At 65.1% G+C, this 113476-nt stretch carries 105 protein-coding genes and 2 tRNA genes (1 of these 107 only partly in view); 63 read left to right on the top strand and 44 right to left on the bottom strand.

What is annotated here, in order from left to right; translation table 11 throughout:
• Window positions 1-92: 92 nt before the first annotated feature.
• Entirely contained in the window at window positions 93-656 is a 564-nt protein-coding gene (locus tag DDT93_RS08300; RefSeq protein ID WP_109465333.1) for an invasion associated locus B family protein, read from the bottom strand.
• 168 nt (window positions 657-824) lie between these two features.
• Here DDT93_RS08300 and DDT93_RS08295 point away from each other — a divergent pair, with 168 nt between their 5' ends.
• Complete coding sequence (locus tag DDT93_RS08295) at window positions 825-1829, top strand: asparaginase (protein WP_109465332.1); 1005 nt, start codon at window positions 825-827, stop codon at window positions 1827-1829.
• 8 nt (window positions 1830-1837) lie between these two features.
• On the opposite strand, the gene DDT93_RS08290 is transcribed toward DDT93_RS08295, so the two are convergent.
• From DDT93_RS08290 to hpaR, 5 genes are all read right to left on the bottom strand, one after another.
• Entirely contained in the window at window positions 1838-2149 is a 312-nt protein-coding gene (locus DDT93_RS08290; protein ID WP_109465786.1) for a YciI family protein, read from the bottom strand.
• A gap of 56 nt (window positions 2150-2205) precedes the next feature.
• On the bottom strand, window positions 2206-2676 hold the full coding sequence (locus DDT93_RS08285) for an SRPBCC family protein (RefSeq protein ID WP_109465331.1): 471 nt from the start codon (window positions 2674-2676) through the stop codon (window positions 2206-2208).
• Window positions 2677-2679: 3 nt separating this feature from the next.
• Entirely contained in the window at window positions 2680-3006 is a 327-nt protein-coding gene (locus DDT93_RS08280) for an ArsR/SmtB family transcription factor (protein WP_109465330.1), read from the bottom strand.
• Between the two features lie 105 nt (window positions 3007-3111).
• Window positions 3112-4251, bottom strand: a complete 1140-nt coding sequence (locus tag DDT93_RS08275) for a lytic murein transglycosylase (protein ID WP_109465329.1) — start codon at window positions 4249-4251, stop codon at window positions 3112-3114.
• A 121-nt stretch (window positions 4252-4372) separates the two neighbouring features.
• On the bottom strand, window positions 4373-4804 hold the full coding sequence (hpaR, locus tag DDT93_RS08270; RefSeq protein ID WP_109465328.1) for a homoprotocatechuate degradation operon regulator HpaR: 432 nt from the start codon (window positions 4802-4804) through the stop codon (window positions 4373-4375).
• A gap of 118 nt (window positions 4805-4922) precedes the next feature.
• Here hpaR and DDT93_RS08265 point away from each other — a divergent pair, with 118 nt between their 5' ends.
• The 7 genes from DDT93_RS08265 (at window position 4923) to DDT93_RS08235 (ending at window position 11848) form a co-directional block, all read left to right on the top strand.
• Window positions 4923-5315, top strand: a complete 393-nt coding sequence (locus DDT93_RS08265; protein ID WP_109465327.1) for a 5-carboxymethyl-2-hydroxymuconate Delta-isomerase — start codon at window positions 4923-4925, stop codon at window positions 5313-5315.
• Entirely contained in the window at window positions 5312-6823 is a 1512-nt protein-coding gene (hpaE, locus tag DDT93_RS08260) for a 5-carboxymethyl-2-hydroxymuconate semialdehyde dehydrogenase (protein ID WP_109465326.1), read from the top strand. Before DDT93_RS08265 ends, hpaE begins: the two co-directional genes overlap by 4 nt.
• 98 nt (window positions 6824-6921) lie before the next feature.
• Window positions 6922-7902 carry a 3,4-dihydroxyphenylacetate 2,3-dioxygenase gene (gene hpaD / locus DDT93_RS08255; protein WP_109465325.1) on the top strand — a complete coding sequence of 327 codons (981 nt, stop codon included), beginning with the start codon at window positions 6922-6924 and terminating at the stop codon, window positions 7900-7902.
• A 106-nt stretch (window positions 7903-8008) separates the two neighbouring features.
• The gene (locus tag DDT93_RS08250; protein WP_109465324.1) at window positions 8009-9421 is read left to right on the top strand and encodes a pyridoxal phosphate-dependent decarboxylase family protein; all 1413 of its coding nucleotides are present in this window, start codon (window positions 8009-8011) and stop codon (window positions 9419-9421) included.
• Window positions 9418-10278 carry a fumarylacetoacetate hydrolase family protein gene (locus DDT93_RS08245; protein WP_109465323.1) on the top strand — a complete coding sequence of 287 codons (861 nt, stop codon included), beginning with the start codon at window positions 9418-9420 and terminating at the stop codon, window positions 10276-10278. Before DDT93_RS08250 ends, DDT93_RS08245 begins: the two co-directional genes overlap by 4 nt.
• Window positions 10275-11072 carry a 2-oxo-hept-4-ene-1,7-dioate hydratase gene (gene hpaH, locus DDT93_RS08240; protein WP_109465322.1) on the top strand — a complete coding sequence of 266 codons (798 nt, stop codon included), beginning with the start codon at window positions 10275-10277 and terminating at the stop codon, window positions 11070-11072. The genes DDT93_RS08245 and hpaH overlap by 4 nt, the downstream gene beginning before the upstream one ends.
• A gap of 8 nt (window positions 11073-11080) precedes the next feature.
• Complete coding sequence (locus DDT93_RS08235; protein ID WP_109465321.1) at window positions 11081-11848, top strand: aldolase/citrate lyase family protein; 768 nt, start codon at window positions 11081-11083, stop codon at window positions 11846-11848.
• A gap of 7 nt (window positions 11849-11855) precedes the next feature.
• On the opposite strand, the gene DDT93_RS08230 is transcribed toward DDT93_RS08235, so the two are convergent.
• Window positions 11856-13016, bottom strand: coding sequence for a DUF3095 domain-containing protein (locus tag DDT93_RS08230; protein WP_109465320.1), 1161 nt, complete (start codon window positions 13014-13016; stop codon window positions 11856-11858).
• 149 nt (window positions 13017-13165) lie between these two features.
• On the opposite strand from DDT93_RS08230, the gene DDT93_RS08225 reads away from it, so the two are divergent.
• From DDT93_RS08225 to DDT93_RS08210, 4 genes are all read left to right on the top strand, one after another.
• The gene (locus DDT93_RS08225; RefSeq protein ID WP_109465319.1) at window positions 13166-14344 is read left to right on the top strand and encodes an MFS transporter; all 1179 of its coding nucleotides are present in this window, start codon (window positions 13166-13168) and stop codon (window positions 14342-14344) included.
• Window positions 14345-14429: 85 nt separating this feature from the next.
• Window positions 14430-15452, top strand: coding sequence for an aspartate-semialdehyde dehydrogenase (locus DDT93_RS08220; RefSeq protein ID WP_109465318.1), 1023 nt, complete (start codon window positions 14430-14432; stop codon window positions 15450-15452).
• 76 nt (window positions 15453-15528) lie between these two features.
• Entirely contained in the window at window positions 15529-15750 is a 222-nt protein-coding gene (locus tag DDT93_RS08215) for a hypothetical protein (RefSeq protein WP_109465317.1), read from the top strand.
• 106 nt (window positions 15751-15856) lie between these two features.
• Window positions 15857-17470 carry a DUF4139 domain-containing protein gene (locus DDT93_RS08210; protein ID WP_109465316.1) on the top strand — a complete coding sequence of 538 codons (1614 nt, stop codon included), beginning with the start codon at window positions 15857-15859 and terminating at the stop codon, window positions 17468-17470.
• A gap of 3 nt (window positions 17471-17473) precedes the next feature.
• Here DDT93_RS08210 and DDT93_RS08205 read toward each other — a convergent pair whose 3' ends face one another.
• Window positions 17474-18124 carry a carbonic anhydrase gene (locus tag DDT93_RS08205; RefSeq protein WP_109465315.1) on the bottom strand — a complete coding sequence of 217 codons (651 nt, stop codon included), beginning with the start codon at window positions 18122-18124 and terminating at the stop codon, window positions 17474-17476.
• A gap of 148 nt (window positions 18125-18272) precedes the next feature.
• Between DDT93_RS08205 and DDT93_RS08200 the strand changes: the two genes are divergently transcribed.
• The 3 genes from DDT93_RS08200 to DDT93_RS08190 all read left to right on the top strand — a co-directional run bounded on the left by DDT93_RS08200 (window position 18273) and on the right by DDT93_RS08190 (window position 20962).
• Window positions 18273-18662 carry a hypothetical protein gene (locus DDT93_RS08200; RefSeq protein ID WP_232825398.1) on the top strand — a complete coding sequence of 130 codons (390 nt, stop codon included), beginning with the start codon at window positions 18273-18275 and terminating at the stop codon, window positions 18660-18662.
• Window positions 18663-18737: 75 nt separating this feature from the next.
• Window positions 18738-20117: a leucyl aminopeptidase family protein gene (locus DDT93_RS08195; RefSeq protein ID WP_109465314.1), complete on the top strand. Its 1380-nt coding sequence runs from the start codon at window positions 18738-18740 to the stop codon at window positions 20115-20117.
• On the top strand, window positions 20114-20962 hold the full coding sequence (locus tag DDT93_RS08190; protein WP_109465313.1) for a C40 family peptidase: 849 nt from the start codon (window positions 20114-20116) through the stop codon (window positions 20960-20962). Before DDT93_RS08195 ends, DDT93_RS08190 begins: the two co-directional genes overlap by 4 nt.
• Before the next feature lie 118 nt (window positions 20963-21080).
• Here DDT93_RS08190 and DDT93_RS08185 read toward each other — a convergent pair whose 3' ends face one another.
• The 3 genes from DDT93_RS08185 to paaZ form a co-directional block, all read right to left on the bottom strand.
• On the bottom strand, window positions 21081-21419 hold the full coding sequence (locus DDT93_RS08185; RefSeq protein WP_109465312.1) for a DUF2794 domain-containing protein: 339 nt from the start codon (window positions 21417-21419) through the stop codon (window positions 21081-21083).
• 32 nt (window positions 21420-21451) lie between these two features.
• Complete coding sequence (locus DDT93_RS08180) at window positions 21452-22258, bottom strand: PaaX family transcriptional regulator C-terminal domain-containing protein (protein WP_109465311.1); 807 nt, start codon at window positions 22256-22258, stop codon at window positions 21452-21454.
• A gap of 165 nt (window positions 22259-22423) precedes the next feature.
• Window positions 22424-24451 carry a phenylacetic acid degradation bifunctional protein PaaZ gene (gene paaZ / locus DDT93_RS08175; protein WP_109465310.1) on the bottom strand — a complete coding sequence of 676 codons (2028 nt, stop codon included), beginning with the start codon at window positions 24449-24451 and terminating at the stop codon, window positions 22424-22426.
• A 122-nt stretch (window positions 24452-24573) separates the two neighbouring features.
• Between paaZ and paaI the strand changes: the two genes are divergently transcribed.
• The 4 genes from paaI (at window position 24574) to DDT93_RS08155 (ending at window position 28216) form a co-directional block, all read left to right on the top strand.
• Window positions 24574-25005, top strand: coding sequence for a hydroxyphenylacetyl-CoA thioesterase PaaI (paaI, locus tag DDT93_RS08170; protein WP_109465309.1), 432 nt, complete (start codon window positions 24574-24576; stop codon window positions 25003-25005).
• Complete coding sequence (gene pcaF, locus DDT93_RS08165) at window positions 25002-26195, top strand: 3-oxoadipyl-CoA thiolase (RefSeq protein WP_109465308.1); 1194 nt, start codon at window positions 25002-25004, stop codon at window positions 26193-26195. The genes paaI and pcaF overlap by 4 nt, the downstream gene beginning before the upstream one ends.
• 135 nt (window positions 26196-26330) lie before the next feature.
• Window positions 26331-27641, top strand: a complete 1311-nt coding sequence (paaK, locus tag DDT93_RS08160; protein WP_109465307.1) for a phenylacetate--CoA ligase PaaK — start codon at window positions 26331-26333, stop codon at window positions 27639-27641.
• On the top strand, window positions 27641-28216 hold the full coding sequence (locus DDT93_RS08155; RefSeq protein ID WP_109465306.1) for a TetR/AcrR family transcriptional regulator: 576 nt from the start codon (window positions 27641-27643) through the stop codon (window positions 28214-28216). The genes paaK and DDT93_RS08155 overlap by 1 nt, the downstream gene beginning before the upstream one ends.
• Window positions 28217-28303: 87 nt before the next feature.
• Here the strand turns inward: DDT93_RS08155 and DDT93_RS08150 are convergent, their stop codons facing one another.
• The 5 genes from DDT93_RS08150 to DDT93_RS08130 all read right to left on the bottom strand — a co-directional run bounded on the left by DDT93_RS08150 (window position 28304) and on the right by DDT93_RS08130 (window position 35376).
• Window positions 28304-28606 (bottom strand): I78 family peptidase inhibitor, encoded by a 303-nt coding sequence (locus DDT93_RS08150; RefSeq protein WP_109465305.1) that lies wholly within the window; start codon window positions 28604-28606, stop codon window positions 28304-28306.
• Window positions 28607-28680: 74 nt separating this feature from the next.
• Window positions 28681-30726, bottom strand: a complete 2046-nt coding sequence (locus tag DDT93_RS08145) for a hypothetical protein (protein ID WP_109465304.1) — start codon at window positions 30724-30726, stop codon at window positions 28681-28683.
• Window positions 30723-33500, bottom strand: coding sequence for a DUF4159 domain-containing protein (locus DDT93_RS08140; RefSeq protein ID WP_109465303.1), 2778 nt, complete (start codon window positions 33498-33500; stop codon window positions 30723-30725). Before DDT93_RS08140 ends, DDT93_RS08145 begins: the two co-directional genes overlap by 4 nt.
• A complete protein-coding gene (locus DDT93_RS08135; RefSeq protein ID WP_109465302.1) occupies window positions 33497-34372 on the bottom strand; it encodes a DUF58 domain-containing protein in 876 nt (291 codons plus the stop codon). The genes DDT93_RS08140 and DDT93_RS08135 overlap by 4 nt, the downstream gene beginning before the upstream one ends.
• The gene (locus DDT93_RS08130) at window positions 34369-35376 is read right to left on the bottom strand and encodes an AAA family ATPase (RefSeq protein ID WP_109465301.1); all 1008 of its coding nucleotides are present in this window, start codon (window positions 35374-35376) and stop codon (window positions 34369-34371) included. Before DDT93_RS08130 ends, DDT93_RS08135 begins: the two co-directional genes overlap by 4 nt.
• 69 nt (window positions 35377-35445) lie before the next feature.
• Between DDT93_RS08130 and DDT93_RS08125 the strand changes: the two genes are divergently transcribed.
• The 3 genes from DDT93_RS08125 (at window position 35446) to DDT93_RS08115 (ending at window position 38638) form a co-directional block, all read left to right on the top strand.
• Window positions 35446-36027, top strand: coding sequence for a DUF1285 domain-containing protein (locus DDT93_RS08125; protein ID WP_109465300.1), 582 nt, complete (start codon window positions 35446-35448; stop codon window positions 36025-36027).
• A gap of 154 nt (window positions 36028-36181) precedes the next feature.
• Window positions 36182-37990, top strand: a complete 1809-nt coding sequence (gene edd, locus DDT93_RS08120) for a phosphogluconate dehydratase (RefSeq protein WP_109465299.1) — start codon at window positions 36182-36184, stop codon at window positions 37988-37990.
• A 3-nt stretch (window positions 37991-37993) separates the two neighbouring features.
• Window positions 37994-38638, top strand: coding sequence for a bifunctional 4-hydroxy-2-oxoglutarate aldolase/2-dehydro-3-deoxy-phosphogluconate aldolase (locus tag DDT93_RS08115; protein ID WP_109465298.1), 645 nt, complete (start codon window positions 37994-37996; stop codon window positions 38636-38638).
• On the opposite strand, the gene DDT93_RS08110 is transcribed toward DDT93_RS08115, so the two are convergent.
• Window positions 38635-38970 (bottom strand): DMT family transporter, encoded by a 336-nt coding sequence (locus tag DDT93_RS08110; protein WP_232825397.1) that lies wholly within the window; start codon window positions 38968-38970, stop codon window positions 38635-38637. The two genes, DDT93_RS08115 and DDT93_RS08110, sit on opposite strands and share 4 nt — an antisense overlap.
• 200 nt (window positions 38971-39170) lie before the next feature.
• Between DDT93_RS08110 and DDT93_RS08105 the strand changes: the two genes are divergently transcribed.
• Window positions 39171-39941 (top strand): hydroxypyruvate isomerase family protein, encoded by a 771-nt coding sequence (locus DDT93_RS08105; protein WP_109465296.1) that lies wholly within the window; start codon window positions 39171-39173, stop codon window positions 39939-39941.
• On the opposite strand, the gene rlmH is transcribed toward DDT93_RS08105, so the two are convergent.
• The 3 genes from rlmH to DDT93_RS08090 form a co-directional block, all read right to left on the bottom strand.
• Window positions 39938-40408, bottom strand: a complete 471-nt coding sequence (gene rlmH, locus DDT93_RS08100) for a 23S rRNA (pseudouridine(1915)-N(3))-methyltransferase RlmH (RefSeq protein WP_109465295.1) — start codon at window positions 40406-40408, stop codon at window positions 39938-39940. The genes DDT93_RS08105 and rlmH overlap by 4 nt on opposite strands.
• Window positions 40409-40473: 65 nt before the next feature.
• Window positions 40474-40854, bottom strand: coding sequence for a ribosome silencing factor (rsfS, locus tag DDT93_RS08095; protein WP_109465294.1), 381 nt, complete (start codon window positions 40852-40854; stop codon window positions 40474-40476).
• 287 nt (window positions 40855-41141) lie between these two features.
• Window positions 41142-42542, bottom strand: a complete 1401-nt coding sequence (locus tag DDT93_RS08090; protein WP_109465293.1) for a mechanosensitive ion channel family protein — start codon at window positions 42540-42542, stop codon at window positions 41142-41144.
• A 326-nt stretch (window positions 42543-42868) separates the two neighbouring features.
• Here DDT93_RS08090 and leuC point away from each other — a divergent pair, with 326 nt between their 5' ends.
• From leuC to DDT93_RS27110, 6 genes are all read left to right on the top strand, one after another.
• Window positions 42869-44275 (top strand): 3-isopropylmalate dehydratase large subunit, encoded by a 1407-nt coding sequence (gene leuC, locus DDT93_RS08080; RefSeq protein WP_109465291.1) that lies wholly within the window; start codon window positions 42869-42871, stop codon window positions 44273-44275.
• A 31-nt stretch (window positions 44276-44306) separates the two neighbouring features.
• On the top strand, window positions 44307-44819 hold the full coding sequence (locus tag DDT93_RS08075) for an HdeD family acid-resistance protein (RefSeq protein ID WP_109465290.1): 513 nt from the start codon (window positions 44307-44309) through the stop codon (window positions 44817-44819).
• A gap of 87 nt (window positions 44820-44906) precedes the next feature.
• Window positions 44907-45512 carry a 3-isopropylmalate dehydratase small subunit gene (gene leuD, locus DDT93_RS08070; RefSeq protein WP_109465289.1) on the top strand — a complete coding sequence of 202 codons (606 nt, stop codon included), beginning with the start codon at window positions 44907-44909 and terminating at the stop codon, window positions 45510-45512.
• Between the two features lie 375 nt (window positions 45513-45887).
• Window positions 45888-46721 carry a hypothetical protein gene (locus DDT93_RS08065; RefSeq protein ID WP_109465288.1) on the top strand — a complete coding sequence of 278 codons (834 nt, stop codon included), beginning with the start codon at window positions 45888-45890 and terminating at the stop codon, window positions 46719-46721.
• Entirely contained in the window at window positions 46718-47443 is a 726-nt protein-coding gene (locus DDT93_RS08060; protein WP_332872687.1) for an endonuclease/exonuclease/phosphatase family protein, read from the top strand. The genes DDT93_RS08065 and DDT93_RS08060 overlap by 4 nt, the downstream gene beginning before the upstream one ends.
• A 12-nt stretch (window positions 47444-47455) precedes the next feature.
• Window positions 47456-47749, top strand: a complete 294-nt coding sequence (locus DDT93_RS27110) for an endonuclease/exonuclease/phosphatase family protein (protein ID WP_332872686.1) — start codon at window positions 47456-47458, stop codon at window positions 47747-47749.
• Here DDT93_RS27110 and DDT93_RS08055 read toward each other — a convergent pair.
• On the bottom strand, window positions 47699-48616 hold the full coding sequence (locus tag DDT93_RS08055) for a sugar nucleotide-binding protein (RefSeq protein WP_109465287.1): 918 nt from the start codon (window positions 48614-48616) through the stop codon (window positions 47699-47701). The two genes, DDT93_RS27110 and DDT93_RS08055, sit on opposite strands and share 51 nt — an antisense overlap.
• Window positions 48617-48714: 98 nt before the next feature.
• Between DDT93_RS08055 and DDT93_RS08050 the strand changes: the two genes are divergently transcribed.
• The 4 genes from DDT93_RS08050 (at window position 48715) to DDT93_RS08035 (ending at window position 52493) form a co-directional block, all read left to right on the top strand.
• Entirely contained in the window at window positions 48715-49611 is an 897-nt protein-coding gene (locus DDT93_RS08050) for a LysR family transcriptional regulator (RefSeq protein WP_109465286.1), read from the top strand.
• A 139-nt stretch (window positions 49612-49750) separates the two neighbouring features.
• Entirely contained in the window at window positions 49751-50857 is a 1107-nt protein-coding gene (gene leuB / locus DDT93_RS08045) for a 3-isopropylmalate dehydrogenase (protein WP_109465285.1), read from the top strand.
• Between the two features lie 146 nt (window positions 50858-51003).
• Window positions 51004-52215 carry a zinc metallochaperone GTPase ZigA gene (zigA, locus tag DDT93_RS08040; RefSeq protein ID WP_109465284.1) on the top strand — a complete coding sequence of 404 codons (1212 nt, stop codon included), beginning with the start codon at window positions 51004-51006 and terminating at the stop codon, window positions 52213-52215.
• On the top strand, window positions 52212-52493 hold the full coding sequence (locus DDT93_RS08035; protein WP_109465283.1) for a DUF6525 family protein: 282 nt from the start codon (window positions 52212-52214) through the stop codon (window positions 52491-52493). The genes zigA and DDT93_RS08035 overlap by 4 nt, the downstream gene beginning before the upstream one ends.
• A gap of 4 nt (window positions 52494-52497) precedes the next feature.
• Here DDT93_RS08035 and htpX read toward each other — a convergent pair whose 3' ends face one another.
• Window positions 52498-53484: a zinc metalloprotease HtpX gene (gene htpX, locus DDT93_RS08030; RefSeq protein WP_109465282.1), complete on the bottom strand. Its 987-nt coding sequence runs from the start codon at window positions 53482-53484 to the stop codon at window positions 52498-52500.
• A gap of 267 nt (window positions 53485-53751) precedes the next feature.
• Between htpX and DDT93_RS08025 the strand changes: the two genes are divergently transcribed.
• Window positions 53752-54705 (top strand): DMT family transporter, encoded by a 954-nt coding sequence (locus tag DDT93_RS08025; protein WP_109465281.1) that lies wholly within the window; start codon window positions 53752-53754, stop codon window positions 54703-54705.
• Window positions 54706-54760: 55 nt separating this feature from the next.
• A tRNA-Pro gene (locus tag DDT93_RS08020) sits at window positions 54761-54837 on the top strand.
• Window positions 54838-55136: 299 nt separating this feature from the next.
• On the opposite strand, the gene katG is transcribed toward DDT93_RS08020, so the two are convergent.
• Complete coding sequence (katG, locus tag DDT93_RS08015; protein ID WP_109465280.1) at window positions 55137-57314, bottom strand: catalase/peroxidase HPI; 2178 nt, start codon at window positions 57312-57314, stop codon at window positions 55137-55139.
• 183 nt (window positions 57315-57497) lie between these two features.
• Here katG and DDT93_RS08010 point away from each other — a divergent pair, with 183 nt between their 5' ends.
• Entirely contained in the window at window positions 57498-58418 is a 921-nt protein-coding gene (locus DDT93_RS08010; protein WP_109465279.1) for a hydrogen peroxide-inducible genes activator, read from the top strand.
• A 67-nt stretch (window positions 58419-58485) separates the two neighbouring features.
• On the opposite strand, the gene DDT93_RS08005 is transcribed toward DDT93_RS08010, so the two are convergent.
• The 8 genes from DDT93_RS08005 to DDT93_RS07970 are packed head-to-tail and all read right to left on the bottom strand — an operon-like array spanning window position 58486 to window position 67095.
• On the bottom strand, window positions 58486-59469 hold the full coding sequence (locus tag DDT93_RS08005; RefSeq protein ID WP_109465278.1) for a sialic acid TRAP transporter substrate-binding protein SiaP: 984 nt from the start codon (window positions 59467-59469) through the stop codon (window positions 58486-58488).
• Window positions 59470-59490: 21 nt separating this feature from the next.
• On the bottom strand, window positions 59491-60375 hold the full coding sequence (locus DDT93_RS08000) for an SMP-30/gluconolactonase/LRE family protein (RefSeq protein ID WP_109465277.1): 885 nt from the start codon (window positions 60373-60375) through the stop codon (window positions 59491-59493).
• Window positions 60376-60383: 8 nt separating this feature from the next.
• Window positions 60384-62273: a bifunctional sugar phosphate isomerase/epimerase/4-hydroxyphenylpyruvate dioxygenase family protein gene (locus DDT93_RS07995; RefSeq protein WP_109465276.1), complete on the bottom strand. Its 1890-nt coding sequence runs from the start codon at window positions 62271-62273 to the stop codon at window positions 60384-60386.
• A gap of 4 nt (window positions 62274-62277) precedes the next feature.
• Window positions 62278-63573 carry a TRAP transporter large permease gene (locus tag DDT93_RS07990; protein WP_109465275.1) on the bottom strand — a complete coding sequence of 432 codons (1296 nt, stop codon included), beginning with the start codon at window positions 63571-63573 and terminating at the stop codon, window positions 62278-62280.
• A complete protein-coding gene (locus DDT93_RS07985; protein ID WP_109465274.1) occupies window positions 63566-64087 on the bottom strand; it encodes a TRAP transporter small permease in 522 nt (173 codons plus the stop codon). Before DDT93_RS07985 ends, DDT93_RS07990 begins: the two co-directional genes overlap by 8 nt.
• A 54-nt stretch (window positions 64088-64141) precedes the next feature.
• Entirely contained in the window at window positions 64142-65128 is a 987-nt protein-coding gene (gene dctP, locus DDT93_RS07980; RefSeq protein WP_198654805.1) for a TRAP transporter substrate-binding protein DctP, read from the bottom strand.
• 60 nt (window positions 65129-65188) lie between these two features.
• On the bottom strand, window positions 65189-66175 hold the full coding sequence (gene dctP / locus DDT93_RS07975; RefSeq protein ID WP_109465273.1) for a TRAP transporter substrate-binding protein DctP: 987 nt from the start codon (window positions 66173-66175) through the stop codon (window positions 65189-65191).
• 29 nt (window positions 66176-66204) lie between these two features.
• A complete protein-coding gene (locus tag DDT93_RS07970) occupies window positions 66205-67095 on the bottom strand; it encodes a shikimate dehydrogenase (protein WP_232825396.1) in 891 nt (296 codons plus the stop codon).
• A gap of 195 nt (window positions 67096-67290) precedes the next feature.
• On the opposite strand from DDT93_RS07970, the gene DDT93_RS07965 reads away from it, so the two are divergent.
• The 5 genes from DDT93_RS07965 (at window position 67291) to DDT93_RS07945 (ending at window position 72707) form a co-directional block, all read left to right on the top strand.
• On the top strand, window positions 67291-68937 hold the full coding sequence (locus DDT93_RS07965; RefSeq protein WP_109465272.1) for an alpha/beta hydrolase fold domain-containing protein: 1647 nt from the start codon (window positions 67291-67293) through the stop codon (window positions 68935-68937).
• Between the two features lie 130 nt (window positions 68938-69067).
• A complete protein-coding gene (locus DDT93_RS07960) occupies window positions 69068-69577 on the top strand; it encodes a hypothetical protein (protein ID WP_157960127.1) in 510 nt (169 codons plus the stop codon).
• Between the two features lie 531 nt (window positions 69578-70108).
• Window positions 70109-71080: a helix-turn-helix transcriptional regulator gene (locus DDT93_RS07955; protein ID WP_109465270.1), complete on the top strand. Its 972-nt coding sequence runs from the start codon at window positions 70109-70111 to the stop codon at window positions 71078-71080.
• A 282-nt stretch (window positions 71081-71362) separates the two neighbouring features.
• On the top strand, window positions 71363-71896 hold the full coding sequence (locus DDT93_RS26460) for a hypothetical protein (protein ID WP_157960126.1): 534 nt from the start codon (window positions 71363-71365) through the stop codon (window positions 71894-71896).
• Between the two features lie 19 nt (window positions 71897-71915).
• Window positions 71916-72707 carry a hypothetical protein gene (locus DDT93_RS07945; RefSeq protein WP_109465268.1) on the top strand — a complete coding sequence of 264 codons (792 nt, stop codon included), beginning with the start codon at window positions 71916-71918 and terminating at the stop codon, window positions 72705-72707.
• A gap of 290 nt (window positions 72708-72997) precedes the next feature.
• Here DDT93_RS07945 and DDT93_RS07940 read toward each other — a convergent pair whose 3' ends face one another.
• The 3 genes from DDT93_RS07940 to DDT93_RS07930 all read right to left on the bottom strand — a co-directional run bounded on the left by DDT93_RS07940 (window position 72998) and on the right by DDT93_RS07930 (window position 77443).
• Window positions 72998-73876, bottom strand: a complete 879-nt coding sequence (locus DDT93_RS07940) for a hypothetical protein (protein ID WP_157960125.1) — start codon at window positions 73874-73876, stop codon at window positions 72998-73000.
• Between the two features lie 327 nt (window positions 73877-74203).
• The gene (locus DDT93_RS07935; RefSeq protein WP_109465266.1) at window positions 74204-75478 is read right to left on the bottom strand and encodes an HNH endonuclease; all 1275 of its coding nucleotides are present in this window, start codon (window positions 75476-75478) and stop codon (window positions 74204-74206) included.
• A gap of 114 nt (window positions 75479-75592) precedes the next feature.
• Window positions 75593-77443: an EVE domain-containing protein gene (locus DDT93_RS07930; protein WP_109465265.1), complete on the bottom strand. Its 1851-nt coding sequence runs from the start codon at window positions 77441-77443 to the stop codon at window positions 75593-75595.
• A 302-nt stretch (window positions 77444-77745) separates the two neighbouring features.
• On the opposite strand from DDT93_RS07930, the gene DDT93_RS07925 reads away from it, so the two are divergent.
• From DDT93_RS07925 to DDT93_RS07905, 4 genes are all read left to right on the top strand, one after another.
• The gene (locus DDT93_RS07925; protein WP_109465264.1) at window positions 77746-78936 is read left to right on the top strand and encodes a tyrosine-type recombinase/integrase; all 1191 of its coding nucleotides are present in this window, start codon (window positions 77746-77748) and stop codon (window positions 78934-78936) included.
• A gap of 300 nt (window positions 78937-79236) precedes the next feature.
• Window positions 79237-79425, top strand: coding sequence for a helix-turn-helix transcriptional regulator (locus DDT93_RS27155; RefSeq protein WP_109465263.1), 189 nt, complete (start codon window positions 79237-79239; stop codon window positions 79423-79425).
• Window positions 79418-81814, top strand: coding sequence for a DUF5906 domain-containing protein (locus tag DDT93_RS07915; RefSeq protein WP_109465262.1), 2397 nt, complete (start codon window positions 79418-79420; stop codon window positions 81812-81814). Before DDT93_RS27155 ends, DDT93_RS07915 begins: the two co-directional genes overlap by 8 nt.
• Before the next feature lie 743 nt (window positions 81815-82557).
• Window positions 82558-83760, top strand: a complete 1203-nt coding sequence (locus DDT93_RS07905; protein WP_109465260.1) for an IS256 family transposase — start codon at window positions 82558-82560, stop codon at window positions 83758-83760.
• On the opposite strand, the gene DDT93_RS07900 is transcribed toward DDT93_RS07905, so the two are convergent.
• Window positions 83732-84928, bottom strand: coding sequence for an exonuclease domain-containing protein (locus DDT93_RS07900; protein WP_109465259.1), 1197 nt, complete (start codon window positions 84926-84928; stop codon window positions 83732-83734). The two genes, DDT93_RS07905 and DDT93_RS07900, sit on opposite strands and share 29 nt — an antisense overlap.
• A gap of 121 nt (window positions 84929-85049) precedes the next feature.
• On the opposite strand from DDT93_RS07900, the gene hsdR reads away from it, so the two are divergent.
• The 5 genes from hsdR (at window position 85050) to DDT93_RS07875 (ending at window position 93345) form a co-directional block, all read left to right on the top strand.
• The gene (gene hsdR, locus DDT93_RS07895) at window positions 85050-87404 is read left to right on the top strand and encodes an EcoAI/FtnUII family type I restriction enzme subunit R (RefSeq protein WP_109465782.1); all 2355 of its coding nucleotides are present in this window, start codon (window positions 85050-85052) and stop codon (window positions 87402-87404) included.
• Window positions 87401-88888 carry a class I SAM-dependent DNA methyltransferase gene (locus tag DDT93_RS07890; RefSeq protein WP_109465258.1) on the top strand — a complete coding sequence of 496 codons (1488 nt, stop codon included), beginning with the start codon at window positions 87401-87403 and terminating at the stop codon, window positions 88886-88888. The genes hsdR and DDT93_RS07890 overlap by 4 nt, the downstream gene beginning before the upstream one ends.
• A complete protein-coding gene (locus DDT93_RS07885) occupies window positions 88875-90635 on the top strand; it encodes a restriction endonuclease subunit S (protein ID WP_109465257.1) in 1761 nt (586 codons plus the stop codon). Before DDT93_RS07890 ends, DDT93_RS07885 begins: the two co-directional genes overlap by 14 nt.
• Before the next feature lie 91 nt (window positions 90636-90726).
• A complete protein-coding gene (locus DDT93_RS07880) occupies window positions 90727-91488 on the top strand; it encodes a hypothetical protein (RefSeq protein ID WP_109465256.1) in 762 nt (253 codons plus the stop codon).
• 9 nt (window positions 91489-91497) lie between these two features.
• Window positions 91498-93345 (top strand): ATP-dependent nuclease, encoded by a 1848-nt coding sequence (locus DDT93_RS07875; RefSeq protein ID WP_109465255.1) that lies wholly within the window; start codon window positions 91498-91500, stop codon window positions 93343-93345.
• Window positions 93346-93399: 54 nt separating this feature from the next.
• Here the strand turns inward: DDT93_RS07875 and DDT93_RS07870 are convergent.
• The 4 genes from DDT93_RS07870 to DDT93_RS07855 form a co-directional block, all read right to left on the bottom strand.
• A tRNA-Thr gene (locus DDT93_RS07870) sits at window positions 93400-93475 on the bottom strand.
• Between the two features lie 172 nt (window positions 93476-93647).
• Window positions 93648-95198, bottom strand: coding sequence for a heme biosynthesis protein HemY (locus tag DDT93_RS07865; RefSeq protein ID WP_109465254.1), 1551 nt, complete (start codon window positions 95196-95198; stop codon window positions 93648-93650).
• Window positions 95199-95208: 10 nt separating this feature from the next.
• Window positions 95209-96540, bottom strand: coding sequence for a COG4223 family protein (locus tag DDT93_RS07860; RefSeq protein WP_109465253.1), 1332 nt, complete (start codon window positions 96538-96540; stop codon window positions 95209-95211).
• 49 nt (window positions 96541-96589) lie between these two features.
• Window positions 96590-97330, bottom strand: a complete 741-nt coding sequence (locus tag DDT93_RS07855) for a uroporphyrinogen-III synthase (protein WP_109465252.1) — start codon at window positions 97328-97330, stop codon at window positions 96590-96592.
• Window positions 97331-97405: 75 nt separating this feature from the next.
• Between DDT93_RS07855 and tsaD the strand changes: the two genes are divergently transcribed.
• The 4 genes from tsaD to DDT93_RS07835 all read left to right on the top strand — a co-directional run bounded on the left by tsaD (window position 97406) and on the right by DDT93_RS07835 (window position 100424).
• Window positions 97406-98500, top strand: coding sequence for a tRNA (adenosine(37)-N6)-threonylcarbamoyltransferase complex transferase subunit TsaD (gene tsaD / locus DDT93_RS07850; RefSeq protein WP_109465251.1), 1095 nt, complete (start codon window positions 97406-97408; stop codon window positions 98498-98500).
• A complete protein-coding gene (locus DDT93_RS07845) occupies window positions 98497-99459 on the top strand; it encodes an NAD(P)H-dependent glycerol-3-phosphate dehydrogenase (RefSeq protein ID WP_109465250.1) in 963 nt (320 codons plus the stop codon). The genes tsaD and DDT93_RS07845 overlap by 4 nt, the downstream gene beginning before the upstream one ends.
• A 63-nt stretch (window positions 99460-99522) precedes the next feature.
• Window positions 99523-99942 carry an EVE domain-containing protein gene (locus DDT93_RS07840; protein ID WP_109465781.1) on the top strand — a complete coding sequence of 140 codons (420 nt, stop codon included), beginning with the start codon at window positions 99523-99525 and terminating at the stop codon, window positions 99940-99942.
• A gap of 86 nt (window positions 99943-100028) precedes the next feature.
• Window positions 100029-100424: a DUF1761 domain-containing protein gene (locus DDT93_RS07835; protein ID WP_109465249.1), complete on the top strand. Its 396-nt coding sequence runs from the start codon at window positions 100029-100031 to the stop codon at window positions 100422-100424.
• Window positions 100425-100615: 191 nt separating this feature from the next.
• Here the strand turns inward: DDT93_RS07835 and DDT93_RS07830 are convergent, their stop codons facing one another.
• Complete coding sequence (locus tag DDT93_RS07830) at window positions 100616-100957, bottom strand: DUF2853 family protein (protein ID WP_109465248.1); 342 nt, start codon at window positions 100955-100957, stop codon at window positions 100616-100618.
• Between the two features lie 192 nt (window positions 100958-101149).
• Complete coding sequence (gene ahcY / locus DDT93_RS07825) at window positions 101150-102544, bottom strand: adenosylhomocysteinase (RefSeq protein ID WP_109465247.1); 1395 nt, start codon at window positions 102542-102544, stop codon at window positions 101150-101152.
• Window positions 102545-102776: 232 nt separating this feature from the next.
• On the opposite strand from ahcY, the gene DDT93_RS07820 reads away from it, so the two are divergent.
• Window positions 102777-103343, top strand: coding sequence for an HD family hydrolase (locus tag DDT93_RS07820; protein ID WP_232825424.1), 567 nt, complete (start codon window positions 102777-102779; stop codon window positions 103341-103343).
• The gene (locus DDT93_RS07815; protein ID WP_109465245.1) at window positions 103340-103828 is read left to right on the top strand and encodes a GNAT family N-acetyltransferase; all 489 of its coding nucleotides are present in this window, start codon (window positions 103340-103342) and stop codon (window positions 103826-103828) included. Before DDT93_RS07820 ends, DDT93_RS07815 begins: the two co-directional genes overlap by 4 nt.
• Before the next feature lie 6 nt (window positions 103829-103834).
• Here DDT93_RS07815 and DDT93_RS07810 read toward each other — a convergent pair whose 3' ends face one another.
• Window positions 103835-104149, bottom strand: a complete 315-nt coding sequence (locus tag DDT93_RS07810) for a hypothetical protein (protein ID WP_109465244.1) — start codon at window positions 104147-104149, stop codon at window positions 103835-103837.
• 352 nt (window positions 104150-104501) lie between these two features.
• On the opposite strand from DDT93_RS07810, the gene DDT93_RS07805 reads away from it, so the two are divergent.
• Complete coding sequence (locus DDT93_RS07805) at window positions 104502-105377, top strand: LysR family transcriptional regulator (protein ID WP_109465243.1); 876 nt, start codon at window positions 104502-104504, stop codon at window positions 105375-105377.
• Between the two features lie 75 nt (window positions 105378-105452).
• Here the strand turns inward: DDT93_RS07805 and DDT93_RS07800 are convergent, their stop codons facing one another.
• Complete coding sequence (locus DDT93_RS07800) at window positions 105453-106007, bottom strand: ActR/PrrA/RegA family redox response regulator transcription factor (RefSeq protein WP_109465242.1); 555 nt, start codon at window positions 106005-106007, stop codon at window positions 105453-105455.
• A gap of 73 nt (window positions 106008-106080) precedes the next feature.
• Complete coding sequence (locus tag DDT93_RS07795) at window positions 106081-106701, bottom strand: SCO family protein (protein ID WP_109465241.1); 621 nt, start codon at window positions 106699-106701, stop codon at window positions 106081-106083.
• Between the two features lie 104 nt (window positions 106702-106805).
• Between DDT93_RS07795 and regB the strand changes: the two genes are divergently transcribed.
• The 6 genes from regB to addB form a co-directional block, all read left to right on the top strand.
• On the top strand, window positions 106806-108203 hold the full coding sequence (gene regB, locus DDT93_RS07790) for a sensor histidine kinase RegB (RefSeq protein WP_109465240.1): 1398 nt from the start codon (window positions 106806-106808) through the stop codon (window positions 108201-108203).
• A gap of 84 nt (window positions 108204-108287) precedes the next feature.
• Window positions 108288-109829, top strand: a complete 1542-nt coding sequence (locus DDT93_RS07785; protein ID WP_109465239.1) for a PAS-domain containing protein — start codon at window positions 108288-108290, stop codon at window positions 109827-109829.
• Window positions 109830-109880: 51 nt separating this feature from the next.
• On the top strand, window positions 109881-110357 hold the full coding sequence (gene tsaE / locus DDT93_RS07780) for a tRNA (adenosine(37)-N6)-threonylcarbamoyltransferase complex ATPase subunit type 1 TsaE (RefSeq protein ID WP_109465238.1): 477 nt from the start codon (window positions 109881-109883) through the stop codon (window positions 110355-110357).
• Window positions 110354-111358 carry an aminoglycoside phosphotransferase family protein gene (locus DDT93_RS07775; protein WP_109465237.1) on the top strand — a complete coding sequence of 335 codons (1005 nt, stop codon included), beginning with the start codon at window positions 110354-110356 and terminating at the stop codon, window positions 111356-111358. The genes tsaE and DDT93_RS07775 overlap by 4 nt, the downstream gene beginning before the upstream one ends.
• Entirely contained in the window at window positions 111355-112047 is a 693-nt protein-coding gene (locus DDT93_RS07770; protein WP_109465236.1) for a nucleotidyltransferase family protein, read from the top strand. Before DDT93_RS07775 ends, DDT93_RS07770 begins: the two co-directional genes overlap by 4 nt.
• Window positions 112040-113476 carry the 5' portion of a double-strand break repair protein AddB gene (gene addB, locus DDT93_RS07765; protein ID WP_109465235.1) on the top strand. The gene runs 1503 nt beyond the window's last position, so the window shows 1437 of its 2940 coding nt (coding positions 1-1437); it begins with the start codon at window positions 112040-112042; the stop codon falls past the right edge of the window. Before DDT93_RS07770 ends, addB begins: the two co-directional genes overlap by 8 nt.

Below are 113476 nucleotides of genomic sequence, written 5' to 3'. Positions count from 1 at the left end.
GCTCCTATATAGGATTCGGCCCGTGTTTCAAAAGAAACCTTTCCCGGTCGACTTTGTCGCAGCCCTATCCGCAGGCCTGCCGGCGCCGTTCCCTAGCTGGAACAGCGCTTCTCGGCATCCTCGACCGCGGCGGTAAAGCCCAGCAGCGAGAAGGTGTCCTTGGTCTGGGTGCCACGGCTCGACCGGGCGGCCAGCACCGCATCGGTGCCACGTTTCATCGCGGTGATGATCTTGGCATCGTCCGCCGGGGTCGCCGGCCATGCCCAGCCAACCATCTCGCCGGACTTGGCGTCGCGCTGGTTCTCGGTGAACAGCTCGTACTCGGTATCGCCCACGGTCAGGGTCACGGTGGACCCGTCCGCAAAGGGATAACCGCCGGTGAAGGTCACCTGACCGTTCACGCCCGCATTCGGGCGATAGAAGACCATCAGCAGGATATCGCCGCGCTGAACGGCAACAACGCGCCCGTCACGGGTGTTGACGGTTTCCTTCGGAGCCGAAACGCTCCAGCATTCGGTCGGATCCGCCTCCACGAACACGCTCCAGTCGGTCTTGGCGGCGACCCTGTTCGTACTCGCGGATTGTGCGTTTACCGTTGTTGCGGCCATCATGGCCAGACACAGGCCCGCAGTTGCGCGGGCGAGTTTCGATCCCATTCGTCCAGCCTCCAGACTGTCCTTCACCTCAATACCATCGGGCGCCAACGCTTTTGCCAAGCTGTTTTCCAGGCGCGCCTATCGCTTGCCGACATAGACACACTAACGTAATTTGCGCCACGGGCGAAAGGGCGATTGGCAGGAATTCGCCAAGAAGTGAGGTAAGATATGACCGGTGCGGTTCCCATGGTCGAAGTCTGGCGCGGCACGCTGCTGGAGAGCTTTCATCTCGGACATGCGGTGGTCTGCGATGCCTCCGGCCAGATCGTGGCGTCGTGGGGCGACCCGCAGGCGGTGATCTACCCGCGTTCCTCCGCCAAGATGATTCAGGCGCTGCCGCTGCTGAGTTCCGGCGCGGCCGACCGCTACGGCCTGACCAGCGAACAGCTCGCCCTGTCCTGTGCCTCGCACAACGGGGCAAAGATCCATACCGACCGGGTGCAGGCGTGGCTGAGCCAGCTTGGCCTGACCGATGACGATTTCCGCTGCGGTCCGCAGGTGCCGGGCGACGAACCAGCAATGCGCGAACTGCTGTGCTCCGACACCAAGCCCTGCCAGATGCACAACAACTGCTCGGGCAAGCACTCGGGCTTCCTGACCCTCTCGCAGTACATGGGCGCAGGCCCTGAATACGTCGAAATCGACCACCCGGTGCAGCAGGCCTGCCTTGCCGCCTTCGAGGAAACCACCGGCGAAGACAGCCCGACCTACGGCATCGACGGCTGCTCGGCGCCCAACTTCGCCACCACGGTTCACGGCATGGCGCGGTCGATGGCGTGGTTCGCCTCGGCGGGCGACCGGGGGGACCTGCAAAGCCAGGGCGCGGCGCGTCTGGTCGAGGCGATGATGCAGCATCCTGAACTGGTCGCGGGCGAGGGGCGGTCCTGTACCGCGTTGATGCGGGCGATGGGCGGCAAGGCGGCGGTCAAGACCGGCGCCGAAGCGGTGTTCATCGCCATCCTGCCCGAGCGCAAGCTGGGCGTTGCCCTGAAGATCGTCGATGGCGCCACCCGCGCCAGCGAGTGCGCCATCACCGCGCTGCTGGTGGCGATGGGCGTGCTCGACCCGGCCCATCCGGCGGCCCGGGCCTATCTGGATGTGCCCCAACTGAACCGGCGCGGCATCGACACCGGGTCGATCCGCGCCGTCCAGGAATTGCGCCGTCCGATCTGAGGCCGCGCCTACATCTGCACGATACCGGCAATCTCGATGGTGCCGCCACCGCCGGTGACCATCGGGTTTTGCTTGGCGATCTCGCAGGCCGCGGCGAGGTCCTTGGCCTCGACGATGGAATAGCCCGCCGTCGGGTTCGATCCGCCGTTGTCGACGATGCCCTCCGGTGTGACCGTCGTCGACTTGCCCACGGGATGGCCGGGGTCGACAAGGGCGGCGCTGTGGTCGCTCATCCACTTCCGCCAGGCGGCAAGGCCCTCTTCCATGTGCTCGGGGTCGGGTTGTCGCGTGATATGGTAGACGAATAGAAACTGGGACATCTGTTCCTCCTTGGTCGGCGTGCGGCGCGACATGCGCCCCCATGCGCCAATTCCGCTCAGGCGGCTTTCGCCGCGCTCTCGATGTAGCGATCCAGCTGGCGCAGGGTCGACAGCCAGCCCTTGGTGTGGCTCTGCACCGCTTCGACGCTCGGCAACTGCCGGTGGCTCAGCGTGAGCCGCGCACCGGTCATCGTCTTCTCGACGGTAAAGGTCACGTGGCTCTCGACGCCCCGCACATCGCGGTCGTCGTGCCAGGCCCAGGTGAACCCGACCGAGCCTTGCCCGTCGTGCGGCGGACGGACGTGGGTCACCTGCCCCGAGTTCTTGAACAGGTTCCCGCTCTCGCGTCCGATCATCTCGACCACCCAGGGCCCTTCCCGGGTGAAATCCATGTCGCAATGGCGCAGGTAGACCCCTTCGGGGCCAAACCACCTGACCAGTTCGGCAGGGTCGGTCACGGCCTTCCACAGTCGGTCGACCGTCACCGGGTAGTCGCGAATGAAATCGGCGTCATGGGTGTCTTTCATCGTTCAGTCCTCCTCGGGATCCAGCGCAAGCAGGCTGTCCAGCCGGTCGAGGCTCTCGGCCCAGAACGCGCGGTGATCCATGGTCCAGTTCGATATCGCCCGCATCGCCTCAGGGCGGACGGCGTAGTACCGGTGCGTGCCCACCGCCCGCTGCGAGACCAGCCCGGCCTCGCGCAGCACCTTCAGGTGGCGCGAGATCGCAGGGCCAGACATCTCGAAATCGGACACGAGGTCACCGGCAGGCAGTTCACCCTCTCCCATCAGCCGCTCCACCATCCTGAGGCGGGTCGGGTCGGCAAGGGCGGCAAAGGTTTTCGTCAGCTTGATCATACGATCAACTTAGCTGATTCGTTATTTAACGTAAATGTTAAATAACGGGCGAGCAGAACCCCGGGCCAGAAGGCCCGCAAGCCATTCAGACGAAACGAAGAAAGCTCAGCCGCCCAGACGCCGCAGAAGGTCCACCGAGGGCTCGCCGGTCGCCGTCAGCCCGATGCTCCGCTGGTAGGCGGCGATGGCCGACTTCGACTTCGGCCCGATTACCCCGTCCGATCCCTCGGTGTCGAAGCCGCGCGCCGTCAGCCGTTTCTGCAGCTCCTTGCGGTCGTCGATGGTCATGCCGTTGGCGTCCGGTCCAAAGCCGGTCTTCAGCGGCCCGCCCCCGGCGATCCGGTCGGCCAGATGCCCGACCCCCAGCGCATAGCTGTCGGAGTTGTTGTAGCGCTTGATCACCCGGAAGTTCCGGAACACGGCGAACCTCGGCCCCGGCACCTGCGGCTGGATCACCGCCTCCGGCGTCCCCGAAGACGCGGCGGCCGACCCGACCTCGCCGCCCCATGTCTGCCCCCGCGCCCAGCCCGAGGCGCTGAGGTAGGCCGCCGTCGACGCCAGCGAGTCAGTCGGATCCTCCGACCAGATGTCGCGCCGCCCATCGCCGGTGAAATCCACTGCGTAGGCCAGGTAGGTCGTCGGGATGAACTGGGTGTGCCCCATGGCACCCGCCCAGCTGCCGGTCATGTTGCCCGCGCTCACATCGCCGTTCTGAAGGATCTTCAGCGCGGCCATCAGCTGCTTCTCGAAGAACGCTCCCCGCCGCCCGTCATAGGCCAGCGTCGAGGTGGCCGAGATCACCGGCACGTCGCCGCGCCGCTCGCCGTAATAGCTCTCAAGGCCCCAGACCGCGGTGACGACATTCGCGGGCACCCCGTAGCGCGACTCGATGGCGCTCAGGGTCGAGCGATGCCGCGCCAGCGCCGCGCGGCCCTTGCTGACCCGCTCGTCCGAGGCGGCGATGGCCAGGTAGTCCTCCAGCGTGCGGCTGAATTCGGTCTGGTTGCGGTCCTTCTCGACCACCTCGGGCATGTAGCCCGCGCCCTGGAACGCGCGGTCGAGGGTGCTGGCAGAGATCCCGCCGGACGCCGCCCGCGACCGGAACCCACGCACCCAGTCGTCGTAACCCGCGTTGCGCACGACCCGATAGCTCGCGCCGGGAGCGGGCGCCGATACGCCGCCCCCGCACGAGGCCAGCGCGGTTCCCGCCAGCCCAAGGAGAATCGTCCTGCGTGAAATGCCCATGATGCCTGTCCCTGCTGCCTTGCCCGGTTTCTTTGGCACAACTCTAGCGCAACCGCAGGCAGGGACAACGCCCGCCGCACTCTCTGCGCGCCGCCGGCAGCAGCCCGCCGGAGGCGGCGGGTCAGCCCTGTTCGTCGAGTTCGTTCAGCAGGTCCAGCAGCAGGTCGTAACGGTCGCGCCCCATGCGGGTGCGAACCCCTTCCAGCGCCTGCAGGTTGGCCTCGAGGTTGGCGTCGATCATCTGCACGCCGATCGGCGTGATCTTGACGATCTGCCGCCGCCGGTCCGCCTTGTCGGGCTTGCGCTGAATCAGTTTCTTCTCTTCCAGCCGCTGCAGGATCCGGGTCAGGCTCGGCAGCAGCAGGCAGGCGAGATCCGAGATCCGGGTGGGCTCCATCGGCCCCTCCTCCTCGAGAACGCGCAACACGCGCCATTGCTGTTCGGTGAGCCCGACGTCGGCCAGCATGCCCCGAATGGGCGACATGACCTTCTCCCGCGCCCTCAGCAGAGCGATGGGAAGGGACCTGGCTGTGGATGTGGATCGCTTGGTCATGGATCAGTTTTTGCCGAAGTCAGGGTTTTGTGCAATCTTTTTGCATAGCGGATCTGTTGACAGTGCATAAGTACCACTAGTAAACACGTTAAGTAGTTTTGGAAAGAGGGGATTCGCCGTGCCACACATTGTCGTGGACTACTCGGCAAACATGGAGGATCGCGTGGACATGGCCGCCTTCTGCGACGTGCTGCGCCGGGCCGCCATCGAGACCGGAGTGCTGCCGCTGGCAGGGGTCCGGGTGCGGGCGTTCCGGGCCGATCACGTCTCCATCGCCGACGGCGACCCGGCCCACGGCTACATCGACATCTCGCTGCGCCTGCGCGGCGGCCGCGAACTTGCCACCCGCAAGGCCGCGACGGCCCATGTCTTCGCCGCCGCCGAGGCCTTCCTCGCCCCGGCCATGGCCCGCCACTCCATCGCCCTCTCCTTCGAGATGCGCGACATCGACCCCGACCTCTCGCCCAAGACAGGCACCATCCGCGACCATCTGAAAGGCCGACCCGAATGAGCGACCTCCAGTCCAACCTCGACAAACTGTCCGGCTACCTCGAACGGTTCCGCCGTGACGGCGTGCTGAACCACATCGCCGGCGAGGCCCGCCCGGCGCTCTCCGGCGCCACCTTCGACAACGCCACCCCGGTGGACGAAAGCCACATCTGCAAGGTGGCGCGCAGCGATGCGGCCGATATCGACGCCGCCGCCCGCGCCGCGAAACAGGCTTTCCCGGCATGGGCCGCGATGGACGGCAAGGAGCGCAAGAAGATCCTGCACCGGGTCGCTGACCTGATCGTCGAACGCGCCGAGGAAATCGCCCTCTGCGAATGCTGGGACACCGGGCAGGCGCTGCGCTTCATGTCCAAGGCCGCGCTGCGCGGGGCCGAGAACTTCCGCTTCTTTGCCGACCGCGCCCCGGCCGCGCGCGACGGCCAGATGCTGCCCTCGCCCACGCTGATGAACGTCACCACCCGCGTGCCGATCGGCCCGGTCGGGGTGATCACCCCCTGGAACACGCCCTTCATGCTCTCCACCTGGAAGATCGCCCCGGCGCTGGCGGCGGGCTGCACGGTGGTCCACAAACCGGCGGAATTCTCCCCGCTCACCGCCCGCCTGCTGGTCGAAATCGCCGAAGAGGCGGGCCTGCCCAAGGGGGTCTGGAACCTCGTGAACGGCTTTGGCGAAGACGCCGGGCGTGCGCTGACCGAACACCCCGACATCAAGGCCATCGCATTCGTCGGCGAATCCCGCACCGGCTCGATGATCATGAAACAGGGGGCGGACACCCTGAAACGGGTCCACTTCGAACTCGGCGGCAAGAACCCCGTCGTGGTCTTCGACGACGCCGACCTCGACCGCGCCCTCGATGCGGCGATCTTCATGATCTACTCGCTGAACGGCGAGCGCTGCACCTCGTCCTCGCGCCTGCTGGTGCAGTCGACCGTGGCGGACCAATTCCTCGAGAAGCTCACCGCCCGGGTCAACAGCATCCGGGTCGGCCACCCGCTCGACCCGAAAACCGAGGTCGGGCCGCTGATCCACAAGACCCACTTCGACAAGGTCTGCAGCTACTTCGACACCGCGCGCGAGAACGGGGCGACCATCGCCGCGGGCGGCGCCCGGATCGGTGACACCGGCTGGTTCGTTGCACCGACCCTGTTCACCGGCGCCAGCAACGACATGACCATCGCGCAGGAGGAAATCTTCGGCCCGGTCCTCACCGCCATCACCTTCGACACCGAGGAACAGGCGCTCGCCATCGCCAACGACATCCCCTACGGGCTCACCGGCTATGTCTGGACCAGCGACCTGACCCGCGCCCTGCGCTTCACCAACGCGCTCGAGGCGGGGATGATCTGGGTGAACTCCGAAAACGTCCGCCACCTGCCGACCCCCTTCGGCGGGGTCAAGGCCTCTGGCATCGGGCGAGACGGCGGCGACTGGTCCTTCGAATTCTACATGGAAACCAAACACATCGGCTTTGCCACCGGGCAACACCCGATCCCGCGCCTCGGCGCCTGACCCTTCTTTGGGGTCCAAATATCCCGGGGGGTCCGGGGGGCTGGCCCCCCGCGGCGCCCCGCCCGCACAACGCGCAGCGTCCTGAGAGGAGCAGACACATGCCCGTACCCGCACCGAACCTCTACCCGCCCTTCAACATCGTCCGCCTCTCGCACGTGGAACTGGTCGTGACCGACCTCGCGAAATCGCGCGCCTTCTACGTCGACACGCTCGGCCTGCAGGTCACCGACGAGGACAGCGAGGCGATATACCTCCGCGCGATGGAAGAGCGCGGGCATCACTGCATCGTGCTGCGCAAGGGCGACACCCCCTGCGCCCGCGACCTCGGCTTCAAGCTCTTCGACGAGGACAGCCTCGACAAGGCCGAGCACTTCTTCCGCGGCAAGGGCCTGCCGGTGGACTGGGTCGAACGCCCCTACCAGTCGCGCACCTTCCGCACCCGCGACCCCCACGGCGTGCCGCTGGAGTTCTACGTCCGCATGGACCGCCTGCCGCCGATCCACCAGAAATACAGTCTCTACAAGGGCGTCAAGCCGCTCCGCATCGACCACTTCAACTGCTTTTCGCCCAACGTGGACGAGAGCGTCGCCTTCTACAACGAACTGGGCTTCCGGGTCACCGAGTACACCGAGGACGAGGAAACCGGCCACCTCTGGGCCGCATGGACCCACCGCAAGGGCGGCGTGCACGACATGGCCTTCACCAACGGTTTCGGCCCGCGCCTGCACCACACCGCCTTCTGGGTGCCGACGCCGCTCAACATCATCGACCTGCTCGACCTGATGGCGACGACCGGTTGGGTCGCCAACATCGAGCGCGGCCCCGGGCGGCACGGCATCTCGAACGCCTTCTTCCTCTACGTGCGCGACCCCGACGGGCACCGGATCGAGATCTACTGCTCGGACTACCAGACCGTCGATCCGGATCTGGAGCCGATCCGGTGGGACCTGAAGGACCCGCAGCGCCAGACCCTCTGGGGCGCCCCGGCACCGCGGTCGTGGTTCGAGGAGGGCAGCCTGTTCGAGGGGGCAGAACCGAAGCCCTCGCTGATGAAGGCCCAGCCGATCATCGCCCCCTGAGCGGGAAGGGGGCGCTGCCCCCTCTTGGCCCCGCCGGGGCCAATTCACCCCCGGGATACTTGAGAACCCAAAGAAGGAGGGGCCGCGGCCCCCGCACGAGGTAGAGATGAAGTGGTCTGAATTCGGGGACTGGGGCGCGCGGGTCGCGGGCTGGGCCGAGGAGTATCACCGCACCGTGGGCGAGCGCCCGGTGCGCGCGCGGACCCGTCCGGGCGAGGTGCTGGAGGCGCTGCCGGTGGCGCCCCCGGAGGGGCCCGAGGCGCTGGAACGGGTGTTCGAGGATTTCGAGACCATCGTCATGCCCGGCATCACCCATTGGCAGCATCCGCGCTTCTTTGCCTATTTCGCCTCCAACGCCGCGCCCGCCTCGGTGCTGGCCGAGTTCCTGGCCTCCGCCCTCGCGCCGCAGTGCATGCTCTGGCAGACCTCGCCGGCCGCGACCGAGATGGAGACCCGGATGATGGGCTGGCTGCGCCAGGCCATCGGCCTGCCGGAGGAATTCCGGGGGGTGATCCAGGACAGCGCCTCCTCGGCCACCCTGGCCGCCGTACTGACCATGCGGGAGAAGGCTCTGAACTGGCAGGGCAACACGCACGGCCTGGCGCAGAATCCTCGGCTCAGGGTCTATTCCTCCTCCGAGGTGCATACCTCGATCGACCGGGCGATCTGGGTCTCGGGCATCGGGTCGGACAACCTCGTGCGGGTGCCGATCACCGGCGACTGGCGCGGCATGGACCCGGTGGCGCTGGAAGCGGCGATCGAGGCCGACCTTGCCGCCGGGCTGGTGCCCGCGGGCGTCATCCTCTGCGTCGGGGCCACCGGCACAGGGGCGACGGACCCGGTCGCAGCCTGCCTCGCGGTGGCGCGCAAGTACGGGCTCTACAGCCATGTCGACGCGGCCTGGTCCGGCTCGGCGATGATCTGCCCCGAATACCGGCACTACTGGGAGGGGGTGGAGGACGCCGACAGCATCGTCTTCAACCCGCACAAGTGGCTGGGGGTGCAGTTCGACTGCTCGGCTCATTTCCTGAAGGATCCGGACGACCTGGTGAAGACGCTGGCGATCCAGCCGGAGTACCTCAAGACCCACGGCGCCGACGGGATCATCAACTACTCGGAATGGTCGGTGCCGCTGGGCCGCCGCTTCCGCGCGCTCAAGATCTGGTTCGTGCTGCGCGCCTACGGGATGGAGGGGCTGCGGCAGCGGTTGCGGAACCACATCGACTGGGCCGGAAAACTGCACGAAAAGCTTCGCGCAGAGCCTGATTTCGAGATCGTGACCGCGCCGATGTGGTCGCTCTTCACCTTCCGTTATGCGCCCGGGGGCGCGGCGGACCCGGACGCGCTGAACCTCGCGCTGGTCAACGCGATCAACGACGACGGGCGCATCTACCTGACCCAGACCCGGGTGGACGGGGCGCTGGTGATCCGGTTCCAGGCCGGGCAGTTCGACACCACCGAAGAGGATGTGATGATGGCCCACGAGGTGATCACCGAAATCGCGAGGAGCCTGACATGAGCCGTTTCGCCACAGTCACCGCCGGGGCCGAGACCCTCTACGGCGCCGTCACCGATGCGGGCTTCGTCGCCCTGTCGCCCGAGTTCCCGGAGTGGCCGACGCTGCGCGAGGTGATCGCGGCCGATGGTCTGCACGCGCTGGCCAGGGCCGCGCAGGGGCGCGCGGCGACCCATCCCCACGGCGATTTCACCTACCGCATCCCGGTGCCCTCGCCCGAGAAGATCATCTGCGTGGGCGTGAACTTTCCCGACCGCAACGCCGAGTACAAGGACGGGCAGGAGGCGCCGCCCAACATGTCGCTCTTCATCCGCTTTCCCGGCAGCTTCACCGGCGAGGGCCAGCCGCTGATCCGTCCGCCGGAGACGCCGCAGCTGGACTACGAGGGCGAGATCGCCGTGGTGATCGGCAAGGGCGGCCGGCGGATCGCGCAGGCCGATGCCTATGACCACATCGCCGCACTCACGCTCTGCAACGAGGGCACGCTGCGCGACTGGGTGCGCCATGCCAAGTTCAACGTGACCCAGGGCAAGAACTGGGACAGCTCGGGGGCGATGGGCCCCTGGCTGGTTCCCTTCACCGCCGCGGCGCAGTTGGATGACGTGCGGCTGACCACCAAGGTCAACGGCGAGCTGCGCCAGGACGACCGGACCAGCCGGATGCTGTTCCCGATCCGGCGCCAGATCGAATACATCTCGACCTTCACCACGCTGAAGCCCGGTGACATCATCGTCACCGGCACCCCGACCGGCGCGGGCGCCCGTTTCGACCCGCCGCGCTTCCTTGTGCCCGGCGATGTCATCGAGGTCGAGGCCGAGGGGATCGGCACCCTGACGAACACCGTGGAGGACGAGGGATGACCCCCGAGGAGGTCGCCGAAGCGGCCGAGGCACTCTACGCCGCCGAACATCTGAACCGGCAGACCGGGCTGCTCTCGCTGCGCTATCCCGGCATGACGATGGACGACGCCTATGCCGTGCAGGCGGCCTTCGTCGCGCGGAAGCTGGCGCAGGGCCGCAGGCGGATCGGCTGGAAGATCGGCCTGACCAGCCGGGCCATGCAGGACGCGCTGGGCATCGACACCCCGGACAGCGGCGTGCTGCTCGACGACATGGCCTTTGCCAGCGGCGGGCGGATCCCCAAGGGGCGCTTCATCCAGCCCCGGGTCGAGGCCGAGATCGCCTTCGTGATGAAGGCGCCGCTCTCCGGGGCCGAAACCCGCGACGACATCCTCGCGGTGACCGACCACGTGGCGCCCTCGCTCGAAATCCTCGACACCCGGATCCTGCGGGCCGACCCGGAGACGGGCAAGGCGCGGATCATCACCGACACGATCTCGGACAATGCCGCCAACGCGGGCGTGGTGCTGGGCGCCGAGCGCCACGCGCCGGACGCCTTCGACCTGCGCTGGGCCGGGGCCATCGTGACCCGCAACGGAGTGGTCGAGGAGACCGGGCTGGGCGCCGGGGTGCTGAACGACCCGGCGACCTCGGTCCTCTGGCTCGCGCGGCGGATGGCGCAGTATGGTCAGCGGATCGAAGCGGGTGATATCGTGCTCTCGGGGTCGTTCATCCGCCCCATCGAAGCGCCCTCCGGCGCGGCGATCCACGCCGATTTCGGGCCCTTCGGCTCGGTCGGCATCACTTTCGACTGAGGACTGAAATGGCCGCTCCTATCAATACCTTCAAACAGCGCCTGCTGGCGGGCGAAACCCTGATCGGCTGCTGGCTCGCGACCGGCGAGGATTACGTTGCCGAGATTATGGGAACGGCCGGGTTCGACTGGCTGGTGATCGACGGCGAGCACAGCCCGAACGACCTGCGTTCGATCCGGGCGCAGCTGACGGCATTGGCGGCGAGCGGGTCCGAGCCGGTGGTGCGGGTGCCGCTGGGCGAGACATGGATGATCAAGCAGGTCCTCGACGTGGGTGCGCGCACCGTGCTGGTGCCGATGGTCGAGACCGCGGAACAGGCGCGCCAGCTGGTCCGCGACTGCCGCTATCCGCCAGAGGGCGTCCGGGGCGTCGGCTCGGCCCTCGGGCGGGCGACCATGTTCAACTCGGTCAAGGACTACGTGGCCACCGCCAACGCGCAGATCTGCCTGCTGGTGCAGGTGGAGAGCCGAAACGGGCTGGAGCATCTCGACGAGATCCTCGCGGTCGAAGGGGTCGACGGTGTGTTCATCGGCCCGGCGGACCTCGCGACCGACATGGGCCACGCGGGCAACTCCGAGGCCGCCGAGGTCAAGGCGGCGATCCACGGTGCGATCACCCGCATCGCGGCGGCAGGCAAGGCCCCGGGCATCCTCGCGATGGCAGAGGCGCCGATCCAGCGGCACATCGACAGCGGCGCGCGCTTCGTGGCCGTCGGGGCGGACGTGGTCCTGCTCTCCACCGCGGCGCGGCAGCTGGCGGCCCGCTGGAAGGGCTAGGGTCTGCTCAGGCGGTGGCCGCGCGCTTGATCTGCGCGGCCGCCTGCGTGTACCCGCCCGAGGCTCCGTCGATGAAGTGGACGTGGTTGCCCTGTCGCGGCGAGGGCACGATGCAGGTCATCATGGCCTCTTCCTGCTGGAACAGGCCGAACTCGACGATGCCGTCCGCCTGCGCCTGTTCAAGGACGCCCCGCAGGTCCTCCACCGTGGCCGGGTCCACGTCGAGCGTCATCTTCAGGCCATCGTCGAACTTGCGGAAATCGGCGTTGCGGGCCACCGCGCGCCGGTACTCGGCAGGGTCAAAGCCGCCGACCGGCAGGCCGGTGCGCAAAAAGAACCAGGCAACCAGGGTCTCGGCAAGCAACTGAAGGCGGCGCTTCCACGCCGGAACCGATCCGCGAGAGGCCAGCACCTCAAGCCCCAGCCCCGAGGGCGGCCAGCCGACCTCGGCCCCGGCTGCGGGAAGGGGGTGCCCGTCGCGGTCGATGCGGTGGGCGATGGCCAGTACCTTCTCGGTGACGCGGGCGAAGGCGGTGCTGCCCGCGCCGGGGGCGGGCCGGATCACCGCAGAGAGGATCACCCCGTTGCGCGCCCGTATCTGCGCCCAGCGGCAGCTGAGGCCGCTCAGGTCGGGCAGCTGGCCCGGCGGGGCGGCAGGGACGGCAAAGTCGCCCGCCTTCATCCGTGCCTCGGCCCAGGACAGGCCGCCGCCGGCGAACATGGCATAATCGACGTCCGCCGAGGCCGAATAACGCGCGACCAGCACGTCGCGTCCCGCCGCGCGGATGGTCGAAACCGGCACCTGCGCGACGCGCAGCTCCAGCCCGCATTCGGCGCGCGTCCAGGCCTGCACGGCGGCCAGCGCCTCGGCCGAGCGGGCGGCATCGTCCGGCCCCACGGCAAAGGCAGCGCCGTCGCCGCCGAAGATGAAGGGAAAGTCACGCCCGCCCATCAGGTTGATCTGGGCCGAGATCACCGCCGCCCCGGCCATGTTGACCTTCTTGTACTGCCCCTCGGCGATGGCCCGGGTCGAGCCCACGATATCGGCGCAGCCAATCACCCAGTCATCGGGCAGCGGCGTATAGCTGCCGGGGTCCGCCAGCGTGCCAAAGGTCGCGAGACGGGGCAGGGCATCGTAGAAATCGGTCGCGGTCACCAGACTGTCCATGTCGCATCCTATCACCGGCCCCGCGGCTTTGAGAACACATCCCCGTCAGGCCCGCCCGCGCCCGAGAGCCGCACCCCGCGCGCTCGCTGCTCGAAACGCTTGCGCGCCTTCCGGCCCCGTGCGACCCATGCCGCGGGAGGAAAGTGAACATGCAAACGGGTTTGATCCTGCTGTGCCTCGCCTATGTGCTGAGCCAGTTCTTCCGGGCCTTCCTGGCCGTGCTCGCCAAGGTGCTGGAACAGGATATCGGCGCGGGGCCGGAAGAGCTGTCCTTTGCCTCCGGCATGTGGTTCGTGTCCTTCGCCCTGATGCAGCTTCCGCTCGGCTGGCTGCTCGACCGCACCGGCCCGCGTCGCACAGCCTCGGCCCTGTTGCTGGTCGGCGGGGCAGGGGGCGCCGCGCTCTTCGCCCTCGCCACCACGCCGGCGCACCTCTCCATCGCCATGTTCCTCATCGGCATCGGCTGTTCGCCCTGCCTGATGGCCTCCTACTACATCTTCGCCCGCGAATACCCGCCCGCCCGCTTTGCCACGCTCGGCGCGCTGATGCTGGGCATCGGTTCGGTCGGCAACCTCGTCGCCTCCTACCCGCTGGCGCTGGCCACCGAAACGATCGGCTGGCGGGCCAGCCTCTGGGGGCTCGCCGCCGCTTCGGCCTTGGTGGCGCTCGGTATCCTGCTCACGGTGCGGGACCCGGCCCCGAGCGAGGGAGAGACCAGGGGCAGTGTGCTCGACATCCTCAGGATGCCGGTGATGTGGACCATCCTGCCGATCATGTTCGCCATGTATGCCCCTTCGGGCGCGGTGCGCGGGCTCTGGATCGGGCCCTACCTCTCCGACGTCTACGGCCTCGGCACCTCGCAGATCGGGGCCGCCACGCTGATCATGGGCGCGGCGATGATCCTCGGGACCTTTGCCTTCGGTCCGCTCGACAGGGTGTTCGGCACCCGCAAATGGGTGATCTTCGCCGGTAACTTCGGTACGATGGCCTCCATGCTGCTCCTCGCCTTCTTCGTCGATGGCGGCCCGGTGCTGGCCATCGCGCTCTGCGCCGCCGCCGGATTCCTCGGTGGCACCTACGCGGTGATCATTGCCCACGGCCGCGCCTTCATCCCCGCCCACCTTGCCGGGCGCGGTGTCACGCTGCTGAACCTCTTCGGCATCGGCGGAATCGGCGTGATGCAGTTCGCCTCGGGCCGCCTGCACGAGGCGGTTTCGACCTCCGGAGGCCCGGTTTCCGCCCCCTACGCGGCCATTTTCGGGCTCTACGGGGTTGTCCTTCTCGTCGGGACGGCCATCTACCTGTTCAGCCGGGACAGCATGGACTGAGCCGCGTACCGCGCTTTACGCTGCCCCACAGACACTATAAGACACCGCTGCCGGTTTCCGTACCGGCAGATCGAGAGAGGAAAACATGGGTTATCGCGTCGTAGTCGCAGGCGCCACGGGCAACGTGGGCCGCGAAATGCTGAACATTCTGGCCGAGCGCCACTTCCCGGTGGACGAGATCGCCGCGCTGGCAAGCCGCAAGTCGCTGGGCAGCGAGGTCAGCTTTGGCGAAAAGACCCTGACCACCAAGGATCTCGACACCTTCGATTTCACCGGCTGGGATATCGCGCTCTTCGCCGTCGGCTCCGAAGCCACCAAGATCTACGCGCCCAAGGCGGCCAAGGCTGGCTGCGTCGTGATCGACAACAGCTCGCTCTACCGCTACGACCCGGACGTGCCGCTGATCGTTCCCGAAGTGAACGCCGACGCGATCATGGGCTATTCCAAGAAGAACATCATCGCCAACCCCAACTGCTCGACCGCGCAGATGGTGGTGGCGCTCAAGCCGCTGCACGACCGCGCCCGGATCAAGCGCGTGGTGGTCTCGACCTACCAGTCCGTTTCCGGCGCCGGCAAGGCGGGGATCGACGAGCTCTGGGATCAGACCAAGTCGATCTACAACCCGGTCGACGACAAGCCGGCCAAGAAGTTCACCAAGCAGATCGCCTTCAACGTCATTCCGCACATCGACGTCTTCATGGAAGACGGCTCGACCAAGGAAGAGTGGAAGATGGTCGCCGAGACCAAGAAAATCATCGACCCCTCGATCAAGGTCACCGCGACCTGCGTACGCGTTCCGGTCTTCGTCGGCCACTCCGAGGCGATCAACATCGAGTTCGAGGATCATCTCGACGAGGACGAGGCCCGCGACATCCTGCGCGAGGCGCCCGGCATCATGGTGATCGACAAGCGCGAGGACGGCGGCTACGTCACGCCGGTTGAATGCGTCGGCGATTTCGCCACCTTCATCAGCCGCATCCGTCAGGATTCGACCATCGACAACGGTCTGAACCTCTGGTGCGTCTCCGACAACCTGCGCAAGGGCGCGGCGCTGAACGCCGTGCAGATCGCCGAGACTCTTGGCCAGCGGGTGTTGAAAAAGGGCTGAGCCGTTAGGCCGCCCTTAACCCCTGTCAGGCCATACCCCTTGCGCGAGTCGACCGGCATCGCGCGAGGGAGCCTGCATGGAAGAACTGCACTTCAACTGCCCCGCCTACCTGGCGCAGCGCTTCTGGCTGCTCTGCGCCGAGCGTCGGGAAACCCCGGGCGCGGTGCTGCGGGATTTCATGATGTCCGAGATCTCGCGCACCGACGCGGGGTTCGAGTTCGATCTGAAGTCGATCACCGGATTCGACGCCTGGGCGATCCGGCAGGGCCAGCAGGGCAAGGGCGCCCGGGCAAAGTGACCTTTCCGGCACGCCGGAACGCAAGCTGCCCCCCTCCGCGCACCTGAACTTGTGAACCAACCGCGTTTGTCGGAACCTTCGGCCATATTACCCGGAGGAATTTCGAATGCGTCTTCTTGCAGCCAGCCTGCTTCTGTTTCCGACGATCGCCCAGGCGGACACCTTTCCGCTCAGAAGCCCGGTGTCAAAGGTCACGATCTACCCCTACGGCGCCATGATCGTGCGTGAGGTCCCCTTCGAGGTTCCAGCGGGTCAGCATCAGCTGGTGCTGCTCGACATGTCGGAGGGCGCCCGGCTCGAATACATCCGTGTCGATGTGACCGGCGTGCGCAAGGACGCGGTCCTGTTGCGCACGGAGTCGGTGCCGCCTTCGGGGGTCGGCCTCGCCCCGGATGTTCAGGCCGCCGAAGAGCGGATCGAACAGGTCGAGGAGGAGATTGCCCGGGTCAGGGACCGCGCGGCCGAGGCGCGGCTGCCCTCGACCACGGCGAACGTGCGCGCGCGCTTCCTTGGCAATATCGGCCAGTCCGACACCATCGGCACCGCCGATCTCGACCACCTGCGCGCGCTGTCGCAGATGATCGGCGAAGAGGTGCAGGCCGTCTATGCCGCCGGAGTGACCGCCGAGGCCGAGGCGCGCCAGATCGAAAGGGCCCTGCCGGACCTCGAAAGAGAGCTGGCCAACGCGAAACAGGCGCGCGACGCCCTGAAACCCCGCAGCAGCGACTCACCGCAGCTGACTGTGTCGGTCACCGCAGGGCAGGCCGCGACAGGGACGCTGACCGTCACGAGCTTTTCGGACGCTGCCTACTGGGAACCCGCCTACGAAGCCTACCTGACCCGTGGCGAGGCTCCGTCGCTGCGGCTGGATCGCGGTGCGCTGGTCTCGCAGGAGACGGGCGAGGCATGGACGGATATCGACCTGACGCTCTCGACCGTCGATCCCGATGAAAAGCTCATGAACAGCAAGGTCTGGTCCAACGTCCGGCGCGTCTATACGCCCAAGCCTCTCGAACCCTCGGAAGTCCATGGCGAACCGGTCATGGAAGCGCCGGTCGTCGTGGAAGACTCTCTCATGATGACGGCGATGCAGGCAGGCTACGCTGTCACCTACCACTACCCGGCCCCGATCACACTGGCGAGCGACGCGGATGAACTGCGCCTCGAACTCGACTCCAAGTCCTTCGAAACCGAGCTCGAGGCGCGGGCGTTTCCGCGCAGGGACGAAACTGCGTACCTCGTGGCAAAGCTCACGAACGACTCGGGCGAAGCGCTCCTGCCGTCCGCAACTGTCGCGATTCACGTGGACGGAACGTTCCTCGGGGTGTGGAACAAGTTCGCCGGGATCGTGCAGGGAGACGAAGGCGAACTGCCCTTCGGCCCGATCAAGGGAATTCGCCTCGAGGCAACCGTCCTCAACCGGAACGAGGCCGGGCGCGGCATCATAACCCGCTCCAACGAACGGTCCGAAGAGATCCGCTACGAGGTGCGCAACCTGACGGACGAGACCTGGAGCGTTCGTGTCCTCGGCAACACCTGGGTGTCCGAGCAGGAGGCTCTTCAGGTCAATGCGCGGGTCACCCCCGCCGCCGACGAAACCGATGTCGACGACATGAAGGGCGTGGTGGCATGGACCATCGACATGGCGCCGGGCGACACCAAGACGATCACCCTCGAGCAGACGATGTCCTGGCCCGAGGGGATGGAGCTCATACGCTGACGCTCAGACCTTCATGAACCGGCCGGTGGCGGGGTCGAACCCTTCGAGCCCGCCCTCGCCGATGTCGGTCCAGAGGCCGTGCAGCGACAGCGACCCGTCCTTGACCGCCGACTCCACGAAGGGGAAGGTCATCAGGTTCTCGAGCGAGGTGATCACCGCGTGCTTCTCCAGCGAGCGAATCCGCTCGTCGGGGTCCGCGATGTCCGAGACGAGGTCGTACTTGGGGCGCAGCAGGTCCATCCAGCGGCCGACAAAGCTTTCCTTGCTTTCCAGCTGGGGCGCATGGCCGCTGCACATGTCGTGGCAACCCTGCACGCCACCGCACTGCGAATGGCCAAGCACGATCAGATGCGCGACCTTCAGCACGGTCACGGCGTATTCCACCGCGGCCGACGTACCGTGGCGCAGCCCGTCGGTCTCGAAGGGCGGCACCAGGTTGGCGATGTTGCGGTGGATGAAGAACTCGCCCTGGTCGGCCCCGAAGATCGAGGTCACGTGCACGCGCGAGTCGCAGCAGGAAATCACCATCGCGCGGGGGCGCTGCCCTTCCGTTGCCAGTCGCTTGTACCAGCTCTTGTTCTCGGAATAGGTCGTGGCTTTCCAGCCATGATAGCGTTGAACGAGATAGGCGGGGAGGGGCTTGGCGAATTGCAAGGCTGGGGTTCCATCTGTGGTTCGCGTGTGGTTCCGCTCAGATAGCGCGAAATTTAAGAGATTTTAAGGGGCTAAAGCGCGGTGGTTCAACCTTTTGAACACCGGGCTCTGCCACTCTCCTGTCGGCGTGGGGTCATGGAGGAACAGGGTGCGCCCGGTCGTCGAGCTGCTGCAACACATTTCCGCAGAGCCGGTCCGGTTCGATCCGGACCGGCTGCACCGCCTTTTCCGCCAGTTGGGAGAGCGCAGCGCCGAGGCCATGCTCTCCCGCGCGCTGGAGGAACTCGCCGTGCGTCTCAGCCTCTGCGAGGACCACTGGCATGCCGAGAGCTGGCCGGACCTGCAGAAATGCGCGCGCTCGATCATCGCCATCTCGGAACAGATCGGCCTGACGACGCTGGCGCGGGTGGCCGGTGACGTGACCGGCGCCACCGCGCGGCGCGACCTTGCCGCCGTGGGCGCGACCCTTGCCCGCCTCGTCCGAATCGGCGAGCGGTCGCTGACCGCCGTATGGGATCTGCGCGATTTGTCAGTCTGATAAGGCGCTCGGGGCTTGCGGTGCCCGCATGGGGCACTAGGCTCGCCATCACATCCCTTGCCAGACGAGTGCCCCATGCCCCTGACCTTTGCCGCCCCGACCCCGGAGTCCATTCCGCTGCACATCGTCGAGCCCGGCGGCCTGGAGAACTGGCTGCTGGACCGCAGCGAGGCCGAGACCGCCTGGGTCCGTCTGAACGGTTTCACCGGCAAGATCGGGCAGACCCTGCTGGTCCCGACCGAGGGCGGCGCCACCCTCGCGCTCGCCGGGTTCGGCACCGCAAAGGATCGCGCCCGCACCCGCTATGCGCTGGCCGCAGCCGCCACGAAGCTGCCCGCGGCCACCTATGACATCGCCACCGGCCTGCCGACCGAACTGCTCGAAACCGAATGCCTCGGCTGGCTGCTGACCGGCTACGTCTTCGACCGCTACCGCAAGAAATCCGCCGCCGGGGCCCTGCTGGTTGCGCCCGTCGGCATCGACGTCCCCCGTGTCGAGGCCATCGCCGCCGCCGAGGTGCTGGCCCGCGACCTGATCAACACGCCCACCTCCGACATGGGCCCCGACAAGCTGGCCGAGGCCGCCGAGGCGCTGGCAAAGAAGCACGGGGCGCGCTTCAACGCCATCGTGGGCGACGACCTGCTCGAACAGAACTTCCCCATGATCCACGCGGTCGGCCGCGCCTCCGCCACGCCGCCCCGGCTGATCGAACTGGCCTGGGGCACCGAAGGGCCCAAGCTCACCCTCGTGGGCAAGGGCGTCTGTTTCGACACCGGCGGGCTGGACCTGAAACCGGCCGCGTCGATGCTGCTGATGAAGAAGGACATGGGCGGCTCGGCCAACGTGCTGGGCCTCGCGCACATGATCATGGCGATGGAGTTGCCGGTGCAGCTCCGCGTGCTGATCCCGGCGGTCGAGAACTCGGTCGCGGGCAACGCCTTCCGCCCCAGCGACATTCTGACCTCGCGCAAGGGCCTGACGGTCGAGATCAACAACACCGACGCCGAGGGCCGGCTGGTGCTGGCCGACGCGCTGGCACTGGCCGAGGAAGACAAACCCGACCTGCTGATCTCGATGGCCACCCTGACTGGCGCGGCCCGCGTCGCGGTCGGCCCCGACCTCGCCCCCTTCTTCACCGATCACGACGCCGATGCCGCCACCCTTTCGGCAGCGGCGAAGCGCGTCGACGATCCGGTTTGGCGCCTGCCCTTCCACGAACCCTACGAATCCAAGATCGACCCGGGCATCGCCGACCTCGACAACGCCCCCTCCGGCGGCTTTGCCGGCGCGACCACCGCGGCCATGTTCCTGCGCCATTTCGCGGGCGAGGCGCGCTACATGCATTTCGACATCTACGCCTGGATGCCCGCATCGGCCCCGGGCCGCCCCAAGGGCGGCGTCGGCCAGGGCATCCGCGCCCTGTTCGAAGCGCTGCCCGAGATGCTCGACCTGTGAGCGACCGCCGCAGCCTCCTGTCGAACGGCCGCGTCGCCTACGAGGGCCTGCGCGGTCAGGTCGAGGCCGACCGCTTCGTTCCCGGTGTCCGGGCCGAGGTCGCGGCGGTGCGCACGCCGCTGCTCGACCAGCCGGGCGGCAAGCGCGAACGCGAGCTGCTGCTCGGGCAGGGCTTCCTCGCGCTGGAAGAGGCCGAGGGCCACGTCTTCGGCTGCGCCCTGCGCGACGGCTACGTCGGCTACGTGGCCGCGTCGGACCTGCGGGAGGGGCCCGACCGGATCACCCACCGCGTCGCCGCACCGCGCAGCTACGCCAAGCCGATCGCCAGCCTCAAGGCCTACGAACCGGTAACCGACCTGTCCTTCGGCAGCCTGCTGCGCGTCACCGGAGAGGTCGGCAGCTGGTCCGAGGTGGCGCTGCCGGGCCGCGCCCCGCTCTACCTGCCGTCGCGCCATCTCGCCCCGGTCGCCTCTGTCGAGAGCGACCCGATCGAGGTCGCTGCCCGTTTTCTGGGCACACCCTATCTCTGGGGCGGCAATTCGGGCTTCGGCATCGACTGTTCCGGCCTCGTTCAGGCGGCCCTGCACGCCTGCGGTCTCGAATGCCCGGGCGACAGCGACCAGCAACAGACGCGGCTTGGCCCCGCACTGCCCGCAGGCACCCCGCCCCAGAGGGGCGACCTCCTGTTCTGGAAGGGCCACGTGGCCTTTGTCGCCGATCCCGAGACCCTGTTGCATGCCAACGCCTGGGCAATGGCGGTGGCCTATGAACCCCTCGCCGAGGCGCTTGCGCGGATCGAGGGGCAGGGCGACGGGCCGGTCACGGCGCACCTGAGACCTGCTTGAGATTCCGTAAATCCTGCGTACGCAATCACGGAATCAATGGCTTGCGCCGAAAACGTTTCGCGCGCGAAACATTCCAATTTTCCAATGAGTTAACAAAGGGTAAGGATCCTGCTTCGGATCACTCGACCGAGCGGATCAGCTTGCGCTCCAGCACCCGCAGCACCGCCTTCAGATCGGCCCCGCGCTTGAGGATCTGCCCGTCCATGCCGTGCACCGAGTACATGCCCTGCCGGTGCCTCAGCTTCGGGTCCTTCTCGATCCGGTAGAGCGGGTTCTCGGCGGTGCGGCGGAACACGGAGAACACCGCGCGGTCGCGCAGGTTCGAAATGCCGTAGTCGCGCCATTCGCCTGCCGCGACCATCCGCCCGTACAGCGACAGGATCGTTTGCAATTCACGCCGGTCGAATGCGACCTGGGACGGAACCCCGGGAAACGGGGAAGGCGTAAGGATTGTCATGAAACCGAGACTTGCGCCAATCGCGCCGCAAATCAAGCCCGATCGCTCTGTCCGAAGCGGCGCGCAAGGCGGGGCTCTGCCGGGGGCATCGCGGCCATGTCGCCCGATGCGCTGTCGAGCCAGGCCTCGGCCGCCGGGAACAGGCGGCGATAGGCGCGCGCGACGGCCCGGCGGGGGTCGGCCAGCGGCGCGTCCCCCGGCATCAGGTCCGGGCGCAGGTCGTCATAGCGCAGCACGATGCGCCGCCAGCGATGGATCAGCAGCATCCGCGCCGCCGCCGCATCCAGCGGATCGGCAAGATCGACCCGGTCCAGCGCGTCGAGGTCCAGCGCAAGCCCGGCCAGGGCATGCCGGTGCGACGAGGTCAGCAGCTTGGCGCGAAAGGCGTCGGAGAGTTCCTCGATGCGCCCGGTCAGGCGCAGATCGCCGCTCCGGTCCCGGTCCTCGCCCTCCGGCGTGAGGTGCAGTACCTCGTTCCCGGCAGCGTCCAGCTCCACCCGGATGGTCCAGCTGTCCACCGGCCCCTCGGCGGGCGCGGCATAGATGCGGGTGGTGGCCGGAGCAAACCGCGCCAGCCCCTCCGGGCTCAGGCGATAGAGGCTGGTGCGCCCCGACCGCGTGCTGGTCACCCAGCCATCGCGCCCCAGCCGGGACAGCGCGGTGCGCAGGGTCCCCTGCTCGACGCCGACACGGCCCAGCAACTGCCCCAGCCGCGCCGTCGATACCTCGCCGCCGCGATCCTGCACGAGGTCGCCAAAGACAGTGATGACCAGCGACCAGACGCGCAACCGCCCCTGTGCGTGCAAGGCATTGATCAAAGGCGCAATCGGATCGCTCATGGCAGCCGGGTTTAGCGCCTGCGGAGCGGGCGGTCAAAGCATCTCGCACACGCGCAAGCCAGGGCCGCAGGACATGAGTACTTCCGGAGAAAAGATGATCGAGCGGCCCGCCCTTCATCTTTTCTCTTCAAATACTCAACTCCCGCCGCATCCCCGCGCGCGCCGTCAGCGGTCGTAGCTTACCATCGTCAGCAGCTCGTATTCCGCCACCTGTTCGCCGTTCTGGTTGGTCAGCGTCGCGTTCCAGGCCACCTCGCCATAGGTGTCGGTGCGGCGCGTCTTGCGCTTGCAGGTGAGGCGGACCTTGATGCTGTCGCCGGGGCTCACCGGTTTCTGGAACGACAGGCCGTTCAGGCCGGTGTTGGCCAGCACCGGGCCCGGGTCGGGCTGGACGAAGAGCCCGGCGGCGAAGGAAAGCAGCAGGTAGCCATGCGCCACGCGGCCCGGGAAGAAGGGGTTCGCCTTGGCGGCTTCCTCGTCCATGTGGGCGTAGAAGGTGTCGCCGGTGAAATGGGCGAAATGCTCGATGTCGTCGAGGGTCACCTCGCGGGCCTTGCTGTGCAGCGTCTCGCCGATGGCGATCTCGTTGAAGGTGCGCTGGAACGGATGGTCGGGCCCCTCGATCTCCGGCGCGCCGGGGAGCCACTGGCCGGTGATCGCCGCGATCACGTCGGGGCCGCCCTGGATCGCGGTGCGCTGCATGTAGTGCATCACGCCGCGCACACCGCCCAGTTCCTCGCCGCCGCCAGCGCGGCCGGGGCCGCCGTGGACCATGTGGGGCATCGGCGCCCCGTGCCCGGTCGCCGCCTTCGCCGAGTTGCGCCCGGTGATGTAGAGCCGCCCGTGCCAGGCAGCGCTGTCGAGCACCACCTGCCGCGCGATCTCCGGGTCTGCCGTCACCAGCGAGGCCACCAGCGAGCCGCCGCCGCGATTGGCGAGCGCCGAGGCATGGGCGAGGTCACGGTAGGGCATGAGGGTCGAAACGGGGCCAAAGGCCTCCAGCTCGTGCACCGCGCTGGCCGCGTCCGGATCGTCGCATTGCAGCAGGGTCGGGGCAAGGAACGCGCCCTCCGGTCCCGCGCCGACGAGGTCCAGAACTTCGGGGTCGCCGGTCAGGCGCACGGTCTCGCCCGCCAGCGCGCGCAGCTTGCCCAGCACGTCGGCCTTCTGGCTGGCGGAGGCCAGCGCGCCCATGCGCACCGACTCGTCCGCCGGGTCGCCGATGGTGGTCTTGGCCAGCCGCGCCATCAGCGCCTCGCTCACGTCCTTCATGGTCGCTTCGGGCACGATGATGCGGCGGATGGCGGTGCACTTCTGGCCCGCCTTTGTGGTCATCTCGTTGGCCGCCTCCTTGATGAAGGCGTCGAACTCGGGTGTTCCGGCCACGGCGTCAGGGCCGAGGATGGTGGCGTTCAGGCTGTCCTGTTCCGAGTGGAAGCGCACCGAGTTGCGCATCAGCGCCGGGGTCGCGCGCAGCTTGAGCGCGGTGTCGGCGGAACCGGTGAAGCTCACCACGTCCTGCGCGGTCAGCCGGTCGAGCATGTCGCCGACGCCGCCCACCACAAGCTGCACCGCGCCCTCGGGGACCAGCCCCGATTCGATGATCATGCGGAAGCAGGCCTCGGTCAGGTAGCAGGTCTGGGTCGCCGGTTTCACGATGGCGGGCATCCCCGCCAGCAGGGTGGGGGCGAGCTTTTCCAGCATTCCCCAGACCGGAAAGTTGAAGGCGTTGATGTGGACCGCAACGCCCTGCAGCGGCACGCAGATGTGCTGGCCGAGGAACGAGCCGTCCTTCGACAGGCCCTCGGGGGCGCCGTCGACGTAGACGTAGCCGTCGGGCATCTCGCGACGGCCCTTGCCCGAGATCACCATCATGGTGCCGATGCCGCCCTCGATGTCGACCGCGCCGTCGCGGCGGGTCGCGCCGGTCAGCGGGTTGAGGGCATAGAGCTCTTCCTTGCGCGCGGCGATGTACTGGCCCACCGCCTTGATCATCCGGGCGCGCTCGTGGAACGTCATGGCGCGCAGGGCGGGACCGCCGGTCAGGCGGGCCCAGTCGAGCATGGCCTGGATGTCGAGCGGGGCGCCACCGGCCTCGGCGATCACCTTGCCGGTGACGGGGCCGTTGATGGCGCGGGCGTGGTCGCCGGGGGCGATCCATTGCGCCGCGGCGTAGCTTGCGGGTCGTAGCATGATCTGGGCTCCTCCTGATTTGGCCGCACCATGACGCGGGGCGCGTCGGAAATCAACACTATTGACCGCATGGTCGGTTTTGTGCAGGGTGCGGCCCGAGGAGCGAGGGGAGACCGCCGGGAATGACACCGCAGGAAAGGGCCGAGCGCAGCGCCGAGGCGATGTGGAGCACCGACAACGCGTCGAAGTGGCTCGGCATGACGCTGGAGGCCGTGGGGCCCGGCACCGCCACCATGTCGTTCACGGTGGAGGAGCATCACCTGAACGGGCATCGCATCTGTCACGGCGGCTACATCTTCACGCTCGCCGACAGCGCCTTTGCCTTCGCCTGCAACAGCTACAATCAGGTCACCGTCGCCCAGCAGAACTCCATCACATATGTGAATTCGGGCCAGCCGGGCGAGCGGTTGACGGCCCGGGCGGTCGAATCCGCTCGCAATGGGCGGTCGGGAGTCTATGACGTAGTCGTGACCGGCGGGGACGGGCGCAACGTGGCGCTGTTCCGGGGCCTGTCACGGACCATCAAGGGCCAGATTTTCGAGGAGACAACATGACTATTGCTTACATCTGCGACGGGCTGCGCACCCCCATCGGCCGTTACGGCGGGGCCCTGTCCTCGGTACGGCCGGACGACATGCTGGCCCAGGTGATCCGTGACCTGGTCGCGAAGTATCCCGGGCTCGAGATCGACGAGGTTCTGGCCGGCTGCGCCAACCAGGCCGGTGAAGACAACCGCAACGTGGCCCGCATGGCCGCGCTGCTGGCGGGCCTGCCCGACACCGTTCCGGGCGCCACCATCAACCGTCTCTGCGGGTCGGGCCTCGATGCCGTCGGCTCTGCCGCGCGTGCCGTGCGCACCGGCGAGGCCGAGGTGGTCATCGCCTGCGGCGTCGAGAGCATGAGCCGTGCGCCGCTGGTGATGCCGAAGGCCGACAGCGCCTTCTCGCGCAAGGCCGAGATCTACGACACCACCATCGGCTGGCGGTTTGTGAACAAGGAAATGCACAAGCATTTCGGCACCGACTCGATGCCGGAGACCGCCGAGAACGTGGCTTCCGACTACCAGATCAGCCGCGATGACCAGGACGCCTTTGCCCTGCGCTCGCAGGAGAAGGCCGCAAGGGCCATCGCCTCGGGCCGGCTGGCGCAGGAGATCACTCCGGTGTCGATCCGCCAGCGCAAGGGTGACCCGATCATCGTGGACACCGACGAGCATCCGCGCGCGACCACCATCGAGCAGCTGGCCAAGCTGCCCGCGCCCTTCCGCGAGAACGGTTCGGTCACCGCGGGCAACGCCAGCGGCGTGAACGACGGTGCCGCGGCGGTGATCATCGCCTCTGAGGCCGCGGTCGAGAAGTACGGCCTGACCCCGCGCGTCAAGGTCTCGGGCATGGCCACCGCAGGCGTGCCGCCGCGGATCATGGGCATGGGCCCGGCACCCGCCACCCAGAAGCTGCTGGTCCAGCAGGGCCTGTCGATCACCGATATCGACCTGATCGAGCTGAACGAGGCCTTTGCCTCGCAGGGTCTCGCGGTGCTGCGTCAGCTCGGCGTGGCCGATGACGCGGACTTCGTGAACCCGAACGGCGGCGCCATCGCGCTTGGCCACCCGCTTGGCATGTCGGGCACCCGCCTGGCGCTGACCGCCTCGCAGGAAATGGTCAACAACGGCCTCGACCGTGCCGTCTGCACCATGTGCATCGGCGTCGGCCAGGGCATCGCGGTCCTGCTCGAAAAAGTCTGAGACATCTCCGGGCCCCGGCCCGGACAAGACTGCAAGACACGGGGCGGATCCCAGCGCGGGGTCCGTCCAGGGAGGGACTTTGTCCCGGGGAACATTTAGCCAGGGCCGGGCCCATGTCCGGCAGGTGAGGAGACCATGAAAGACCTGACCCCCCGCAAGGAAGATCTGAACCCGATCGAGATCGCCAGCCGCGACGAGATCCAGGACCTTCAACTGATCCGGATGAAATGGTCGCTGAGCCACGCCTACGAGAACGTCCCGCACTACCGCAAGGCCTTCGACGAGGCCGGGGTGCATCCCGACGACCTCAAGAGCCTCGCGGACCTGTCGAAGTTTCCCTTCACCGTGAAGCAGGACCTGCGCGCCAATTACCCGTTCGGCATGTTCGCGGTCCCGCGCGAGCAGGTGAAACGGATCCACGCCTCCTCGGGCACCACCGGCCAGCCGACCGTGGTGGGCTATACCGCCAATGACCTCGACGTCTGGGGCGAGGTGGTCGCGCGCTCCCTGCGGGCCTCTGGCCTGCGCCCGGGCGACATCCTGCACAACGCCTATGGCTACGGGCTGTTCACCGGCGGTCTCGGCATCCACCTCGGCGCCGATGCGCTGGGCCTGACGACGGTGCCGGTCTCGGGCGGCATGACCCAGCGCCAGGTGCGGCTGATCGAGGATTTCAAACCCAAGGGGATCACCGTGACCCCCTCCTACGCGCTCTCGATCCTCGACGAATACGCGGCGCGCGGCATCGACCCGCGCGAGAGCTCGCTCGAGGTCGGCATCTTCGGGGCCGAGCCCTGGACCAACGCCATGCGGCTCGAGATCGAGCAGGCCTTCGACATGCACGCGGTCGACATCTACGGCCTGTCCGAGGTGATGGGGCCGGGCGTCGCCAACGAGTGCGTCGAGACCAAGGACGGGCTGCACATCTGGGAAGACCACTTCTACCCCGAGATCATCGACCCCGTGACGGGCGAGGTGCTGCCGGACGGCGAGCAGGGCGAATTGGTCTTCACCTCGCTCACCAAGGAAGCCTTCCCGATCATCCGCTACCGCACCCGCGACCTCACCCGGCTGCTGCCGGGCACCGCGCGCTCGATGCGGCGGATGGAGAAGATCACGGGCCGCAGCGACGACATGATCATCCTGCGTGGCGTCAACGTCTTCCCGACCCAGATCGAGGAACAGCTGATGACGGTCGCGGGTCTCGCCCCGCATTTCCAGATCGAGCTGTCGACGCCGGGCCGCATGGACGTGCTGACGGTGATGTGCGAGGCGGCGCAGAGCCATACGGCGGAAGAGGCCCGCAAGGCCGCCGCCGCCGATCTCTCGCACAAGGTCAAGGCTTCGGTCGGCATCTCGATCAAGGTCACGGTCGCCGACCCGGGCGCGGTGGAGCGCAGCCAGGGCAAGGCCGTGCGCATCATCGACAACCGCACCAAGAGCTGATGCCGCGCGGAGTCGCCAGGGATCACGACGAGAAGCGGACCGCCCTGCGCAAGGGGGCGGCCGCCTATTTCGCGCGCCACGGCTACGACCGCGCCTCGATGACGGGGGCGGCGCGCGAGTGCGGCGTCTCCAAGGCGCTGATCTATCACTACTACGGCAGCAAGGAGGATCTCTTCTACGATATCCTCGAGGCGCATTTCGAGGACCTCGTCGAGGCCGTCGATGCGGTGCGGGCCGACGGGATCCCGGGCCTGATCCGCGCCATCCTCGATGCCTATGCCGATGCCGATGCCGAGCACAAGCTGCAGATCGACGCGCTGCATACCCTGCCGCCCGAGCGGCAGGCACCGCTGATCGCCGCGCAACGGCGGCTGGTGGCGGCCATGTCCGAGGCGATCCGAACCGAGCGGCCAGACCTGCCGGCAGATCACCTGCGGGCGCTGACCATGTCGGTCTTCGGCATCCTCAACTGGTTCTACATGTGGCATCGCCCCGGCAAGGGTTTGAGCCGCGAGGACTACGCCGCGCTTGCCGCCGATTTCGTCACCGCCGGGATCGCCCACCTGCCGCGCTGAGCCTTCTTTGGGTCTGCAAGTATCCCGGGGGGTGAATTGGCCGCGAGGCCAAGAGGGGGGCTGGCCCCCCTCACGTCTCCTGTGGGATCAGCCGCACCAGACCCGGGTGATGGTATAGGCGTTGTTCACGTTGACGTTCACCCGGCTCGGCCGGAAGTCCTGCGTGTAGACCGAGTCGGCGGGGATCACCCGCACGTCGGCGGGCAGCAGCGGGCGCGACTGGTCGAAGGGCTTGCCGACGAGTCCCTTCTGGGCGCTGTTCAGGCAGGCCTCGTTGCCGTCGGCGGTCGACATCGCCGGAGAGCTGCGCTCGGTCCGGCTCGGGGCGTCGCCGCAGGCCGCCAGTGTCGAGGCCAGCGCCAGCCCCGCGATCATCCAGGTCACTCGCATGGTTCACATCTCCCGTCGTTCGCGTGCAGGTCCATCATTGCAGAATACCGTCTGCCGACAACCCCGGGCCGGGATCAGCGGCGGCCTTCCCGCAGCCAGCCGCCGACGATCATCAGCGCCGCGACCAGCAGCACCAGCCAGGGTGGCAGCAGCGCCATCTGGGTGACGTCGCGGGTTTCGTAGGCCTCGCGCGGGGTCAGGCCGATCCAGCCGCGTCCGGCGGCGGGGCGGCCCTCGCGGACGTCGCGAATGCTCGGGATCCTGTCATCCACGCTGAAGATGCCGCCGCGCGTGCTCTCGACCGCCGGGGCCAGAAGGCTGTCGGTGGCGATGGTCTGCTCGAACTCGCGGGGGGCGGCGGGGCCAAGGCCGATCACCGCCTTCTGGTCGCCTTCGCTCAGCCGGTAGAGCCCGATCTGGTCGCCCTCGAACAGGGTCTCGAAGCGCCCCGGGCTGACCTCGCGCAGGTCAAGCTGCACTTCCTTGCCGTCGGGGCCGATCACGGTGACCGGGCCGATCTCCTCGTTCAGCGAGCGGCGGATGATCCGCATGGTCTGGCCCGAGACTTCCTCGGCCCAGAGCGCCTCTTCCTCCAGCTCGGGTTCCTTCATCATCCAGTGCGCGAGACGGCGCAGCAGTTCCAGCTGTGGGCCGCCGCCCTCGTAGCCGCGGTTCCACAGCCAGGCGTGGTCGGAGGCCAGCAGCGCCACGCGCCCCTCGCCGACGCGGTCGAGGATCAGCAGCGGCTTGTCCTCCACCCCGGACATGACCACGTCGCCGCTGCGCGGCTCCACCTCGACCTGCCGCAGCCATGAGCCCCAGGTGTCCTGGCCCTGGAAATCGCTGGTCACGGGGTGACGGTGACCGAGGTCGGTGACGGTGGGGCGATAGCGCTCTTCGATCACCCGTGCGGTGGGCACGCCCGGCAGGACGCGGCCCAGCGGCGAGCGGAAGATGCTGTCGGCGCTGGCGAAATCTGGGCCCGCCGCGACCAGCACCGCGCCGCCCTTCTCGACGTAGTTGGCCACGTTGTCGAGGTAGATGGCGGGCAGGATGCCGCGCCGCTTGTAGCGGTCGAAGATGATCAGGTCGAAATCGTCGATCTTTTCGAGGAACAGTTCGCGGGTGGGAAAGGCGATCAGAGAGAGCTCGCCCACCGGCACGCCGTCCTGCTTCTCGGGCGGGCGCAGGATGGTGAAGTGCACAAGGTCGACCGAGCTGTCGGATTTCAGCAGGTTGCGCCATGTGCGCCCGCCGGCGTGGGGTTCGCCCGAGACCAGCAGCACGCGCAGGCGGTCACGCACGCCGTTCATCTGGATCAGCGCGGTGTTGTTGCGGTCGGTCAGCTCGCCCTCGGCGGTGGGCACGGTGAACTGCAGCACGTTGCGCCCGCCGTGGGGCAGGGTCACCGGCAGGTCGATGTCCTGCCCGATGGGCACGTCGTAGGTCTGGGCCTCGCCGCCGTCGATGGCGATGCGCAGGGGCGCGGTGGGGCTGCCTCCGGGGGCGTCGCCGCTGTCTTCGATGCGCAGGGTCAGGGTCACCGGTTCCCCGATGATGGCGAAGGCCGGGGCGTTGGCGACGATCAGGCGGCGGTCCCAGTCGGTCTCGTGCCCGGTCAGCAGGACGTGCAGCGGGGCAGGCAGCCTGGGCGTGCGGTCGAGGTCATGGGCCCGCCCGTCGGTGACCGCGATGATCCCGGCGACGCGGGCGTTCGGTTCCTCGGCCAGCGCCTCGGTTAGGGTGGTCATCAGCTCGGTGCCGGCATCGCCTTCGCCGTCCGGGACGGTGATGCGCCGCACTTCGGTATTGTCGCGCTGGGCCAGCTGGGCAGCGAGGGCCTCGACCGCGTCGGCGGTCTGGTCGGGCCGGTCCGACAGCTGCTGGCTGGCGCTCTCGTCGTCGAGCAGCAGGACGATGTCGGACAGGGGCGAGCGGTCCTCCTCCTGGTAGACCGGCCCGGCGAGGGCGGCCACCACGACCAGCGCGGCGAGGCCGCGCAGCGCCCAGCCCGAGAGCCCGCGCCAGAGGGCGAGCAGGCTGGCCGCAAGGCCGAGCGCTGCAACGCCCCAGACCATCGGCCAGGGCACGAGGGGGTCGAAGATCAGGGAACCGGTCATTGGCCAAGCCTGTCGAGTAGGGCAGGTACATGGACCTGGTCGGATTTGTAGTTGCCGGTCAGCACGTGCATCACGAGGTTCACGCCGAACCGCAGCGCCAGTTCGCGCTGGCGTTCGCCCGAGAAGCCCCGGCCGATCGGCAGCAGTTCGCGGCCCTGTCCGTCGACGGCCCAGGCGGCGGCCCAGTCGTTGCCGCCGATTACCACCGGGGTCACCCCGTCATTGAGGTTGCGGAAGGGCATCCCCTCGATCTGTTCGGCGCCGGGCGGTGCGGCCTCGACCCAGACATCGCGGCTGTTGTAGCGGCCGGGGAAGTCCTGCAGCAGGTAGAAGGTGCGGGTCAGCACGTGGTCGGCGGGCAGCGGTTCCAGCGGCGGTATGTCGAGGGGTGCCGCCAGTTGCTGCAGCTTGCGCCCGTTCGGGCTGGAATTGCCAAAGCGGGCGACGTCGGCATCGCGGGTGTCGAAGACGATCATGCCGCCGGAGCGGAGGTACTCGTTGAGCTTGGCATAGGCTTCGGACGAGGGGGTCGGCTGGTCGGGCGTGACCGGCCAGTAGAGGAGCGGAAAGAAGGCCAGCTCGTCGGTTTCGAGGTTCACCGCCATCGGTTCGGCAGGTTCGACCGAGGTGCGGAAGAACAGGGTGTCGGACAGGCCGCGCAGACCCGCGTGGGCGATGTCGTCGATCTGGGTGTTGCCGGTGATGACGTGGGCGAGAGCAAGTTCCGAGGTCGCCTGTATGGCGAAGGCCTCGGAGTCGTCCTGCGCCTGCCCCGGCTGGGGCACCAGCAGCAGCGCCAGCCCGGTCAGCAGAGCCGCCGTGGCGCGGCGGCTGCCACCGCCGCCAAGGCGGCCCGAGAGCGCGAGCGAGGCGATGACATCGAGCGCCAGCAGCAGGACCGAGAGGCTGAGGAGGAGCCCGCCGAGCGGGCGCTCCTCTTGCACGGCGAGGCCCTGCACCGGCACGTCGGCGGGCCATTGCGCGGTCAGCAGCTCGGTCTCGGAGGTTAGCACGTTGCGGGCAAGACGGCGGTCGCCGCTGCGGTAGAGGCCCGGACGCAGGTCGGGACCGACCTGCGCCTCGGCCAGGGCGGGCCCGTCGACGCCGGGGAGGGTGCTGGCGTCCGAGAGGATGCCGAAGCCGTCCATCACCTGAACCGGGGTCCAAGTGGTGCCTTCGAGGTCGGCGGCGTCGGGGGCGTGCGCCGAGGTCGAGACGGCGAGCCGTTCCAGCATCTCGACGAAGAGGCCCGAGAGCGGCAGCGAGGACCACTCGGCGTTGGCAGAGACGTGGAACAGCACGACCTGCCCCTGTCCCAGCTCCTTGCGGGTCACCAGCGGGGTGCCATCGCTGAGCGAGGCGATCACACGGTCGGCCAGCGTCGGATCGGGCTGGGCCATGACCTGAGAATTGACGCTTACGTCGGGCGGGATGCGGAGGCCGTGAAAGGGCGACTCCTCGGGGAAGGGCGCGAGGGACTTGGGTTCGCCCCAGCTCATCGCGCCGCCGACGCTGCGCCCGCCCGCGCGCAGGCGCACGGGCATCAGCGGGTCTTCGTCGTCGCGGCTGACGTTGCTGGCGGCGAGGCGCGGACCGGCAAAGCGCAGCAGCAGGCCGCCCGCCTCGATCCATTCGGTCAGCGCCGTTTCCTCGGCCGCCGAGAGGGTGGCGACATCGGCCAGCACGATCACGTCGGGGTTGGCGGGGAGCATGTCCATCAGCCCGCCTTCGAGCAGGTCGGCGGTGGGCAGCAGGGCCTGGCGCAGGAAGTGGAGCGGCGACAGCAGCTCCAGCCCCTCGCGGTCGTCGCGGCCCGCGATCAGCGCGACCTCGCGGCGGCGCAGCCCGTCGTCGGTGAGGGTCAGCGCCCCGGCAGAGCGCTGGCCCTGAATGTCGAAACGGGTGATGCGCGCGCGCAGTTCGGAGGGCAGGGTGAGGGCCGCGGTCGCGGTGGTTTCACCGGCGGCGAAGGTGGCGGGGACGCTGGCGAGGGTCCGCGCCGCGCCGGCGGGGTCGCGGCCTTCGGCGAGGATGGTCACGTCGCGGGCCGCGCCCCCGGCGGAGCGCCGGGCGGTCAACTGGATGGCGCCGTCCTCGAACCGGGCCGGGGCAAGACCGATCACCGGCAGGCCGGTCTGGTAGACGCTGAGCGCGCCGCGCGCCTGCATCGCCTCGGTCAGGTCGCTGCGGCCCGGGTAGTCGAGCTGGTCCGAGAACCAGTGGGTGTCGAAGCGGTCCTCCAGCGCGCCGATGTAGGCGAGCGACTGGGAGACCTGCGCCTCGGTCGGGGTCCAGGGCTGCGGCAGCAGCCCGGCCAGCCGGTTGCGCCAGGTCTCGGCGGACTGGAACACCGGCTCTTCGGGTGCGCTGAGGCGGAGGATGGCGACGGGGCGACCGGAGCGGCCTGCCTCGGTCAGCTGCGCATCGACAAGGTCGATCCGGTCGCGCCAGCCGGTCGCACCGGCCCATGTGGCGTCGAGCACGATCAGCAGCGGGCCGGAGCCGTCCTGCGCGCGCTGCGGGTTCAGCACCGGACCGGCGAGGCCGATGATGATCGCGGCCACCGCCAGCAGGCGGAGCAGAAGCAGCCACCACGGCGTGCGGTCGGTGACGCTCTCATCGTCCTTGAGGCCCAGCAGCAGCGCCACGCCGGGAAACATCCGGCGGATCGGCGCCGGGGGCACCGCGCGCAGGATCAGCCAGAGCACCGGCAGGGCCAGCAGGCCGAGCAGGAGCCAGGGCGAGGCGAAGCCGATTCCGGCGAGAACCGTCATCTGGTGCCTCCGTCCAGCGCGCGCCACAGCCAGAGCAGCGCCGATTGCGCGCTGTCGCCGGTGTGATGCAGGCCAAGCTGCCAGCCGGTGAGGTGGCAGAGTTCCTGAAGTTCCTGTTTCCGTCCGGCCAGCCGGTCGAGGTAGCGGTCGCGCAGGTCGTTGGCCTTGAGCGTCTCGTGCCGGAGGGTTCCGCCCACCGACTCGAAGATGGTGCGGCCGCGGAAGGGAAATTCTTCTTCGCTGGGGTCGAGGATCTGGAGCAGCACGCCGCGCACGCCCCGGTCGGCGGCCTTGGTCAGGGCGAGGCGCACCTCGTCCATGTGGCCGAGGAAGTCAGAGATGAAAACCGCGCGGGCACGGGGGATCATCGCGCGGTGTTCCGGCGGCTGGTAGTCGTCGTCGGCGTTCTTCACGAAACTCTCGGCAAGGCGCAGCACCTGCTGGCGGCCCCGGCGGGGCGGCAGGGCGGTGCCGGTCAGGCCGACCCTCTCGCCCCCGCGTACCAGCAGAACGGCGGTGGCCAGCGCAAGCAGGCGCGCGCGGTCGATCTTGGGTTCCAGCCGGTCGTTGGAGGCGAAGCGCATCGAGGCGCCCTGGTCGACCCAGAGCATCACGGACTGCGCGATCTGCCATTCGCGCTCGCGCACGAACTGCTGGTCGCCCCGGGCCGAGCGGCGGTGGTCGATCATGCGGCGGCTGTCGCCGGGCTGGGCCGGGCGGTACTGCCAGAAGTCATCGCCCACGCCCGCGCGACGGCGGCCGTGGTCCCCCAGCAGCAGCGTTCCGGCCAGCTGGTCTGCCCGGGCAAGGAGCGGAGGCAGGCGGCCTGCCTCGACCTCGGACCTTGCGCGGAGGCTGGTGGCTGGGTTCACGCCGCCGCCTCGCGGCGCGAGAGCCCGGCAGCGGTGGAATCGATCAGGTCGGCAAGGCTGTCGCCGCGCGCGCGGGCGGCGAAGTTCAGCGCCATGCGGTGGCTCAGCACCGGGCGGGCCATGTCGATGACGTCTTCGGCGCTGGGCGCGAGACGGCCCTGCAGCAGGGCGCGGGCGCGCACGGTCATCATCAGGGCCTGTGCAGCGCGGGGGCCGGGGCCCCATGCAACGGTGTCGCGAACCCGGTCGGACACGCCGTCCTCGTCGGGACGGAAGGCGCGCACGAGGTCGAGGATCATCTCGACCACAGAGTCGCCGACCGGCATCCGGCGCAGCAGGATCTGGGCCTTGAGCAGTTCCTCCTTGGTGAAGACCTGGGTGGCCTCCGCCTCTTCGGCGCCGGTGGTCGCCAGCAGGATGTCACGCTCGGTCTCGCGGTCGGGGTAGGCGACGTCGATCTGCACGAGGAAACGGTCGAGTTGCGCTTCGGGCAGCGGATAGGTGCCCTCCTGCTCGATCGGGTTCTGGGTGGCGAGGACGTGGAAGGGCTGGCCCAGCGAACGGTTTTCCCCCGCGACGGTCACCACCTTTTCCTGCATGGCTTGCAGCAGGGCGGACTGGGTCCGGGGCGAGGCGCGGTTGATCTCGTCGGCCATCAGCAGCTCGCAGAAGATCGGACCGGGGACGAACCGGAAGTGCCGCGAGCCGTCGCCGGCGGTGTCGAGCACCTCGGAGCCGAGGATGTCGGCGGGCATCAGGTCGGGGGTGAACTGGATACGGTTGCCGTGCAGGCCCATGACGGTCGACAGCGTCTCGACCAGCCGCGTCTTGCCAAGGCCCGGAAGGCCGATCAGAAGCCCGTGACCACCGCACAGCAGGGCCGTGAGGGTCAGTTCGACAACCCGTTCCTGCCCGATGAAACGGCGGGTGATGGAGGCCTTTGCCTCGGCCAGTTTGGCCTCCAGCGCCTCGATTTCGGGAACCAGCGACTCGATATCGGACATGACTTTCCTTTCGGCGGGCATATATGCTTTGAGGCGAGTGTATCGCGCCCAAAGGAAATGGCAAAAGCTATGAACAGACAAAATGCCGTTACCCCGTCGGCCGAAGGCATCGCCGCCTCTATCCGCGCCGCCAAGACGCGCGGTTTGCCGCCGGTCCACCTGTGGAATCCCGAGTTCTGCGGCGATCTGGACATGCGGATCGCGCGGGACGGGACGTGGTTCTATCTGGGCACGCCCATCGGCCGGCCCGGGCTGGTGCGGCTTTTCTCGACCATTCTCAAGAAGGAAGACGGCAAGTACTTCCTTGTGACCCCGGTTGAAAAGGTCGGGATCACCGTCGATGACGCGCCTTTCGTCGCCGTGGACTTCGAAGTCGAGGGCACGGGCGAATCGCAGGTGCTGACCTTTACCACCAATGTCGGGGATTCGGCGGTGGCCGGGCCCGAGCATCCGATCCGCGTAGAGCGCGATCCGGAGACCGGAGAGCCCTCGCCCTACGTGCTGGTCCGGGCGGAACTGGAAGCGCTGATCGACCGCAAGAGCTTTTACCGGCTGGTGGATATCGGCAGCCATCACGAGGGCTGGTTCGGGCTTTGGTCCTCGGGTGCGTTCTTCCCGGTGATCCCCTCGGACGAGCTGCCGGCGGGATAGGGGGCAAGCTCCGCGACATTGTGTGGCAGCCCGGTTGAATGCTGCGCGTTTTGCTGTATGTTAGCGCTAACTTTTCCCGGCCCTGTCACACTGCACGCACTCGCGGGAGAATGCCTGTAGACCTATTCACGCCACCCGAAGAGGGAGCCGAGACATGACACTGAACGCCACGATTGCCCGGGTTACGGATCGGATCATCGAACGCAGCGAAGCGACCCGCAAACCCTATCTGGACCGTATGCGCGAGGCCGCCTCGAAGGGACCGGCCCGCGCCCACCTTTCCTGTTCCGGGCAGGCCCACGCCTTTGCCGCCGCCGGGCCGGACCAGCAGGCGCTGGCCGGCGGGAGCGCGGGGAACCTCGGGATCGTCACCGCCTACAACGACATGCTCTCGGCGCATCAGCCGTTCGAGCGCTATCCCGAACTGATCCGCGCGGCGGCCCGGCGGGCGGGCGGCACGGCGCAGGTTGCGGGCGGGGTGCCCGCCATGTGCGACGGCGTTACCCAGGGCGAGGCGGGGATGGAGCTGAGCCTGTTCTCGCGCGATGCCATCGCGATGGCGGCGGGCATCGCCATGTCGCACAACACCTTCGACGCCGCCGTCTTCCTCGGGGTCTGCGACAAGATCGTGCCGGGGCTGGTCATCGCGGCGCAGTCCTTTGGCCACCTGCCCATCGTCTTTCTGCCTGCCGGTCCGATGACCAGCGGGATCTCGAACGACGAGAAGGCCAAGGTGCGCCAGAAGTTCGCGGCTGGCGAGGTCGGGCGCGACGAGCTGATGGCGGCGGAGATGGCGGCCTATCACGGCCCCGGCACCTGCACCTTCTACGGGACGGCGAACACCAACCAGATGTTGATGGAGTTCATGGGGCTGCACCTGCCGGGATCGTCCTTCGTGAACCCGAACACGCCGCTGCGCGATGCGCTGACCGAGGAGGGCGCGCGGCGGGCGCTGTCGCTCTCGGCGCTGGGCAATGACTATACCCCGACCTGCGATATCCTCGACGAGAAGGCCTTTGTGAACGGGATCGTCGGGCTGAACGCGACGGGCGGGTCGACGAACCTGCTGATCCACCTTGTCGCGATGGCGCGGGCGGGTGGTATCGTCCTAGACTGGCACGATTTTTCCGAGCTGTCCGACGTCACGCCGCTGATGGCGCGGGTCTATCCGAACGGGCTGGCGGACGTGAACCATTTCCATGCCGCCGGGGGGCTTGGCTACATGATCGGCGAGCTGCTGAAGGCGGGCCTGCTGCATCCCGACACCAAGACCGTCGCGGGCGAGGGGCTGGCGCATTACACCACCGAACCCAAGCTGATCGACGGCCACCTGGAATGGCAGAAGGGCGCGGGCGAGAGCCTGAACGACAAGATCCTGCGCCCGGCATCGGATCCGTTCCAGCCGACCGGCGGGCTCAAGCGGCTGAAGGGTTCGCTGGGGACGGCGGTCATGAAGATCTCGGCCGTGGCACCGGAGCACCGGGTGGTCGAGGCCCCGGTGCGGGTGTTCCACGACCAGGACGATGTGAAGGCCGCGTTCAAGGCCGGGGAGCTGACCGGCGACGTGGTGGTGGTGGTGCGGTTCCAGGGGCCGAAGGCGAACGGGATGCCCGAGCTGCACAGCCTGACCCCGACGCTGGCGGTCCTGCAGGGACGCGGGCAGAAGGTGGCGCTGGTGACCGACGGGCGGATGTCGGGTGCCTCGGGCAAGGTTCCGGCGGCGATCCATGTCTGCCCGGAGGCGCTGGACGGCGGGCCGATTGCACGTCTGCAGGACGGCGATATGGTCCGCGTGGATGCCGAGGCGGGAACGCTCGAGATTCTCACCGAGGGGGTGCTGGAGCGGCCGCTGGCCAAGGCGGACCTGTCGGGGAACGAGGCCGGGGTGGGCCGCGAGCTTTTCGCGATGTTCCGGCGCAACGTGGGGTCCGCCGATACCGGCGCGACCGTTTTCGGAGGATAGAGGATGCTGAACGGCAAGGATGCGAGCCGCCTGACACGGGAAATTTGCGAGGCGGCGCCCATCGTGCCGGTGCTGGTGATCAAGGACGTGGCCCATGCCCGGCCGCTGGCCGAGGCGCTTGTCGCGGGCGGTCTGCCCGCGCTGGAAGTGACCCTGCGGACCCCGGTCGCGCTCGACGTGATCCGGGCTATGGCCGAGGTGCCGGGCGGCATCGTCGGGGCGGGGACGCTGGTCACGCCCGAGGACGTGAAGGCGGCCAAGGCGGCGGGTGCGACCTTTGGCGTTTCGCCGGGGGCGACGGACGAGCTGCTGGCGGCCTGTGAGGCGGAAGACCTGCCGCTGCTGCCGGGTGCGGCCACCGCGACCGAGGCGATGCGCCTGCTGGCGCGGGGCTATGACATGATGAAGTTCTTCCCCGCAGAAGCCTCGGGCGGTGCGCCTGCGCTCAAGGCCATTGGTGCGCCGCTGCCGCAGATCAGCTTCTGCCCGACCGGGGGCGTGTCGATGAAGAACGCGATGGACTACCTGTCGCTGCCCAACGTGGTCTGCGCCGGGGGCAGCTGGGTGGCGCCGATGGACGCCGCCGAGGCGGGCGACTGGGCGCGGATCGAGACGCTGGCGCGCGAGGCGAGCAAGCTGCGGGGTTAGTGCCCGACGGTCTTGGAAAAGACATTCACGATGATCACGCCCAGGAGGATCAGGGCGAGGCCCAGCAGGGCGGGCAGGTCGAGCGTCTGCCCGTACCAGAGCCATGCCACCGAACTGATCAGCACGATGCCCATGCCGGACCAGATGGCATAGACGACTCCGGTGGGCATTACCCGGATCGGGTAGGACAGGAACCAGAAGGCGAGGGCATAGCCCACCACGGTGATGACCGTGGGCCAGAACCGGCTGAGGCTCTCCGAGCGCGCCAGTGATGTCGTGGCAATGACCTCGGCAACGATGGCGGCGAACAGGAGAAGGTATTGCTTGGTCAAGGGAGTGCCTCTGGGCGTGCTGTGATTCCCCACCGGCTGTAGCACGCCGCGCGTGCGCCGTCCCGCGCAACCGGACCGCGCCGCGGGAGGCGGCAGGAGTGGGTTCATCGGGCACACGCCCGCGCTCCGGGGCAAGGTTGAGGTTGCCCGCTGCTTTGCCCCCGGCCTAGGGTCGTGCCGACACAGGACCGGAGAGACCCTTGAAACTGGCCGCCAATATCTCGCTGCTCTTTCGCGAGCTGCCCTATCTCGACAGGTTCGCCGCGGCGCGGGAGGCCGGGTTCGACGCGGTGGAGATCCTGTTTCCCTACGACCTGCCGGCCAAGGAGACGTGGCGGGCGATGGTCGCGAACGGTCAGGAGCTGGTGCTGATGAACGCGCCGCCGCCGAATTACACCGGGGGCGTGCCGGGCTATGGTGCCGTGCCGGGTGGCGAGGAGCGGTTCCGTACCGATATCGGGCGCGTCATGCGCTATGCCGAGGCGCTGAGGCCGGGGCAGATCCACGTCATGGCGGGCTATACCGACGCGCCGGAGGCCGCCGACACCTTTGTCGCGAACCTGCGCTGGGCGGCGGATGCCTTTCCGGATCAGCGGTTCACCATCGAGCCGCTGAACCAGGGCGACCAGCCGGGCTATGCGTTGTCGGACTTCGATCTCGCAGCGGAGATCATCGCGCGGGTCGACCGGCCGAACCTCGGGCTGCAGTACGACAGCTATCATGCGGAGGTGATCCACGGCGATGCGCTGGCGGTGTGGGAGAAGCACCGGCCGCTGGTGACGCATGTCCAGTTGGGCGACGCGCCGGGCCGGACCGAGCCGGGCCGAGGCACGGTCGACTTCGCGGCGCTGTTCGCGGCCATCCGAGACAGCGGCTATGACGGCTGGATCAGTGCCGAGTACAATCCGACGACGAAACGGACGGAACAGAGCCTAGACTGGATGCCGATGGTGTCGGCGGGGCAGGTCTAGGCGCGGTGGTACGGGCCGCCGGCGAGGATGTTGGAGGCGCGGTAGAGCTGTTCGGCGAGCATGACCCGGACCAGCATGTGCGGCCAGACCATCTTGCCCAGTGAAATCGCGTAATCCGCCTCGGCCCGGAGGGTGGGGTCGATGCCGTCGGCGCCGCCGATGACGAAGGCGAGGTCCTGCCGCCCCTCGTCGCGCCATTTGGACAGCAGTTCGGCAAAATCGGGAGAGGAAAGCAGCTTGCCCCGCTCGTCGAGCGTGCAGATCAGGGCGCCCTTGGGGATCGCGCGGCGCAGCAGGTCGGCTTCGGCGCTCATGCCACCGCCCTTCTTGTCCTCTACCTCGCTGACCTGCGCCGGGCCGAGCGCAAGCGGTCGGCCGGTGCGGTCGAAGCGGGTGAGGTAGTCGTCTATCAGAGTCTGTTCGGGGCCGGCGCGCAGACGGCCAACCGCGCAGATGGATACGCGCATGCGGAATTCCGGTGTCGCGGGCCGCAGGGCGGCCCCGGCTTCAGGTCCGTGACGGGCCGGTCAGATCAGTTTGCGGCGCTGCCGGGCATCCACATCTTCTCGAGTTGGTAGAACTCGCGGACTTCCGGACGGAAGATGTGCACGACGACGTCGCCGGTGTCGATCAGGACCCAGTCTCCGGTCTCCTTGCCCTCGACGCGGGCGATCCGGCCATAGTCCTGCTTGAGGCGGTCGACCAGTTTCTCGGCCATTGCCGAGACCTGACGCGTGGACCGACCCGAAGCGATGACCATGTAGTCACCGATGGCCGTTTTGCCGCGCAGGTCGATCTGCACGACGTCTTCGGCCTTGTCGTCATCGAGTGAGGAAAGGATGCGCTCCAGCAGCTCTTCGCTGGTGGGCTGGGGGTGGCCGTGTATGAAACCGGCCGGGTCATCAGCGGGCATTGCCGCTTCTGCGAGGGTTGTCAGAGGTACGTCCTCCTGATGGCGCGCCGCAAGCCCCCGGCGCCGGGGATGGTATAAATGTAGCAACCGGGGCGTGACATTTCAATGAACCGCGCGGTTCTGCGCACCGCAGGCGGTGCTTTGCCGCCACGTTCTGCCTGCCGTATCGCCGCTTCGGGGGCCCTGTGACAACATCCGGCGGCGGATGCAAGCACCATCCGCGTGACGAGTCGGCAAAGCCGACTTGCGCGGGCGGGGGCCTTGGCCCCGGCGAGGGCGGTCGGCGATCAGGTGGTGGGATCGCTCCGGTCGAGCGAAACGCCCGGTGGCAACGGCATTTCGTCCCCACTCTCCGATTGCCCGCGCCGCGTTTCCAGCACCGAGCCGTCCAGCAGTTTGATCTCGCGCTGGGGGAAGGGGAAGGAAATGTCGTTCTCCTTGAAGGCGTCCCAGAGCGCCAGGTAGACCTGCCCCTTGATGTTGGTCAGCCCGCCCGAGGGGTCGCTGATCCAGAACCGCAGGATGTAGTCGACGCTGCTGTCGCCGAAGCCGGTGACATGGCAGACGGGGCGGTTGGGCGTGACCAGCACCCGGTCGAGCGCCTCGCAGGCTTCGACCGCGACCTTGCGCACCTTGTGCGGGTCGTCGCCGTAGGAGGTGCCGAAGAAGATGTCGAGACGGACGAACTTGTTCGTGTGGGACCAGTTGACCACCTGGCTGGTGATCAGGTCCTCGTTCGGGATGAGGTATTCCTTGCCGTCGCGGGTGACGACCGAGACATAGCGGGCGCCAAGGCTGTCGATCCAGCCGAAGGTGTCGGCGATGGAGATCACGTCGCCCGGCTTGATCGACTTGTCGAGCAGGATGATGATGCCCGAGATCAGGTTCGAGACCACCTTCTGCAGGCCGAACCCGATGCCGATGCCGATGGCGCCCGAGAGCACGGCGAGGCCGGTGAGGTCGAATCCGAGGGCGCGGATCCCCACCATAAGGACGATGCCATAGACGACGAGCTGCACCCCCTTGGCGGCCAGCACCCGCATGGAGGGGGAGAGGTCCTCGTTGTGCTGCAGCCCCAGGCCCGCGCGCCGTGTCACGATTCGCGCGACGGCCAGCATCAGTGCGATCAGGATCACGGCCTGCAGCAGTGTCAGCAGGGTGAAGGACATGGTGCCGAAGCTGAACGAGATGTCAGCGAGGATCTTTTTCGCGGCGTCATCTAGGTTCAGCGCGTAGAGCGTGCCCGAGATCCAGAGCGCCCAGGAGATGATGCGCCGCAGCAGGCGGTTGTAGATCAGCCGCGCCAGCAGCCCCACCACTGCCCAGACGCTGACCATCGTCGCCACCACGCCGATCATCTGGCTGCGCGAGGGCCATGTGACCTGTTGCAACAGCAGGTACACGGCCCAGATCATCGCGACGTAGAGGAACAGGGCCAGACGGTTGCGGACGTGGATCAGCAGCCGCAGACGCCACTTGGGCCAGCCCTCGCGCCGCCGTGCCCATGCGTCGAGCCGCGAGGCCAGCATGAACTGGAGGAGGTAAGCGAGGGGGATCAGCCCGAGGATGATGAAGATCTGGTACTGCCGCCACCCGGGAATGGTCACCAGGTGGAGATACCGCAGGACGTCGGCCCAGATCGACTGGCCCGCCTCGGCGAGGGTGGTGAGCGCTTCGGTCTCGTTCATGGGGCTCCCTTCCCGAGCAAGGATGCCCGAAAGGCACCGGGGCTGGCAACCGGGGGGCGGGGGGATGAGTCCCGGTATGTCCTGCTGCGTATCACCTCGGGCGCCCTGCGGGGCGGGCGCTGTGCCCCAGGCACCCAAGGTCGCCGCCTCTTGCGGGACTCATGGGTAAGTAGTATCTCCCGCCTATGACACGCGTTTTCGACATGGATGATCGCGCACGGCTGCCGTGGCGCTTTTTCGGGGCGACCCTGACCGTCCTTGCGTGCCTATAAGCCACGTGCGCCCGCTTTCCATTCGCAGTAGCTAATCATCACGGGAGAGGACCGATGTCCCCCAAAACGCTCTATGACAAGATCTGGGACGCGCATGTCGTCCAGCAAGACGAAGACGGCACCTGCCTTCTTTATATCGACCGTCACCTCGTTCACGAAGTGACCAGCCCGCAGGCCTTTGAAGGTCTGCGCATGTCCGGCCGCAAGGTGCGTGCGCCGGAGAAGACCATCGCCGTGCCGGACCACAACGTGCCGACCACGCTGGACCGCGACGACGCGGCGACCATGACCGAGGACAGCCGTATCCAGGTCGCGGCGCTGGACGCGAATGCGAAGGAATTCGGCGTGAACTACTACCCGGTGTCCGACATCCGTCAGGGCATCGTGCACATCGTCGGTCCCGAACAGGGCTGGACCCTGCCGGGCATGACCGTGGTCTGCGGTGACAGCCACACCGCGACCCACGGCGCCTTTGGCGCGCTGGCGCATGGCATCGGCACCTCGGAGGTCGAGCACGTGCTGGCCACCCAGACGCTGATCCAGAAGAAATCGAAGAACATGAAGGTGGAGATCACCGGCAAGCTGCGTCCGGGCGTGACCGCCAAGGACATCACGCTTTCCGTCATCGGCGTGACCGGTACCGCCGGCGGCACCGGCTATGTCATCGAGTATTGCGGCGAAGCGATCCGCGACCTCTCGATGGAAGGCCGCATGACCGTCTGCAACATGGCGATCGAAGGTGGCGCGCGCGCCGGCCTGATCGCGCCGGACGAGAAGACCTTTGAGTACTGCAAGGGCCGCCCGCACGCGCCGAAGGGCGCCCAGTGGGAAGCCGCCATGGACTGGTGGAAGACCCTGTTCTCGGACGAGGACGCGCATTGGGACAAGGTGATCACCATCAAGGGCGAAGACATCGCGCCGGTGGTGACCTGGGGCACCAGCCCCGAGGACGTGCTGCCGATCACCGCGACGGTGCCGAACCCGACCGACTTCAAGGGCGGCAAGGTCGACGCGGCCAAGCGCTCGATCGAGTACATGGGTCTGGAAGCCGGGCAGAAGCTGTCGGACATCAAGATCGACACCGTCTTCATCGGGTCCTGCACCAATGGCCGGATCGAGGACCTTCGCGCCGCCGCAGCCGTGGTGAAGGGCAAGAAGATCAAGGACGGTCTGCGTGCCATGGTGGTGCCGGGCTCGGGCCTCGTGCGTGCCCAGGCGGAAGAGGAAGGGCTTGCCCAGATCTTCCAGGATGCCGGGTTTGAATGGCGTCTTGCCGGTTGCTCGATGTGCCTTGCGATGAACCCGGACCAGCTGGCCCCGGGCGAGCGCTGCGCCTCGACCTCGAACCGCAACTTCGAGGGTCGTCAGGGCTACAAGGGCCGGACGCACCTGATGTCGCCCGCAATGGCGGCAGCAGCGGCGATCACTGGGCACCTGACAGACGTGCGGGAGCTGATGTAAGCTGGCGCAAAGTCGGCAAGGAGACACGTAGATGAAAGCCTCGACCCTCATGATCGTCATGGGCGCCCTGCTGTTGCTGGGCGGCATCCTGGCGCTGGCGAATCCCTTCGCCGCGTCGATCACGGTAACAACGCTGGTCGGGGCCTTCTTCCTCGTGGCGGGCATCATCCAGGCCTGGGCCCTGTTCCAGGACAAGACAGCGCAACATCGCATGTGGAATGGCGTTGTGGCGCTGCTGACCATCATCGCGGGCGTCTGGCTTCTGGCCAACCCGCTGAAGGGCATGGTGTCGCTGACGATCATCGTCGGGGCCCTGTTCTTCGTGATGGGCCTGGTCCGGATCATGCTGGCCTTCCAGCTGCGCGGTTCGCCGCTGTTCTGGCTGCTTCTTCTTTCCGGCGTTGCCTCGGTGCTGATCGGCGCCTTCGTGTTTTCCGACTTCGCCTCGGCGGCGACGACCCTTCTGGGGGTGCTGCTGGGGATCCAGTTGCTGGCGGAAGGCGTGGGCCTGATCGCGCTGGGCTACTTCGCTCGCAAGATCTGAGATTAACGGGGTCGCGCCAAGGTGCGGCCCAGGCATTCAAGCGCCGGAGGCGGGCAGGCGGCCCGATCCGGCGACAGGAGACCTAACATGGACAAATTCGACAAGCTGACCGGGATCGCGGCGCCGATGCCGCTGGTGAACATCGACACCGACATGATCATCCCCAAGCAGTTCCTGAAGACGATCAAACGCTCGGGCCTTGGCGTGAACCTCTTCGACGAGATGCGCTATGACCGCGAGGGCAACGAGAACGCGGATTTCGTGCTGAACAAGCCGCAGTACCGCGAGACCGAGATCCTCGTCGCGGGCGACAACTTTGGCTGCGGTTCGTCGCGTGAGCACGCGCCGTGGGCGATCAAGGATTTCGGCATCCGCTGCGTGATCGCACCGTCGTTCGCCGACATCTTCTACAACAACTGCTTCAAGAACGGCATTCTGCCGATCGCGCTGCCGCAAGAGGCCGTCGATGTCCTGATGAAGGACGCCGAGAGGGGCTCGAACGCGCGCATGACCGTCGATCTCGAGTCGCAGACGGTGACCACGTCGGATGGCGAGGTGTTCAGCTTCGAGGTCGATTCCTTCAAGAAGCACTGCCTGATGGAAGGTCTGGACGACATCGGCCTGACCATGGCCAAGGCCGGGGCCATCGACACCTTCGAGGCGCAGGCCAGCCAGGCGCGTCCCTGGGTTTGAGTGCGGCGGCCCCGGGGTGGGCCGTCAGCCAAGCCTACAAGGGCCCGGCGGAAACGCTGGGCCTTTTTCGTTGGTCCGGGGGGATCGCGATACTCTGCGAATTGTTTCTAATTGCGGAACGATGTTTTTCTATAAATTGTGCTGTCCCCAATTTCAAACGCCTCTAGGTTGAAAATATATTGATGCAAAGACGCACCAGTTTTTCCACGTTGTTGCCTCAATTCTATTTTCCCGAATGGTGACGGCTTGAGCGGTTGGCTGAATTGCGGCACAAATAAGGCCAAAATGAGGCAAGCCGCCCGAATAGAGGTGGGACTCAAAGTGGACAAGGTTTCGGCAAAGCATCGTGCCTGTCCAGTTTGAAGGGATCGGACAGTGTTCGCACGCGTAACGGGCGCAGCAATGCGCGGCATCTTGGTGGCACTGATGGTGGCAACGCCTTCGTTGCTGCTGCCGAGCTATACGTCCGAGTCCCCGGAAATGATTGCGTTGCTGGCGATCCTCGCCGCTGTCCTGACCTTTGCCGAATACAACACCGCCTTTCCGAGCTTCATCGAGTTCCGCGACGCGCCGCCGCTGAATCGCCTGCGCTTTGTCGCGCTGTTCTCGATGTTTCTCGTGCTGTCGCTGATCGCGCTGCACCGTTACGAGCCCTCGGCGCTGACGACGCTGGCCGCCGGTCTGGGCGGGATGATCGGCTATTACACCGATTTCCCCTATTCCCCGGTGCATCTGGTGATTCTTATGCTGCCCGAGGATGCCTCGGTCCAGCTGGTCGACAACGTGCGTATCGCGGCGGGCGTGAGCTACGTGATCGCGCTTCTGGCGATCCTCGCCTTCCTGTTCTCGCTCAAGGTCATGGGCTGGCCGACCCACCGTGGGCCGTTCAACGTCTGGGTGAACCTGCCGCTGTTCGACCCGACCACGGGCGGCGACGTGGTGGTGCGGATGCAGCGGGATGGCAAGGTGAACATCATCGTGGGCTTCCTGCTGCCCTTTATCGTGCCAGCGGTGGTCAAGCTGGCGGCGGATTACGTGAATCCGATCAAGCTCGACGATCCGCAGACCCTGATCTGGGCGATCAGCGCCTGGGCATTCCTGCCAGCCAGCATGGTGATGCGGGGCGTCGCGATGGCGCGCATCGCGGAGCTGATCGAGGAAAAGCGCCGCCGGGTCTATGCCAACGCAGAGGCGGCGCAGACCGCATGAGGTTCGGGCGCGCCGCCGTCGCCCTTCTGAGCTTTGTCACCGTATCCACGCCCCTTGGGGCGCAGACCGTCCGCATTGCCACATTCAACGCCGAACTGAGCCGCGAGGGGCCGGGGCTGATGCTGCGCGACATCCGGGCGGGGGACGCACAGACGGCTGCCGTGGCCGAGGTGATCGCGCTGGCCCGGCCCGACGTCATCGCCTTGCAGGGGATCGACTGGGATCTTGACGGTGTCGCCTTGTCGGCGCTGGCGGAGGCTGTTGCGGAGAGGGGTCTGGTGCTGCCGCACAGGTTCGCCGCGCAGCCCAACGCGGGGCTGGCGAGCGGGCTGGACCTCGACGGCGACGGGCGGCTGGGCGGGCCGGGGGATTCGCAGGGCTATGGTGCGTTCACGGGGCAGGGCGGGCTCGCCGTGCTCTCGCGGTTGCCAATCGGGGAGGTGCGCGATTTCAGCGCCCTACTCTGGGCGGAGCAGCCGGGGGCGCGGTTGCCGGTGCACGCGGATGGCATGCCATTCCCCTCGGCCGAGGCGCAGGAGGTTCAGCGCTTGTCGTCCACGGCGCATTGGGTGGTGCCGGTGATGCTGCCGGATGGATCCCGCCTTGATGTGCTGACCTTTCATGCGGCTCCGCCGGTCTTTGACGGGCCGGAGGACCGCAACGGGTTGCGCAATGCGGACGAGATCGCGCTGTGGGGCCGCTACCTCAACGGCACGCTGTGAGGCCCGGTCTCGGTGCCCTTCGTGCTGGCGGGTGATGCGAACCTCGACCCCGACCGAGGGGAGGGCCGGCGCGAGGCGATCCGCGCGCTGCTGGCGGACGAGAGGGTACAGGATCCGCTGGCGGGTGTGGATACCGTGGTCTGGGAGGGTGTGGGGGCAAGGCGGGTGGATTATGTCCTGCCCTCTGCCGGATTGCGCGTGGCGGGCGCGGGCGTGGTCTGGCCCGCCCCGGACGAGGCGGGCCATGCGGCGGCCCTAGTGGCGAGCCGCCACCGCCTTGTGTGGGTCGATGTCGCCGCCGATTGACGCGCCCGGGATGTGGGCGATGCCCGAGGCCAGCGCGACCTCCAGCGGTGTGTCGCGGAACTCGGGCAGGAGCTTGCGGAACAGGGTGCCGTCCAGCCGGTGCGGGGTTTCCCAGAGGTAGCGCATTTCGAGCAGCCGGGGCGCCATGCGCCAGAACGGGCGGGCCAACTGAAGCTGCCAGTAGGGGAAGGGTTGCAGCCGGATGTCGCGCCCTGTGATGCGGGTCAGCGTGCGGACAAGATCATTGCCGGTCAGCGTGTAGCCGGGGAAGGGGATGTCGGCGAAGGCCGGGAGTTCCTCGCGCTTTTCGGCCAGGGCGACCGTGGCGCGGGCCATGTCGGGCAGGTAGGCCCAGGCGTGGGCGATGTCGGGATTGCCGGGGTAGGTAAACCGGCCCTTGGCAAGCGGCTTGGTCATGATCATGTCGAACCAGTTGCCCGAGGGCCGGGTGTCGATGAAATCGCCCGCGCGCAGGACGATGGTGCGGATCCCTGCGGCGCGATAGGCGGCTTCCATCTCGACCCTGATCCGGCCCAGCAGGTTCCCCGCGGCGTGGCGCGAGCGTTCGCTCCAGGGTTCGGGCGTGGCGGCGCCAAAGACATAGACGTTGCCGGGGATGATGACCGTGGCGCCGGTCTTGCCCGCGACCTCGATCACCTTGCGGGTCAGTTCGGGGACGTCCTGCGCCCAGTCGGTATAGGCGGGGTTCCACGCGTTGACGATGACGTCCGCGCCCCAGGCGGCGCGGGCGAGGTCGCCGGAGTTGCGGTCGAAATGGCGCACGGTCCAGCCGGCCTCGGCAAAGGCGTCAGAGGCATTGCGGCCAAAGCGGCCGCGCGCGCCGAGAATGAGAACGGTCCTGGTCATCTTGGCCCTCCATTGGGTTGCTTGGGATGACCTGAACCTATCCATTCACGGCGAACGAGAGAATTGCATGAAATCGGAGGTGTGGTATTCATTCGTGAATGGATGCCGCGCTCCCTTCAACCGACTGGTCCCTGATTCAGGCCTTTCTGGCCGTGGCCGACACCGGCTCGCTCTCTGCTGCGGCGCGGCTGCTGGGACAGAGCCAGCCGACCCTTGGCCGCCAGATCCGGACGCTGGAGGAAAGCCTCGGGACGGCCCTGTTCGACCGGCACGCGCGGGGGCTTTCCCTGTCTGAGGCGGGGGCGGACCTGTTGCCGATGGCGCAGGAGATGCGGGACGCGATGCAGCGGCTGAACCTTGCCGCCGCCGGGCGCTCGCAGGCGCCAGGCGGCACGGTCCGGATCACCGCGAGCGTGTTCATCTCGCATTACGTGCTGCCGCCGATCCTTGCCGGGATCCGGGCCGCCGAACCGGGGATCGACCTGGTGCTGATCCCGACGGACCGGGCCGAGAACCTGCTGTTCCGGGAGGCGGACATTGCGGTGCGGATGTACCGGCCTGAACAGCTGGACATCGTCGCGCGGCACGTGACGGACGTGGGGATGGGCACCTTTGCCGCCAAGAGCTATCTCGACAGGGCCGGGCGCCCGACGAGTCCCGAGGACCTGTTCAAGCATGACCTGATCGGCTTCGAGACCAGCGACCTGATCGTGCGGACCATGCGGGCGCTGGGCTGGACCGTGGCGCACGATGCCTTTGCCGTGCGCTGCGACAACCACGCGGCCTGCTGGGAGCTGCTGCGGGCGGGCTGCGGGATCGGGTTCGGGCAGGCGAGTGTCGGCCGGGCCGATCCGACGGTGGAGGAGCTGGACCTCGGGATCACCATTCCGGGGCTGGAAGTCTGGCTGGCCGCGCACGAGGCAATGCGGTCCACCCCGAGGGTGCGCCGGGTGTGGGACCTTCTGGCGGCGGGGCTGAAGGCGTCGCAGGCGTGACATGGCCGCCTGAGAGGCCGTTAAGGGCGCCGGATCAGCGGCTTGCGGGCCTTGTACCCAGCGCGATTGGCCGATCCACATTGACCCTCCGTCCACTCCGCGCTAGGCCAGCGCGGAACATTCGAGGAGCGCTTGCATCATGTCCAACCCTTCCCTTCTGATCCTTCCCGGCGACGGTATCGGCCCCGAGGTCATGGCCGAGGTCCGCAAGATCATCGGCTGGTACGGTGACAAGCGCGGGCTGGTCTTCGACGTGAGCGAAGACCTCGTCGGCGGCTGCGCCTACGACAAGCACGGCACGCCGCTGCACGACGACACGATGGCCAAGGCTCAGGAAGTCGACGCCGTCCTGCTGGGCGCCGTGGGCGGCCCCAAGTACGACAACCTCGATTTCAGCGTGAAGCCCGAGCGTGGCCTGCTGCGCCTGCGCAAGGAAATGGACCTCTACGCCAACCTGCGCCCGGCCCAGTGCTTTGACGCGCTGTCGGACTTCTCTTCGCTGAAGAAGGACGTGGTGGCCGGTCTGGACATCATGATCGTGCGCGAGCTGACCTCGGGCGTGTACTTTGGCGAGCCCCGTGGGATCATCAAGGAAGGCAACGAGCGCGTGGGCATCAACACCCAGCGCTACACCGAGAGCGAGATCGCCCGCGTGGCGCGCTCGGCCTTTGAACTGGCCCGCAAGCGCAACAACAAGGTCTGCTCGATGGAGAAGGCCAACGTGATGGAATCGGGCATCCTGTGGCGCGACGTGGTGACCGAAGTGCACCAGGCCGAGTACAGCGATGTCGAGCTGAGCCACATGTACGCCGACGCCGGTGCGATGCAGTTGACCCGCTGGCCCAAGCAGTTCGACGTGATCGTCACCGACAACCTGTTCGGCGACCTGCTGTCGGACCTCGCCGCGATGCTGACTGGCTCGCTGGGGATGCTGCCCTCTGCCTCGCTGGGTGCGCCGATGGAAAACGGTCGTCCCAAGGCGCTCTACGAGCCGGTGCACGGTTCGGCTCCGGATATCGCGGGTCAGGGCAAGGCGAACCCGATTGCCTGCATCCTCTCCTTCGCGATGGCGCTGCGTTACAGCTTCGACAAGGGCGACGAGGCGGACCGCCTCGAGAAGGCCGTCGAGAAGGTGCTGGCCGACGGTCTGCGCACGGCCGACCTGCTGGGCGCCGAGGGCGTGAGCCCGGTGTCGACCAGCGAAATGGGCGACGCGATTGTCGCGGCGCTGGACGCGACGCTCTGATCGCTTCCGATCGCTGATTTCCGAACGGCGGGGGCCAAGCCTCCGCCGTTTTTCGTTTTGATGGGCGTTCCCGGGCGCCGGGCCCTTGCGTCATGCCGTCTCGTATGATTGTTATGTTATAACATAACTGATGCGAGAGATGCCCAATGTCCGATTCCCGCCTGCCCGTCACCGTCCTGTCCGGCTTTCTCGGGGCCGGTAAGACCACGCTGCTCAACGCCGTGCTGAATAACCGCGAGGGCCGCCGGGTGGCGGTGATCGTCAATGACATGTCCGAGGTGAACATCGATGCCGACCTTGTCCGGGACGGCGGCGCGGACCTGAGCCATACCGAGGAAAAGCTGGTCGAGATGACCAACGGGTGCATCTGTTGCACCCTGCGCGATGACCTGCTGACCGAGGTTCGCCGCCTCGCAGGGGAAGGGCGGTTCGACTACCTGCTGATCGAATCCACCGGGATCTCGGAACCCTTGCCGGTGGCGGCGACATTCGAGTTTCGCGACGAGTCGGGGCAGAGCTTGTCGGACGTGGCGAGGCTGGACACGATGGTCACGGTGGTCGACGCCGTGAACCTGCTCGCCGACTACTCGAGCCACGACTTTCTGGCCGATCGCGGCGAGAGCCTTGGCGAGCAGGACGCGCGCACCCTCGTGGACCTGCTGGTGGACCAGATCGAGTTCTCGGACGTGGTGGTGCTGAACAAGGTCGGCGCGGCGGGCCCCGAGCGGGTGGACGCGGCGCGCAAGATCGTCACGGCGCTGAACCCGGATGCGCGTATCGTCGAGACCGACTTTGGCAGGATCGCTCCCGACGACATCTTCGATACCGGACTCTTCGATTTCGAGACAGCGCATGAGCACCCGCTCTGGGCCAAGGAGTTGTACGGTTTTGCCGACCATGTGCCGGAGACCGAGGAATACGGTGTCTCGTCCTTTGTCTACCGGGCGCGGCGCCCGTTCCAGCCGGAGAAGATCCACGCCCTGCTGACCGGAGACCTGCCGGGGGTGATCCGGGCCAAGGGGCACTTCTGGATCGCGACCCGGCCGGATTGGCTGGCCGAGTTCTCGCTGGCCGGTGCGCTGAGCAGCGTCCGCCCGATGGGGCGCTGGTGGGCGACGGTGCCGCAGGAGCGCTGGCCCGACCATCCGCAGGCGGTGGCCTACCTGCGCCAGCACTGGCAGGAGCCCTTCGGAGACCGCCGGCAGGAGCTGGTCTTTATCGGGGCGGGCATGGACCGCGAGGGGCTGATCGCGGCGCTGGAGGGCTGTCTCGTCGAGGGGGGAGACGTGTTTGCACCGGAGGACTGGGCTGGGCTGCCCGATCCCTTCCCGGTCTGGCGCGATGCGGAGGCGGCATGAGGCGCAATGGCGGCAACAGCAGCCTGCGCCGCAGGCGCCGCCCTGGCGATCCGATGGAGGGGTTCGACCGCCTGCCCGCTGAGTTGAGGGGCTGGCTGCGGGAGGCCGCGCTGCCGTGGTCGGCCCAGTCGGCGCTTAGGGTCTGGCGGCGGGTGCTGGCCGAAACCGGCGGGGATGTTCAGCGCGCGCGGCTCTCGCTGGACCGGGTGCAGGCGCGGCGGCTGTCGCGGGATGCTCTGGCAGTCTGGGGCCCCGGCCATCCGGCCAGCGCCCCGTGACGGCTCAGCGCCATGGCCCCTTGGACCCGGAGCGACCCTTGCCGCGCGATACGCGGGGGATCGAGCTGCTGCCGGCCTCCGGCCCGCCCTGCCAGTCGCGCGGGGCGTTCTGGGCGGGCGCAGGGCGCGGCGAGGGGGCAGGGCGCGCCGAGGCCCCCATCTCGCCCGCCATGGCCCGCAGCGCGGCGACCCGGTTCTCGGTCGCGGGGTGGGTCGCGAAGAGGTTGTCGCGCTTGTGGGCGTGCAGCGGGTTGATGATGAACATATGCGCGGTGGCCGGGTGGGCCTCGGCCGCGTCGTTGTCGATGCGCGAGGCGGCGCTCTGGATGCGCTCCAGCGCCGAGGCCAGCCAGAGGGGCTGTCCGCAGATCTCGGCCCCCGCCTTGTCGGCGGCATACTCGCGGGTCCGGCTGATCGCCATCTGCACCAGCGCGGCCGCCATCGGGGCGAGGAACATCATCGCCAGCGTGCCGAGCATGCCCATCCGCTCGCGGCTGCCGCCGAAGAAGAGGGCAAAGTTCGCCAGCATCGAGATGGCACCGGCGAAGGTGGCGGTAACGGTCATGATCGCCGTGTCGTGGTTGCGGATGTGCGCCAGTTCGTGCGCGATCACGCCCGCCAGCTCTTCGCGCGAGAGGCGCTGCAACAGCCCGGTGGTCACCGCGACGGCGGCATTCTGCGGGTTGCGTCCGGTGGCAAAGGCGTTCGGCTGGGGCGTGTCGATCAGGTAGACCTTGGGCTCGGGCAATCCGGCGTTCCGGGCGAGGCCGCCGACGAGTTCGTTCAGCCCAAGCTCGTCGCGCGGCCCGACGAACCGCGCGTTGTGCATTCTCAGCACCATGCGGTCGGAGTTCCACCAGGTGTAGGCGTTCATGCCGCCCGCCACGATCAGCGCGAGCAGCATCCCTCCGGTCCCGCCCAGCAGGTAACCGATACCCATGAACAGGGCGGTCATCGCCGCCATCAGCAGGGCCGTCTTGAAATATCCCATCAGCCTGTCTCCGGTGTGCCGCCAGCAGGGGCGGCTGACTTGGATATAGGTGCTGTGCGCCCGGCCGCAACGCGCCCTTTGGCCCCGATCCGCGGATTTCGGCGCGTGGGCCTAACCGGGCAGCGGCGCGGGAATTCTGGAAACCGGGCGGATTTGGGCCAGTTAAGTGGGGTCGTGGCGCAGGTTACGCTTGCAGCATTCCCGGGCGCGGGTTGAATGGCAGGGGCGATCTCGCCGGATCACGACGAAAAACCAATGGACTCAGTCATGAAAAGCCAGACCAGCGGTATCCTCTTCGCGCTGCTCGCCTTTGCGGTCTACGCCGGCCACGATACCGTGGTGAAACTGCTGGGCGGGGGCTACTCGCCGTTCCAGGTGGTGTTCTTCACCGCGCTCTTCTCGTTCCCGCTGAGCACGCTGATGATGATGCGCGACCCCAAGCCCGGGACGCTGAAACCGGTCCACCCCTGGTGGATGGCGGTGCGCACCGTGGGCGTGGTGATCGCCACCGCGACCTGCTTCTACGCCTTCTCGGTCCTGCCGCTGGCGGATACCTACGCCATCCTCTTTGCGACCCCGATCCTGATCACCCTCTTCGCGATTCCGGTGCTGGGCGAGAAGGTGCGGCTGCGGCGCGGAATCGCCATCGTGGTGGGCCTGATCGGCGTGGTCATCGTGCTGCAACCGGGCAACGCCGACCTGACGCTGGGCCATGCCGCGGCGCTGCTGTCGTCGGTCTGCGCCGCGCTGGTGGCGACCATCGTGCGCAAGATCGGGCGCGAGGAGCGCTCGGTGGTCATGCTGCTCTATCCGTGGATCGCGACCTTCACGATCATGGGGCTGACGCTGCCGTGGTCCTACCGCCCGATGGAGGGCGTGCACCTTGCCATGAACGCGGGGCTCGCGGTTCTCGCCTTTGCGGCGCTGCTGATGATGATCGAGGCCTACAAGCGCGCCGAGGCGGCGCTGGTGGCGCCGATGCAGTATTCGCAGATGATCTGGGCCATCTTCTACGGCTGGCTCCTGTTCGACGAACTGCCTGATCTCGCGACCTTTCTGGGTGTCGGCCTGATCATCGCCTCGGGGGTCTACATCGTCTTCCGCGAAGCGCGTGGGGGTGCATCGGAGAACCAGCCGGTGCTGCGCACCAAGACCCGGGCAGGCGGCTCCGGCGGGCCCCGCGTGGGGACGGCGCAGAGATTCCTGAGAATGGCGAGATGATTGATCGGAGGCCCTTGCCAAAGGTCGCGGTTCCATGTACTGCGCCCGTCACGGTCGGAGTGTAGCTCAGCCTGGTAGAGCACTGTCTTCGGGAGGCAGGGGCCGGAGGTTCGAATCCTCTCACTCCGACCAATGAACAAAGGCGCCCTTGGGCGCCTTTTTCGTTTTCCGGTCATTGCGTGGAAATCGCCGTTCTCGGAGCGCCTAGGGGGCGCTGTCGGGTGCCGTTTCTTCGTCAGTTGCCGACTGCGAAAGTGCAGCTACACCATTCGCCCCGTGGAGCGTATGGCCACCCGCCCGGGGCGCAGATCAATCGAGTTTCTAGGGGAGAGGCCGTGCCGGTGGCGCGCAGGCAGCGCGGAACGGGGACGGGGGTGCGTTGACGCGGGGAACCTCCCCGCGCGGCTGGCGCGGGGAGGCGGAGCTGGCGATCAGGCCAGGTCGTAGCGGTCTGCGTTCATGACCTTGGTCCAGGCCGCCACGAAGTCCTTGACGAACTTCTCGGCGTTGTCGTCCTGAGCATAGACCTCGGCATAGGCGCGCAGGATCGAGTTGGAGCCGAAGACGAGGTCGACGCGGCTGGCGGTCCACTTGACGGCACCGGAGACGCGGTCGCGGATCTCGTAGGTCTTCTTGTCTTCCAGCGGGACCCAGCTGTTGGCCATGTCGGTCAGGTTGACGAAGAAGTCCTGCGTCAGCGCGCCGACCTTGTCGGTGAAGACGCCGTGGCTGGTGCCGCCGTGGTTGGTGCCCATGACGCGCATGCCGCCGATCAGGCAGGTGGCTTCGTGGGCGGTCAGGCCCATCAGCTGGGCGCGGTCGAGCAGCATCTCCTCGGGGGAGACCACGTAGTCGGCCTTTTCCCAGTTGCGGAAGCCGTCGGCGAGCGGTTCGAGCGGCGCGAAGGATTCCGCGTCGGTCATCTCGTCGGTGGCGTCGCCCCGGCCCGGTGCGAAGGGCACCGAGATGTCATGGCCCGCGGCCTTGGCGGCCTTTTCGATACCCACGTTACCGGCAAGGACGATGGTGTCCGCGAGGGAGGCACCGGCTTCCTTGGCCAGCGGCTCGAGCACGGCGAGCACCTTGGCCAGACGATCGGGTTCGTTCCCGGCCCAGTCCTTCTGCGGGGCAAGGCGGATACGGGCACCGTTGGCGCCGCCGCGCTTGTCCGACCCGCGGAAGGTGCGGGCGCTGTCCCATGCGGTCGAGACCATGTCGGCGAGGCCGAGGCCGGAGGCCGCGATCCTGGCCTTGAGGTGGCCGATGTCGTAGTTCACCGGGCCGGCGGGGATCGGGTCCTGCCAGATCAGGTCCTCGGCCGGGACGTCGGGCCCGAGGTAGCAGGCCCGGGGGCCCATGTCGCGGTGGGTCAGCTTGAACCATGCACGGGCGAAGGTTTCCGAGAAGTACTCGGGATCGGCCATGAACTTCTGGCAGATGGCGTTGTAGATCGGGTCCACCTTCATCGCCATGTCGGCGTCGGTCATCATCGGCATGGTCTTGATCGAGGGATCCTCGACGTCCGGCGACATGTCCTCTTCCTTGATGTTCACCGGCTTCCACTGGTTCGCACCGGCGGGGGACTTGGTCAGTTCCCACTCGTGGCCGAAGAGCATGTCGAACCAGCCCATGTCCCACTTGGTGGGGTTGGTGGTCCAGGCGCCTTCGATGCCGGACACCACGGTGTCACGGCCGATGCCGCGGCCCTTGGTGTTCATCCAGCCGATGCCCTGGAATTCGACGTCGGCCTCTTCCGGATCGGGCGAGAGGTTGGCGGCCGAGCCGTTGCCGTGCGATTTGCCGATGGTGTGGCCCCCGGCGGTCAGCGCCGCGGTTTCCTCGTCGTTCATCGCCATCCGCTTGAAGGTCTCGCGCACCTGCGCGGCGGTCTTCATCGGGTCCGGCTGGCCGTTGACGCCCTCGGGGTTCACGTAGATCAGGCCCATCTGCACGGCGGACAGCGGGTTGTGCATGGTGTCCGGGCGGGTGAGGTCGTCGTAGCGGCTGTCGGACGGCGCCAGCCATTCCTTTTCGTCACCCCAGTAGGTGTCTTTCTCGGGGTGCCAGATGTCTTCGCGGCCGAAGGCAAAGCCGAAGGTCTTCAGGCCGGCAACTTCGTAGGCGATGGTGCCCGACAGGATCATCAGGTCGGCCCAGGAGATCTTGTTGCCGTACTTCTTCTTGATCGGCCACAGGAGGCGGCGGCCCTTGTCGGTGTTCACGTTGTCCGGCCAGGAGTTCAGCGGGGCAAAGCGCTGGTTGCCGGTCCCGGCACCGCCACGGCCGTCGGCCAGGCGATAGGAGCCGGCGGCGTGCCATGCGACGCGGGCGAACATGCCCACGTAGGAGCCCCAGTCGGCCGGCCACCAGTCCTGGCTTTCGGTCATCAGCTTGCGCAGGTCGTCCTTGAGCGCCTCGACATCGAGTTTCTTCAGCTCTTCGCGGTAGCTGAAGCCGGTGCCGAGCGGGTTCGACTTGACGTCATGCTGGTGCAGGATGTCGAAGTTCAGCGCGTTGGGCCACCAGCCGGTCACGGTGGAGCCCATCGCGGTGTTCCCGCCGTGCATCACCGGGCATTTCCCGCCTTTTGCGATATCGTTTCCATCCATGGGTCTTCTCCTTTGCCTGGAATGCGAAAATGGGATGTTCTTCGAACCCGGGAGCGGGCCGCGCGTGTCATGCCTCCCCGCGGACGCGCCCTACGAATCTCCACCCAGATTATGCGCCATTTCTAACATTCGTTTGGAATTATTGTAATTTGCATTTTGTAATACTCGTGATAACTTCAGATTATGATAAACATCACCATGAAACAGCTTCGCTACTTCGAGGCGCTTGCGCGGCATCGACATTTCGGACGGGCAGCCGAGGCCTGCGCGATCTCGCAGCCGGCGCTTTCGGTCCAGATGAAGGAGCTGGAAGCGATGTTCGGGGCGCCGCTGATCGAGCGCGGGGCGCGCGAGGTCAGGCTTAGCGGATTGGGCGAGGAGCTGGTGCGGCGGGCCCGCGACATTCTGCGGGCGGTGGATGAACTCGAGGACCTGACGCGCAGCGCCAAGGGCCCGCTGGCGGGGCCGCTGCGGCTGGGGATCATCCCGACCGTCGCGCCCTACCTGCTGCCGGAATTGATCAAGCTGATGGCGCAGAGCTACCCGGACCTCGACATTCGCCCGCGCGAGACGGTGACACAGACGCTGATCCGCGACCTGATCGACGGGCGGCTGGACGTGGCGGTGGTTGCCCTGCCGATGTCAGAGCCGTCGCTGGTGGAGGTGCCGCTGTTCGACGAGGAGTTCGTGCTGGTGCGTCCGCTCGCCGATGCGGCCAAGCCGGTGCCCCGACCCGAGGCGCTGCGCGAGATGCGGCTGCTGTTGCTGGAGGAAGGGCACTGTTTCCGCGATCAGGCGATCTCGTTCTGCAACCTGTCCCCGGCACCGCCCAAGAACCTGATGGAGGGCAGTTCGCTGTCGACGCTGGTTCAGATGGTGGGGGCGGGGATCGGGGTCACGCTGATCCCCGAAATGGCGGTGCCGATCGAGTCGGGCTCTGCCGAGGTATCGGTGGCGCGCCTTCCCGAACCGCGCCCCAAGCGGCGCATCGGCATGGTCTGGCGGCAGTCGAGCCCGCTGGGCGACAAGCTGCGCCAGCTGGCGGAATCCCTGCAGGGGGCCGTCTCGGTCCGCGGGAGCGCGGTGTCGGCGCTCCCGGGCTGAAGGCCGCAAACGACTGCGGCCGGCTCGCTGGAGCCGGCCGCCTTTGACTGATCTGATGCGATAGGGATCAGAGCTTGTTGATCGCGTCCAGCATCCCCTCGGGCCAGGATTCAGAGAGAGAGGACTCGAGGTAGAGCTTCTGGGCGTGCTCCTGGAACGCCTTGACGTCCGGGGTGTAGACCTTGAGCCCCTCGCCCTCGAAGAAGGTGATCAGCTCGGCTTCCTGATCGAGGTACTGCTGGTCGGACCACTCGGTTGCCTTGTCGGCGGCGGCCTGCAGCTTGGCCTGCTGCTCGGGCGACAGCTCGTTCCAGGCCATCGAGGAGATCAGCAGCATGCCGAAGCCCACGTTGTGGCTGGTCATGACGATCTGGTCGGTCACCTCGTAGAACTTCATCGCCTTGTCGTTCGGCAGCGGGTTGTCCTGACCGTCGACGACGCCCGATTGCAGCGCGGTGTAGAGCTCGGTGTAGGGGATCGGCACGGGGTTGGCGCCCAGCGACTTGCCGAGGAACTGCCAGCTCTCGCCGCCCGGCATCCGCAGCTTGACGCCGCTCATGTCCTCGGGGGTCTTGATCTCCTTGTCGCCGCGCAGGTTCACCTGCCGGGTGCCGTAGTAGAAGGTGCCGAGGATCTCGACCTTCAGCTTGTCGCGGGCGATCTGCTTCAGCTGCTCGCCGACCCCGCTGGCGAAGATCGCCTTGAGGTGCTTCTGGTCACGCACCACGTAGGCGGCGCCGAGGATGTCGAACTCGGGGGCCTGCTGGGCGAGGTCCGAGGGCGGCAGGCCGGCCATCTGGATGTTGCCGCGCTGCAGGCCGACCAGTTCGGTGCCCTGCTTCATCAGGGTGGCGCCGAAGTAGGGTTTGAAGTCGAAATCGTCGCCGATCTCCTTGGCGAAGATGTCGGTCATCGCCTTGGAGCGCGGCACGTCGGCGGGGTTCACGTCGGAGAAGATCAGTTCGATCTTGTCCTGCGCCACGGCGCCCGCGGCCAGTCCGAGGACGGTGGCGGCGGAGAGCGCGGCGGTTCGAATGTAGGCAAAGTTCATCAGGGACCTCCCATGATCCTGTCAGGCGTCAAAAAGCTGTTCGGGAACACCCTGGCCGACGCCGTCGATGGCCAGGACCGCCCCGGCCAGCGGCTCGGCGGCCAGCTGATCGGGGGAAAGAAACTTGTTCGCGGAGGTCACGTAGAGCGTCCGCAGGTCGCTGCCGCCAAAGCAGAGGCAGGTGGGGTTGGTGACCGGCAGCGCGATCTCGCGGTCGATGCGCCCGTCGGGTGCATAGCGCACCACCTTGCCGCCACCGAAGAAGGCCTGCCAGAGGCAGCCGTCGGCGTCGATGCAGGCGCCATCGGGGCGGGTGCCGGTCGCGCTGTAATCGGCGAAGACCTCACGGTCGGTCACCACCTCGCCCGAGGCGTCCAGCGTCAGGCGGTAGGTGATGTAGCGGCGGGTGTCGGTGAAATACATGTGCCGCCCGCCCGGGTCGAAGGCGATGCCGTTCGAGACGATGACGTCGCCGAACATCCGGGTCATGCGGCCATCGGGATCGACGCGGTAGAGGCCGCCCTTGCCCTCGCTCAGGCCGTTGTCCATCGTCCCGATCCACAGCTTGCCCTGCGCATCGACGCGCCCGTCGTTCAGGCGGGTGTCGGGCATGGTCTCGTCCGGGGTGGTGGCAAAGAGCTCGGCCTCTCCTGTCTCGGGGTCGAGGAACAGCAGGTCGAGGTCGCGCGCGACGAGGTGCCGGCGCGAGCGGGTGAGGGCAAGGCTGCCGAGGTAGGTCCCGGGCTGCGCCAGCCCGCGTGTCCTGCCGGTCGCGGGATCAAGCTGCCAGAGCGTCGGGCGTTCGATGTCGATCCACCAAAGCACGCCGAGCCGGCTGTCCCAGACGGGGGTTTCGCCAAGTTGCGCACCGGCCTGGTGCACGCATTCGATCCGGGGGGACGTCATCGTGGTACTCATCTGCGGGGAATTCCGGTCGCGGGCATCAGACGGCGCTGGGCGGCGATGCGGAAGGGGGCGTTGGGCGCCCCGTAGCCGCCATAACGCGCCGCACGCTGGACGATCTCGAAGAAGATGCCGTCGCCGAAGGCTCGCGAGTAGATCTGGTAGTAGGCGCCCTGCGCATCCTCGTCGTAGAGGATGTTGGCCGCGCGCAGCCGGGCCACGACGTCGGGCTCCAGCCCAAGACGCGCGGCGAGGTCGTCATAGTAGTTCTCGGGCACCGGGAGCATGGCGAAGCCGTTTGCCTGCAGGGCATCGGCGGTAGCGAAGATATCGTCCGTGGCAAAGGCCACGTGCTGCACCGAGGAGCCGAAGCTGTCGGCGATGAAGCGTCCGGCAAAGGTCCGGTGCGTTTCGGCGCCGTTGAGGGTCACGCGGATGGCGCCGTCCGGGCTCTCGATCGCCTGGCTGCGGACCAGCCCGCCGGGGTCCACCACGTCGACGGTGGCCATCTTCTGCGTCTCGAAGAGCGAGATGTAGAAGAGCGACCACGTCAGCATCTCTTCGTAGTTCATGGTCTGGGCGATGTGGTCGATCCGGGTCAGCCCGGCGCCGGTGTCGTCATTGCCCGCGACCGGCTCGAACTCGATCTCCCAGACGTCGGCAAGGTTGCTGGTACGGTCGATGAAATGCAGCAGGCCGCTGCCCACCCCGCGGATCGCGGGGATTTCCAGCTCGCCCGGGCCGACCGGCTGGCGGAAGGGCGTCGCGCCGAGGGCCTCGGCGCGTTCGACGGTGGCCTGTGCGCTTTCGACGGTCAGGCCCACGTCGCAGATGTTGAGGCCGTGCGCGATGTGCGCGGTATAGGCGAACCCCTCGGGGTCGGTGTTCACCACGATCCGGATCTCGCCCTGCTGCCAGACCTCGACCTGCTTGGCGATATGCTTGCCCGCGAGGTGGAACCCGAGCGAGGTGAGCAGGGTGCGCAGGCCCTGCGCCTCTTCCTCGCTGGCGGCGAATTCGACGAAGGCAAAGCCCTCGGCCCGGATGCGCGGCGGGATCTCGGGGACCTCGACGGCGATGTCCGGCTCGGCCCGCTTGACCTGATCCAGCAGGTAGACGAGCGAGCGGTGCCCATCCAGCGCAATGGCGCGGGGCGAGCCGCCGCGGAACTGGTCGTTGAAGACTTCGAGGCTGAAATGCCCGTTGTAGCCGGTGGCCGCCACCGCGCGGGTAAAGGCGGTCACGTCGAGGTCGCCTTCGCCCGGCATGTTGCGGAAGTGGCGAGACCAGTAGAGCAGGTCCATCTCGATCATCGGGGCATCGGCGAGCTGGACGAAGAAGATCTTGTCGCCGGGGATCGAACGGATCGAGTCCGGGTCGATCTTGCGTCCGAGGGTGTGGAAGCTGTCGACGATGAGCCCGATGTTCGGGTGATCGGCGCGGCGCACCACCTCCCATGCGTCGCGGTGATCCCAGACATGCTTGCCCCAGGCCAGCGCCTCGTAGCCGACACGCAGGCCCCGTTTGGCGGCCCGTTCGCCAAGGGCGCGGAAGTCGCCCGCCATCCGGTCGATGCCACCCAGCGCCTTGGGGTGCACCGAGGAACAGACCAGCACGAGGTCGGTGCCGAGTTCCTGCATCAGGTCGAACTTGCGCTCCATCCGGTCGAAGGCGCGCGCCCGTTCCGGCTCGGGCAGGCCCTCGAAATCGCGGAACGGCTGGAACAGCGAGATCTCGAGCCCGTGGTCGCGCACCATCGCTCCTACCTCGCGCGGGGAGGCGTCGAAGGTGATGAAATCCTGCTCGAAGATCTCGATCCCGTCGAAACCGGCGGCCGCGATGGCCGCCAGCTTTTCACGCAGATCGCCGGCGATGCAGACGGTGGCGATGGAGGTTTTCATGCGCTTACCCCTTGTAGCCCAGCAGGCGCGGCAGCCAGAGCACGAAGTCCGGCACGAAGGTGATGATCGCGAGGGCCACGAAGAGGGCCAGCAGGAAGGGCAGCAGGTCCTTCACGATCTTGCCCAGTGGTTCCTTGGTGATCGAGGACACGATGAACAGCAGAAGCCCGTAGGGCGGCGTGATCAGCCCCAGCATCGCGTTCACCACGCAGACCACCCCGAAGTGCACGAGGTCGATGCCCAGCGATTGCGCCGTGGGGATGAAGATCGGCACGATGATCAGCAGGATCGCCCCGGATTCGAGGATGCAGCCGAGCACCAGGAACAGCAGGTTGATCGCGATCAGGAAGCCGACCGGCGACAGGTCGTACTGGCCAAGGAAGGCGGCCAGCGCGTCGGGCACGTTCTCGCGCGTGACGACGTACTGGAAGGTGAGGGCGCCCGCGATCAGGATACCGACCGTTGCGGTGGACCGGGCCGAGGACAGCAGCGTGTCGTAGAACTGCTTGATCGAGACCGAGCGGTAGAAGATCACCGAGATGGCCAGCGCGTAGAAGGCGGCCACGGCGGCGGCTTCGGTCGGGGTCATCACGCCGCCGTAGATACCGCCGAGCAGGATGACCGGCAGCAGCAGGGCAGGGATGGCGCGGAAGGTGACCCTGGGCATGTCTCGCAGGGGGATCGCCTCGTCCACATCGAAGTTGCGGCGGTGCGCGATGATCAGGTTCATGATCATCAGGACCAGGCCCATCAGCAGGCCCGGTGCCATGCCGGCGGCGAAGAGGTAGCCGACCGACTGGTCCGAGACGAGCGCGTAGAGCACCATAGGGATGGAGGGCGGGATGATCGGCCCGATGGTGGCCGAGGCGGCGGTGATCGCGGCGGCGTAGGAGGCGGTGTATTTCCCGTCCTTGGTCATCATGTTGATGATGATCTTGCCCATGCCCACGGCGTCGGCCACGGCCGAGCCGGACATGCCGGAGAAGATCAGCGAGGACACGACGTTGACGTGCCCGAGCCCGCCCTTGAAGCGGCCCACCAGCGCCTGGCTGAAGCGCAGCAGGCGGTCGGCGAGCGAGCCGATGTTCATGATGTCGGCGGCGAGGATGAAGAGCGGGATCGCCAGCAGCGTGTAGCTGTTGAACAGGCCCTGCAGCAGGGTTTCGGCCGCGATGGAGGGGTCGAACCCGCGCATGGCGAGATAGACGGTGGACCCGCAGATCATGGCGAGGCCCATCGAGAGCCCGCCGAAGGCGAGGAACGCGATCAGCAGGATCGCTACGGTAAACGGATCAATCATAGTCGTGGGTTCCCGCCGATTGGGGCGTGTCGAAAGCCGGGCCGGTGCCGGTGATGCCGCGCCAGATGCTGATGGCGCAGCGGATGATCACCGAGATCATGAAGGGCATGTAGATGGCGAAGACCCAGTCGAAGGGGATCTTCATGTAGGCGGTCTTTTCGATCGCCATGAACTGGACGTAGCCCCAGACTGCCGGGATCGACCAGATGAAGATGCCCGCGCAGATGGTGCCGGTGATGACGTCGAGCGCCCGGCGCGCGCCGCGCGGCAGCGCCGCGTAGATGATGTCGAGCCGGATCACATCGGCCTCGCGGACCACGAAGGCGTAGCCGAAGAGGATGCCCCAGAGCCATGCGATGGACACGAACTCGACGGTCCAGCCCAGCGGCAGGTTGAGCAGGTAGCGGAACACGATCTGGATCAGGAAGCTGAGGAACAGCGCCCCGAGGATCAGCGCCAGAACGGTCTCGGCGCGGCGGCCGGTCCATTCGAACATGTATTTCAGGCGATCCATGATTTTCCCGTTTCTTCGTAGCGGCACCCGCCCCGGGGCGGGTGCCGGCGTTGGTCAGAGGGCGTTGATCCGGTCGAGCAGGCCGTCGGGCCAGTCTTCGGAGAATTTCGAGGCCTTGTAGACATCGAGCACGTGTTCGCGGAAGGCCGCCTTGTCGGGCTCGTAGACCTTCAGCCCCTCGTTCTCGAAGAAGGAGACCAGTTCGGTTTCCTGGGTCAGCACGAAGTCAGCCATGTCGTTCTCGAACTGGTCCGAGCAGGCTTGCAGCTTGTCCTGCTGCTCGGGCGTGAGGCTGTCCCACTTGGACATCGACACGGCGAAGACGTTGTTCGACATGCGGTGCCCGGTCAGGACGATCTGGTCGGTCACCTCGTAGAACTTCATCGACTTGTCGGTCGGCAGCGGGTTGTCCTGTCCGTCGATCGCGCCGGTCTGGAGGGCGGTGTAGACCTCGGTAAAGGCGAGCGGTGTGGGGTTGGCTCCCAGCGCCTCGCCGAGGAACTGCCAGCCTTCGCCGCCGGGCATCCGCAGCTTGATCCCGGCGAGGTCCGCCGGCGTGCGGATTTCCTTTTCGCCCCGGATGTTCACGTGGCGGGTTCCGATATAGGGCCAGGCCAGGATCTTGATCTTGGTCTTTTCCTCCATCGTCGCGACGAGGCCGTCCAGCACGTCACTGTCGTAGACCCGGCGCATGTGGTCGACGTCGCGGAACAGGTAGGCGGTGCCGAGGATCGAGGCCTCGGGCACCTGGTTGTAGAAGTCGAAGATGGCGAGGTTCGCCATGTCGAGGTTACCGCGCTGCATCGCGGTCAGCTCGGTGCCCTGCTTGACCAACGTCGCGCCGTGGTAGGGCGTGAAGTCGAACGCCGCGCCGAGGCAGGCGGCAAAGCCCTCGTCGAGCACCGCGCTGCGCGGGTCGGCGGCGGCCACGGTATCGGAATAGATCAGCGCGGGCGCGTCCCCGGCCAGAACGCTGCCTGCGACGGCGGCGCCCAGCAGGGCCGCGCCAAGGCTGCGCTTGATGAAATGGTCAAATGTCATGGTTTCCTCCCCAATGCATTGAGCGCGGCCCCCGCCCCATATCGGGGGCCGCGCGAGGTCTCAGAGCCCGTTGATCTTTTCCAGAAGCCCGTCCGGCCAGTCCTTGGAGAACTTGGACGCCTTGTAGACCTCGAGCACATGCTCGCGGAATGCTTCCTTGTTGGGTTCGTAGACCTTCAGCCCTTCGCCCTCGAAGAACGAGACGAGTTCGGCTTCCTGCTCGAGAGTGTTCTTGTCCATCGCGTCCTGGAAGGTGCGCGCGCACTCCGAGACTTTGGCCTGCTGGTCGCCGTTCAGGCTCTCCCATTTCTGGCGGGAGATCGAGAAGACGTTGTTGGCGATCAGGTGGCCGGTCAGGATGATCTGGTTGGTCACCTCGTAGAACTTCATCTGCTTGTCGGCGGGCAGGGGGTTGTCCTGCCCGTCCACCGCGCCGGTCTGCAGCGCTGTGTAGACTTCGGTGAAGGCGAGCGGTGTCGGGTTGGCGCCAAGCGCCTCGCCCACGAACTGCCAGCCTTCGCCGCCCGGCATCCGCAGCTTGATCCCGGCGAGGTCCGCCGGAGTCATGATCTCCTTGTCACCCCGGATGTTGACGTGGCGGGTTCCGATGTAGGGCCATGCCAGCACCTTGATCTGGGTCTCGCCTTCGATCTTGGCGATCAGGTCGTCCATCACGTCGCTGTCGAAGGTCGCGCGCATGTGATCGTAGTCCCGCCACAGGTAGGCGGTGCCGAGGATCGAGGTCTCGGGCAGCTGGTTGTAGAAATCGAAGATGGCGAGGTTCGCCATGTCGAGGTTGCCGCGCTGCATCGCGGTCAGCTCGGTGCCCTGCTTGAACAGGGTCGCGCCGAAGTAGGGCTTGAATTCGAACCCGTCGCCGAGGCAACCGGCGAAGGCGTCGCGCAGGATGGTCGAACGGCGGTCGCTTTCCTGCACCGTGTCGGAATAGATCAGTTCGACCTTTTCCTGTGCCGCGACCGACCCGGCGCCGATCGCCAGGGCCAGCACCGCGCCACAGCAGGCGGCGGTGAAGTCTTGGTATTTCATGATGTCCTCCCTTTCATGAATGCCATGTGTCAGCCCGACTGGGTGTCGAACGAACGGAATGCCTCCCACATCCGTGCGCTGTCGGGCTCTCGTCCGGTGAATAGCTTGAAGGCCCGCGCCGCCTGATGCAGCGCCATGCCCGAGCCGGGCAGAACCCGGCAGCCGATGGCCCGCGCGGTCCGCAGCAGCTCGGTCTCGAGCGGGAAATAGACAATATCGGCGACCCAGAGATCGGGCCGCAGGTCGGACGCGGCCACCGGCATGCCCGGGTATTTCTCCATGCCGACCGGGGTGCAGTTGACGAGGCCCTGCGCCGATGCCGCTGCCGCCGACAGGTCCGCAACCGCGCTGGCGCGGCCCTCGCCGTAATGTTCGGTCAGAGTGGCGACCAGCCCCTCGGCCATCTCGGGCGAGAGGTCGGCGACCAGCAGGGTGCCGGTTCCGGCGTCGAGCAGGGCGTGGGCGACCGCGCCGCCGGCCCCGCCGGCGCCGATCATCAGCACCCGGTCCCGCGCCGCGTCGGGCAGGCCGTCACGCAGGCTCTGGCCGAAGCCCCAGTGATCGGTGTTGTGGCCGAACCGCTTGCCGTCGCGGAATACCACGGTGTTGACGGCGCCGACCTTGCGGGCGGCGTCCGAGAGCTCGTCCATCGCCGGGATCATCGCGCGTTTGAACGGGTAGGTGACGTTGAGGCCGTGAAAGCCCTCGCCTTCGAGCAGGTCGAGAATCGCCCCGGCGTCCTCCGGCAGGTCGCGCACCAGCGAATCGACGAGCTGGTAGTCGTAGGGCAGGCCGAGTTCCGCCGCGGCGGCCATGTGCATGCGGGGGGTCCGCGAGGCGGCAATTCCCCGGCCCAGCAGGCCGATGCGCACGGGCGCGTCGCTGTCGTTCATGGCTTGCGAAGTCGCGAGCTGCGGCACGGTCGTCAATCCTCCCCTTGGCCCGCCTCCTCGGCAGGGCCCTCTTGACGGCACAATGTTCTATACGGTTAATTGTGTCAACCAAATGTTCGCAACGGTTCAAAATGGCCCATGGCCAGCCCGAGCGAGCAATTCCGCCTCGGCCCGAAATGCGCTAACAGGAGCGCACCCGGACCAAGGCAGAGGGAGGACGGAATGGGAGAGGCGGTTTCGGGGAGCGGCGGCGACGCCCAGAGGCGCGGGTGGAAGCAGGATCCGGACGCGGTGCGCGCCAATATCCTGCAGGTCGCCCGCGAGGTCTTTGCGTCGCAGGGGCTGTCGGGAGCGCGGATCGAGGAGATCGCGGCGCGCACCCGCACGTCCAAGCGGATGATCTACTACTACTTCGGGGACAAGCAATCGCTGTACCAGGCGGTGCTGGAAGATGCCTATGGCCGGATGCGGCAGGGCGAGGACGCGCTGGACCTTGGCGCGCTGAACCCGGTTGCCGCGCTGCGCCAGCTGGCCGAGTTCACCTTTGACCACCATCGCCACAATACCGACTTCGTGCGGCTGGTGATGATCGAGAACGTGCACGAAGGCTCGCACATGTCGCAGTCGGATGCGATCGCCGGGCAGAACTCGTCGGTCATCCGCCTGCTTGAGGACATCTATCGCCGGGGCGTCGAGGCGGGGCTGTTCCGCCGGGGTCTGACGGCGCTGGAGCTGCACTGGCACATCTCGGCGGTGTCGGTCTTCAATGTCTCGAACCGTGCCACCTTTTCCAAGATCTTCGGGGGAGAGCTCTTCTCCGAACGCGGCCAGCAGATGCTGCGCCGCCATGTCGGCGACATGATCCTCGGCCTCGTGATGAAGCCGGGGCTGTCCGCCGAAAGCGAACTGCCAAGATCAAAGGAGGAGGCACGCATGATCAACCCGGATATCTTCCGGTTCCTCGAGGTGTGGGACGAGAAGTGGTCCACGCTGGGGCCAGACGCCACGCCCGCCGACAGGCGGATCCACTTCGAGGGCATTGCGCGCGACATGCGCCTGCCGACTCCGCCGGAGGTGGAAACCGACGAGGAGCACTGGATCGACAGCGACGGCGGTCCGGTCCGGGTCCGCATCTTCCGCCACGCCTCGGGCGGCAGCCAGCCCGCGCTGGTCTACATGCACGGCGGCGGCTGGATGCAGGGCAGCCCCGAAACGCACTGGGACATCACCGCGCGCATCGCCGCGTGGAACCGCCAGACGGTGATCTCGGTCGACTACGCGCTGGCGCCCGAAGAGCCGTTTCCGGCGGCCTATCTCCAGGTCCTCGCGGTGATGAAATGGGCCCATGACCAGGCCGGAACGCTGGGCATCGACCCGGCCCGCATCGCCATTGGCGGTGACAGCGCCGGCGGGAACCTCGCCGCCGCGGTCGGCCTGACCTGCCGGGATGAGGGCGTGCCGCTCTCGGCCCAGCTGCTGATCTACCCCGCCTGCGATTTCGACCGCAGCCGCCCGTCCTATGCCGAGAACGCGGAAGGACCGTTGCTGAAGGTGGCGGGCATGGCGGCGACCAACGCACTCTACTGCCCGGACGTGGAGCAGCTGAACAGCGACCCGCGCATCGCCCCGCTGGCTGCGGCCAGCCATGCGGGCCTGCCTCCGACCTATGTCGGGGTGGCCCAGTACGACCCGCTGCGCGACAGCGGGATGGCCTATGCCGAGGCGCTGCGCGCCGCCGGGGTGCCACTGACCGTCGAGGGCGGCGCGGGGCTGATCCACGGCTACCTGCGGGCGATGGAGTATTGCCCCGAGTCCGAGACCCGGCTGCGCGACATGTGCCGCTGGCTGGACGGTGTCAACGCGGGCTGATCGGGGGCGGGGCGGCGCTCCCGCCCCGCCTGCGCCACACGGGCGCGGACTCGCCCGGAAGTAGCGCGACCGGTCCCTCTGTGCTAGGCTGCCCGGACAGCGCAACGCACGGCGGGAGGTGCAAGGCCGCATGGAAGCCAGTCGATCCGGACACCCGGCCAGTGCGGCGCGGGGAATCGTCATCGGCATGATGGCCCTGATCGGCTGTCTGCTGTTCATCGCGTTCTTCATGGAAGATGTCCTCGGGTCCGAGGCGTTGAGCTGGTCGAACCAGCCCTGGCCGCTGGTGTTCCGCTACGTGGTCGCCATGGCCATCGGCGGGGCGCTCGCGGGCTTTCTCACCACTGGCCTGTTCGGGCGCAGGGGCATCCTCGGCTGGATCCTCGCGGCGCTCGGGGGGCTCTTCGCGGCCTTCATCGCAGGCCTGTTCGGCAGCCTCGCCGGGCAGGTGCCGGACCTTCTGGCCTCGGGCTGGAGCAGCACCGGCATGGTCTCGGTCGCCTTCGGCGCGCTGATCGCGCCGCTGGCCTTCGTGGGGCAACCGATGATCCTGGTCGGCTGGCTGGTCCTGGTCGCGCTGACCCACCTCTGGGTGCGCCGCAGCCGCAGCTCGGTGGCCACCGGAGCCATCAGCGTCTGACGCTAGGGGCAATGCCCTCCCGGCGGCGGCATTCCACTGATCTTGAAGGAAGAAACGGCCATCCGGGCCGGAGAAGTGGTGCCGCTGAAGGGACTCGAACCCCCGACCCCATCATTACGAATTTTGCCGTCCATATGTTGGACATAACCGGACGAAGCTGTCTGAAGTCGCATAACTCATTACGATTAAATCACTATTTCTATAGTCGCTCTTGGACAGCGCCGGACCAAGATAGAGAACGTTTGACGTACATTCCCTACTAATCCCCTACTAACCGCGCTCACGGGGCTTTGGCCGTCCACTTTGAACCGCCTGGCGCTGCGGTGTCACCAAAAGTCTCATGTTGGGAAAGGCCGCCATGGAGCGACCTTAAGAAGGAGCCTAGCACATGCCGAAGTGCCACCTTTTGGGACATTCCAGGACTTCATTCCTCAAAAAGACGCAGTCGTTCTGAGTAAATTACACTGAAGTTTCTATATTACTCATGAATTGTGAGCCATATATTTGAGATCAGAAGTTTTGGGGAACAAAATGCCCATCAAACCTGAGACACTCAAGAAGCTGCGTGGCGATCTGTCCCAAGAGGCCCTTGCGGAAAAGGCAGGTGTGTCCCGCAAGACCATTAGCCGGATTGAGAACGGGGAAGCCGATCCCGAGAAAATCCGGCTGGTAACTGTGGAGCGCCTGGCCAAGGCACTCGGGACTACGGCGGAAAAACTGGCGGCCGACCCAGGCGAAGAAAGCGTAAACGAAGCGCTTCTGCGCAGCTGGGGATACAGAAAAATCAACACATTTCTGCACGGCGACACTGCACTTTCACTTGCGCTAGTCGAGCAGAAATATGGAATTTCGGCCAAGAGGCAGCTCGACATGGCGCCCCTGTTTGCGGCTCTTCTTGCTGAGATGAGCTTGCGTGAACGGGGTCAGAAGCTCGAAGAACTGTCGAACGCATTTGAGGAATACTCAGCCAGTCTTCCATCACACTTGCAGCATGGGGAGGTAGCGCGCAGCGATTTCGACAATGCGTACTACGACGAGAAGGAATCTATCGCGGCGCGAGACCTCTTTGGCCAAATAATCCAAAGATCAGCGGAGAAACACGGCTATGCTGTCTGGCCGTTCGATCCAGACGAGGGAAACCCGTTCGTAGACTTTCTCTGGTCGATGGCAAAATCACTCGATTTGAACATCAAAGACAGCTTGGATGATGTGCCCCGCATACTTGAAGACGGCCTGCCCGAAGCGGCTTGTGTCTTGCACGAGGAAGTCCAGGAAATCTGCGGAGACAACGAGTGGGCTCGCCTTGCTCTTCAGCACGGCTACGCTCGCATCCGTGACATCCCAAAAGATCTCAGCGCGCCTGAGCAGCTGAACGAACGAGCGGCCTGGTTAGAGTCGAAATACCCCGCAGGACTTCGGCGAGAGAGAGAACAACAGATGGCTGAGCTCTTCAGCCAGGCACCTGATCTCAGACTTCCCTCTGGCGGAGGCAAAAATGCTTGATGTCTGCAGAACGCGTCACGCCGAAAGGCGACTGAACCAGCGGGGGATCCGGCCGCGCGATGTGGACTTGCTCCTCAACTCTGCGACCCAGGTTTCGCCGGATGCGTATCTCCTCACGAATAGTGATGTGGACAGGGAGATCCTTCGCCGAAAGCAAGAAATTCAACAGCTTGAGAGGCTGCGCGGGATCAAGCTTGTCGTCGAGGGTGAGACCTTGATCACCGCGTACCGCTCAAAAGAGTCTGATCAAAGACGTACCCTAAGAAGAGGGAGGGAAACCAAATGAACATCGGTGAGAATTTTCTGGTGGAGTTGTCGCATTCCACGGTGGCGCTACTGATGTCGCAACGGCTTCATGATGCGGAAACAGTCGACCAGGTCATCCGGCGGCGCATCACGTGCGGCAGCGAAAGCAACAGGCGAATAACGGCTACCCCAAAAGCTGCACATGCTCATACGCCCCAAACAACACTGTCTATGAAGACTGGAATCTACACAGGCGAGGTACTCGGCAGAGAGATTGCCTCCGACACACTGGCATCCTTCTTTGCAGAAGTGATCGATACTATCCACGATGTTGCTCCTGAGGCAGTTGCGAACTTGGCACAAATGCGGGCGCGAACGCGGGCATATGTGGCTAGAACACCTGCTGCCGTTCATGCTGGGCGGACTGACCTGCCTACGAAGAAGACGTCATCCGGATGGTATGTGAGTGAGAATATAGGCCAAAAAGACTTGGTTAGAGCCCTTGAGGCGCTCTGCCGGGCCGCTGACCTATCCTACAGTCGCGACATTCGTTTCGGATACGAAAATTAAGGAAAGGAGAGAATGCGGTTTGACGAAAAAGGGTTTCTTTTCCGGCTTTGATGTTGATCCCGCCGAGATGGCACGCCGCCTGCGCGACAGCTTATCGCCACGCGACCATGCAATGAATCTACTCCTCCACACTTTGCTCGATCAGCAACTCGACGCCATCAAACGGACCCTGCGCAACCATGAGGAAGCACGTGAAGCTGAGGCATACCGATTGGATGTGCTCGACACCGATCCAAGCTGGGGCGGCGATCATGACGGAGGGCTTGATAGCCTCCGAGACGAACGTTTCTGGCGGATGACCTTCCAAGCCTCGGCACACAGCATGGCCGCAGTCGGCATGCTCGCTCCCTTTATCGAGTCGCTGTTTGTCGAGCTATTCGAGGGGTTGAAGACTCGAACAGAAATCAAATCTGACCACCCGCGGATTGCCTTAAAGTCGAACAAACGTTGGAAGCCACAGTTCTATGCGGAGTATGGAAAAGAAATGCGAGGCTTCGCTATGGGCGCTGTGCAGTTATCTGAGGCAATCGACTTGCTCCCGTTCTTACCTCATGAGCTGAGCAAATCGCTTTCGGCATTGAACAAGTATCGGAACAACATGTTCCACAACGGATTTGAGTGGCCTGAAGCAACCATCGCTAACTTCGATGAAGAAAGGTCTAACTGGCCAGAGACCTGGTTCGAGTTAGCGCATCGCTCCGGCAAGCCGTGGCTGTTCTACATGACGCCGGCATTCTGCGCCCATTGCGTTACCCTGATTGAGGGCATCATCAATGGTACTGGCCAGTATTTGAAAGAGCGGGGGCTGTAGTGTAGCGTGGAGACGGCTCCATTTTCCAAATCGCAGGCTCGCTCCCCTATTATAGCTAAGTACCTGAAAGAATACAGCTTTTTTATTTAATTAAGTGTATCAATAGAAACGTTCAATCAGATGTCGCGACCGGCTCTGCCGCGCCGAGAGTAGCGGTCTAGAGCGTTGCGGCACATTTTGCCGGGGCCATCAGCCGTTTGAATTTCGGGCGGTGGAAACTGGAGTTGGCAGGCACCTACCAAGAGGTAGAGCGCGGAAGCTGGCTGAACGACCCAAGACTAAAAAGAGGCCTAAGCTTTTGGAGCGATGTGAATGCCCTCGATAGCTCGTTCAACCTGGCTCTCATCCACCTCCTGGCCCCAGTCTATCTTCAGGCGGGTTGTAACCTTACGAACCAGGCGTGCACGCTCCAGGTCGCGGTTGCCTGGTTTCAGTCGAATCTCCATGACAATCCATCTCACCTTATCGGCGTGGGGGAGGGAATCAGCGATCATTTGGTCCACTTCACTCAGGCAGACACGCAGAAGGTTCATCATCCCGAACGCAAGCTCCGGAGTGAGAGCTGTCGTTGGTAGGGACTTGAAGTCCACTCCGTGAATGTCGATCACACGTTTGCCCCAAAAGGTGTTCAGCGGAGCGCCATACGATTTGATATAGCTCAGGAATGCCTGAGTTGGCTTCTCGTTCACATGCGCGTAGTGGTTTCGCAAATGCCGAAAGCAACCCAGTGTCCGGAAGTAGCTACTGGCAGGCGGCGCTCCTCGCCACAGCTCAATTTTTCGACGCAGTTGCTCCTCTTCAGCATCCTCACGGATAGGCGCACCAGTTTCGGCGACCAGGCCCTCGCGGAAATCCTGCACTTCCTGCATATAGGCAAGTACGTGCTCCACAGAAGCCACGACACCGGTCTGAAGAGCAACCGCTTGAGCGTCATGCGATAGCTCTGGTAATTCTGTGACACGGCGATGGATCCGTTTTGCATAGGGATTGTTCTTGAAGACTTCGGTTGAAAATGCATCAGCATGGTCCTTCGCAATCGCATCAAGCCGAATTTTTGAATCCCACTGCTGAAGTGCCGAAAAGCAAATCTGGTCGTTCACGCGATTGATTTGCTTTATGAATCTCGACGCAAGCGGTGTCTTCCTCATCTTATTTGCAACCTTGGTCAACAGCATCTCCGTTGCGGGAAATATCTTGGAGGCTCTGAATCAGGTGCCCTAGAGGACCCCTAGCATCAGCGCTATCCCGACTAAATCCCATATCTTACCTCGTGTTGATTTGAGCTCGCTAAATGAGGTTGGGACATCGATTTTGACCGCGATGCTGCACTGCGCGTAAGCGCCCTAATGTTAAGAACTATCGCACGCGGTGGGTGGCCCAACCAAACCCTGCAAATACGGCGTACGCCAGGCCAGGCACGGGCCATACGCATGTGCAGCGTATGGCGCTCCCAGACCACCCTCTCTCACGAGCTATTGTGTAGCTAACCATCGCTCTCACCACTTGAAAACGAAATCTCGATGGAACGCCAGATATGGCAGCTGTTCGGACCTGAAGGGCCCATAGTTGCCTTCAAGGTCGATCCCCCAAAGGAACAGCGTTTCTACATCAGCCTGTTGCGATACCAGTAGCGCTCCGTCATCGGCAAAACTGATGAAACCCTGATCAAAAAGATGGTCGACGTGCGGGCTCAGCAGCAGTCCATTGTTGCCGTCTAGTTTCTCGAAGGTCGTTGCCGCGCGCCAGGGTTTGATGTGGCTTGCGCGAAGGTGGCGTCGGTTCGCCGCGCGCGTAATCCTGCAAGCCTTCTCGAAGCGCTCCAGGTTCTGCCGATAGATACCCTGCCCGCGGCGCGATTTGACGAGTTGCAGCTTCTCAGTCTCATTAAGATCAGTGCGGTTACGAAGTTCTTGCTCGACTTCCTCCTCGGACGCCTCGATTGCCTCAATCTGGTGAGCGGGCTCGATTGTGGCGCCTCGGTCGACTTCGGCCCAATATGAACCCAGAAGGTCGATCACCGCTTGGGCCATCGCGACCGGCACGGCAGCTAAATACGCGCCCTGGTTGCCGTTTCCATTAGACTGAATGGGAGAGTATTTTTCTGGCAGGGTGGGCGCGAGGACATCCATGTGGTCCTTCGGCCGCAGCGGCGTGCTCAGACGGGTGAATTCCACCGGAAGCCTCCATCCTTCGTTACCCCAGGCATCACCGGCCGCTCCAAATTCTCCGGGCTTAAGCGCGAGGATCGCTGGAGCCGAGCAGATGCCAACCGCCTTGATTTCTCCTCCGGCGAAAGCGAACACGACGTCTCCGGGGCGCACGCGCTTCATATTCTCATAGAATTCATTGCGCCCCCCATCTCTTCGTTCCGTCGGCGACCACAGATAGCCGCCGCTAATCTCGTGGCTGTAGGTTTGCTTGTTGTTGACCCACCAATAGGCGAACCCCTCGGGTGAAAGGTTGTCGGCCCTGGAAGCACCGGGCGGGACTGCAGACACCTGAACTTCGAAGCCGAGGCCGCGTAGCGTCTGCGCGACGGTTGCCTCGCCGCCACTGAACTGCGTTGCCGAAAGCCGCCCCCAATTCTCCCCCAAATACCCATGCGCGACCCCGATGATCGCTTTCGAGTCGTAGAGCTTGCCGCCATGCCGAAGAAAATACGCCCGCGATCGGCCAAACCCATACCGCTGCAAGAACCCATCCCGGCCGAGCCGGTCAAACTCCTCGATGGCGGTGAGAACCACCGCCCGATCGATGTCTGAAAGCGCCATGCCAACCTCCTCGTCGCCAACCCCACCCCATCGACGGGCTTCCCATCGACGGCCCTGGCCCGCCCACTCCACCGGACCCGGTTTGAGAGCAAGGGGGGGCTCAATCACATGCGATCATACCGCGGGCCGGACGACGCGGATGGATTGGCCATCGATTTCCAATTCGAAGTGCTTATCGGCGATGAGTACATCGACCCCGCCGAAGTGAAGTTGCCGATGATGGTTCGCGCAAACGGTCATGATATTCGCCGCATGCAGCGAACCTCTCTCTAGTTTGGACACAGGCATCACGTGATGAGCCTCAACATAAGGTTCGCCGTTCGGTTTATTAAACGCGAAGGGGCTCCTACCGAGCTGGTCGCATATTTGGCATTTGAAACCGTTAACCTTTTTGACTTTAGATCCTACTGGCCCGCGTTCAATATATCGGCTTTGCCGTTCCCTTACTTCGGGGGCAGCATCCTTGTACTTGTCCTCGAGGCTCTGAAGTGCTTCTGCAAGGTTGGCTTGGTTAGCCGCCCGTGGAAGATCGGTTTCTGCAACTCCAAGAAGCGCCGTCACGGCCCTGAAGTCGTCACCGGATATCGGAAACGAGGAACTCTGAAACCCCTCAAGCAGCAAGGGCGACGCCGATGGGACCTCTTCGCGCACGGTAGAGATCGGCAGGTGGCTATCCAAGAAAGTTCTCAGATACCGGATGGCCACCGTTGGCCAACCGGCCTCCCGTTGATTACCCGCGGACCAAAATTCGTCGCTCGCGCCTGCAGCTTCATATGATTCGCTCAGAACTTGGCATATGGCGTAGATTCCGGGTTCTAGTTGTGGCCGGCCATTCCGATCCGCTTTGCTCCTCCGGTCCTGACCCACGCGGATAATGGCCAGCTGGCCTGGCTTGAACTTGTCCCGATCTGAGGGGCGTACGCCCCAGGAGTCCACTTCAATGCCACGCGCCAGGAACTCGTCGATCGCCCATTTTTGCGGATTACAAACAAACACCCAGAATGCCTCGTCCTCCTGAGACGCAAGGCTGGTCGCCCAAGATTTGATTCGCTCTGAGTGCTGTGCAACCTCGTCTTTCCAAAGCTTTGGGGCTCCACCAGGCAACGTCCGCGTCTCCCGCAATACACGGTCGAAGTCGTCATCTGACCAGGCTCGCGTCTGAGCCGCCCTTTGCATGTCCTTGGTTGGATAGCTCCATGACGGTCCGGGCCACGTCCACGCCATCGGGAACCAATTCTCCGCGGTCATTCCAATTGGGGGCAGACCCAATTTGTAACAAGCATAGTCGACACGAGATTGAATGTTGCCGTGTGCGCGTCCAAACTTGGCCATGTCCGCAATGCCCATCGCAACGGCAGCCTCAGCATTCGTGTATGCTGGTATTTGACCTGGGTGGGAAGCTCGTCGTGACTTGAGCCAACCCAAGAGCAGCTCGGTTCGGACTTGGGTGGAGGCGTCCTCATTTGAAGGCGGTTTTGCCGTTGCGTTGGTCAGTCCGAGCGCGCGCCGGGCGTACCACAGGGCACGTTCAGAAAACTCGCCCGGATGGTCTACGATGATTTGCTCGTAGGATAGGTCAGAACGATCGGCATCCTGCAGCACTGTGAACCCTTGGGTGGGTTTGGCCCGTGACACAGCTGCCTCGGCCGCGCCAATAAGCCCGCGATTTTTCAGCTGCATAAAGGTTCGAGACGCGGTCTTGTGGTCTCGCTTCATTAGGCCGACATACTCGGTGACCGCCAGAACGATTTTCTCTTCAGCCGCCGACAAGTTGCTTAGGTCGATGCCCGTCCTGTCGGCAACTACCTGGCGCGACAGAGCCCCGTACTGTGCTCGAACCGCTGCCTGGACGACCGGCGTCATTGCCTCGTTGTTGACAATGTTTGTTTCGAGATTTCGGAGTTTCTCGTACGACGTGGTCTGCCCAACGCGATGCAGAAGGGTGTCTTGATCGGTGCTGGCCACTCAATTGCTCCTTGTCGAATGAACAAATGATGCAGGTGACAACCCTGGGCGGTCAACCGACAACCTGCTGTGCCTCATGACGCGAAAGTCGTAGGGCAGGTTCGCGGGAGCGCGCCCTTACCTCACCCGATGGTTCCCTACAGAAGTGTTTACCCGGAGATCTTGTTGCTGCCGCCTCGCACGCGCACGCCTGAACACACCTGACTACGTTGGACCACATGCGAACGAACCATAAGCATATGATTTTGATTGTAATTTCGAGCTTGTTGAAGTAAGGTGAGTTGAGGCCAAAGGAGGTCTCAATGCCCATACTTCGCTTCACCAAGCGCACCGTCGAGGCGCTACCCCACCCAAAAATGGGCCAGGTTCTCTACCGTGACGAGTTGCTTCGCGGGCTCGGAGTTCGGGTGGGTGCTCAATCAAAGGTATATTATGTAGAAGGCCAGGTGTCCGGGCGTACACGTCGTGTGACCATTGGCCGTGCCGATGCCATCCCGGTAGACGAGGCGCGCAAACGTGCGCTGGGTATCTTGAGCGACATGGCCACCGGGGTGGACCCAAATGCGGAAAAACGACGTGTCGCTCAGGAGAGCCTGACCCTTGGCCAAGCCTTTGATCGGTTTTTTGAAACTCGCAGTAGTCTCGCGGACAGCACCCGTGAAAGCTACCAACGCACTGCAGACCTATACCTGAAGGACTGGAAGCGGTCCCCAATCACAGGCATCACCCGCCAGATGGTGCTGAAGCGTCATCAGCGCATCGCCAAGGATCGCGGTGAAGTTACCGCCAACAACGTCATGCGGCATTTTCGGTCAGTATATAACGTGACCGCTTCCTCATACGATGAGTTTCCACCTAACCCGGTTAACATCCTTACGCAGGCGCGCGCTTGGTATCCGGAGCGCCGCCGCCGTGGGGCTGTCTCGGCACTAGACCTCCCAGCTTGGTGGGCGGCTGTGATGGAAGAGCCCGACCACGCTAGAGACTTCTTAGTCATCGCATTGTTCACCGGTATGCGGCGGAATGAAATTGCCTCGTTGCGCTGGGAGCACATCAACCTTGAGGAACGGGCGCTACACATCCCAAAAACTAAGAATGGGGATCCGCTCGACCTGCCGTTGTCCGAGTACTTGGTGAGCTTGCTTCGCCAACGAAAAGACCATGCTTGTCAGACGCCCTGGGTGTTTCCCAGTTCAAGCAAGAAGGGCCACATCGTGGAAACGAAGAAGTTCACCGCGCGGGTGACAGAAAGGAGCGGTGTTAGCTTCACGCTGCATGACCTGCGCCGGACTTTTATTACGATCGCGGAAAGTCTGGACATTCCGCACTATGCACTGAAGCGACTTCTGAACCACCGGCTTTCGGGTGACGTGACCGCCGGCTACATTGTCAGTGATATTGAACGCTTGCGCGGACCTGTGTCGCTGGTGGCGGCCAAGATACTGAAGAGTGTCGTTGGAGCAGAGGAACATGCAGAGTGCAGAGCTGGCTAGTGTTGCGGCTTAATCCAAGACCGTCCAAGTAAATTGGACGGCTAGATAGCTTGATTGCCGCTTTGCCATGATATATTTGAAAAGTTGCAGGAGCTGACAGGCCTGCGCCCGGGACATCCCGGGACGTGGCGTGCGGGGTACACCTTGTAGAGGTGCCGCAGCATCGGGTGAAACCCCCGGCTAACCCGTCTAGTAACGCATACCGACCGCCGACTGCCCTTTGGCCCCCCATGAAACTCGAGCATATGTTCACGGGTGGTGGCTCACCCGTGCTTGCTTAAGCATCACGAGGAGCGTCGTATGCGTTCTCAACACGACGGACTACTGAACACAAAAGAAGCAGCAAGATACCTTGGCCTCAGCCACTACACATTAGAGAAATGGAGGTCCAAAGGTATTGGACCGGATTGCCTGCGGGTCGGCAGCAAAGCCATCCGATATCGCCAGTCTGATCTCGACGCCTTCATTCTTGGAGGCGAAAATGGCTGACAAAGAGCATCTGAAACAGCGCCGGTTCGACCTTGTCGCTGGTATCGCTTCGAAAGTCCGGCAAGATGCGTATGCCGCGTACCAGAAGACGGGCCAGCAGAAGTATCGCCGTGTCGATGAACCGGTAACACCAGAAATCGTCCTTGGGCACCTCACCGGTGCCCAACCGATCGCCTGTTATGCGGTCTTCGACGATCAGACGCACACAGCCGTTCTTGACTTCGATGATCACGACAAGACGCTTAGTTGGGATGTCTTGGTGTCTGCCGCCCAGCCAATTCTCGATGAGCTACGGCGCCTTGGTTTTAAGCCGCTGTGTTGTCGCTCGGGCGGCGGAGCAGGGCTGCATATTTGGATTCTCTGGGATGCTCCTCAGTCAGCCAAGCTGGTCAAGCAATTCCTGCGCCATCTTCTGGAGACTCAGGGCTTCAAGCATGGCACCGGCGGCGTCCAGAAGAAGGAGATCGAAGTCTTTCCGAAGAATGATCGCGTGAAGGAGGGCAGTTACGGCAACGCAGTAGCTCTTCCCTATAGCCGGTCATCTGTTCCTCTCGGCGATGACCTTAAACCTCTTAGTTGGTTGGAATTTGAACCGCCCGCACTGGAAGAGCTGCTGTCTCCTAACGTTTCGGAGGTATTCACAGGTCCACCGCCCCAGAGACCAGCAAGGACGATGCCCCGTCAGACGAGCGCGGGTTCGGGCTTCGGTAAGGATGCCCTGCCTGGCGACGAGGAAGAGGTAAAAGCCGCGCTGAAGGTCGTGAAGGCGGATGACTACGAAACGTGGGTCAAGTTCGGTCTGGCCTTGAAACACAGTCTTGGCGAAGACGCATTCGAGATCTGGGATGATTGGTCGAGCAAGTCTGCCAAGTATGAGGACAGCGCCGCATGCCGCGAAGTGTGGGACAGCTTAAATCCGGATGGCACGCTGTCCATTGGAACCGTTTTTCATATGGCACAGCAATGCGGGTGGGAGGGGCCGAAGAATGCCGTCGTGCGCGAGATGAACGCTCGCTTCGGCATCCTGACCCATGGTTCTAGCACCCGCATCATTGTCAAGAATCCGTCGGACGGAGAGGTGCTGACCTGGCTCGGGAAGCAAGCCTTCCTGGATAGACTGAAGCCAGAGAAGTTCCCGCAAACGGACGAGACCGGCGATGTCAAATGGCGGTACAAGGCGCCCTACTGGCTCGATCACCACCTCGCGGTGCACTACCATAAGGTGACCTTCGATCCCGGCAAGACTCCTGGCCACAACGGGCACAGTTGGAACATGTGGCAGGGCTTCGCCGTCGAGCCGAAGCAGGGTAAGTGGGGCCTCCTAAAGGACCACATCCTTGCCAATATCTGCGGCGGCAATGTCGAGCGCGCCGAATGGATGTTGAACTGGATGGCGCTCGGCGTGCAGCGGCCCGACGCGGTAATAGGTACGGCACCGGTGCTCCGCGGTCTGCCCGGCACAGGCAAAGGTATTCTTGCCAACGCCTACGGCCGCCTCTGGGGTCCGCACTACGTCTCGATCACCAAGGACGATCACGTAAGCGGAAGGTTCAATCAGCATCTTCTAGGGCGTCGGTTTGTATATGTGGACGAGGCCATGTTCGGCGGCGACCGCCGCAACGCCGGCGTGATCAAGACCATGCTGACTGAGCCCCGGATCATGATCGAGGCGAAGGGAGTCGACCCTATCTGGCTCGACAATCACATGATCTTTATGGTCACTTCGAACGAGCGGTCTGTGGTGCCAGCTGACATCGGCGACCGGCGCTGGCAGGTCCTCGAGGTAGGGGTTGTGCACCGCGAGGACCGGGCCTACTTCGGCGCCATTGCAGCTCAGATGGAGGCAGGCGGCTACGAAGCGATGCTGTTCGATTTGCTTCGACGAGATGTCTCCCTAGGACCGGATCCACATATCACAATCCGGACGCCGGAACTGTTCGATCAAATTATCCAGGCCCAGGGACCGATCGAGCGCTACTTTTACCAGGTGCTGGACGCCGGCTACCTGCCGCAGCCTGACGCCCCCGGGAATGGTCCGGGGATCACGACCATCGCGGCCATGTACGCGGACCTAAAGCGGACGCAGCCGAGCGCCCAATACGTCCACGAGACGTTGTTCGGCAGAACTATTGGAAAGGTGTTCACGGGTCTGCGGAAGGTGGGGAGTGGGCGCGTGATCGTCGGCCGTGACCCATTGGGGCAGCCGGTCACCGAGCGGTCGACGCGTTACCACTTTCCGCCGCTTCGCGAGTGTCGCTGTGCTTTCGAGGTTTACATCGGACAGGAGGTGCCCTGGTCGAATGAACTTTCCGATTGGCTGGGCGACGTCGACCCAACCCACGACTATTCTGACGTGAAGAAGACGGGCGACGAAGAAACGCCCTTTTGATATGGGTTGTACAGGGTAGCGGGGTGGTACTTATACCGCCCTGCTATTTGTTTAACTCTCAATTGCTTTTATTGCCTATACACCTAATACACCTAATACATACAGAGTCCGGCTCTCTCCTTCTCCTGATGTCGATGATGCGATCAGCTCAGACGCAATGCGGCCATCACCACCCGTCCCTGGGCGCCGCCAGCGCCTGCGCTAGTGGGCACTGTTACGGTAGGCGGCACAACACCCAACGCGCGCGCCGGATGCCCGCTAAGGGACGGCTACAGCGCCCGCAGTACACTACCCGCCCCCAAGCACGGCAAACCGCCCACCAGGACCAGCTACGGGCTCGGCCTGGAGTCGATCTTGAGTGCCAGTGAGATTCGACTGGGTCGGCTATCTAGCATGTACCGATCCCTTCCAACCAGCGCCGAATCGCCAGCTGCTCGTCAGTTGTAGGTCCGTCGAGTTCCTCCATGGCGTCCGCGATTGTGCGGCCGGCCTCGACACCCGGTCTCCCTTGGCGGCGGTTCTGTAGCCACACCTCGAGCATCTGCCGACGTTCAAGGTGCAACGCCTCAGGGGACTCGAAGAACACGATGCGCCGCCCGAGTTCACGCAGGCGGTCGTCTTCGAGAGTTTCAACCTGTTCTGCGAGCGGTGACGTCCCGTTTGATGGTGTAGGTGTCGGTGGCCATCGGGTTTCTCGGTAGGGTCGGGTTGCTGACACCAACCTGAACCGAGGGATAGACCCGATGACCAAACCTATGATGGACCTCCGCGCGCTGGTGGAGAAGAGCGGAGATGCCGATCTGCTGCGTGAGATGATCGGCTTTGCCGCCGAACGTCTGATGGAGCTGGAGGTCGGTGCCAAGACGGGCGCCGACTACGGCGAGAAGACCCCTGAGCGGCTGGCACAGCGTAATGGCTATCGCGATCGCGACTGGCAGACGCGGGCCGGCAGTGTCGAGTTGCGCATCCCGCGCCTGCGCACCGGTTCCTACTTCCCGTCCTTTCTCGAGCCGCGGCGCTCGGTGGAGAAGGCGCTGACAGCCGTCATCCAGGAAGCCTATGTCCATGGCGTGTCGACGCGGTCGATGGATGACCTCGTGCAAGCCATGGGCGGAACCGGCATCTCCAAGAGCCAGGTCAGCCGGCTCTGCGAGGAAATCGACGAGCGGGTCGATGCCTTTCTCACCCGACCGATAGAAGGAGAATGGCCCTACCTCTGGATCGACGCGACCTATCTCAAGGTGCGTCAGGGGGGACGGATCGTCTCCGTCGCCGTGACGATCGCGGTGGGGGTGAACGCTGATGGCCGCCGCGAAGTGCTGGGCATGGCGATCGGTGCTTCCGAGGCAGAGCCGTTCTGGACCGAGTTTCTGCGCGATCTTGTGCGCCGCGGCCTCTCGGGTGTGAAGCTGGTGATCAGCGATGCGCATGAGGGCATCAAGGCGGCCACGGCCCGGGTGCTGTCGACCACCTGGCAGCGCTGCCGAGTGCATTTCCAGCGCAATGCCTTGGCCCATGCCGGTAAGAACAGCCGCAGGGTGGTCTCGGCCTTTATCGCCACGGCCTTTGCGCAGCCCGACCACGCCACGGCCAAGACCCAGTGGCGGTTGGTAGCTGATCAGATGCGTCCCAAGCTACCGAAATTGGCCACGCTCATGGACACGGCCGAGGAGGACGTGCTGGCCTACATGACCTTCCCCGCCCAGCACCGCGCGAAGTTGCACAGCACGAATCCGATCGAGCGTCTGAACGGAGAGATCAAGCGACGCACGGACGTCGTCGGGATTTTTCCCAACGAGGCCTCGATCCGGAGATTGGTCGGCGCCATCCTGATGGAGCAGACCGAGGAATGGACGGTCCAGCGAGGCCGCTATCTGACACTGGAAACGCTCGCGCCGGTCTGCGATGATGTCATGGTCAGCCTGCCTGCTGCGCAGCGTGACTGACCAGCTCGGCCCGCATCAGAGCGCGAGGCCCGCCGCCAGCTACACCATCAGCTGGGACATCATCCTGCGAGCTCCGGCCAGGTCGCCGCGCGAAAAGCCTGCATGCGCCCTCATCTGCCCGGCTGGGGACCCCTTCATACATCCGCGCCTCGACCACCTCAGCGGCCGGCCAGGGCGGGTAGCGCTGGTTTATGGCTTGCCCCAGCCGCGCGGCAAAAGGGCCGTCCTGGGCGATCTCCGAGGCCCTACGGACGACCTCCGACGCGGCAATGCCAAAGTCAGGCCCGAGCGACATATCCACCAGCGCTGGCATCTTGTTCGACGTGACGATCCTTATGGCCCTATCGGGCCCTTGCATCGCCTTCACCAACCCGTCGACATCCAGTTGCAGAATCGGTTCGGGGTCCTTGGTCAGATCGAAGACCCCGAGCATGGTCGGATTGTCGGGGCTCTGGCCGCAGCCCACCACCGGAAGCACGGTCGGGCGGCCCATGTGGTACTGGACGAGACATATAGGCTGACCCGAGAGTACCCGTGCCTGCAGCTCCGACTTGTCGACCAGGGGCATCAGGGAAGCCCACACAGCTGGCGCGCGGTCGCGGATCAGGCGGACCATGTAGATGGTTGCCTCAACATCCGCCAGCGCGTCGTAGGCGTTCTCATGGGCAAACCCGTTGGCGGGGGCCAACATGTCGAGTTTCAGCGTGGGGCGTTCGTTGTGGTTGATCGGTACTGCAATGGCGTTGGGTGCTAACGATGCCGTCGCTCGCGCCAGGCGCAGCACGTCGGCCCGCTGATTACCGTTCGTATTGGTCAGGTAGATCGGCTGCAGGGTCTGATAGAATGCTTGCCGCAGCAGGGGCTCATCGAAGGCGAGGGTGTTGTACCCGGTGAAGATCGCCGGCGACCATTCACGCAGCTTCTGTGCGATGGTCTGCATAGCCTCGTAGTGTGTCGGCAGGCCGGGGTCTATCAGCATCGCTGGGGTCACCCTTGTGGCAAGCAGGGCGCCAGGTGCCGGGAACACGTGCGGCAGCAGGCGGCAACGGATTTCGAAGCGGTCGATCTCGTTCAGGTCGTCATCCGTCCGGATCGCAGCGAACTGCAGAATCTGGTCGAACGTGGTGTCTGTACCGGTGGTTTCGGTTTCGTAGAAGACGTAGGTCATGTCAGCAGCCTAGCTTGCCACGTTGCAGGCGCTAAGCCCAAGTTTGGACTAGCGGATTTCGCCTCATCCAGTACCTTATGGGAGCAACCCCGCCAGAAAGCAGAGATATTGATTGCTCATGATGGATCCGAGCGAGAAGAAAAAGCTGAGCGAAAGCGATATTTGCGATCTATTTATTTCGCCCGCAATTCGGGATGCGGGCTGGGATCCAATGAAGCAAATTCGGCGTGAGGTGACACTTACACCAGGACCCGTAGTCGTCCGTGGAAATATGTCGTCGCGAAACAAAAAGAAGAAGAAGTTTGCGGACTATGTCTTGTCTTGGGAGCCGTCTGTTCCTGTCGCCGTTGTAGAAGCGAAAGATAATACTGTGGGGGTTAGTCATGGCCTGCAGCAGGCGCTCAGCTATGCGGATATTCTGGAGATTCCCAGCGCCTTCAGTTCGAACGGAGATGCTTTCGCTGGGCACAACAAGGTTCCTGAACCAGGAGAAGATATCGAGACCGATTTTCCTCTGACTGATTTTCCGGCGCCTCAGGTACTTTGGGAACGCTACAAGAATTTCCGTGGAATTAAGGACGAGGATGAGGCGCTTGTTCTTCAGCCCTATCATGAAGAAGCTTCAGGAAAGGAGCCGCGATATTATCAGGTCGAGGCCATCAACCGGACCATCGAGGCAATTGCCAACGATCAGAGGCGCGTACTCCTCGTCATGGCCACTGGTACCGGCAAGACCTACACAACTTTTCAGATAATCTGGCGACTGTGGAAGGCAGGAGAAGCGAAGCGCATTCTATTCTTGGCCGACCGAAACGTTCTGGTTGATCAGACGCTCGTGAACGACTTCAAGCCGTTTGGAAGTGTGATGACCAAGGTTCGCAATCGCAAGATTGACCCATCCTATGAGATTCACCTGGGGCTGTACCAAGCGCTGACGGGTCCGGACGAGAGTGACAAGATCTTCAAATCGGTCTCGCCTGATTTCTTCGATCTTATCGTGATCGATGAGTGCCACAGGGGCAGCGCAGCGGCCGATGCAGCTTGGAGAGAAATCCTTGAGTACTTCTCCGCCGCCATCCAGATCGGTCTGACCGCAACGCCCAAGGAGACCAAATACGTTTCAAGTACCGCGTATTTCGGGGAACCGGTTTTTACGTACAGCCTGAAGCAAGGCATCGATGACGGCTTTCTGGCGCCCTACAAGGTTGTCAAGATCGACATCGACCGGGACGTGGAAGGGTGGACGCCACCACCCGGCATGACCGATGATCTTGGCGCAGAAATCGATGCACGCGAATACAATCGCCAGGACATGGACAGAATTCTTGTCCTGAACCAGCGGACTAAACTGGTTGCAGATCGCGTCATGCAACTCTTGAAAGCCACCGATCCATTTTCGAAAACGATTATCTTCTGTGAAGATATCGACCACGCAGAGCGCATGCGCAAAGCTATCGTCAACGCCGCCGGCCCGCTTGCCCTCGAAAATCCGAAGTATGTGATGCGGATTACCGGTGACAGCGTTGAAGGGAAGGCGGAGCTCGATAACTTCATTGATCCGGAGAGTAAGTTCCCGGTCATCGCAACGACTTCGGAGCTCTTGACGACCGGCGTGGATGCCAAGACCTGCAAGGTCATCGTCCTGGACAAGACAATCTCCTCCATGACGACGTTCAAGCAGATCATTGGTCGGGGCACGCGCATCGATGAGGAGCACAATAAATATTTCTTCACGATCATGGATTTCAAAGGCGCGACCGACCTTTTCAGGGATCCAGATTTTGACGGAAACCCCGTCGTTATCTACACGCCTGGAGACGATGACGACCCGGTTCCCCCTGACCCCCCTGATGATCCCGACGACGATGACGACGGCCCTGATGACGATGATCCTACAGGCTCAAAGAAGATTAGGGTGAGCGGAGTCGATGCAAACATCGTTGCAGAGCGGATCGAGTACCTTGGCCCAGACGGGAACCTAATTACAGAATCCTATAAGGACTTCGCCAAGAAGCAGGTTTTGTCGGAGTACGCTTCACTGGATGAGTTTATCCGCACTTGGAACGATGCCGAAAAAAAGCAGGCCATCATCGAAGAGCTCGAAGAATACGGCGTACTTTTGGAAAACCTTGCAGCTGAGGTTGGCAAAGACTTCGGCGACTTCGATTTGCTGTGTCACATCGCCTACGAGCAACCACCTCTGACGCGGAAAGAGCGCGCCGACAAAGTTAAGAAACGCAATTACTTTACGAAGTACGGCGACCAGGCTCGGGCAGTCCTATCGGCGCTTCTGGACAAATATGCAGACGAAGGCATCACCACCATTGAAAGCGCGAAGGTTCTAAAGCTGCAGCCGTTCGACACGATCGGCACACCGATGGAGATCATCAATGATGTGTTCGGTGGAAAAGACGGATATGAGCAAGCCCTACGAGAGCTTGAACAACAAATATACAAACAGGCAGACGTAATATGAGCGACGTTTCCGCGATCATCAAATCTATCCAAGACATCATGCGAAAGGATGTCGGCCTCGACGGTGACGCTCAGCGCATTGGGCAGATGGTCTGGATGTTCTTCCTGAAGATTTTCGACGACCGTGAAGCCGAGATGGAACTCTTGGAGGATGACTACACGTCGCCCCTTCCAGAGCATATCCGTTGGCGGTCATGGGCGAAGGACCCGGAAGGTATCACCGGCGACGCAATGTTGGACTTCGTAAACCTCCAACTTTTCCCAACTCTTAAACAAAAACTCCCGACACATGGACCACAGGCGGCCCGCGCTCAGGTGATCCGCAGTGTGTTCGAGGACGCCAATAACTTCATAAAGTCAGGCACGTTGATGCGTCAGATCGTCAATAAGATCTGCGAAATCAACTTCAACAACACTGCCGACCGGCACACGTTCGGTGATATATATGAGCAAATCCTGAAAGATCTGCAGAGTGCGGGAAACGCAGGCGAGTTCTATACCCCGCGCGCCGTAACGCAGTTCATCGTGAACCGTGTTGACCCAAAGTTAGATGAGACTGTCCTGGACCCGGCATGTGGAACGGGTGGCTTTTTGGCCTGTGTGGTCGACCACAAACGGGGGAAGTACGTCAAGTCAGGTGCGGACGAAGAAGTCCTTCAGGGGTCAGTCAGGGGTGTCGAGAAGAAGGCACTACCGCACATGCTCTGCGTGACTAACATGATCTTGCACGGGATCGACACGCCGTCGGCAATTGTACATGGCAATACTCTTGGGCGTCCTTACAAGGACTACAGCGAAAAGGACCGTGTAAACGTCATCGTGACCAACCCGCCATTTGGTGGGATGGAAGAAGACGGGATCGAGAACAACTTCCCATCGCACTATCGCACACGCGAAACTGCCGATCTGTTCATGGCGCTGATCCTGCGGCTTTTAAAGACCAATGGACGTGCTGCAGTTGTCTTGCCGGACGGGTTCTTGTTCGGCGAAGGGATGAAATCGCGGCTAAAGCAGGCCTTGTTGGAAGAAGCCAATCTTCACACAATCGTCCGCTTGCCCAACGGCGTCTTCAACCCTTACACGGGAATCAAAACCAACATCCTGTTCTTTACCAAAGGCACGCCTACCAAGGATGTATGGTTCTACGAGCACCCCTATCCAGAGGGCGTGAAGAACTACAACAAATCCAAGCCCATGCAGTTTTCGGAGTTCCAGCCCGAGATCGACTGGTGGGGGGATGAGGCCGATGGGTTCAAGGCGCGCAAGGAAATCAATCAAGCTTGGAAGCGCAGCGTTGAATACTTGGAACAGCGCGGCTTTAATTTCGACGACAAGAACCCCTTTGAAGCGGCCAAGACGGACCATAATCCCGACAAGCTGTTGAAAGAGTATCGAGCAGCGCAGGACGACATTCAGAAGCTGCGCGACCAACTGAAATCGATCTTGGCGGATGCCCTAAAAGGGGGCGCTTGTGACGGACGTTAACCAACTGATCACCGAGCATCTGGATATCTGGACATCAGCGATCGAAAAGAAGTCCAGTGCCGGGCGTGGGAACGGCGGCGCGTTCAGTCTGTATGGCATCAAGAAGTTGCGCGAATTGATCTTGGAACTGGCGGTGCGGGGGAAGTTGGTCCCGCAGGATGAAGAAGAGGGAACGGCCGAAAAGCTCCTTAAAGAATTGGGTCGAGGCAAGGCTGAATTGGCTGCAAAGGGCGAAATCAAGACGCCGCGCCAGATCGAACATAGGAAAACCCCGAAGCGCCACCCGGTGCCAAGTGGCTGGCTGTGGGTGCATATAGACCAAGTGGGGGCCGTAGTGGGCGGGGGTACGCCAAAAGCGAGTGACCCCAAAAGCTTCAAGGAGCCTGGCGACGGATTTCCCTGGCTGACACCTGCCGATTTGAGCGGGAACACTGAGCTCTACGTTGAAAGAGGCAGTCGAGACCTCAGTGAAAGCGGTCTTGCCAAGTCTTCAGCAACGCGGATGCCCGCGAACACCGTTCTTTTTACCAGCCGTGCACCCATTGGATATGTTGCCATTTCTGCCGGCCCTATAGCGACAAACCAAGGCTTTAAGTCTGTGGTTCCTTTTCACGTTGAGATGTCCAAGTATATCGCTCTGGTCTTACGTTGTTTCGCTCCAGAGATTGATGCTGCTGCACCAGGTACCACCTTTAAGGAAGTCTCTGGAAAGATCGTCGCGGGCTTGTCATTCCCTCTACCACCGCTCGCCGAACAACACCGCATCGTCGCCAAGGCGGATGAGCTGATGGCGCTGTGTGATGCGTTGGAGGGGCAGGCCGAGGACAGCCTCAAGGCGCACCAGACCCTCGTTGAAACCTGCCTCGCCACCCTCACCAACAGCCAAACCCCCGAAGCCCTCACCCATAACTGGACCCGCATCGAAGCCCAATTCGACACGCTCTTCACGACTGAGGAGAGTGTTGAGGCGTTGCGCCGTGCGGTGCTTGACTTGGCGCTTCGCGGGCTCCTGACAGAACAGATAAGCGGCGAAACACCGGCGTCTGATTTGCTCAGAAAACTATACGATAAGAACAAGAAGTCGGCGAGTTCGCGGCACCGAACCATCGTTTCTAAAACTAAGAAGGCTGAACCGCCGTTTGATCTGCCCGAAAGCTGGGCTTGGTCGAACCTGGGTCTTCTTTCTTCAGACCTTCGCTATGGCACATCCAAGAAATGTGACCGCGACGATAAATTGGTACCTGTGCTTAGAATTCCAAATGTCTCCGGCGGACGAGTTGACCTAGATGACATGAAGTTTGGTCCATTGGATCCAAAGGAAGTTGAAGACCTGAGGCTTCGCTCCAATGACCTGCTCATCATTCGCTCAAACGGTAGCCTAGACATCGTTGGGAGCTTTGCTGTCGTTCCAGAGCTTGAGGGCGATTTTGCTTTCGCTGGGTATTTGGTTCGCGTCAGAATTGATCCCGCCTTCGTTGATCCTCGCTACATTTGGTATGTCAGCAGATCGCGGTTCATAAGGGATCAAATCGAAGGGCCAATCCGGCATGGTGTCGGATTGAAGAACGTTAATTCAACGGAATTGGCGTCGCTGCAGTTCCCGATCCCGCCGAGGGAAGAGCAAGAAAGGATCGTAGACAAACTTGATGACCTATTTGAAATTTGCGACCGTCTTGCCCAGCGGGTCGATGACAGCAACACTATAAACTTTACCTTGGCTGACACCCTTACCTCCAAAATTAATTGAGAAAACATGCGATTAGAATCTGTCCGGTGCAACGAGCACAAAAGCTTTAGCCAAGTTACCTCAACCTCTCTGCATTGCGAGAGGGTTGTCCATGCCCTGGCCTGATTTTACCGAGCTCACCTTTGGTTTCGCTTTCCTGCGCGAATTGGAACAAAACTACGTGCTTGGTGGCAAGTTTCCAAAAGCCTCCGATTTCATCAGCCAAGGTGCCGAGGCTACGAAAGGCTATGATGTCGAGGTCACCCTCGATGGATCAACGCCTGTTTTTATCCAGCTGAAGCGCTCCTACGTTCTGGTGCGCAACAGCGCACGCGAGATACAGGACGGCCTCTACGCGGATCCGAAGGTCTATCGCATGAACCTGCACAAGAATGGCAAGTACCGCCAACACAAGGCGCTGCAGGGGCTCGAAGCGCTCGGTAACGCCGTCTTCTACGTGACCAGCCAGATTCACACACCCAAGGAATTCTCAGACGCCTATAGCGCCGGAACGGTTGTGTCGCAGGCCTCGGCCATGTTCGCGCCCAATGAGATTATTTTGCCAGACGACACCAAGGATCATCACGTCAGTTTTAAACCGAACGATGGTTTCGGTTACGTCTACTCCAAAGAACCGCATCAATTTGAACGAAAGTTTCAGAGCTTTGATAGCTGGCTTTCGACTGTTGGGCAGCGCGCGCGAAGTGCGAAAGAGAACCGGCAACTGCTTAAAAAGACGGTTGAGTTCTTGAAGAAGAAACGAAGGCCTCGCGATCCGGTTCTGCAAATGATCCGCGACCAACCGCTGGAAGCCCAAGCCGCGATCCTCGCCTATTTCATCCTCGACGCCCAACTGGCTTTCGTGAAGACATAAGGGAAGTCTATGCGCCTAAAATCTGTCTGGATCAGCAAATATAAGAACCTTCGCGACTTCACGCTCACCTTCGACGGCGACAGTTTCCTCGACATCTTCGTCGGCAAGAACGGCACGGGGAAGTCCAACTTCTTCGAGGCGCTGATAGAGATATTTCGCCACATCTTTGATAGTCGGACCGAGCTCGACGACATAGGATTTGACTATGAGGTCACGTACGAAATCGGGGGTGAGGACACCACGATTTCCTTACGAGACGGGGTTTTCAAGATCGATGGCCGTGAGCGCCGTACGGTTGGCCGGACGCCAGTCCCAGACAATGTTCTCATCTATTACTCCGGACACAACGACACCATCTCCAAGCTCATAGAGCGTTACGAAACTGCCTTCCGCAGGCGCGTCAGAGGCGCTGAAGTTGGTGAAAGCCGGAAGTTCATCGGCATTGGCCCAGGGTACAAACAACTCCTGCTGTCTATCCTCTTGATGCAACCGGTTGATTGTCGCGCACGAGGGTTCATTCAAGAGAAGCTGAAGATTGAGCAGCTGGGTACGGAGGCCAATCTTGTTCTATCACGTCCTCGTTTTGCCGAAGGTATTGAGGTTGATCCCTTCGACGACAGCACGTTTCTGTGGGGCATAGACGGAATAGTCCGCGAGTTCCTTGATAAACTTTTGGCCTGCATCAGGGGCGACTACACTCCTGGCTCCCTATATGATCGCGAAGCGGACCAGTTTTCCATTCCGATCAATCTGGACTTGTTCCGAACTGCCTTTCAAGACGTCGAGCCCTCAGAGTTGTTCCGCAGTTTTGACAACCTCCGTACGCTTGAGATGATCAAAGAAATTTCTGTCCCGATTACGCTGGAGGGCGGGACCGAGGCAACCACGGGGCATTTCAGCGACGGCCAATTTCAGTCGATCTATATCTACTCGATTTCAGAACTGTTCAAAGACAGGAATTGCATCAGCTTGCTCGACGAACCGGACTCATTTCTTCACCCTGAATGGCAGTTCGACTTCTTGAAGCAGGTGATTGAGATCACCGAAGTTGCATCCCAGAGCAACCATGTTCTGCTAAGCAGTCACAGCGCGTCGACCGTGGCCAGATCACGGGAAGAAGAAATTCGCATGTTTGAGTTCGACGGCGACCGTGTTTCCGTCCATAGCGCAAACAAAGCTTCGATAATCCGGTCGCTCTCGGCTGGTCTGATCACCTTCTCCGAAACTGAAGCTAGGTTAAACATCGCGTTCACGCTGAAGAACACAACTGGTCCTGTTCTATTCACAGAAGGTATTACGGACGAACTCATACTAGAGACCGCTTGGCGAAAGCTGCGTGGTGATGCTCATCGCCCGTTCGATATTCAGAACGCGTTCAGCTGTGGTTTCCTACGCAATTTGTTAAAGGACGAATCCCTGTTTGCATCTAATCCGGGCCGAAAGTTCATTGGCTTGTTTGATTTTGATGAGGCGTATAACGACTGGGCGCAGCTCGGTGCAGACTTCGAGACTGACCCACATAATTGCTTGGGAAAGAAGCTCAATGGTCGAGAAGGCTATGCCCTGTTGCTTCCAGTTCCGCCGAACCCCCACATCCGAAAACAAGTTCTGAATGCAGAAACAGGTGGCAACTACGGGAACCGATCTCTGCTAACCATCGAGCTCCTTTTGCACGGCGTCCCTGGGTTGGAGGCACACTTCGCAGTCGACCAGTCGCGCCCCGAGCGTTTTACCCGGTTCATCGGTGACAAGGTGCACTTTGCAAACAACATCGTGCCACATGTTGAAGCAGAACATTTTGCGAGCTTTGCTCCAATTTTTTTGAATGTCGAAAGCATCATTGCTGCAGGTGCTTAGGCGCTAGGCACCATTCTCAATCGCTTCTGTAAGTGTCTGACTTTTAAAGAGAAGTGGTGCCGCTGAAGGGACTCGAACCCCCGACCCCATCATTACGAATGACGTGCTCTACCAGCTGAGCTACAGCGGCTTCCTGGACCCTACTATGGCCCTACTAGTTCTTCTCCTGTGCCTCGAACTCTTTGGTTTTGCAAGTCATTCGAGCGGGGACCCGCTAATTACGAATGACGTGCTCTACCAGCTGAGCTACAGCGGCCCTGGTGCGGCGCGCTCTTAGCATCGCTGCGCGCCGCGGGAAAGGGCTAATTTGACGGCGGGCGCGGTTCGGTCCGCTCTGCTTCCGCCTCGACATAGTCGACCGGGGCGGGGGTGGTGCGGGGTTCCGGGGCCGCCGGCTCGGCGGGGTCCGTCACCTCGGGTGCGCTCACCGGTTCCTCCACGGTTTCCGCGAGCGTCTCCGCTGCGGGCGCGGGGGGCGTGCCCACGATCAGGGGGAGCATATGGACGCCGGTGGCCGAGACGATCTCGCCGCGCGGCGGGGTGCGCCAGCTGAGGGTGTCGAGGCCCTTGCAGCTGGGGCAGACCGGCACCCATTCGGACTGGACGTGCTGGCAGTTGTCGCAGACCCACTGCGGGCCGCGCGGCGCTGCGAGGGCGCGTGCGAGCCAGCCGTGGACCACGCTGTCGGGCGATCCCTCGCCGCGTTCGATGGCGGCCATCAGGGTCAGGGCGCGGGCGTCGGCCCGGTCGGAGGCGGCAAGTTCACCGAGGGCGCGGCGGGCTTCGGGGAAGTCCTCGGCCACGATGTTCAGCTCGGCCAGCAGCAGGCGGGTTTCCATGTGGTCGGGATGGATGCGCGTGAGCTGGGCAAAGCGCTTGACCCGCTCGGTCGGGGTCTCGTCCGGGGCGATGGCGGCAAAGGCGGCGGCGAGGTCGGGATGGGGCTGCGCTTCCCATGCCTTCTTGAGCAGGCGCACGGCGTTCTTGGGCTTGCCCTTGGCCACGTAGGAGCGGGCGGCCAGCGCCGCGGCGGGGACGAGGTCGGGGGAGAGGCGGTTGGCCTCGATGGCGCGTTCCTGCGACTCGACGCTGGCGGTCTCGTCCAGCAGCAGCTTGGCCTCGGACAGCGCCAGCACGGCTTCGCGCCGGGTATAGACGTCGCGGGGCAGGGCGCCGGATTTCAGCTTGGCGGTGAGGGTGCTGCGCGCGCCGGCCCAGTCGCCCGCCTCGGCCTGCAGCTTGAGCAGGACGTCCTGCGTTTCCTCGTGCTTGGGCTTGAGGGCAAAGGCCTTCTCGGCCAGCTTGCGCGCGGTGTCGGTGTCGCCCTCGGCCAGCTTCTGCTTCATGATCCCGCGAACGCCGACGAAACGGGTGGCATCGTGGGTGATCAGCTTCTTGTAGGTCTCGGTCGCCTTGCGCGTATCGCCCGCCATCTCGGCGGCCTGCGCGGTCAGCAGGTTGGTCAGCTCGGGCTTTTGCAGGTAGCGTTCGGCCTTGGCGGCCTTGGACATGGCGACCTTGCCCTCGCCCGAGGCCAGCGCCATCAGCCCGTCGGCCAGCGCCTGGTAGCCCTTGCGTTCGCGGCCCCGGTCGAAATAGCGCGAGATCGCGGTCTCGTCGCCGTTCAGGAAGCGGATGAAGGCGACGAGGAGCGAGAGCAGCTTGAGCAGAATCCAGACGGCCACGATCAGCAGCAGCCCGGCAATGACCGACTGAAGCGGGCCGAGCGTGTACTCGGTGCCGGCAACGGTGATCTGGATGCCCCCGGATGTTTCCATCAGCGCCTGCGCGCCCAGGGCGAGCGCCGCGACGATGACGACGAAAACCAGAATCTTGATCAGTGACCAGAGCATGTTGGGTCCTTCACCTGGGGGTGACGCTTTGTGCCAGCGCGGCGGCGGCATCGAGGGCGGCCTGCCGTTTGCGGGCCTCCGTCGTCCAGTCCTGCATCGCGTCGGCGGCCGGGCCGGTCAGGGCCGCGACTTCGCTGATGGCTGTGTCGAGATCGCCGCCGGTCAGCGCGGCCTCGGCGCGGGACAGGATCGCGTCGGGGTCGTCGCCCGCGCGCGGTTCGACCGAGCGGGCGCCCAACTGGCGCTGGAAGAAGGCGGCAAAGCTGTCGCTGCCCCCGGCGGACCGGGCGCGCGCGGCGGCGAGTGCGTCACGGGCGGCGGGCGGGAAGGCGGCCTGAAGCGCGGCGAGGGTCGGGACCCCGGAGCCCGCGACCTCCTGCAGCGGGGGTGTCAGGGTCACGCCGAGCCCGGCCAGTTCGGTGCCGAGATCCTCGAAGGGCGCGCCCTGGTCTAGCGCGGTCTGCAACCGGGCGAGCGTGGCCTGCGCCGAGGCGACGCGGGCGGCCTCGGCGGCGGTCTCGTCGTGCTGGCGGGCCTCGGCGATCAGCGCCTCGACCTCGCTGCGCTGGGTCGCCACGGCGTCGCGCAGCTTGTCCAGTTCCTGTTCGTAAGCGTCGATAGCGCTTTGCGCGACGTTCTCGCCCAGCGGACGTTTCTCAAGCTCGCTCAGCCGAGTCTCGAGCGTGGCGATGCGCTCGTCGAAGGCGCCGACCTGGCCGCTCAGCGGTTCGACCGAGTCGGCGATCTGCTGGAGCCGGTTGCCGAGGTCGGCGGTGTCGGGGCGCGGGATGGCGGCGAGTTCGGATCGCAGGGCCGAGAGGTCGTCGCTCTGTGCGGCCAGCTTCTGTTCCAGTCCGGCGATGGCCTCGCTGGCGTTTTCGCTCTGCCACGAGGGGGGCAGCAGCGGGTCGAGAATCTCGGTGCGGCCCGCCACGAATCCGAGGACGGCGGCAATGGCCCCGCCCAGCAGTGCGGCGCCGAACCCGCCGCGCCGTTCGACCACCATCGGCTCGGACGAAGGCGTCGTGGCGGCCTCGGCCGGTTCGCTCATGGCGACCTCGGGGCGTTCGGGGGTGTCGAGCGGGGGCAGGACGGGCATGTCCCGTTCCACGTCGGTCTCGTCGGCTTCGGGCAGGAGGCTCTCGTCGTCACCGGCGGCGCCTTCGGCCACGGGCTGATCCGCTTCGGGGCTCTCGTCGGGCTCTCCGAGAACGGCGGGCGTGTCGGCCTCGGACGCGTCCGTCTTGGCCGGCGGGGTCTCCTTGTCGGGATCGACAGCGGCTCCGGGCGTCTGCGCGCTCTCGGGCGTTTCGTCGTGATCCGGTTTCTTCTGATCGGCCAACGTTCCCCACCCTTTCGAATCTAACCAGTACTCAGGACTGGGAAAAAGACTACTGTGGCTCGCCCCTGCCCTCAACCCGACAAAGCCGGGCGAGGTTCCCTGCGATGGCCCCGATCATGAGATCCGCCTCGGGGCGGTCGACGGTTACGAGGGACGCGAAACTCTTACCGGCAAGGACTTCGGCGACCGCAGGGCTGAGCGCGATGGCATGAACCCGGTCTGGCGCAGCGATCTCCTCGGCGAATTGTCGCGCGGTGCGGGGTGAAAATAGCGGCGCGATCACGGGGGTTTGCCCGGCGAGATGGCGTTTGGCCGCGGGCGACAGCGGCAGCAGCCGCTGGTCATAGACCGGCAGGCCGAGTGTCGGCAGCCCCGCGGCGGTCAGGCGACCGGCGATGTCGCCGCGGGTGTGGGCCCCGTGGAGATGCAGCAGGGGCGTGGCGGGACGGGTCCGTGCGAGGGTGGCGACCAGCGCGTCGGCGTCCTCTCCGGCGAAGCGTGCGTTCCAGCCTGCCCCGGTGGCGGCGGCGGTGGTGGCCCGGCCGATGCAAAAGGCGGGCAGGCGGGGCTCCAGCCCCGCGGCGCGCGCGGCCTGTACCCCGTTGGCGGAGGAGAAGATCACGCCCTGCGCGTCAGCCGCCGTGATCGGCGCGTCCGACAGGGCGATTTCCATCAGGGGGGCGATGCAGACCTCGACCCTGTCGGCCACCTCCACGGGCAGCGCGGACACGAAACGCTCGGACGCGGCGCGCGGACGGGTCATCAGCAAGACGGGTCGCGGCGTGTCCATCCATCGCCTCGGGATTGTGAGCAGGGCGTTTGGGTGATACCTCCGCCGCACCCATCATGCAACGAAGAGTGCCGGATGACCAAGGCCCTGACCCTTCTCGGACTGGAAAGCAGCTGCGATGATACCGCGGCCGCCGTGGTGCGCCGGACGGATGCGGGGACAGAGGTTCTGGCCTCGGTGGTGTTCGGACAGGCCGAGCTGCACAGCGCCTTTGGCGGCGTGGTGCCCGAGATCGCGGCCCGCGCGCATACCGAAAAGCTGGACACCTCGGTGCAACAGGCGCTGGAGGCGGCGGGCGTCACACTCGCCGATCTCGATGCCGTCGCGGTGACGGCGGGGCCGGGGCTGATCGGCGGCGTCCTTGCCGGGGTGATGTGCGCCAAGGGGATCTGCGCGGCGACCGGGCTGCCGCTGGTCGGGGTGAACCACCTTGCCGGGCACGCCCTGACCCCGCGCATGACCGACGACATCGCCTTTCCCTACCTGATGCTGCTGGTCTCGGGCGGGCACTGCCAGTTTCTCGTGGTGCGCGGACCGGACGATTTCTCGCGCCTTGGCGGCACCATCGACGACGCTCCGGGCGAAGCGTTCGACAAGGTCGCGCGGCTGCTGGGTCTGCCGCAGCCGGGCGGCCCCTCGGTCGAGGCCGAGGCGGCCAAGGGCAATGCCACGCGGTTCCGGATGCCGCGCCCGCTGCTGGACCGCGACGACTGCAACCTGTCGTTCTCGGGTCTGAAAACCGCGCTGCTGCGCGCGCGCGACGGTGTGATCGCGGAAAAGGGCGGGCTGACGCGGGCCGACCGGGCCGACCTCTGTGCCGGGTTCCAGGAGGCCGTGGTCGAGGTGCTGGCGGCCAAGCTGCGCCGGGCCTTGTCGATCTACCTCGAAGAACGGCCGGATGTGCCCACGGTCGCCGTTGCGGGCGGGGTTGCGGCGAATGGCGCGATCCGTGCCGCGCTGGAACAGGTCGCGGCCGAGGCCGGTGCCGCCTTTGTCGCGCCGCCGCTGCGGTTCTGCACCGACAATGCGGCGATGATCGCCTATGCCGGGATCGAGCTGTTCGAGGGCGGTCAGCGGGACGACATGACACTGGCCGCGCGGCCGCGCTGGCCGCTGGACCGGTCTGGCCCCGCAATGCTGGGGAGCGGCAAGAAGGGGGCCAAGGCATGACCATCGGCGTTGTCGGGTCCGGTGCCTTCGGGACCGCGCTTGCCGTTGCGCTGGCGGGCAAGGGGCGGGTGACGCTCTGGACCCGCTCGGCCGAGCAGCTGCGCGAGATGGCGGAGCAGCGCAGCAACGCCGCGCGCCTGCCCGGCGTGACGCTGCCCGACGCGCTTTCCGTGACCGGCGATCTGGCCGATCTGGCGGGGTGCGAGGCCCTGCTGCTGGCGGTTCCGATGCAGAAGCTGCGCGGGTTGCTGCAACAGGAGGCCGCCAGTCTGGAAGGGCGGACGTTGGTGGCCTGCTGCAAGGGGATCGAGCTGGACACGGGCGAAGGCCCCGTCTCGGTGATTGCCGAGTGCCTGCCCGGGGCGCGCCCGGCACTGCTGACCGGCCCGAGTTTTGCCGCCGATATCGCTCGCGGCCTGCCCACGGCGCTGACGCTGGCCTGTGCCGACGAGGCGACGGGCGCCGCGTTGCAGGGCGCGCTGTCGACCGAGATGCTGCGGGTCTACCGGACCACCGACACCGTCGGCGCGGAACTCGGCGGGGCGCTGAAGAACGTGATGGCGATTGCCTGTGGTGCGGTCATGGGGGCGGGGCTGGGTGAGAGTGCCCGCGCCGCGCTGATGACGCGGGGCTATGCCGAGATGGTGCGGCTGGGCGTGGCGCTGGGTGCGCGGGCCGAGACATTGGCGGGGCTCTCGGGCTTTGGCGACCTTGCGCTGACCTGCACCTCCGAGCAGTCGCGCAACTACCGGCTGGGCCTGTCGATCGGGCGCGGTGAGGCCTTTGACCCGACCGTCACCGTCGAGGGCGCGGCCACCGCGCGGGCCGTCGCGGCGAAGTCGCGCGGCATGGGGATCGACATGCCGATCACCTTTGCCGTCGAGGCGTTGGTCAGCGGCGAGCATACCATCGCGGAAGTCATGTCGCGCCTGCTGGCCCGCTCGCTCAAGCCGGAGTGACCTTGCCCCTTGCCAGCGTCCGTGGGCATGGCAGACTGGCGCAAATTCGCGAAGGAGACGCAGATGGCGTACTGGCTTTTCAAATCCGAACCCTCCACGTGGAGCTGGGACGACCAGGTGGCCAAGGGCGCGGCCGGCGAGGAATGGGACGGGGTGCGCAACTACCAGGCGCGGAACTTCATGCGCGAGATGAAGATCGGCGACCGGGGGTTCTTCTACCACTCGCAGACCGAGAAGGCGGTGGTCGGTATCGTCGAGGTCTGCGCCGAGGCGCATCAGGACAGCAAAACCGATGACGAACGCTGGGACTGCGTGGACATCAAGGCGGTGCGCCCCTTCGTTCAACCGGTGACGCTGGACCAGATCAAGGGAGCGGAGGAGCTCTCTGAGATGGTGCTGGTCAAGAACTCGCGGCTGTCGGTGCAGCCGGTGACCGAGGCGGAGTGGAAGGCGGTCTGCGCATTGGGCAAGACCGACCCGTAAACGCCCCCGGGGCGGTCCGAGAAGAATCCTCTGGGCAAACGACTGGCCGTGGCACAAGCTTTGCGCAGGGAAGATGGGAGGCCGCTATGGGATTTCTGGCTGTCATTCTGGCTGCGCTGGCGGGGTTCGCCGTGGGGGCGGTCTGGTACATGAGCCTGTCGGGCCCCTGGCTGCGGGCCACCGGCTTGCCGCTGAACGACGAGGGAAAGCCCGTCTCGCCGGGAAGCGCGATGCCCTTCGTCGTCTCGGGCCTCTGCATGTTGCTGGTGGCGGGGATGATGCGGCACATCTTTGCCATGTCGGGGCTCAGCGGGGCGGGCACCGGCCTTGTCGCGGGGCTGGGGATCGGCGCCTTCATGATCGCGCCCTGGACCGCGATGAACTACGCCTATGCGCAGCGTAGGGCGATGCTCGCGGTGATCGACGGCGGCTATGCCATCCTCGGCTGCGGCGCCATCGGGCTTGTTCTGGGTCTGTTTTGAACGGAGGGCCCGGCCCACGGCCGGAACCCTCGCTCACCCACGTGCTCCCAAGACACCACACGCGAAACTGAATTGGCCCCGGCCCTTCTGGCCGTCGCCCGATGCATAGCGCGCAGGCGGTGCGGGGGCAAAAGAATTGCCCGCCGCATTTGACGAGAATGCGAAACGCTCGTGGGGGCGTTCCCGGCGGATCAGCCGTAGACGGCTTCCTTGCCGAAATGCCGGGTCAGCAGATAGTAGATCACCGGGCGGTACTTGTTGCGCTCGGACTGGCCGTAGGTCTGGATCGCCCTGGCGATGCCCGCGTCCAGCTCGGGGCCGTTGGCGAGGCCGAGCTTCTTGATCAGGAAGTTGTTCTTCACCGTCTCCAGCTCGCCCGGCTGGCTGGCGGCGACGGTTTCCGCGTCGGCGTCGTAGATTGACGGCCCGCAGCCGATGGTGACCTTGGTCAGCAGGTCCATGTCCGGCTTAACGCCGCATTTCTTCTCAAGATCTTCGGCGTACTTGGCGATCAGGTCATCTCTCTTGCCCATGATACTCCCACCCAAATGTGTTGCGTTCAATCTGCCGGGAAAGCGCCTCTCCCGCCGGGAGCCTAGTGGCCGGGTCCTGAATCACGAAGGTCGAATTTCCGGCTGAGCAGACTGCCGCTCGGCCTCCCGGAAACGAAAGAGGCCCGGCCATATCGGCCGGGCCTCGCGATCTCGTCACGCGATGGTGCGGGATCAGTAGCGGTAGTGTTCCGGCTTGAACGGGCCCTCGGGCTTGACGCCGATGTAGGCGGCCTGCTCCGAGTTGAGTTCGGACAGCTTCACGCCGATGCGGTCGAGGTGCAGGCGCGCGACCTTCTCGTCGAGATGCTTGGGCAGGATGTAGACCTCGTTCTTGTACTGGTCGCCCTTGGTGAACAGCTCGATCTGCGCCAGCACCTGGTTGGTGAAGGAGGCCGACATCACGAAGGAGGGGTGACCGGTGGCGTTGCCGAGGTTCAGCAGGCGGCCTTCGGACAGCAGGATGATCTTGTTGCCCGAGGGCATCTCGATCATGTCGACCTGTTCCTTGACGTTGGTCCACTTGTGGTTCTTCAGCGCGGCGACCTGAATCTCGTTGTCGAAGTGGCCGATGTTGCCGACGATGGCCATGTTCTTCATCTCGCGCATGTGCTCGATGCGGATCACGTCCTTGTTGCCGGTGGTGGTGATGAAGATGTCGGCGCTGTCGACGACGTCTTCCAGCCGGACCACCTCGAAGCCGTCCATTGCGGCCTGAAGGGCGCAGATCGGGTCGATCTCGGTCACCTTCACGCGCGCGCCGGCACCGGCCAGCGAAGCGGCCGAGCCCTTGCCCACGTCACCGTAACCGCAGACCACGGCGACCTTGCCGGCCATCATCACGTCGGTTGCGCGGCGGATGCCGTCGACCAGCGATTCCTTGCAGCCGTACTTGTTGTCGAACTTGGACTTGGTGACCGAGTCGTTCACGTTGATGGCGGGGAAGGGCAGGTGGCCTTTCTCCATCATCTTGTAGAGGCGGTGAACGCCGGTGGTGGTTTCCTCGGACACGCCCTGGATGGCGTGGCGCTGTTTCACGAACCAGCCCGGGGTCTCGGCCATCCGCTTCTTGATCTGGGCGAAGAGGGCAACCTCTTCCTCGGAGGTCGGAACCGCGATCAGGTCGGTCTCGCCTTCTTCGACCCGCGCACCCATGAGGATGTAGAGCGTCGCGTCGCCGCCATCATCGAGGATCATGTTGCAGGTGCCTTCCTCGAACTGGAAGATCTTGTCGGTGTAGGCCCAGTAGTCTTCCAGCGTTTCGCCCTTGATGGCGAAGACCGGGGTGCCGGAGGCCGCGATGGCGGCGGCGGCGTGGTCCTGGGTCGAGAAGATGTTGCAAGAGGCCCAGCGGACGTCGGCGCCAAGTGCGACCAGCGTCTCGATCAGGCAGGCGGTCTGGATCGTCATGTGCAGCGAGCCTGCGATCCGTGCGCCCTTGAGCGGCTTGGACTTGCCGTACTCTTCGCGCAGCGCCATCAGGCCCGGCATTTCGGTCTCGGCAATATCCAGTTCCTTGCGGCCGTAGTCGGCCAGTGCGATGTCCTTGATGACATAGTCTTGCGTCATGTCTTCTATCCCATATCGGAAATACGTTGAGAGGGCTGTACCATCCGGGCCGTGGACTGTCCACGCAACCGGGGCGGATTGGGTAACGGGGGTGTTGCTCCTGTCCGATTGGCGGGTCTTCGGGCAAATCGCTGGGCGCGGAAATCCCGGCTTGGCGGGGCGCGTGCCATTCGTTAACAGCGAAGGCATGGCGAAGAGCGGTGGCACCAGACAACCCAGGGCGTGGCAGCGGATGCTGTCGGGACGCAGGCTCGACCTGCTGGACCCGACCCCCGTGGATATCGAGATCGAGGACATTGCCCACGGGCTTGCCTTCGTGGCGCGCTGGAACGGTCAGACCAAGGGGGATTACCCCTATTCGGTCGCCGAACACTCGCTGCTGGTCGAGGCGATCTTTACCCGGATGCACCCCGGATCCTCGCCTGCCGACCGGCTGACCGCGCTGCTGCACGACGCCCCGGAATACGTGATCGGCGACATGATCTCGCCGGTGAAGGCGGCAGTGGGGCCGAGCTATGGTGAGCTGGACAAGCGGCTTGCCGCGGCAGTCCACATCCGCTTTGGCCTGCCCGCGAACACGACGCCGACGCTGAAGAAACGGATCAAGAAGGCCGACAAGGTCAGCGCGTGGATGGAGGCGGTTCAGATCGCCGGATTCTCGGAGGCGGAATCGACTCGCTTCTTCGGCCGTCCCGATCCGGAGCTGATAGCGGGGCTCGACATCCAGCTGCGCCCGCCGGTCGAGGTGCGCCGCGATTTCACGGCGCGACACGCCGAGTTGCTGAGGCAGTGCCCATGACCCGCCCGATCGTTCGCCCCGCCGCCGATATGGATGCGCGGGCCATCGCGGATCTGCTGAACGAGGTGATCGCGCAGGGCGGCACCACCGCCATGACCGAACCGGTCGACCGCGAGGCGATCCTTGGCTGGATGCGCGCCGACCCCCGGTCCATCTGGCATGTCGCCGAGACGGAAGAGGGCGAGTTGCTGGGGTTCCAGTGGGTCGATCCGCACGCCGAGAAGGGCGCGGACTGCGCCCAGATCGCCACCTTTGCGCGGGTCGGCAAGACCGGGCTGGGCATCGGGTCCGCCCTGTTCGAGGCGACCAGGAACGCCGCCCGCGCGGCGGGTTACACATGGATCAACGCCGAGATCCGCGCCGACAACGCGGGCGGCCTGATCTATTACCAGAGCCGGGGTTTCGAGGACTACGGCAGGATCGAGGGCCGCCGCCTCGCCGATGGCACTGTCGTCGACAAGGTGCTCAAGCGCTTCGATCTCTGACCCGGTTCAGAACCGGCTCTCGATGTGCGGCACCTGACGGGGGAGCACCACCAGCCCGCTGCCCGAGGATACCACGCAGGATATCGAATCGGGCCGCGTCAGCAGGATGGTGAAGGTCCCCGACTGTTCGGACCCCCAGAGCTCCACCATGACGGTGGGAGACTGCAGGCCGAGCGCGATCTGGTTTTCGCCGAAGGCGTCGGACAGGCGTTCGACCAGCAGGGTGCGCGGTGCGCAGTTCGTGATGGGCTGGGCCTGAACCGGAGGCGCGAGCGCTGCGGTTCCGAAGATCAGGCAGGCCGTGAATAGACGTTTGAACATGATCTCTCCTTTCCGCCGGAGGGATCACGCTTGGGCGGTGCTCCGCCCGGCTATTGATTTACCTGTACTGAACAGGTGGGGATTGCGGGGGGGAAATGCGAGTCCCGCGCGCTGTCCGCGCGGTAAAGTGATGGTGACAGTGCGCGGAGCAACCGCCGCAGCGAGAAGCGCGGAGCGGGCCGGGGCAGCCGGTGGCGCGGCCTGTCCGGCCGGTGTGCGTGCAGCATTTCATCTGGTAGCCTGATCATGATGCGACTCCCGTGGGGGTTTTCTGTTTCGCTCATGAAAATAATGGATATGATCGAAAACACCGAGGCAGCAATTTTTGCCGATCTTTTAGCTGAGCTATCATATGTCGGATATCGACTGGAGCGAGTTGCCGTCGCTGTCGTCCCTTCGGTCCTTCGAGGCGGCGGCGCGGCTGGAAGGATACAGCGCGGCGGCGCGGTCCCTGAACGTGACGCCTGCGGCGGTGGCGCAGCAGGTGCGCGCGCTGGAGGATCTGGTGGGCGCCAAGCTGGTGCGGCGCGAGGGGCGCGGGATTGTTCTGACCGAGGCGGGGCGCCAGTTGTCCGCCCCGGTGCGCGAGGCCTTTGCCCTGCTGGCGAGTGGTGTCGGCGACTTGCGCCGCGCCCAGGTCAGCCGGGGCATCCGGGCGACGACCACCACCTTCATCGTGGATGCGGTGATCCTGCCCAAGCTCTCGGACTTCTGGCGCGCCCATCCCGATATTCAGATCGCCTTTGTCCCGGGCCCCTGCCTCGTGCCGGTGGACTTCGACGGGTTCGACTTCGGGATCCGGGTCGGCAAGCCTGCGGACTGGCCCGACTTCAACTGCGATCCGCTGATCAGCTGCCGCAAGGTCTTTGTCGCCGCGCCGGAACTCGCCGCGTCGGCCGCGCCGCAGGATCTGCCCTGGATCCTGAGCGAGGGGCCGCATGACCTCAGATTCCTGGCCGAGGCCGGTGTCGACGTGAGCCGGATCGAGCTGCGCAACATCGGGGGCGAGATCTTCGAGGTCGAGGCCGCCAAGCGCGGGGTCGGCGCGATCCTCGCGACCGAGGTGGTCGTGCGGCAGGCGCTGGCCGATGGGGCGCTGGTCGAGCTGGACCTGCACCATCCCGAGCCGTCGGTCTACAACGTGATCACACCCAAGGAGCCGGTGAGAGAGCCGGTGCGGATCTTCCTCGACTGGCTGAAGGAGGCGCTGGGCGCCCCGCAGGTCTGATGCGCGGGGCGGATCGGCGACAGGGTTCTGGTGACCTGACCCGCGGCCCTGGATCGGAGGGCGCTGGCGCGCCCCCTAGCGGGGGCTGCGCTTGGCGAGGATCCGCTGCAGCGTGCGGCGGTGCATGTTCAGGCGCCGCGCCGTCTCGCTCACGTTGCGGTCGCAGAGTTCATAGACCCGCTGGATGTGTTCCCAGCGGACGCGGTCGGCGCTCATCGGGTTCTCGGGCGGGGGCGGCAGTCCCTCGTTGCGGGCCAGCAGCGCGTTGGTGATGTCGGTGGCGTCCGCAGGCTTGGACAGGTAGTCGGTGGCCCCGATCTTGACCGCGGCAACGGCGGTGGCGATGGCGCCATAGCCGGTCAGCACGACGATCCGGCTGTCCGGGCGTTTTTCCCGCAGGACCTCGACCACGTCGAGCCCGTTGCCATCCTCGAGTCGCAGGTCGACCACGGCATAGGCGGGCGGACGGGCGGTGGCGATGGCGCGCCCCCCAGCGACGGATTCGGCCATTTCGACCTCGAAGCCGCGCTTTTCCATGGCCTTGGCCAGTCGGCGCAGGAACGGTTCGTCGTCGTCGACCAGCAACAGCGACTTGTCCGGTCCGATATCATCCGGCGTTACCTCAGGCATTCCGGTTCCTCCGGTTATTCATCGTTTTCTGAATATGTACAGGGCGGCGCAAAACGTCAAACACACAAGGCTGTTAGCTGCGGTCGAGGACGCAGGCGGTCTGTTCCGCCATGTCCTCGGCCGTGGTGTCGTGGCTGAAGAACTGGACGAACCCCTGACCCGGCAGCACGAGGTAGGTGTAGGTCGAGTGGTCCACGAGATAGAACTCGCCCTGATCCTTGTGCGCCTTGAAGTAGGTCCGGTAGGCTTGGCTCGCCGCTTTGACCTGCTCGTCCGAGCCGGTCAGGCCGATCATCTTCTCGTGCATGTTCTCGGCGAAATCGCCGACCACCTCGGGCGTGTCGCGCTCGGGGTCGATGGAGATGAAGACCGGCGTCACGCTGTAGCCACGGTCTGCCAGCAGGTCGACGGCATCGGCGTTGCGCGAGGCGTCGAAGGGGCAGACATCGGGGCAGAAGGTGTAGCCGAAGTAGATCAGCGCGGGCTCCGTGATCACATCCTTGTCAGTGACCGTCTCGCCCTTGGAATTGATCAGCTCGAAGGGGCCGCCGATCTGGGATGCGCCGCCCGCCACGCGCGCCACGCCGCATTCGGCATAGGGCTCGTCCGGCTTGAGAAAGAGGGTGGAGAGCCAGATGCCGCCGACAGCGGCCACGAGGACTCCTGCCGCCATGATCGCATAGAGTCGCAGCATGTCCCGTTTCTCCTTTTCCGTCGCCGGCCCTCGGCCGCGGTTGAACGTCTGGTCCCGCAGACCTATCAACAATTCATCTGTTCGCAACGCACCTATGGTCGCACATGCCCGATTCCAACAGCGCCCTCATCCACGGTCAGGAACGCAGCAACTGGATCCGGCTGCGCACGCTGATCCTGCTGCGCTGGGTGGCCATCGTCGGCCAGCTTGCGGCGATCACCGTGGCGCAGTGGATGTACCACCTGCAGCTGGAGATCGGGCTGTGCTACATGGCCATCGGCGTCTCGGTGATCGGCAACCTGATCGCGATCTTCGTCTTTCCCGAGAACAAGCGCCTGACGGAGACAGAGAATTTCCTGATGGTGCTGTTCGACCTGATGCAGCTGTCGTTTCTGCTGTACCTGACGGGCGGGCTGCACAATCCCTTTGCCGTCTTCGTGCTGGCACCGGTGACCATCTCGGCCGGGGTGCTGAGCCTGCGCTCGACGCTGCTGATCGGGGGTACCGCGATCATGCTGGTGACCTTGCTCGCGAATTTCCACATGCCGCTGCGCACGCAGGACGGGGTGATCCTCAGCATTCCGGCGGACTTCGTCTTTGGCAACTGGGTCGCGATCACCATCGCCACGCTGTTCATGGGCGGCTACGCGCGCCGGGTCAGTGTCGAGATGCACGCGATGTCGGATGCGCTGACGGCGACCCAGATGGCCCTTGCGCGCGAGCAGAAGCTGACCGACCTTGGCGGCGTGGTCGCGGCGGCGGCGCATGAGCTGGGCACGCCGCTGGCGACGATCAAGCTCACCAGTGCCGAGCTGATCGAGGAACTGGACGACCGGCCCGACCTGCGCGAGGACGCGGCGCTGATCCGTGATCAGGCGGACCGCTGCCGCGACATCCTGCGCAACATGGGCCGTGCCGGGAACGACGACCTGCAGATGCACCAGGCGCCGCTGCGCACGGTGATCGAGGAGGCGGCGGAACCGCATACGGGCCGTGGCAAGACGATCCATATCGAGGAAGGGCCGCTGCCGGGGGCCGACACGCATCAGCCGGTGATCCTGCGCAAGCCGGAGGTCATCCACGGCCTGCGCAACCTGATCCAGAACGCGGTGGATTTTGCCCGGGCCAATGTCTGGATCGAGAACCGGTGGAGCGACGATGAGATCTCGATCCGGATCATGGACGACGGGCGGGGCTATCCGCCGCACATGATCGGCCGCATCGGCGACCCCTTTGTCCGTTTCCGCCGGGGCGAGAGCGAGCGCCGGATCCGCCCCGAGTACGAGGGGATGGGTCTGGGCCTGTTCATCGCCAAGACGCTGCTGGAGCGGTCGGGGGCGGAGCTGCGCTTTGCCAACGGTCACGACCGGGCCGATCCGGCCCCCACCGTGACCGAGCGGAAGGGCGCGATTGTCGAGGTGCGCTGGGCGCGCCGCAAGATCGATGCGCAGCATGGGGAAACGCCGGTTCCGCTGGGCCGGAACAGGCCCATCGAGCTTTGACGCGGGACGCGCGGCGCGTGGATTAACACGTCATTAACCTATTCTTACAAGACTGTCCGGAAAAACGGGGACCGGACCTTCTTGATGCAGGAACTGAATATAGGTGAATGGAGCGTGGTGGCGGGGATTGCCTTTGGGATGGCAATTCTCGCTGTGCGGCTGCTGACCCCGCGTTCGGCCCGGCGCCAGCGCGGCGATGATGTGATCGAGGCGGTCTGGCTGTTCGACGGCGAAAGACTTGCCGATGCCTGTGCCACCGCGCGCCGCTACGTGGACGAAGAGATCGACGGGTTCGTCTGGTCGCGCCTGATGGTCCTGCTGTCCCAGCGGTTCGAGGATCTGCCGGCATCGCCCGATTTCCTGCATGGCCCGGGGCCCTTTGTCAGGACGGCGACGCGCGGTGGCGAACAGGCGCATCTGAGCTTCGAGTCGGTCGAGGGGTTGTTGCGTGTCTGCCTGATGCAGACCCCGCGGGCCCACCGCGAGGATGCGCTTCACGGCCCGGTGCGGGCCGAGCTGGACACGCTGCGGCTTGCGGTCAGCCGCGCGCCCTTTCCGATCTGGCGCCTGTCGCCCGCGGGCGGGCTGGCTTGGTCCAACGCGGCGCTGCGCGCGCTCCACAAGGGCGAGGGCGGCGAGCTGGGGCCGTTTCCGCTGTTGCCGCAGGACCTTGCCGAGGGGCGCAGCCGTCGGCTGCCGCTTGCCAGCGACGGGGTCGGCGCGCCGCAGTGGTTCGACGTGACGGTGGTGCCGCAGGAGGGCGGCGCACTGTGTTATGCCGCCGAGGTGAGCGCGGTGGTCGAGGCCGAGAATGCGCAGCGCAAGTTCGTGCAGACCCTCGCCAAGACCTTTGCGCAACTCTCCATCGGGCTGGCGATCTTTGACCGGAACCGGCAGTTGGCGCTGTTCAACCCGGCGCTGATCGACCTGACCGAACTCTCGGTCGATTTTCTCAGCGGGCGGCCCAACCTTCTGACCTTTTTCGACCGGCTCCGCGACCGGAGCATGATGCCGGAGCCCAAGAACTACGGCAGCTGGCGGCACCAGATGGCCGACCTCGTCGCCGCCGCCTCGGACGGCAACTATCAGGAGACATGGACCCTGCCGTCCGGCGCGGTCTACTCGGTCATCGGGCGGCCGCACCCGGACGGGGCCATCGCCTTTCTGATCGAGGACATCACCGCCGAGATCACGCTGACCCGGCGTTTCCGGGCGGACCTTGAACTGAGCCAGTCGGTGCTGGACGAGATGGACGAGGCGGTGGCGGTGTTCTCGGCCGATGGTGGCCTGACGCTGACCAACCGCGCCTATCGCGAGCTGTGGTCCGTGGACCCGGAGATGGGATTTGCCGAACCGACGGTGATTGACGCCACGCGGGTCTGGCAGGACCGTTGCCTCGCCACGCCTCTCTGGGGCGAGATCCGCGATTTCGTCGCCTCGCGCGAGAATCGTGCGGACTGGTGGGCCGAGGTCTGCCTGACCACCGGCGAGCGGCTCGACTGCCGGATCCGGCCGCTGCAGAACGCGGTCACCATGGTAGTCTTCTCGCGCCGGACCGCGGCCCACGTGGCGCTGGAGCCGCCGGTTCGGGGCGAACGCAACGGCAGGCTCTTCGCCGAGGGCTGACGGCGTCCGAACCGGCTTGCGAGTGCCGGGCGGCGACGCCATTGTGCCCGCATGACGACCGCGCCGATTTCCCTGACCCTGTCCTCGCCCGAGGCCACCGCCGACCTCGCCGCCCGGCTGGGCGCCCGCCTGCGACCGGGCGATACGCTGTTGCTGGAGGGGCCCATCGGGGCGGGCAAGACGCATTTCTGCCGCAGCCTGATCCAGTCGCTTCTGGATGAACCCGAAGACGTTCCGTCGCCCACCTTTACGCTGGTGCAGACCTACGAGGCCGGGATCGGCGAGATCTGGCACGCCGACCTCTACCGGCTGAGCGGGCCGGGCGAGATTGTGGAACTGGGGCTGGCCGAAGCCTTCGAGACGGCGGTGTGCCTTGTCGAATGGCCCGACCGGCTGGGTCCGGATGCGCCCGCGAACGCGCTGCACGTCACGCTGCACCCCGATCCCGACGCCGAGGACCTGCGCCGGATCACCCTTGCATGGACCGACCCGAAATGGGCGGAGAAGCTGGACCGACTGACCTCATGACCGACCGAAACGACCTGGCCGCCGCCTTTCTGGCGCGGACTCCCTGGGCTGCGGCCGAACGACGAATGCTGGCGGGGGATGCCTCGAACCGGCGGTACGACCGGCTGCACGACGCGGCGCGGGGCACCACCGCCGTCCTGATGGACGCGCCGCCCGAAAAGGGCGAGGACGTGCGCCCCTTCGTGCGGATCGCGCGGCACCTGACCGGCGCGGGCCTGAGCGCGCCCGAGATCTTCGCGGCGGACGAGGAGAACGGGTTTCTGGTGATCGAGGATCTGGGCGACGATCTTTACTCCCGCGTGCTGCGCAATGACCCGTCGCTGGAACACTTGCTCTACGAGGCGGCGACGGATGTGCTGGTCACGCTGCACAGGGCGCCGATGCCGGAGCTCAAGCCCTACGATGCGCCGCTGATGACCGAACTGGCCGGTCTGGCCTATACCAAGTACGCCGATTACGTGACCGGCACCCCCGCGACCGAGGCGGCAGCACGGTTTGCCGCGCTGTTCGAGCCGATCCTCCGCGAGGCGACTTCGGGCGAGACGGTGCTGATCCAGCGGGATTATCACGCCGACAACCTGCTTTGGCTGCCCGGGCGCGAGGGCGCGCGGCGCGTGGGTCTGCTCGACTTTCAGGATGCGATGGCTGGGCACCCGGCCTACGACCTCGTCTCGCTGCTGCAGGACATCCGGCGCGATGTCTCGCCCGAGGTGGAGGCGGCGATGATCGCGCATTACATCGCGGCGACCGGCTGGGACGATGCCGCCTTTCGCAGGGCCTATGCAGTGCTCGGGGCGCAGCGCAACCTGCGCATCCTCGGGGCTTTCGGGCGGTTGGGTCACGACTATGGAAAGCCGCATTACGTCGACATGATCCCCAAGGTCTGGGCCATCATCCAGCGCGATCTCGACCATCCGGCGCTGGCCCCGGTGGCGGGCCTGCTGCGCGAGAGCCTTCCCGCGCCGACCGCCGAGATCCTTGCCGGGCTCAAGCGCGCATGACCGGAGCGCCCGAGGCCATCATGCTGTTCGCTGCCGGGTTCGGCACCCGGATGGGGGCGCTGACCCAGACCCGGCCGAAGCCGCTGATCGAGGTGGCGGGGCGGCCGCTGATCGACCATGCGCTCGACCTTGTCGATGCGTCGAGGCCTTTGCGCAAGGTGGCCAACCTGCACTACCTGCCCGAGCCGCTGGCGGAACACCTCGCGCCCAAGGGTGTCGCGCTGTCGCGCGAGGCGCCGGATATCCTCGACACCGGCGGCGGCCTCAAGGCCGCGCTGCCGCTGCTGGGGGAGGGGCCGGTCTTTACCATGAACACCGACGCGATCTGGTCCGGCCCCAATCCGCTGGGCCTGTTGGCCGAGGCGTGGGATCCGGAGCGGATGGATGCGCTGCTGATCTGCGTTCCGCTGGCCGGGACCGTGGGGCGCAAGGGCGGCGGGGATTTCGCGCTGGACGCGGAGGGCCGCATCCGGCGCGGTGGCGATTTCGTCTATGGCGGGGTGCAGATCATCAAGACCGCCGAGGTGGCGCGCTATCCCGACAAGGTGTTTTCACTGAACGCGATCTGGGACATTCTGGCCGGGAACGGCCGTCTCTTTGGCGCCGTCTATCCCGGACGCTGGTGCGATGTCGGGCACCCGGAGGGAATCGGAATGGCGGAGAGCCTGTTGCAAGAGACCGATGTTTGAGCCCGGCGACCGCCCCCGCGTCTTTGCCCTGCCGTCCGGCGTGGATTTCCCCGCCGAACTGCTGCGGGGGATGGAGGCGCGGCTGGCAGGCCAGCCGCCCGAGGCGCTGGCGCGGACCCAGCTGATCGTCAACACCCGGCGGATGGACCGGCGCATCCGCGCGCTGTTCGACGCGGGACCGGCGCGGTTGTTGCCGCGCCTGTCGCTGATCACCGATTTCGGCGAGGTCGGGATCGCGGGCGGGTTGCCCCCGGCCACGCCCGCGCTGCGCCGCCGCCTTGAACTGTCGCAGCTGATTGCCGGACTGCTCGATGCCCAGCCGGACCTTGCGGCGCGGGCTTCGCTCTACGATCTGGCGGACAGTCTTGCGGGACTGATGGACGAGATGCAGGGCGAGGGGGTCTCGACCGAAACCATCCGGGGCCTCGATGTCACCGATATGTCGGGCCACTGGGCACGGGCGCAGAGCTTTATCGGGATCGTGGACGATTACCTCGGCGACGGGTCGCGGCTTGACCCGCAGGCGCGTCAGCGCGCGGTGATCACGGCGCTGGCCGAGCGCTGGAAAGAGGCGCCGCCGCAGCATCCGGTTCTGCTGGCGGGCTCCACCGGGTCACGCGGGACCACGCTGATGCTGATCGAGGCGGTGGCGCGGCTACCGCAGGGCGCGGTGATCCTGCCGGGCTACGACTTTGACCAGCCGGAGTCGGTCTGGGCCGACATGTCGGATGCGCTGGTGTCCGAGGATCACCCGCAGTTCCGCTTTTCACGGATCATGGAACAGCTGGGGCTGGAGCCCGGCGATATCCGGCCCTGGACCGATGCCGTGCCGCCCTCGCCGGAGCGCAATCGCCTGATCTCGCTCGCGCTGCGGCCCGCGCCTTTTACCCATGCGTGGCTGGCCGAGGGCCCGGCGCTGGAAGGGATCGCCGATGCCACGCGCGACCTGACGTTGGTCGAGGCCGAGGGGCCGCGCGACGAAGCGCTGGCCATCGCGCTGCGCCTGCGGCATGCCGCCGAAACCGGCCAGAACGCTGCGCTGATCACGCCTGACCGGATGCTGAGCCGTCGGGTGACCGCCGCGCTGGACCAGTGGGGCATCCTCCCCGATGATAGCGCGGGCCTGCCGCTTCAGCTTTCGCCTCCGGGGCGGTTCCTGCGGCACGTGGCGCAGCTGTTCAGCCAGACGCTGACGGCCGAGCGGCTGATGGTGCTGCTCAAGCATCCGCTCTGCCACAGCGGGCCGGGGCGGGGCGCGCACCTGCTGAACACCCGCGACCTCGAACTGCATCTGCGTCGCAATGGCCCGCCGTTCCCCGATGCCGAGAGCCTTGCCGATTACCGGAGCGGGCGTCTCGACAAGGGCGAGGAGGGGCCTTCGGAAGCGTGGATCGCGTGGCTCTCGGCCCATTTCTGCGGGCAGGAGATC

This window comes from Albibacillus kandeliae (genome assembly GCF_003116585.1).
Classification (GTDB): domain Bacteria; phylum Pseudomonadota; class Alphaproteobacteria; order Rhodobacterales; family Rhodobacteraceae; genus Albibacillus; species Albibacillus kandeliae.
This window is presented reverse-complemented; position numbering and strand designations above follow the sequence as displayed.

Coding starts and splice junctions, on each gene's coding strand:
- DDT93_RS08300 (WP_109465333.1), bottom strand. CDS start 656: ATGGGATCGAAACTCGCCCGCGCAACTGCGGGCCTGTGTCTGGCCATG.
- DDT93_RS08295 (WP_109465332.1), top strand. CDS start 825: ATGACCGGTGCGGTTCCCATGGTCGAAGTCTGGCGCGGCACGCTGCTG.
- DDT93_RS08290 (WP_109465786.1), bottom strand. CDS start 2,149: ATGTCCCAGTTTCTATTCGTCTACCATATCACGCGACAACCCGACCCC.
- DDT93_RS08285 (WP_109465331.1), bottom strand. CDS start 2,676: ATGAAAGACACCCATGACGCCGATTTCATTCGCGACTACCCGGTGACG.
- DDT93_RS08280 (WP_109465330.1), bottom strand. CDS start 3,006: ATGATCAAGCTGACGAAAACCTTTGCCGCCCTTGCCGACCCGACCCGC.
- DDT93_RS08275 (WP_109465329.1), bottom strand. CDS start 4,251: ATGGGCATTTCACGCAGGACGATTCTCCTTGGGCTGGCGGGAACCGCG.
- hpaR (WP_109465328.1), bottom strand. CDS start 4,804: ATGACCAAGCGATCCACATCCACAGCCAGGTCCCTTCCCATCGCTCTG.
- hpaE (WP_109465326.1), top strand. CDS start 5,312: ATGAGCGACCTCCAGTCCAACCTCGACAAACTGTCCGGCTACCTCGAA.
- hpaD (WP_109465325.1), top strand. CDS start 6,922: ATGCCCGTACCCGCACCGAACCTCTACCCGCCCTTCAACATCGTCCGC.
- DDT93_RS08250 (WP_109465324.1), top strand. CDS start 8,009: ATGAAGTGGTCTGAATTCGGGGACTGGGGCGCGCGGGTCGCGGGCTGG.
- DDT93_RS08245 (WP_109465323.1), top strand. CDS start 9,418: ATGAGCCGTTTCGCCACAGTCACCGCCGGGGCCGAGACCCTCTACGGC.
- hpaH (WP_109465322.1), top strand. CDS start 10,275: ATGACCCCCGAGGAGGTCGCCGAAGCGGCCGAGGCACTCTACGCCGCC.
- DDT93_RS08235 (WP_109465321.1), top strand. CDS start 11,081: ATGGCCGCTCCTATCAATACCTTCAAACAGCGCCTGCTGGCGGGCGAA.
- DDT93_RS08230 (WP_109465320.1), bottom strand. CDS start 13,016: ATGGACAGTCTGGTGACCGCGACCGATTTCTACGATGCCCTGCCCCGT.
- DDT93_RS08225 (WP_109465319.1), top strand. CDS start 13,166: ATGCAAACGGGTTTGATCCTGCTGTGCCTCGCCTATGTGCTGAGCCAG.
- DDT93_RS08220 (WP_109465318.1), top strand. CDS start 14,430: ATGGGTTATCGCGTCGTAGTCGCAGGCGCCACGGGCAACGTGGGCCGC.
- DDT93_RS08215 (WP_109465317.1), top strand. CDS start 15,529: ATGGAAGAACTGCACTTCAACTGCCCCGCCTACCTGGCGCAGCGCTTC.
- DDT93_RS08210 (WP_109465316.1), top strand. CDS start 15,857: ATGCGTCTTCTTGCAGCCAGCCTGCTTCTGTTTCCGACGATCGCCCAG.
- DDT93_RS08195 (WP_109465314.1), top strand. CDS start 18,738: ATGCCCCTGACCTTTGCCGCCCCGACCCCGGAGTCCATTCCGCTGCAC.
- DDT93_RS08185 (WP_109465312.1), bottom strand. CDS start 21,419: ATGACAATCCTTACGCCTTCCCCGTTTCCCGGGGTTCCGTCCCAGGTC.
- DDT93_RS08180 (WP_109465311.1), bottom strand. CDS start 22,258: ATGAGCGATCCGATTGCGCCTTTGATCAATGCCTTGCACGCACAGGGG.
- paaZ (WP_109465310.1), bottom strand. CDS start 24,451: ATGCTACGACCCGCAAGCTACGCCGCGGCGCAATGGATCGCCCCCGGC.
- paaI (WP_109465309.1), top strand. CDS start 24,574: ATGACACCGCAGGAAAGGGCCGAGCGCAGCGCCGAGGCGATGTGGAGC.
- pcaF (WP_109465308.1), top strand. CDS start 25,002: ATGACTATTGCTTACATCTGCGACGGGCTGCGCACCCCCATCGGCCGT.
- paaK (WP_109465307.1), top strand. CDS start 26,331: ATGAAAGACCTGACCCCCCGCAAGGAAGATCTGAACCCGATCGAGATC.
- DDT93_RS08155 (WP_109465306.1), top strand. CDS start 27,641: ATGCCGCGCGGAGTCGCCAGGGATCACGACGAGAAGCGGACCGCCCTG.
- DDT93_RS08150 (WP_109465305.1), bottom strand. CDS start 28,606: ATGCGAGTGACCTGGATGATCGCGGGGCTGGCGCTGGCCTCGACACTG.
- DDT93_RS08145 (WP_109465304.1), bottom strand. CDS start 30,726: ATGACCGGTTCCCTGATCTTCGACCCCCTCGTGCCCTGGCCGATGGTC.
- DDT93_RS08140 (WP_109465303.1), bottom strand. CDS start 33,500: ATGACGGTTCTCGCCGGAATCGGCTTCGCCTCGCCCTGGCTCCTGCTC.
- DDT93_RS08130 (WP_109465301.1), bottom strand. CDS start 35,376: ATGTCCGATATCGAGTCGCTGGTTCCCGAAATCGAGGCGCTGGAGGCC.
- DDT93_RS08125 (WP_109465300.1), top strand. CDS start 35,446: ATGAACAGACAAAATGCCGTTACCCCGTCGGCCGAAGGCATCGCCGCC.
- edd (WP_109465299.1), top strand. CDS start 36,182: ATGACACTGAACGCCACGATTGCCCGGGTTACGGATCGGATCATCGAA.
- DDT93_RS08115 (WP_109465298.1), top strand. CDS start 37,994: ATGCTGAACGGCAAGGATGCGAGCCGCCTGACACGGGAAATTTGCGAG.
- rlmH (WP_109465295.1), bottom strand. CDS start 40,408: ATGCGCGTATCCATCTGCGCGGTTGGCCGTCTGCGCGCCGGCCCCGAA.
- rsfS (WP_109465294.1), bottom strand. CDS start 40,854: ATGCCCGCTGATGACCCGGCCGGTTTCATACACGGCCACCCCCAGCCC.
- DDT93_RS08090 (WP_109465293.1), bottom strand. CDS start 42,542: ATGAACGAGACCGAAGCGCTCACCACCCTCGCCGAGGCGGGCCAGTCG.
- leuC (WP_109465291.1), top strand. CDS start 42,869: ATGTCCCCCAAAACGCTCTATGACAAGATCTGGGACGCGCATGTCGTC.
- DDT93_RS08075 (WP_109465290.1), top strand. CDS start 44,307: ATGAAAGCCTCGACCCTCATGATCGTCATGGGCGCCCTGCTGTTGCTG.
- leuD (WP_109465289.1), top strand. CDS start 44,907: ATGGACAAATTCGACAAGCTGACCGGGATCGCGGCGCCGATGCCGCTG.
- DDT93_RS08060 (WP_332872687.1), top strand. CDS start 46,718: ATGAGGTTCGGGCGCGCCGCCGTCGCCCTTCTGAGCTTTGTCACCGTA.
- DDT93_RS08055 (WP_109465287.1), bottom strand. CDS start 48,616: ATGACCAGGACCGTTCTCATTCTCGGCGCGCGCGGCCGCTTTGGCCGC.
- DDT93_RS08050 (WP_109465286.1), top strand. CDS start 48,715: ATGGATGCCGCGCTCCCTTCAACCGACTGGTCCCTGATTCAGGCCTTT.
- leuB (WP_109465285.1), top strand. CDS start 49,751: ATGTCCAACCCTTCCCTTCTGATCCTTCCCGGCGACGGTATCGGCCCC.
- zigA (WP_109465284.1), top strand. CDS start 51,004: ATGTCCGATTCCCGCCTGCCCGTCACCGTCCTGTCCGGCTTTCTCGGG.
- DDT93_RS08035 (WP_109465283.1), top strand. CDS start 52,212: ATGAGGCGCAATGGCGGCAACAGCAGCCTGCGCCGCAGGCGCCGCCCT.
- htpX (WP_109465282.1), bottom strand. CDS start 53,484: ATGGGATATTTCAAGACGGCCCTGCTGATGGCGGCGATGACCGCCCTG.
- DDT93_RS08025 (WP_109465281.1), top strand. CDS start 53,752: ATGAAAAGCCAGACCAGCGGTATCCTCTTCGCGCTGCTCGCCTTTGCG.
- katG (WP_109465280.1), bottom strand. CDS start 57,314: ATGGATGGAAACGATATCGCAAAAGGCGGGAAATGCCCGGTGATGCAC.
- DDT93_RS08010 (WP_109465279.1), top strand. CDS start 57,498: ATGATAAACATCACCATGAAACAGCTTCGCTACTTCGAGGCGCTTGCG.
- DDT93_RS08005 (WP_109465278.1), bottom strand. CDS start 59,469: ATGAACTTTGCCTACATTCGAACCGCCGCGCTCTCCGCCGCCACCGTC.
- DDT93_RS08000 (WP_109465277.1), bottom strand. CDS start 60,375: ATGACGTCCCCCCGGATCGAATGCGTGCACCAGGCCGGTGCGCAACTT.
- DDT93_RS07995 (WP_109465276.1), bottom strand. CDS start 62,273: ATGAAAACCTCCATCGCCACCGTCTGCATCGCCGGCGATCTGCGTGAA.
- DDT93_RS07990 (WP_109465275.1), bottom strand. CDS start 63,573: ATGATTGATCCGTTTACCGTAGCGATCCTGCTGATCGCGTTCCTCGCC.
- DDT93_RS07985 (WP_109465274.1), bottom strand. CDS start 64,087: ATGGATCGCCTGAAATACATGTTCGAATGGACCGGCCGCCGCGCCGAG.
- dctP (WP_198654805.1), bottom strand. CDS start 65,128: ATGACATTTGACCATTTCATCAAGCGCAGCCTTGGCGCGGCCCTGCTG.
- dctP (WP_109465273.1), bottom strand. CDS start 66,175: ATGAAATACCAAGACTTCACCGCCGCCTGCTGTGGCGCGGTGCTGGCC.
- DDT93_RS07965 (WP_109465272.1), top strand. CDS start 67,291: ATGGGAGAGGCGGTTTCGGGGAGCGGCGGCGACGCCCAGAGGCGCGGG.
- DDT93_RS07960 (WP_157960127.1), top strand. CDS start 69,068: ATGGAAGCCAGTCGATCCGGACACCCGGCCAGTGCGGCGCGGGGAATC.
- DDT93_RS07955 (WP_109465270.1), top strand. CDS start 70,109: ATGCCCATCAAACCTGAGACACTCAAGAAGCTGCGTGGCGATCTGTCC.
- DDT93_RS26460 (WP_157960126.1), top strand. CDS start 71,363: ATGAACATCGGTGAGAATTTTCTGGTGGAGTTGTCGCATTCCACGGTG.
- DDT93_RS07935 (WP_109465266.1), bottom strand. CDS start 75,478: ATGGCGCTTTCAGACATCGATCGGGCGGTGGTTCTCACCGCCATCGAG.
- DDT93_RS07925 (WP_109465264.1), top strand. CDS start 77,746: ATGCCCATACTTCGCTTCACCAAGCGCACCGTCGAGGCGCTACCCCAC.
- DDT93_RS27155 (WP_109465263.1), top strand. CDS start 79,237: ATGCGTTCTCAACACGACGGACTACTGAACACAAAAGAAGCAGCAAGA.
- DDT93_RS07915 (WP_109465262.1), top strand. CDS start 79,418: ATGGCTGACAAAGAGCATCTGAAACAGCGCCGGTTCGACCTTGTCGCT.
- DDT93_RS07905 (WP_109465260.1), top strand. CDS start 82,558: ATGACCAAACCTATGATGGACCTCCGCGCGCTGGTGGAGAAGAGCGGA.
- DDT93_RS07900 (WP_109465259.1), bottom strand. CDS start 84,928: ATGACCTACGTCTTCTACGAAACCGAAACCACCGGTACAGACACCACG.
- hsdR (WP_109465782.1), top strand. CDS start 85,050: ATGGATCCGAGCGAGAAGAAAAAGCTGAGCGAAAGCGATATTTGCGAT.
- DDT93_RS07890 (WP_109465258.1), top strand. CDS start 87,401: ATGAGCGACGTTTCCGCGATCATCAAATCTATCCAAGACATCATGCGA.
- DDT93_RS07880 (WP_109465256.1), top strand. CDS start 90,727: ATGCCCTGGCCTGATTTTACCGAGCTCACCTTTGGTTTCGCTTTCCTG.
- DDT93_RS07875 (WP_109465255.1), top strand. CDS start 91,498: ATGCGCCTAAAATCTGTCTGGATCAGCAAATATAAGAACCTTCGCGAC.
- DDT93_RS07865 (WP_109465254.1), bottom strand. CDS start 95,198: ATGCTCTGGTCACTGATCAAGATTCTGGTTTTCGTCGTCATCGTCGCG.
- DDT93_RS07855 (WP_109465252.1), bottom strand. CDS start 97,330: ATGGACACGCCGCGACCCGTCTTGCTGATGACCCGTCCGCGCGCCGCG.
- tsaD (WP_109465251.1), top strand. CDS start 97,406: ATGACCAAGGCCCTGACCCTTCTCGGACTGGAAAGCAGCTGCGATGAT.
- DDT93_RS07845 (WP_109465250.1), top strand. CDS start 98,497: ATGACCATCGGCGTTGTCGGGTCCGGTGCCTTCGGGACCGCGCTTGCC.
- DDT93_RS07840 (WP_109465781.1), top strand. CDS start 99,523: ATGGCGTACTGGCTTTTCAAATCCGAACCCTCCACGTGGAGCTGGGAC.
- DDT93_RS07835 (WP_109465249.1), top strand. CDS start 100,029: ATGGGATTTCTGGCTGTCATTCTGGCTGCGCTGGCGGGGTTCGCCGTG.
- DDT93_RS07830 (WP_109465248.1), bottom strand. CDS start 100,957: ATGGGCAAGAGAGATGACCTGATCGCCAAGTACGCCGAAGATCTTGAG.
- ahcY (WP_109465247.1), bottom strand. CDS start 102,544: ATGACGCAAGACTATGTCATCAAGGACATCGCACTGGCCGACTACGGC.
- DDT93_RS07820 (WP_232825424.1), top strand. CDS start 102,777: ATGCTGTCGGGACGCAGGCTCGACCTGCTGGACCCGACCCCCGTGGAT.
- DDT93_RS07815 (WP_109465245.1), top strand. CDS start 103,340: ATGACCCGCCCGATCGTTCGCCCCGCCGCCGATATGGATGCGCGGGCC.
- DDT93_RS07810 (WP_109465244.1), bottom strand. CDS start 104,149: ATGTTCAAACGTCTATTCACGGCCTGCCTGATCTTCGGAACCGCAGCG.
- DDT93_RS07805 (WP_109465243.1), top strand. CDS start 104,502: ATGTCGGATATCGACTGGAGCGAGTTGCCGTCGCTGTCGTCCCTTCGG.
- DDT93_RS07800 (WP_109465242.1), bottom strand. CDS start 106,007: ATGCCTGAGGTAACGCCGGATGATATCGGACCGGACAAGTCGCTGTTG.
- DDT93_RS07795 (WP_109465241.1), bottom strand. CDS start 106,701: ATGCTGCGACTCTATGCGATCATGGCGGCAGGAGTCCTCGTGGCCGCT.
- regB (WP_109465240.1), top strand. CDS start 106,806: ATGCCCGATTCCAACAGCGCCCTCATCCACGGTCAGGAACGCAGCAAC.
- DDT93_RS07785 (WP_109465239.1), top strand. CDS start 108,288: ATGCAGGAACTGAATATAGGTGAATGGAGCGTGGTGGCGGGGATTGCC.
- tsaE (WP_109465238.1), top strand. CDS start 109,881: ATGACGACCGCGCCGATTTCCCTGACCCTGTCCTCGCCCGAGGCCACC.
- DDT93_RS07775 (WP_109465237.1), top strand. CDS start 110,354: ATGACCGACCGAAACGACCTGGCCGCCGCCTTTCTGGCGCGGACTCCC.
- DDT93_RS07770 (WP_109465236.1), top strand. CDS start 111,355: ATGACCGGAGCGCCCGAGGCCATCATGCTGTTCGCTGCCGGGTTCGGC.